Origin of the sequence: Microbacterium sp. (assembly GCF_040394595.1) — a bacterium.
In the GTDB taxonomy this organism is placed as follows: domain Bacteria; phylum Actinomycetota; class Actinomycetes; order Actinomycetales; family Microbacteriaceae; genus Microbacterium.
Window position 1 is genome coordinate 1 of sequence record NZ_JBEBSA010000007.1, and the last position, 113,644, is coordinate 113,644.

A 113,644-nucleotide genomic window follows, 5' to 3' on the forward strand; every position below is an offset into this window, starting at 1 on the left:
CCTTGATCTCGGCGCGCTCGTAGAACTTCGTGCCGCCCATGATCTTGTACGGCACCGCGGCGCGGATGAAGATCTCCTCCAGCGCCCGGGACTGCGAGTTGGTGCGGTAGAACACCGCCATCTCCGAATAGGGCATGCCGGCGCGGCGGAGCGCCTCGACCTCGTCCGCGACGAACTGCGCCTCGTCGTGCTGCGAGTATCCGGTGAACCCGACGATCTTCTCCCCGTCGCCCCGGTCGCTCCAGAGCTTCTTGTCCTTGCGGTCGAAGTTGTTGCCGATCACGGCGTTCGCCGCGGAGAGGATGTTCTGCGTCGACCGGTAGTTCTGCTCGAGGAGCACGACCCTGGCGCCCGGGAAGTCGCGCTCGAACTCGCTGATGTTGCGGATGTCCGCGCCGCGGAAGGCGTAGATCGACTGGTCGGAGTCGCCGACGACGGTGAGGGAAGCCGCCTCCCCCTCGGTCTCGGGCTCCGGCTCGAAGATCATCATGCCGTTCGAGGCATACGGGTCGGCGGCCTCTCCCTGCACGGGACGGGTCAGCTCGTGGATCAGCGCGTACTGCGCGTGGTTGGTGTCCTGGTACTCGTCGACCAGGATGTGCCGGAAACGCCGGCGGTAGGTGTCCGCCACCTTCGGGAAGGCGCGGAACAGGAACACCGTCTGGCCGATGAGATCGTCGAAGTCGAAGGCGTTCGCCTTCTGCAGCTGCCGCTGGTAGTCGGCGAAGATCTCGACGAAGAGACGCTCGGCCGGATCGTTCATGTTCGCCTGGCGCGCATAGGACTCGGAATCCTGCAGCTCGTTCTTCAGCTTGGAGATGCGGGACTGCACCGACGACGGGGTGAGCCCGTACGCGTCCGCCTCGTGGTCCTTGACGAGTCTCTTGATGAGCGCCCGCGAATCGCCCGAGTCGTAGATCGTGAAGCTCTTCGTGAACCCGAACTGCTCGGCCTCGCGGCGGAGGATCCGCACACAGGCGGAGTGGAAGGTGGAGATCCACATGCCCCGAGCGGCATCGCCGATGAGCCCCTCGACCCGCTCGCGCATCTCGCCGGCGGCCTTGTTGGTGAACGTGATCGCGAGGATCTGACTCGGCCAGGCCTCGCGGTTGCGCAGCAGGAGGGCGATGCGCCGGGTCAGCACGCTGGTCTTCCCCGACCCCGCACCCGCGACGATGAGCAGCGCAGGGCCGCGATGGGTCACGGCTTCGAGCTGCTGCGGGTTGAGGCCGGTCAGCAGGTCGTCCGTGGGCTGCGGTCCGGAGGAGGAGGGCACGATGAGAGGGGCGTCGGTCATGGCCCTACGAGTCTAGGCGGCCGTCCCGACATCGGCCCCTGCGAAGACGCCCCGCCGGCGCCGGGACGACGGGATGAGCCAGAGCGACAGCCCCACGACCACGAGCGCCGTCCCGGCGCCGGCGAGGTAGCCGGCGGTCGCGGCGGGGATGTCGAGGTAGACCGTGATCCCCAGGATGCGGGAGAGGCCCCACGGCAGCACGCCGAGCTGGTCGTTCCAGGCCGTGACGGCCCGCTCCAGGCCGACGAGGGCGATCAGCGCGGCCGGGAGCGCGAGGGCCGCTCCCGCCGATGCGAGCACGGCCCCGGCCGCCCTCCGCGCGCCGATCCGCACGGCGAGCGCCCAGCCGCTCGCGACGAAGGCCCAGAGGAACAGCGCGACCGCCGCCGTGATGTACGCGGTGCGGCGCACCGGATCGGTCCAGAAGGCGAACCAGTACCCGCCGGGACCGCTGAACGAGAGCGCCGCGAGGGTCAGCACGCACCGCAGCGCCACCACGCCGCCGAGGACCGCGAGCAGCGCCCAGGGACGACGCCGTCGCCGGATCAGCAGCAGCACCCCCACGAAGACCGCCCAGGACCCCAGGGTGACAGCGAGATGGACCCATGAGAGGAACGACGTCTGCACCACCCTGGTCGTGAGGAGGAGCACGCTCGGCACGAGGACCACCAGCATCCTGCCGGCACGCCCCAGCCCCAGGACGGCCTCATCGGCGCGCCACGGCCGCGTCGCCGCCGTCCAGAGCGCACCGACCGCGGTGCGGGTGCCGGAGTCCGCCCTCCTCCGCCGCCGGAGCAGACCGGCGAGCAGCCCGGCGCCGAGGAGCGCCAGCAGCACGCGGGCCGCCCAGGCCATCGCGAGATCGCGGTCCCCGCGCTGCACGCCGAGCTCCGCGGCGGTGAGGTTGTAGGCCGGGTGCGCGACGTCGCCCGCGTACTTCTGCAGGTGCGCCGCCGCGCTCCTCTCGAAGGCGTCTCGCGCCGCACGCCATGCTCCGTACTCCTCCCCTGAGAGCGAGTCGTGCCAGGCGGCCTGATGCAGCACCATCGACCGGTAGTCGGCGAGCAGCCCGAGGCTGTCGCGCTCGTAGTCCAGCGCGCCGAGGAATGCCTCGCGCAGCGCGGGGTCCCGCCAGGTCGACGGATCCGTCCCCGCGACGAGTCCCTGCATGCGCCCCACCGCGTCCTCCGCGGCCGCACCACCGCCGATCGCCTCGTCGAGACGATCCTTCGAGATCGCGTAGACGACGTCGAGCACGGCGGAGTCGCCGGTGAGGATGTCCCACTCGAAGATCCACATCATCGGCGGCGGTTCGAGCCCGATCGCCGAGACACGGCGCTCCGCGAAGGGCTGGATGTAGAGCCCCTGCTCGATGGCGGTGCGGGAGAGGGCCATGGCCTCGGCGATCGCGCGCACGGTCGCCGGATCGTCGGAGAACCAGTCCCGCGCCCAGCCCGCGGTGATCGCGGCCGGGTCGGCGGCGGGGTCGCGGGCGAGCCGCACAGCCAGCCGCGAGTCGAGATCGGCGAGCTGCCAGAAGCCGGTCCGGCCGTACAGGATCATCGGTCCTGCGCGCCATGGGCCGCCGTCCTGTGCCCAGGCCCAGATCCCCTCGATGTGAGGGTTCCCCGCCAGGAGCCGCTGCAGCGCCCAGGAGTACTCGGCTCCGAGGTCGTTCGGGAACGCCCCGCTGCTCTCGAACTCCCGTCGGCTCTGGAACTCGACGATGCGCCGCTGATCGCCCTGCAGGAGGGTGTCGTTCAGCGGCAGCCAGCTGTAGAAATCACCGAGGGTGTACTTCGTCGACACGATGAGCGCCGGCGAGTCGACTCCGCCGAGCACCGCCTCATAGGACGCCGGGTTCGTGTGCATGTCGCCCACCGCGCCGACCCCCACGCTCCAGGTGCGGAAGACCACCTCGCGACCGGTGCGCTCGGCCTGTGCCGTGAAGGCCTGCAGCATGGTGCGCACGGCCTTCGGCGTGGTCACGGCGAGCGCGGAGTAGTAGTCCCACCCCTCGACGTCGTAGACCCTGCCCGCCTCGCCGATCCGGATGAGCACGCCGCTGAGCGCGGGCTCGGCCCGGTAGAGCTCGTCGAGTCCCGCGGCGTAGACCTTCCACAGCTCCGGGTCCTCGGTGTCGAGTCCGCCGAACCTCTGCGTGAGGTAGGCCTCCAGGGGCGTCGTCAGGGTGAGCATGTCGGTGCGCAGGAACACCTTCACGCCCAGTCGGCGCGCGCGCTCCCAGAACGGCGCGAACGCCGCGCGCAGAGCACGGGCCCGGGAGATGTGGTCGTCTCCCGGGGCGTACACCCCGTCGACGTCCGCGAACGCCGTGAACTCTACGAACCCGGGGAACGCGATCGCGTTGTAGCCCTCGGCGAGCATGCGGCGGAGGTAGGCGTCGTACTCGTCGTAGGCCGTCGCGAGCGCCTGCTCGTCGATGTACGGCGCCTCGGGCAGCAGCACGTCGGCGAAGGCCTTGGACGCATGCGAGTAGTCGGTGCCGGGGAGCCACTGCGCGGGGTCGGCGACCACTCCGACCGCCCCGAGGTCTGTCATCCGCAGCGGCAGGCGGGAGACGACGCTGCGCCCGAGGCCGGCGAAGACGTCCCTCCCCTCGCGCACGGCCGCCGCGATGTCGTAGAGCCCCCGTGCGGCCCCTGCCTCGCCCGCCGCTTCGATCCGCGGCGCCGCGCGGTCGCCGGCCAGCGTGTACGAGTCGTCCGCGGCATCCGCCCCGGTGCCGACGACGACGCGGAGCTCAGCCTCGCCGGCGGTGTGCCGCTCGTCGAGCACGGCGTCGAGCTCGTCGAGCGCGACGCGGATGCGCTCGCCGCCGGGAGCCGTCACCACGATGCGGGGCGGTGTGACCGCCGGGCCGATGTCCGCCACCGCCCGCGGCGTCCCGCCCATCCGCTCGGCGGGCTCCGAGCGGATGCCGAGCGCGTCGCCCACCCCGACGGCGACGGCGGCGCCCGCCCCGAGCAGCACGACGACGACGGCCGCGGCGATCAGCCCGCGGAGACGTGCGCGCCCGCGGGTGCGCTCCGACGCCGTGCCCATGGCGGAACTCTAGCGGCGTTCCGCGGAGCGGTCCGGGAGTTGTCCACAGGCGAAGGGGCGCCGGATCACCCGCGGAAGAAGGCCGCCCCGAGATCGGGATGGTCCACGAAGACGCCGTCGACGCCGGCGTCCGCGATCACGGCCCACTCCCCTTCGTAGTCGCCGAACGACGCCCTGCCCCCGGAGCCGCGGAACGGCGGCGAGAGGAACGCGTTCTCCGGACGGCACGTCCAGGTGAACACGGTGAGGCCCCGCTCGTGCGCGTCCCCGGCGATCCGGCTGCCCCGCGCGAGGAGCAGGGACTTGTCCACGCTGATCCCGTCGACCGCGCCCACGAGCCGGTCCAGTCCGGCGGGCCCGACCGTCTCCCGGTAGGTCGGCGCCGCGCGGCCGAGAGCGGCGACGAGGTCGAACGGACCGCCCTCGGCCTCGATGAGGTAGACGAAGGAGGCGGCGATCCCGCGCTCGCGCAGCCGCCCGAGCACGGTGCTCTCGAAGGACTCCACGATCAGGGGATGCTCTCCCTGCGCCCAGCCGCCCGCGCGGAGGTCCTCTTCGATGAGCGGGGCGAGGTCGATCCCGACGCTCTGGAAGTAGGTCGCGTGCTTCACCTCCAGCACGATGCCGATCCGGCGTCCGAGACGCCGTGCCCCGTCCCTGACGAGGTCGAGCAGGTCGGAGAGGCGGAGGATCGGCTCGGCGCCGTCGAAGGCCGCGTTCTCCGGCCGCAGGCGCGGCAGGCGCTCTCGGCAGCGGAGGGTGCTCAGCTCCGCCCAGGTGAAGTCCTCGGTGAACCACCCCGTGAGGGACACGCCGTCGACGCGCTTCGTGGTGCGGCGGTCCGCGAACTCGGGGTGATCGGCGACGTCGGTCGTGCCGGAGATCTCGTTCTCGTGCCGGATCACGAGCACACCGTCGCGGGTCGCGACCACATCGGGCTCGACGGCGTCGACCCCCATCTCGAGGGCGAGCTCATAGGCGGCGCGGCTGTGCTCCGGACGGTATCCGGATGCGCCGCGATGCCCGATGACGAGCGGGATTCTCCTGGGCACGCTCACAGCGTAAAGCACCCTCCTCCGAGCTTCCGCCCGCTAGGCTGTACGGAAGTGTAGACCGATCCTTCGGGAGTGAGGCCACCATGAGCAACTTCGCATTCAACAACCCCGCGTTCCAGCAGCAGGATCCGCGGAACGTCGCCACGTACCCCGGTGGCCCTCAGGCGGGTCAGGCCGGCCAGGCGGGCCAGGCCGCACAGTTCGGCTCGGCCGCGCACGCCGGAATGGACGCCGCCATCGGCGCCCAGCTCGAGGGCATGTACACCGCGCCCTCGGCGGGCGCGCTCGAGACCGACCGGATGACCGTCGAGGACACCGTCTGGAAGACGGCCGGCCTCTTCGGCATCATGCTGGTCTTCGCGGCGATCGGCTGGTTCTTCACGCTCGGCGGCGTGGCCGCCGACCCGTACCGCGGTGCGAGCCTTCTCCCCTGGATCGTGGGGGCGCTCGGCGGCTTCGTCCTCGCGATGGTGATCACCTTCACCTCGCGCAAGAAGGTGCGCCCGGCGCTGATCTTCGCCTACGCGGCCTTCGAGGGCCTGTTCGTGGGCGGCATCTCGGCGTTCTTCGAGACCCTGTGGCCCGGCGTCGTCATGCAGGCGACGCTCGCGACCGTCGCCGTCGTGGGCGTCACCCTCGCGCTCTTCGCGAGCGGCAAGATCCGCGCCACGGCGAAGATGACCAAGATCGTGATGATCGCGATGCTCGGCTACCTGGTCTTCTCGCTGCTGAACCTCGTCCTGATGTGGACCCACGTCCTCCCCCAGGGCCAGGCATTCGGCCTCTACAGCATGAAGATCGCGGGCATTCCGCTCGGCCTCATCATCGGCGTGCTGGTGGTCTTCATGGCCGCGTACTCGCTGGTGATGGACTTCGACCAGATCCAGCAGGGCGTGCGCAACGGCGCCCCGCGCAAGTACGGCTGGGTCGGCGGCTTCGGCATCATGGTCACCGTCGTGTGGCTCTACGTCGAGATCCTGCGCATCATCGCGATCGCCCGAAGCAACTAGCGCTTCCCGAAAGGGGCCGTCCTCTCCGGAGGGCGGCCCCTTTCGCATGCCTGGGCTCCGGGACGCGCCCCGCCCGGTGCCTAGACTCGGTGCATGCTCGCCTCAGATATCCGCGCCGCGCTGCAGGACGCCGCCGATCCCGCCCTCGCGCCCGGACAGCAGGCCTACATGAAGTCGGAGATGCCGTTCCTCGGCGTCCGCGTACCGGAGGCGCGGAGGCTCACACGAGCGCTCGCGCGCGGCGAGAAGGATGCCGATGTGCTGCGCACGGCGGCGTTGGAGCTCTGGCGCGGGGCCGTGCACCGCGAGGAGCGCTATGCGGCACAGGAGCTCATGTCGCTCCGCCCCCTGCGGGGACTGCTCGACGATCTGCCCCTGCATGAGGAGATGGTGCGCACCGGCACCTGGTGGGACCACGTCGACGAGGTCGCCCACCGGCTCGCCGATCTCCTCGACGCCCATCCGACGGAGATGGGCGTCGAGTTGCGCGTCTGGGCGGACGACGAGGACATGTGGATGCGGCGGGTGTCGATCATCGCCCAGCTGGGCCGGAAGGACGCCACCGACCGCACCCTGCTGACGGACGCGATCGAGCCGAACATCGCCGACCGCGAGTTCTTCATCCGCAAGGCGATCGGCTGGGCGCTGCGCGACTTCGCCCGCGCGGATCCGGACTGGGTGCGGGAGTTCGTCGCCGCACATCCCACCCTGTCTCCGCTGTCGCGCAAGGAGGCGCTCAAGCACCTCGGCTGAGCACACGCGCCCCGCACAGGCTCGTCAGCCCAGTGCTCCGAGCGCCGTGCGGATGGCCTCCGCCGAGGCGGAGAACCGCTCCTGCTCCTCCGACGACATCGGCGTCTCCGCCAGGGGCGCGGCACCGCGCGCGGAGACGACGGAGGGCAGTGAGAGCGCCACGCCGTCGACACCGCGCACCCCGTCGAGCACCGTCGAGACGGGCATCACGGCGTGCTCGTCCCGCAGCACCGCCTCGGCGATGCGCGCGGCGCTCAGCCCGATCGCGAGGTTGGTCGCGCCCTTGCCCCGGATCACCGTGTACGCGGCGTCACGCACCTCCACGGCGATCCGATCGAGCTCCTCACGCGTGAACGGCTCCCCTCCGCGCCAGTCGAGGATCGGGACGGGGCCGATCCGCGCATTCGACCACAGCGGGAACTCGGTGTCCCCGTGCTCGCCCACGATGTCGGCGTGCACGCTCGCGACGTTCACCCCGGCGCGCTGAGCGAGCCGCCAGCGCAGCCGCGAGGTGTCGAGCACGGTGCCCGAACCGAACACCCGGGACGCGGGCAGGCCGGTCATCTCCCGTGCCAGGACGGTCATGACATCGGCCGGGTTGGTGACGATCACGAACACCGCGTCCGGTGCCCGCTCCGCGAGCATGGGCATGAGCTCTTCCAGTATCCGGGCGTTCGTGCCGGCGAGCTCCATGCGCGTCTGGCCCGGCTGCTGCTTCGCCCCCGCGGTCACCACGATCACGTCGCTGCCCTCGACGACGGCGGGGTCGGATCCCCCGGAGACCTGCGATCGGGTGAACTGCGCGCCGTGCGCGAGGTCGAGGACCTCCGCCTCGACCTTCGCCGTCGCGATGTCGTACAGGGCGATCTCGGCGGCGCTGGCGCGGGACAGCGCCGCATACGCGACGCTCACCCCCACGCTCCCCGCGCCGACGACGGTCAGTCTCGTGCGTCCGTTGGCCATGCCCTCATCCTGCCGGAACCGCGGTGTGCGCGGCACCCGGGAGCGCCTCGGAAAAGCCCGGGTCCGTCCAGGCACTCCGATCAGCGCCGAAGGGGCGGGGAGCCCCCTTCGTTCACTCCCACTCGATGGTTGCCGGCGGCTTCGACGTGACGTCGAGCACGACCCGGTTGACCTCGCTCACCTCGTTGGTGATGCGGTTCGAGATGCGGGCCAGCACGTCGTAGGGCAGCCGGGTCCAGTCGGCGGTCATCGCGTCCTCCGACGACACCGGACGGAGCACGATCGGATGCCCGTAGGTGCGGCCGTCGCCCTGCACGCCCACCGAGCGCACGTCGGCGAGCAACACGACGGGGCACTGCCAGATGGTGCCGTCGAGCCCCGCCCTGGTCAGCTCCTCACGCGCGATCGCGTCGGCCTCGCGGAGCACGTCGAGTCGCTCTCGGCTGACCTCGCCGATGATGCGAATGCCGAGCCCCGGCCCGGGGAAGGGCTGGCGTCCGACGATCGCCTCGGGGATGCCGAGCTCGCGGCCGATCGCGCGCACCTCGTCCTTGAAGAGGGCGCGCAGCGGCTCGATGAGCTCGAAGTCGAGGTCGTCGGGCAGACCGCCCACGTTGTGGTGCGACTTGATGTTCGCGGTCCCCGCGCCCCCGCCCGACTCGACGACGTCGGGGTACAGCGTGCCCTGCACCAGGAAGCGGACCTTCTCTCCGGACGCCTTCGCCTCTTCGACGAGGTCGCGCTGCACCTTCTCGAAGGCGCGGATGAACTCGCGGCCGATGATCTTGCGCTTGGTCTCGGGGTCGGTGACGCCCTCGAGGTGGCCGAGGAACGTGTCCGCCGCGTCGACCGTGATGAGCCGCACGCCGGTGGAGGCCACGTAGTCGCGCTCGACCTGCTCGCGCTCGCCCTTGCGGAGCAGACCGTGGTCGACGAAGACCGCGGTGAGCTGGTCGCCGATCGCCTTGTGCACGAGCGCGGTGGAGACGGCGGAGTCGACCCCGCCGGAGAGCGCCGAGATGACGCGGGCGTCGCCCACCTGCTCGCGGATCCGCTCGATCTGCTCGGCGATCACGCTGTCGCTGTTCCAGTCGGCGGCGAGACCGGCGCCCTTGTGCAGGAAGTTCTCGATGACGGCCTGTCCGTGGTCGGAGTGCTTCACCTCGGGATGCCACTGCACCCCGTAGAAGCGCCGCGCCTCGTTCGCGAACGCCGCGACCTTGGTCGCAGGCGTGGTCGCGAGCACGTCGAAGCCTTCGGGGGCGCGCGACACCTGGTCGCCGTGGCTCATCCACACGTTCTGCTCGGTCGGCTCCCCGCCGAGCAGGGCGCTGTCGTTCACCGGGATCATCGCGTCGGTCGCACCGTACTCGCGCAGTCCGGTGTTCGCGACCTCGCCGCCGAGCACCTGGGCCATGTACTGGAAGCCGTAGCAGATCCCCAGCGTGGGGACGTCGAGATCGAACACGGCCGGATCGAGCTTCGGGGCGCCCTCCTCGTACACCGAGGACGGACCACCGGAGAGGATGATCGCCACCGGGTTGCGGGCCGCGATCTCCGCGGCGGTCGCGGTGTGCGGCACGATCTCGCTGTAGACGCCGGCCTCGCGCACGCGACGGGCGATGAGCTGCGCGTACTGTGCGCCGAAGTCGACGACGAGCGCCGGGCGCTGAGCGGTGTCGGGGGTCTGGTCGGTCACCGGATGCCTTCCGTGGTGTTCTCAGGGGCGGGGGCGGAGGCCTCGGACGCTTCACGCGAGGCGAGATAGGCCTTCACGTCGCGGGCGACGCGGACCTCCATGAAGAAGGAGAGGAGCGGGACGACGCCGCCGAGCGCGAGCAGGATGAAGCGCAGGAACGGCCAGCGCATCAGGCTCCACATGCGGAAGCAGGCGAAGAGGTACACGACGTAGAACCAGCCGTGCGCGATGAGGATGCCCAGCGACAGGTTCAGGCCGTCGCCGGTCGACTCGAGCCCGTTGGCCGTCTCGACCACCGGGGCGAGCCAGAGCGGGCCACCACGTCCTCCCGCGAAGAGCTCGAGGTGGATCGGCGTGTACTTCAGCACCATCTCGGCGACCAGCAGGAGCAGCATGACCCCGGTGATGATCGACGCGATCTGGTAGAACTTCAGCGCACCGCGGATCGCCGGAAAGCTGGCGACTTTCGGTTCGGGCATGGGGACAAGTCTACCCGGCGCGCGGGTGCCGCCCGGCGGGGGGACGACGATGCCCGCCGCCGCCTCGGAGGGCGACGACGGGCATCGATCGGCTGAGTGCTTACTCGGCGCGACGGCGGCGTGCGGCCACCAGGCCGAGGCCCAGCGTCAGCAGCAGCGCGGCGAGCACGATGTACGGCACGGAGTCGGCGCCGGTGGTCGCGAGACCGCCTCCGCCGTCGCCGCCACCCGGTGCGGTGACCGTCAGCTTCGCGGTGGCCTCGGCCCCGTCGGACTGGATCGCCGCGATCGTGTGCGCACCGGCCGCCGTGCCCTTCGGCACGGTGACCGTCACGCGGAACGCGCCGTCGGCGTCCGCGGTGGCGAAGCCGAGCTTCACCGGGGTGGATCGCAGCTCGAGCGCGAGCTCCTCGCCGGGGGCGAAGCCCTTGCCCGAAACGACGACCTTGCCGCCCGCCTCGACCTTCTGCTTGTCCAGCGAGATCTCGCCCTTGGCCGCCGGCGCGTCCGCGAACGCGACCGGGACGTCCGCCGAGGTGCCGGTGTCGGCCACCCGGATCGCGAGCGTCTGGAGGCCGTACACGCCCTCGGGGACCGTGAAGGCGAGCGTCGCGCGGCCGCCCTCGTCGGAGGCGTCCACGACCGTCAGGTCGATCGCCGAGGAGACGAGCTCCTTGCCGCCGATCGAGAGCGACACCGAGGTCGGCGCCTTCTCGCCCGCGCTGAAGGCGAGGGAGCTGACGTGGACCGTCATCTCATCGCCCGGTGCGTAGCCGTCCTTGCCGGTGGCGGGCTCGATCGAGACGCCGACCGCGCGCTGGGCGAGGTCGGGCGACGCCTTCTTGTTCGCCGAGAACCAGTCCACCATCGACTGCAGGTCGACCTTGCCGGTGTCCTTCTTGTTCGCCCCCTTGCCGAGGGTGAAGAAGTTGTCACCTCCCGCAGCGAGGAACGAGTTCGCCGCGACGACGTAGGTCGCCTTCGGGTCGACCGGCTTGCCGTTCAGCGTCATCGTGGTGATGCGCTCGCCGGCGGCCGCCTTCGGGTCGTACGTGTACGAGAGCTCCTTCGAGACGCCGAGCTTGAGGAACGGACGGCTGGCGCCCGCCGGCTGCCACTGCTCCTCCAGCACCTGCTTCAGCTGGGCACCGGTCAGCTCGAGCGTCATCATCGTGTTGGCGAACGGCTGCACCGTCGCCGCCTCGCGATACGTGACGTTCCCGTCGGGGTCGCCCGCGCCGCTCGACGCATAGGTGAGGTTGGTGCGGATGCCGCCCGGGTTCATCAGGGCGATGTCGGCACCCGTGGACCACTTCTGCACGTCGGCGACGAAGTTCCCGATCGTCGACTCGCCTCCGCGGTTCTCGGTCTTGCCGTCGCTCTGTCGAGCCCGGTTGAAGTCGGCCGTGATCTCCCCGACCTTCTTCGCGCCGATGACGTCGGCCTCCTTCTTCGCGTCGTCGACGATCGTCTGCACCTCGGGCACGGCCGGGTACAGCGGCTTCCCGCCGGCGGTCAGCGGCTTGATCTCATTCGAGATCGAGAGCAGCTTCTTCGTCTTCGGGTCGACCTTCAGGTTCATCAGACCGAAGTTCTCGCCGTACTGGCCCGCCGAGACGACCGGACGGCCGTCGATGACGTGGTTGTACGCGAGGTGGGTGTGCGCGGAGACGATCGCCGAGACGTTGGAGTCGACGCCGTTCACGATCTTCCCGAGCGGCGAGTCCGGCGTGATGCTCGAGATGTCGGTGGTCGCCGCCCCCTCGTGCACCAGGAGGATCACCACGTCGGCCTCACCGTTGGACGGGTCGCCGTCACGGAGCGCGTCCGCCGCGGCGTTGACCGACTTGGCGATGTCGCGCACCTCGAGGTCCTTGATGCCGTCGGGCGAGACGAGGGAGTCGAGCTCCTCGGTCACCGCGCCGACGAAGCCGACGCGCACGCCGTCGACCTCCTTGACCCAGCTCGGCGCGAGCGCCGTCTTGTCGGTCGACTTCAGGAAGACGTTCGAGCTGATGTACTCCCAGTCCGCCCGCTGCTGGACGCGATCACGGAGATCCGCCCATCCCTGGTCGAACTCGTGGTTGCCCGCGGCGCTGACCTCGAGGCCGGCGGCGTTGAGCGCGTCGATCGTCGGGTTGTCGTCGAGGATGAACGAGGTGAACGTCGAGGCGCCGATCAGATCGCCCGCTGCCGCGAAGATCGTGTTCGGGTTCTCGGCGCGCACCTGCTTGACCGCGCCGGCCAGCACCGCGGCACCGGCGGCGACACCGTCGGCCTCGATGCGACCGTGGAAGTCGTTGATCGTGACGATGTCGATGTCGACCGGCGGCTCGGTGCTCGAGACGCCGACGACGATCGGGTCGTGGTCGCTGGAACGGTACGGGGTGCCCGACTCGGTGGCCCCGAACGCGTAGCCGCGGTCGCTCCACTCCGGCGAGTTGATCGTCCACACACCGGCGCCGGTGATCGACGTGGTCAGCGACGGGGACGCGATCACATGGTCGAGCGAGCCGAGCTCGCCGTCGAACGAGTAGGTGTACTGTCCATCGGTCTTGTCCGCGACCAGGTCGGACCAGCCGGCCGAGGTGAAGACGTTCACCGGGTCTTCCTCGCTGTAGGCGTTGAAATCGCCCACGAGGAAGACGTCGTCGCTGCCCGAGCTCTTCTGCACCTTGCCTGCGAGGTCGAGCACGGAGTTGGCCTGCTTCACGCGGTCGGCGTTGAAAAAGCCCTGACCGTCGGCCGGCTCCTTGGTGCCGTCCTTCGGGTCGGACTTCGACTTGAAGTGGTTCGCGATCACGCTGACGGTGCGCCCGTCGACCTCGAAGGTCTGCGCGATCGGCTCACGGGCGTTGCCCCAGATCGACTCGTCGCTGACGGTCTGCGCCTCGCCGACCGTCTTCACCGCGTTCTTCTTGTAGATGATCGCGCTGGTGATGTAGTCGGTGGTGGCGGCGTCCTGCAGCGCGGCCGGGGTGGGGACGTAGCCCCAGACGTCGGATCCTGCGGCGGCGTTCAGCCCGGACACGAGGTCCTTGAGGGCCGAGTCCACCGGGTGGCCGAGCTTCACGGAGTTCTCGATCTCCATCAGGGTGACGACATCGGCGTCCAGGCCGTTGATCGCGGAGACGATCTTCGACTTCTGGATCGCGAACTGCGCGGCGTCCTTGGCTCCGCGGGCGTTCGAGTTGTCGTCCTTCAGCGTCGTGAAGTAGTTGTACACGTTGAACGACGCGACCCGGAAGTCGCCTCCCACCGCCGGCGGTGCCGTCGGGCGGGTGTTCACCGGCGTGAAGGTCGCCTTGTACGAGGCGTCGCTCGCGTCGTTGATCGGCACGACGGGCTGCAGACGCCAGTCGTCGAAGCCGTACTGCAGCACGTAGCCGTGCTTCGAGAAGTTCACCGTGTCGCCGTTGCGGACCACGGTGTCCTTCGTGAAGTACGGCTGGTCGCCGACGTGCTGCGCGTTGGTGACCTGGTAGGACCAGCCGTCGTCGAGGAGGATGCGGTTCGCGCGGTTCGCCGCGGCGATCGCATCGGCGTCGGCGCCGGGGCGCTTCTGCTCGGTGCTCTTCACGTTCAGCTCGCCCGGGTTCAGCCAGAGCGTGCCGAAGTTGTAGAGCTGGTGGCTGGAGGCGACAGCGTAGGTCCCCGTCGGGGCGACGAGCATGTTCTCGTAGGCCTCGCGCTGGGCGCCGACCACCGTGTCGGGCAGCGGGGTGACCTCCGGCAGGCCCACGTTCGCGGTGACCACCGTGACGGCGCTCTCCGCGGCCGGGTTGATCTGCGTCTGGCCGAAGTACTCGCTGACCGTTCCGGTGACGGAGACGAGGTCGCCGATCTTCGCGGCGGAGGCCGTCAGCTTGTTGAGGTACACGAAGATGCCGTCGGACGCGCCCGGAGTGGCGTCGTTCGCGCCGCCGGAGCCCTGGGTCTGGATCGTGATGCCCGCGTAGCCGCCCGTGCGGTAGTCGCCGGTGATGACGCCCTCGACCGTGACGGTCTTCCCGTTCATGGGCGAGACGTCGGTGGTGCCCTGCACCTCGGCGATGGTGGCCGGCGTACCGGGATCCGTGCCGGGGTCGGTGCCCGGGTCGGTCTCGTTGGAGGTGTTCTGCGGGGTGATCGTGGCGGAGAGGGTGAAGTCCGCCTTGTTGTCGTCGGTGTCCGCGCCCTTGGTGCGGTTGAGCGACTTCACGTCGGAGTTGCCGGCGGGGGCGGTCGCCGCGGAGCCCTCGAACGTGTTCGAGGTGCCGTAGCCGAGCAGGTCGACGACGGCGGCGTCGCCCGTGACCGATCCGGTCGGGAGGGTGACCGCGGAGGTGCCCTTCACCAGCGCGAGCGTGCCCGCGGACCCGCTCGGGTTCAGGTTGCCGGTGGCGTCGGGGGTCGGGAGCGCGGCGCCGCTCGCGCCGTTGCTGCCGCCCTGCACAAGGAAGTAGCCGCCGGCGGGGATCGAGCCGCTGAGGGGGACGACTCCCTGCGACCCCGCCGTGCCGGTCGCCGAGCGGTACTGGATCGACATCCCGCTCAGGTCGACGGCGGCCTTCGTGGGGTTGTAGAGCTCGACGAACTTGTTCTTGTAGGCGGCGCCCGAGCTGCCGCCGGACAGGTACGCCTCGTTGATCACCACCCCTGTTCCGTCTGTCGACGCGAAGGCCGGCACGGCGCCCAGGGCGCCGAAGGCCAGTGCGCACGCGGTGGTCGCGGCGAGGGCGCCGATGCGCCCTCTCTTCCTGAAGGACGACGCGGTTCCCGCGTCGTCTCGGTCGGGCTTCATCAGCTGTGTCTCCTCGGTGTCGGAACGCGGCTCCCGGGCCGCGACCGCGCGCCGTCATGACAGGGTGCGCGCGGGTATGCATGTGACCCTAGGCCCGTTCACAGCCTTTTCTCAAGGTTGTTCTCCGATCCGTCACCGGATGGTCATCGAGAGGCGGAGATCGGCGTCAGGACGCGGCGGAACCGGAATCCTGGAATTCCTCGACCTCGCGCTCCCACGCGTCGCGGGCGAGGCGGTACCAGAGGTAGAACGCGAAGCCGGCGAAGACGGCCCACTCCGCGGCGTAGAAGATGTTGAGCCAGTTCACCGGCGAGCGCTCCGCCGGTGCGTGCGACGAGATGTCGACGAGCCCGGCCGGCGCCTTCGCCGAGGCGAGGTAGGGGCGGTAGACGTCGAGCTGCTCGGTGTCGTGCCAGAGCCCCAGCAGGGCGGCCGGCGACATCCGGTTGAGCTCGTCCGGATCGGCGCCCGGCACGACGACCCCCTCGTCGGAGATCACCCGGCCCGTGATGTCCGCCTCGACGGCGCCCTTCTCCGCGAGGGCGCGTGCGGCGTCGTCCGCCTGCTCGCGCGTGGCGGCCCAGCCGACCGCCACGGCGATCGAGGTGCGCTCCGCGACCCGCAACTGCCCGGTGACCCAGTAGCCCTGCTCGCCGTCGTTGAAGCGCGAGGTGACGACGATGAAGTCCTCGGGCACCCACGTGCCCCGCGTCTCGACGCGCTGGCCCACGAGCGGCTCCGGCAGGTACTCCCCCGGCTCCACCACCTCCGCCAACGGCTTGACCTGCTCGGTCAGGCCGGGCGGCGGCGGGGCGGTGTCGATCGCGCGCGAGAGCTGCCACTGTCCGAGCCAGGCGAACACGCCGGCGACCACCAGGCAGAGCCCGAGCACGCCGAGCCAGCGGCCGCGCAGCATCACCTCGCGCAGCGTCGGCGGGAACTCCTGGACGTCCGTCATCCCAGCTCGTACGGGGCGAGGACGACCTCGACCCGCTGGAACTCCTTCAGGTCGGAGTAGCCGGTGGTCGCCATCGACTTGCGCAGCGCGCCGATGAGGTTGGCGGTGCCGTCGGCGACCGGGGCGGGGCCGTAGAGGATCTGCTCGAGGGTCGCGACGCCGTCGACCGGCACGCGGCGCCCGCGCGGGAGCTTGGGGTGGTGCGCCTCGGCGCCCCAGTGGTAGCCCTGGCCCGGGGCGTCCGTCGCCCGCGCCAGCGCGACGCCGAGCATCACCGCGTCCGCTCCCATCGCGAGTGCCTTGACGATGTCGCCCGAGGTCCCCACGCCGCCGTCGGCGATGACGTGCACGTAGCGGCCGCCCGACTCGTCGAGGTAGTCGCGGCGGGCGGCGGCGACGTCGGAGACGGCGGTCGCCATCGGCGCGTGGATGCCGAGCGTGGCGCGCGTGGTCGACGCCGCTCCGCCGCCGAAGCCCACCAGCACGCCGGCGGCGCCCGTGCGCATGAGGTGCAGCGCGGCGGTGTAGGTCGCCGCGCCGCCCACGATGACCGGCACGTCGAGGTCGTAGATGAACTTCTTCAGGTTCAGCGGCTCCACGTCGCTGGAGACGTGCTCGGCGGACACCGTGGTGCCGCGGATGACAAACAGGTCCACGCCCGCGGCGACGACCGTCTCGTACAGCTCCTGCGTGCGCTGCGGGGTGAGGGAGCCGGCGACCGTCACGCCGCCCTCCCGGATCTCCGCGAGGCGCTGCTTGATGAGCTCGGGCTTGATCGGCTCAGAGTAGAGCTCCTGCATCCGCACGGTGGCGCGGTCGTCGGGGAGTCCGGCGATCTCGGCGAGCAGCGGCTCGGGGTTCTCGTAGCGCGTCCACAGGCCCTCGAGGTCGAGCACGCCGAGGCCGCCGAGCCTGCCCAGCATGATCGCCGTCTGCGGGCTCACCACCGAGTCCATCGGAGCGCCCATGACGGGGATGTCGAACGGGAACGCGTCGATCGTCCACGCCGTGGAGACGTCCTCGGGATTGCGTGTGCGCCGCGAGGGCACCACCGCGATGTCGTCGAACGTGTACGCGCGACGGGCGCGCTTGCCTCGGCCGATCTCGAAGTCTGTGCTCACCCGACCAGCCTACCCGGCATGTCCGCCGCCACCCGCGTCCCCTCAGCGCGCACGGGCGACCCTCTTCTCGTCCCACACCGGGGCGTCCGCCTCGTAGACCTCGCCGTCCCCGCCGAACACCAGGAACCGGTCGAACGACCGCGCGAACCAACGATCATGGGTGACCCCCACGACGGTGCCCTCGAAGCGCGCGATGGCGTCCTCGAGCGCCTCCGCCGACTCGAGGTCGAGGTTGTCGGTGGGCTCGTCGAGCAGCAGCAGGGTGGCGCCGGAGAGCTCGAGGAGCAGCACCTGGAATCGCGCCTGCTGGCCGCCGGAGAGCTGATCGAACTCCTGCTGCGCCTGGCGGACGAGACCGTACCGGTCGAGCGCCGAGCTCGCGGCGTCGCGCGGCATGCCCGCACGTCGCTCGTCCCCGCGGTGCAGGATCTCCAGCAGGGTGCGGCCGGAGAACTCCGGATGCGCGTGGGTCTGCGCGAACAGGCCGGGGACCACACGGGCGCCCAGCGTCGCCGATCCCGTGTGCGCGACCTCGTCGAGCCGTTCGGCGGCGCTCGTGAGATGCCCGAGCGTCGGGTCGGGGTCGGTGCCCCCGCGCGCGAGGAGACGCAGGAAGTGCGACTTGCCCGACCCGTTCGAGCCGAGCACCGCGACCCGGTCGCCGAACCAGATCTCGGCGTCGAAGGGCTTCATCAGCCCGGTCAGCTCGAGCCGGGTGCACACCACGGCGCGCTTGCCCGTGCGGGCGCCGCGCAGCCGCATGTCGAACTCCTGCGCCGGCGGGCGCTCCTCCGGCGGGCCGGCCTCCTCGAACTTGCGGAGCCGGGTCTGCGCCGCCTGGTAGCGCGAGGCGAACCCGTCGTTCGCCGACGCCTTCACCTTCAGCGTCGCCACCAGCGTCTTGAGCTTCTCGTGCTGCTCGTCCCATCGCCGCCGCAGCTCGTCGAGCCGGTCCATCCGGTCGATCCGCGCCTGATGGTAGGTCGCGAAGCCCCCGCCGTGCACCCACGCCGACGCGCCCGCGCCGCCGGGTTCCAACGTGATGATCCGGTCGGCCGCACGCGCGAGCAGCTCGCGGTCGTGCGACACCAGCAGCACGGTCTTCGGGGTCTCGCGCAGGCGCTCCTCGAGCCATCGCTTGCCCGGCACGTCGAGGTAGTTGTCCGGCTCGTCGAGCAGCAGCACGTCGTCCGGGCCGCGCAGCAGCGCCTCCAGCGCGAGGCGCTTCTGCTCGCCGCCGGACAGCGTCGCGAGGTCGCGGTAGCGCGCACGCTCGTAGGGGATGCCGAGGGCCGCGACGGTGCACTGGTCCCAGACCGTCTCGTGCTCGTAGCCGCCCGCGTCCGCGTACTCCGCGAGCGCCGTCGCGTACCTCATCTGGGTGCGCTCGGTGTCGTCCTCGATGAGGGCGTTCTCGGTCGCCTCCAGCGTCTCGGCGGTCGTGCGGATGCGCGAGGGCGCGACGCGCACCAGGAGGTCGTGCACGGTCTCGCCCTCCCGCCCGTGACCGATGAACTGGTCCATGACGCCGAGCGATCCGTCGATGGTGACCACTCCGGCGTCCGGCGCGAGATCCCCGCGGATGATCCGCAGGAGCGTGGACTTCCCGGCGCCGTTGGGACCGACGAGAGCGCTCGTCGATCCGGCGCCGACGCGGAACGTCGTCTCATCGAGGAGAGGGCGTCCGTCGGGCAGGGTGAGTGAGACGCCGGCGGCGTCGATGTATCCCACGATGGTCCTTCCGCCCGCCGCGCATCCGGCGCGAAGGCGAGCCTTCCAGCTTATCGGATCACCGGGGCTCCGACATCCGCGCCAGCAGCTCGGAGAGCAGGGCCTCGGCCACCGGAGCGGGAAGCGCCTCGATCAGCGCCATGAGTGTCGCCATCGGCTGATCCTGCCGCACGCTGCCCGCCCCGGCGAGGCGCAGCAGCCGCCACGCCGTGGCGGGCGACGGCACGCGGCCGCCCGGTCCGTATCCGAGGGCGCGCATCGCCCCCGCGAGCAGGGCCGGGTCCGCCGGCGGACGCCCCCGCACCTTCTCGGCGGCGAGCGCGAGGGCTGCGCGGAACTCGGGCAGCCCGCGCTCCAGCACCGGAGTGAGGGTCAGGTGCGCGCTGCGCGGAAGCTTCGTGCCGTCCGATTGGACGAAGCCGGGCTGGTGCTGGATGCGCCACCCGTGCCGCATGAGCTCGTCGGCGAGACGATGCGGATCGACCTGCGCCCGCGGCGGGGCGTCCGGGTCGGCGACGAGGGCGATGGCGGGTCCGACGGGGTCCCCCATCACCGCGAGCCCCACGATCCCGTCGACCTCCGCGCGGATGCCGGTGGCCGTGCGCGCGATCGACGCCGTGAGGTCGGCGAAGCCCTCCCTCCCGAGATGCTGCACGATCGCCCATGCGGCGGCGAGCGGCGAGGCGGACTTCGATCCCAGCAGCGTCGGGTTCACCACCGGATAGCCCGGCCAGCGGGTGGTGGCGAAGAACTGGGCGCGATGTTGACGGCGCCCGCGGTGCAGCAGCACCGAGACGCCTTTGGGCGCGTATCCGAACTTGTGCAGGTCCGCGGAGACGCTCGTGACGCCCGGCACCCGGAAGTCCCAGTCGGGCAGCCGGGGCCACCAGGGCAGGACGAGCCCGCCGAAGCAGGCGTCGACATGGCAGCGGATGCCCCAGGAGCGGGCGGCGGCGGCCACCGGGCCGATCGGATCGAGAGCGCCGCTGGGGTACGCGGGCGCGGAGACCACGACCAGGGCGACGTCGTCCGCCAGCCTCTCGATGACGTCCTGCGGGTCGACGGTGCCGTCCGCGTCGCAGGGCACCGGGTCCCAGTCGAGGTCGAGCATCCGCGCCGCCTTCTGGAACGCCGCGTGCGCGGTGGCCGGCGCGACGAGCCGCGGTCGCCCCTCCGTTCGGCCGCCCCGCTCGGCGCGCCACAGATCGCGCGCGGTCTTCACCGCGAGGAGGCAGCTCTCCGTGCCGCCGCTCGTCACGGACCCGACGACGTCGCGTCCCCCGTGCAGCGCGCGGCGGACGAACCCCAGGACGTCTCGCTCCATCGTCGCGACCGAGGGGAACACGGTGGGGTCGAGCCCGTTGAGCGGACGGGCGAGCTGAGCCGCCGCGTCGGCGAGCTCGTCGAGCTCGGGCATCCCCGAGTCGTACACGTAGGCGAGCACATGGCCGCCGTGCGTCGGCGCGTCGCCCGCGCGCAGCCGGCGGAGCCTCTCGAGGATGTCGCTCATGCCGACGTCCCGGCGATGTCGCGCTCCCGCAGCCGGTAGTGCGCGAGGGAGAAGAGGCTCAGCGCCATGAGCACCGCGGGGATGATGCTGAACGAGATCGCGATGCCCGCGACCGCGGCATCGGGCTGCTGCACGGTCGCGGCTCCCGCCGTCGACTCGAGGTATCCGGTCGCGGCGAGCACGACCGCCAGCACCGTCGACCCCAACGCCATCCCGGTGGTCTCGCCGGCGGTCCACACCCCGCTGAACACCCCGGAGCGGTTCTCCCCGCCGCCCGCGCTGCGGTCGTGGGCGATGACGTCGGGCAGCATCGCCATCGGCAGGGTCTGCATCCCCGCATAGGCGGCGCCGGCGAGGGCGACCGGTGCGACGATCCACCATCCGGGCGCCCAGGCCGCGGCCGAGAGCACGAGGGCGGCGACGAGGAACACCAGGCTCGCCAGACGGAACGCCCGCTCCTTGCCGATGCGGTCGGCGACGAGCTTCCACGCGGGCGCCATCAGGAGCGCCGGGGCGATCAGCGATGCGAACAGCGGGGTGACCGCCTTCTCGTCGTGCAGGATCCAGCGCGCCACGTACTGCGCGGCGGCGAGCATCAGGCCGGTGGCGAGCCCCTGCAGCATGAAGGTCACCAGCAGCGCGCGGAACGGCTGGCTCTGCCGCAGCACGCTGAGCCCCGCGCGGTAGTGGGCGCCGATCGAGGCGCCCGGCTCCACGGGCAGCGCAGGACGACGCGGTGCCACCGTCGCGGCCACCAGCATGCCGATCGCGAGCACCGCTCCCGCCGCGATCGCCATCACCAGGTAGCCGCGCAGCGGATCGTCGGGGAACAGCGCGCGCAGCTCCGGACCGCCCGCGCCGAAGAGCAGGATCGCGACCGTGAGCAGCACGACGCGCCAGCTCAGCAGCCGCGTGCGCTCGCGATAGTCGTCGGTCAGCTCGGCGGGCAGCGCGATGTACGGCACCTGGAACAGGCTGAAGCAGGTGGCGGCGAGCATGAACGCCACGAGGACCCAGAGCGCGGAGGGCACGGCGCCCAGCCCTCCTGGCACCGCGAACGTGAGGACGAAGGCGAGCGGGAGGCCGATCCCGCCGATCACCATGAAGCGCCGACGGGTTCCGGTGTGGGCGTAGGAGCGATCGCTGAGCCCGCCGATCACCGGGTCGATCAGCACGTCCCAGACCTTCGCCGCGGTCACGATGACGCCTGCCCAGAGGGCGGCGACGCCGAGGGAGTCGGTCAGGTAGTAGACCAGCACGAGCCCCGGCAGGGTGGCGAAGCCGCCGGTGCCGAGCGAGCCGATGGCGTAGCGCGCGACCTGTCCGCGCGTGAGGACGGAATTCGCCGATGAACCCATCCGCTCACTCTAGTGAGAGCGCGCGGATGCCGGGGCCCTCCGGCGTCGGATCAGGCGAGCGCGCCGGAGGTCGGGACCGGATTGGCGAAGAGGTCGAGCACCGGGCAGTGCTCCTCGACGACCGCGCGCAGCTTCTCGTACTCCTCGGCGGTGTGCGGGCCCGTGACGTCGACGCGCACCCGCACGTCGTGGAAGCCGGCGCGACCCGATTCGTCGATGCCGAAGAGCTTGCGCACGTCGAGGTCGCCCTCGGCGGTGATGCTGATGTCGTCGATCGTGAGCCCGAGGGCCTGGGCGTAGAGGCGGAACACCACGACCTGACAGGAGACGAGCGCGCCGAGCGCGTACTCGACCGGGCTCGCCGCGGCGTCGTCGCCGGCCAGCGCAGCGGGCTCGTCGACGAGGAAGCGGTGCTTGCCCGCGCGGATCTCGGTGCCGACCGAGCCCACGCCGTGTCCGGTCACGCGGTAGGTGAGCCGGGCGTTCCCGGCATCCGCGGCGATCCGCTCGTTCCATGCGGCGCCGGCGGCGGAGAGGCGCTCCGCGCGCTGCGCGGGGGTGATGTCGGAGATGGCGGGGGTGTCCTGGAGAAGAGTCATGACCGCGACGTTAGCGACCGGCGGTCGGAGGCCCGGCGGTCGCCGTCACATGCCGACACCGGCCGTCATACGGCGTCACTCAGGCCGCGTACCGCCCGGACGCGACGGCGCGGGCGCGGGCCTTCGCCGCCTCCTCCTCGCGGTTCTTCGGCGGCCGCGTCGCCACGAGATCGCCCAGCAGATGCTGGGTGATGTGCGCGATCTCGGCGACGGCCCGGTCGAAGGCCTCCTGGTTCGCCTTCGAGGGCTTGGTCGTGCCCGCGATCTTGCGCACGTACTGCAGCGCGGCCGCGTGCACCTCTTCCGAGGTCGCAGCGGGCTCGAAATTGTGAAGGGTGTGGATGCTCCGGCACATGCCGCCCACGCTACGCCCGCCCTCCGACCCGCGCCAGGGCCTCAGCCCGCCCTGCCGCCCAGGGCGCGGCGGGCGACGAGCACGATCACGAGCATCGGCACGGCCAGCCCGGCCTGCACGAGGGCGCACACCATCAGCCCCTCCCCTCCGCCCGCGTCGGCCGCCGCGTAGACGAGGCTGAACACCGCGACCCCGAGCGCCAGGGCGACCTGCTGCACGGTGGAGAAGAGCCCGCTCGCCAGCCCGGCGACCGCCGGAGGGACCGCGTTCATCACGGTGCCCACCAGAGGCGCGTACATCAGCGCCTGAGCGCCGCCGAGCACGCACAGCAGCGCCTGCAGCACCAGCGGCTGCGGCGCCGGCCAGCCCGCTGCGGCCCACAGCGCGATCCCGGCGAGCGTCAGGCCCTGGACCGCGGTCCCGGCGACCATGAGCCCCCGGGCGGGGAGTCGCGCGTGCAGGCGGGGCGCGATCACGCTGACCGCGACGAACGCGGCCGCGAAGACCACCAGGGTGCCCGCGGTCTGCATCGCGGTCAGCCCCATCCCGTTCTCCGCGGCGAACACGAAGTAGTAGACGAAGGCGCCGTACCCGGTGAAGAAGATCGCGTTGAGCACGAGTCCGATCACGAGCGCGGGCTCCCGCATCGCGACGGCGGGGAGGAGGGCCCGGTCGCCGGGCATCCTGCGCTCCCAGAGCACCAGCACGCCGCCAGTGACCACGGCGCCGGCGGCGAGGCCGACCGTGAGGAGCGCGCTCCCGTGCACGGCGAGGGCGGCGAGCAGACAGCCCACCGTGAGCGCCAGCAGCACCGCGCCGACCACGTCGATCCCGCCGCCCGCCGCGCGCGTCTCGGGCACTGCGGAGGCGGCCGCGGCGGCGACCCCCGCGATGAGGGCGACGACGACGAAGGCGGCCCGCCAGCCGAGCGCTCCCCACGGCAGCGCCACCACGGCGCCCGTGATGAGCTGGCCGAGCATCGTCCCCGCCCCGATCACCGCGACGTAGAGGCCGATCCACGCGGCCCGGCGCCGCCCTTCCGCGGTGTTCTGGATCGTCGCGAGCACCTGGGGCAGCATGAGGCCGATCGCCACGCCCTGGGCGAAGCGCGAGGAGAGCACGGTGAGGCTCTCCGGGGAGACCGCGACCAGCACGGAGGTCGCCGCGAGGGCGAGGGCGCCCATCCGGAACAGGCGCCGCCTGCCGTAGCGGTCGCCGAGCCGTCCGCCGAGGACCAGCGAGGAGGCGAAGCCGAGCAGGAAGACCGTCACCAGCAGGCTTCCGGCGCCGATGCCCATCCCGAGGTCCGCGGTCATCACCGGCAGCGCGATCGTGGAGACCCCGAAGACGAAGTTGCCGAGCAGCCCGCCCAGCAGCAGGGTGAGGAGACCGGCCGCGCGCAGCGTCGCCGGGGCGGCCGCGAGAGCGGCGGGCGGCACCCGGACGGGCGCGGTGAAGGAGGTCATGACACCATCCAACCCTCGCCTTACCCTGTTATCCAGATCCGGTTTATCCTGTTATCCATGGTGATCGACAGCACGAGCCTCGAACAGCGGGACGCTCTCGCGCGCCGGGAGCTCGGCTCGTTCCTGCGCAGCCGTCGCGAGCGGCTGCGCCCCTCCGACGTCGGTCTTCCCGCCACCGGCCGCCGCCGCACGCCGGGGCTGCGCCGCGAAGAGGTCGCCGTCCTCGCCGGGATCGGGGTCACCTGGTACGCCTGGCTCGAGCAGGGTCGCGCCGTAGGCGCCTCCCATCAGGTGCTCGCAGCGATCGCGGACGCGCTCCGGCTCGACCCCGACGAGCGGGAGCACCTGTGGCGGCTGAGCGAGATCCCCACGTCGGATGCCCCGGACGACCAGACCGAGCAGGTGGTCACCGAGGCCCACCTGCGACTGCTCGCGGCGCTCGGCCCGATCCCCGCCTGCATCCAGACCGCGAAGTTCGACATCCTCGCCTGCAACGCGCCCTACCGGTTCCTCTGCGGAGACCTCGACGCCGCCCCGCTCGAAGATCGCAACTGCATGGTGAAGCTGTTCCTCGACCCCGCCTGGAAGCACTTCCACGAGGACCACGAGGCGGTGCGGACCCGGATGGTCGCCCGGTTCCGCAGCGCGATGCCCGAGCATCTCGACGATCCGGCGTGGATCGGGCTCGCCGATCGGCTCCGGGCCTCGTCCGCGGCGTTCGCGCGCATGTGGGAGCGGCACGACCTGTCGTCGACGGGGCACACGGAGCAGACCGTCCGGCTGCGCGACGACGGCCCCGTCCGGGTGATGCTGACCCGCCTGCGGCTGGAGACCGCGCCCACGGTGCGGCTGACCGCCTTCCAGCCGGTCGGCGAGGACGACGCCCGGCGGCTCGCGACGCACGCCGCGCGGCACGCCGACGCGCCGGCGGTCACGGCCCGCTGATCGGCGCCGCGGTCGTCAGCGCTTGTAGTTCGGGGCCTCCACGACGATCTGCACGTCGTGCGGGTGCGACTCCTTGAGGCCCGCGGCCGTGATGCGCACGAAACGCCCGCGCTCCTTGAGCTCCTCGACCGTGCGCGCGCCGACGTAGAACATCGACTGGCGCAGTCCGCCGATGAGCTGGTACGCGACGGCCGACACGGGTCCGCGGTAGGGCACCTGCCCCTCGATCCCCTCGGGGATGAGCTTGTCGTCGCTGGGCACGTCGGCCTGGAAGTAGCGGTCCTTCGAATAGGAGGTCTGCTTGCCGCGCGTCTGCATCGCGCCGAGGGAGCCCATGCCGCGGTACAGCTTGAACTGCTTCCCGCCCTGGAAGACGATCTCGCCCGGCGACTCATCGGTGCCGGCGAGCAGCGAGCCCAGCATCACGGCGTCGGCGCCGGCGACGAGCGCCTTGGCGATATCGCCAGAGTACTGCAGCCCGCCGTCGGCGATCACCGGCACGCCCGCGGGCTTCGCGGCGAGCGAGGCCTCGTACACGGCGGTGACCTGGGGGACGCCCACGCCCGCGACCACGCGGGTGGTGCAGATCGACCCGGGACCGACCCCGACCTTGACCGCGTCCACGCCGGCGTCGACGAGCGCCTGCGCGCCCTCGCGGGTCGCGACGTTGCCCCCGATGACGTCGATGTGCGCGAACGTCGGATCGGCCTTCAGCCGCCGGACCAGGTCGATCACGCCCTGCGACTGACCGTTCGCGGTGTCCACGACGAGCACGTCCACGCCGGCGTCGCGCAGCGCCTCCGCCCGCTCCCAGGCGTCGCCGAAGAAGCCGATCGCCGCGCCCACCCGCAGCCGGCCCTGCTCGTCCTTGGTGGCGAGCGGGTACTTCTCGCTCTTGTCGAAGTCCTTGATCGTGATGAGGCCGGCGAGCTTCCCGTCGCCGTCGATGAGCGGCAGCTTCTCCACGCGGTGCTTCGCGAACAGCGCGATGACCTCGCCCGCGGCGACGCCCACCGGCGCGGTGACCAGGCCCTCACGGGTCATGACGTCCTTCACCAGCGTGGTCTGACGCTCGAAGCCCGAGACGAAGCGCATGTCGCGGTTGGTGACGATGCCCACCAGGCGTCCGTCCTCGTCGACCACCGGAAGACCCGAGATGCGGTACTTCGCGCAGAGGCCGTCGACCTCCTCGATCGTCGCCTCGGGGGTGGTCGTGATCGGATCGGTGATCATGCCCGACTCGCTGCGCTTCACGCGATCGACGTCGGCCGCCTGATCCGCGATCGAGAGATTGCGGTGCAGGATGCCGATGCCGCCCTCGCGCGCCATCGCGATCGCCATGCGCGCCTCCGTGACGGTGTCCATGGCGCTCGACAGCAGCGGGGTCGCGACCGAGATCCGGCGCGTGACCCGCGACGAGGTGTCCGCCTCGCTGGGGATCACATCGGTATGCCCGGGCAGCAGCAGAACATCGTCGTAGGTGAGTCCGACGAATCCGAACGGGTCGTGCTGCTCCATGGGGGCTCCTCTGCGCCGATGGCGCGGTAGATGGGCGAGTGCGCTGCGGACGACGGCGGCCTGCGTGTTACCGATTCTAAACGCCGGAACACGCCCGGTATTCCCCGGAACGACTCCGCCGGCGTGCGAGGGGCAGGCCCTCGGGGTACGCTCAGTGCGACGTCCGTCACCCGAGAACGCATTGGCGCGTGCTCGGCAGCACTCGATGTGGAGGCCACGTGGGACGCAGAACTATGGCGCTTCGGAGACCGCGACCCGGTCTCCTGGCGCTGATCGCGACGATCGCCGCACTCCTGTTCGTCATGGCGCCCCTGAGCGCCTCCGCCGACACGACCGACGACGGGCAGGAGATCACCGACTTCTACTTCGCCGGCGTCATCACCAACAAGGACAAGCCCGTCGAGGGCGTCGTGATGAAGATCGACGGCGGCGGGTTCGACGCCGAGACCAAGACCGATGCCGAGGGCAAGTGGCGGCTGTACGTCCCGAAGAAGGAGACCTACACGCTCACCGTCGACGAGGACACCCTCCCGAAAGGGGTGATCGTCGATGCGTCGCAGCTGCCTCCCGCCATCCAGCCGATCTCCGGGACGACCGCGTCGTTCGAGGTGAAGTTCGGCCTCACCGGCACGAAGATCGTCAACCTGTTCCTCGGCGAGGGACAGCGGCAGACGACCTCCTTCATCGATCAGCTGCTGTCGCGCACGGTCGGCGGCATCAACTTCGGCCTCCTGCTCGGCCTCGCGTCGATGGGCGCCGCGCTCATCTACGGCACCACGCGACTCTCCAACTTCGCGCACGGCGAGATGGTCTCCTGGGGCGGCGTCGTCGCGGTGATCTTCACCTCCCTCTGGCAACTGCCGCTCTGGCTCGGCCTCATCGCAGCGGTCGTCGGCGGCGCGCTGCTCGGGTGGGCGCTCGACGCGGGACTGTGGCGTCCGCTGCGCAAGCGCGGCCTCGGCATCGTGCAGCTCATGATCGTCAGCATCGGTCTCTCCCTCGCCCTGCGCTACGCGCTGCAGTTCATCATCGGCGGCGGCACGATCCAGCTGCCCGGCGCGAGCCCCGACCCCCTGCACTTCGGGCCGATCTCGCTCTCGTACATCGACCTCATCGGCATGGGCGTCAGCCTGGCCGCGATCCTCGGCGTCGCCTACTTCCTCACCCGCACCCGGGTCGGCAAGGCGACCAGGGCGATCTCCGACAACCCCCAGCTCGCCGCGGCCTCCGGCATCGACGTCGACCGCGTGATCCGGATCGTCTGGATCCTGGCCGGCGTCCTGGCCGCGATCTCCGGCATCCTCTGGGCCTACTTCCGCCCCGGTGTGCGCTGGGACATGGGCATGCAGATGCTGCTGCTGATGTTCTGCGCGATCACCCTCGGCGGCCTGGGCTCAGCGCTCGGCGCCCTGATCGGCTCGCTGATCGTCGGCATCGCCGTCGAGGTCTCGACGCTGTGGATCCCGACCGACCTCAAGTACGCGAGCGCGCTGATCGCCCTGATCGTGATCCTGCTCGTCAGACCGCAGGGCCTGTTCGGACGCAAGGAAAGGCTGGGCTGACGCATGGACTTCGGAGCCATCTTCGGCAACACCCTGGCATACCTGTTCCATCCGGTGACCATCGCCTACGCACTGGCCGCCACCGGCCTCGCGGTGCACTTCGGCTACGCGGGACTGCTCAACTTCGGCATGGCCGGCTTCATGGCCATCGGCGGCTACGGCTACGCGATCTCCGTGCTCAGCTTCGGACTCCCCTGGTGGGTGGGCATGCTGATCGGGCTGCTCGGCGGCGTGGTGTTCGCCCTCGTCCTCGGCATCCCGACGCTGCGCCTGAGAGCCGACTACCTCGCGATCGCGACGATCGCCGCCGCGGAGATCGTGCGGCTGCTGTTCCAGACGGAGCTGTTCAAGCAGTGGACCAACTCGGCGGGCGGTCTCAGCGGATACAGCGGCGGATTCCGGGCGATCAACCCGATCCCGCCGGGCACCTACGGGTTCGGCCCGTTCACCTACAACGAGGTCGACCTCTGGAACCGCCTGTTCGGGCTCATCATGCTGGCGATCGCGATCCTCGTGGTCTGGGCCCTCATGCGCAGCCCCTGGGGCCGCGTGCTCAAGGGCATCCGCGAGGACGAGGACGCGGTGCGCTCCCTCGGCAAGAACGTCTTCGCCTACAAGATGCAGGCGCTCGTGATCGGCGGGGTGATCGGCGCGATGGGCGGCATCGTCTTCGTCCTCCCCTCGGCGGTCGTCCCCGGGAGCTACTCGACGTCGCTCACGTTCTTCCTCTGGACGATCCTGCTGCTCGGCGGCGCGGCCACCGTGTTCGGCCCGACGCTCGGCGCGGTGCTGTTCTGGGTGGTGTTCTCGTTCCTGGGCAACCTGCTCCCGCAGATGGCCTCCGCAGGGCTGCTGCCCTTCTCGAGCACTCAGGCCGAGTTCATCCGCTGGATCCTCGCGGGCGTCGTGCTGATGCTCATCGTGATCTTCCGCCCGCAGGGCATCCTCGGCGACAAGAGGGAGATGACCTTTGTCAAGTGACAACGAGACCACCGGCGTCCCCGACGAGGGGGACGCCACAGTGGCGACGACGACCGGGAGCATCCGGCGCCCGAAGACCACCGGGCTCGCCCAGGGCGATCCGGCACCGGGAGTCCCCAAGGTCGACCCGATCCTCGTGATCGACGGCGTGACGCGACGCTTCGGCGGGCTCGCCGCCGTCGACGTGGACCACCTCGAGATCCCCCGCGGGGCGATCACCGCCCTCATCGGGCCGAACGGCGCCGGCAAGACGACGCTGTTCAACCTGCTCTGCGGCTTCGACAAGCCGAACGCGGGACGGTGGGTCTACGACGGCAAGAACCTCGCGGGCGTCCCCTCGTTCAAGGTGGCGCGGATGGGGCAGGTGCGCACCTTCCAGCTCACCAAGTCGCTGTCGCTGCTCACCGTGCTCGAGAACATGAAGCTCGGCTCACCGAACCAGCGCGGGGAGCGCTTCTGGCCGAGCCTGTTCCCGTTCCTGTGGCGCAAGGAGGACGCAGAGATCGAGGAGAAGGCGCGCGCGCTGCTCACCCGGTTCAAGCTCGACGCGAAGGAGAAGGACTTCGCCGCCGCGCTCTCCGGCGGGCAGCGGAAGCTGCTCGAGATGGCCAGGGCGCTGATGAGCGACCCGAACCTCGTGATGCTCGACGAGCCGATGGCGGGCGTGAACCCTGCGCTGACCCAGTCGCTGCTCGACCACATCCTCGACCTCAAGGACCGCGGGATGACCGTGCTCTTCGTCGAGCACGACATGCACATGGTGCGCCACATCGCCGACTGGGTCGTCGTGATGGCCGAGGGGCGCGTGGTGGCAGAAGGCCCGCCCGACACCGTGATGGAGGATCCCGCGGTGGTGGACGCCTACCTCGGTGCGCACCAGGACGTCGACCTCGGTGCGGTCACCGGCCGCATCCCGGTGATCACGGACGCCTCGGCGGCGCGGCTGCGCGAGGAGATCGAGGCGGAGGCCGATGCAGAGCTCGCCGCCGAGCACGCGGACGAGAAGGACACCGGAGGGGCCTCATGAGCGACCAGAGCGCGACGCAGAGCGGAGACCGCGGCGATGTCGTCGTCGAGCTGAGCGGCGTCCACGCCGGCTACCTGCCCGGTGTGAACATCCTCAATGGCGCGAACCTCGTGGCCCGCCGGGGCGAGCTGATCGGCATCATCGGCCCGAACGGCGCGGGCAAGTCCACTCTGCTGAAGTCGATCTTCGGAATGGTGCAGGTCCGCGAGGGCGACATCACCGTCGAGGGCGAGAGCATCGTCGGGCTGAAGGCCGACAAGCTCGTCGCGCGCGGCGTCGCCTTCGTGCCGCAGACCAACAACGTGTTCCCCTCCCTCACGATCGCCGAAAACCTGCAGATGGGGCTCTACCAGAAGCCGAAGGCCTATGCCGAGCGTCTGGAGTTCGTCACCGGGATCTTCGCCGAGCTGGGCAAGCGGCTGGGTCAGCGCGCGGGCTCCCTGTCCGGCGGCGAGCGCCAGATGGTGGCGATGTCGCGGGCGCTGATGATGGACCCCTCCGTGCTGCTGCTCGACGAGCCGTCGGCGGGCCTCTCCCCCGTGCGGCAGGACGACGCCTTCATCCGCGTCTCGGACATCAACAAGGCCGGGGTGACCACGATCATGGTCGAGCAGAACGCCCGTCGCTGCCTGCAGATCTGCGATCGCGGCTACGTGCTCGACCAGGGGCGCGACGCTTACGAGGGCACCGGCCGCGATCTGCTGAACGACCCCAAGGTGATCGGGCTGTACCTGGGAACGCTCGGCCAGGACGACGCGGCCTGAGCGCGCACGACGCCTCCCCTGAGGGATGAGCAAGGGCCCCGGACCGACTGGTCCGGGGCCCTTCTCCGCGGGTCTTACTTGATCCGCTTGTTGTTGTTGTCCGCGCCGTACTCGTAGACGCCGATCGCGGCGCCCTTCGGGTCGTTGTTCTCGTCGAACGTGATGTCGCCCGACAGACCGTTGTAGTCGGCGTTCTCACCGGCGTTGATGATCTTGGCGCACTCCTCGAACGTGGTGCACACCTTGCCCTTGTCCTTGCCGCCCGAGACGGAGCGCATCTCCGCGGCGATGTCCTTGCCCTTGACCGATGCGGCCTTGAGCGAGGCGAGGGCGAGCAGGATCACGGCGTCGTAGGCCTCGGCCGAGTAGGTCACGTCGTTGATCTTGTCGTGGCCTGCCGCGGTCCACACCGCGTTGAGCTGCTCCAGGAAGTCGTCCGGCAGCACGGCGCCGGCACGGGTGCCCTTCGAGCCCTCGAGCTTCACGGGCAGGTTGTCCTTGGCGTAGTTCGACAGGTTGCCGTCCACCATGTACAGCTTGCCGGTGTCGATGCCGGCCGCGCCGAGCAGCGGGGCGATCGTCTTGAACTGCTCGTACGAGACGATGGCGACCGCATCGGGCTTGGCCGCGGCGATCTGCGACACCTGGGCGTTGTACTGGCCGTCGCCCTGGTTGTAGGAGGCCTCCGCGACGACCTTGCCGCCGGCCTCCTCGAACGTGGTCTTGATCGCCTTCGCGAGACCCGAGCCGTAGGGATCGTTCTGGTAGATGATGCCGAGGGTCTTGTAGCCGTCCTCGGAGATCTGGTTCGCCAGGACCTCGCCCTGCAGATTGTCGCTGGGGGCGGTGCGGAAGTACATCGGGTTGATGCCGGTGAAGTCCGCCGAGGTGTTCGACGGGGACACCGTCACGATGCCCGCGCCGACGTTGCCGTCGAGGATGAGCTTGGTGACGCTGGACGACGCCGCGCCGACCATCGCCGTGATGCCCGCGCTCTGCAGCTTGGTGATCGAGGTCTCGTACGCCTTGTTGTCGAGGTCGCCCTCATCGGCGCTGGTGAGCTGGATGGTGACGCCGGCCTTGGCCTTGTTGACCTGGTCGACGGCCAGCTGCACGCCGGCCTCCATCGGGGCGCCGAGGAACGCGAGCGCTCCGGTCGCCGGCAGCAGCGATCCGAGCTTCAGCGTCAGGTCGAGGTTCGCCGGGCGCTCCTTCTTCGTGTCCTCGGGCTTCGACTGGGGCGCGCTGCTGCAGCCCGCGATCACGAGCGCAGTGGCGCTCACCAGCGCGATGCCTGCGAAGACCCGCGAGGTGCGCGAGTTCTTCCATCCGTTCATGTTGCTCCCTTGCGTAGATGAACGTGTGTCCCACTGTGGGGTGCCTCCCACCCTATGGCCTCGGGGCAGCCGGGTCATGGGGTTTCCATCTCGGTGCGCTAACGATCCTTCACACCAGTTCAGCGGGCTCTTCCCGCCGCCCGCGACGGGCCTGCAGCACGACGTCGGCCACGAACACCGCCACCGCGACCCACACGATCGCGAACCCCGCCCATCGCGCCGGCGGCATCTCCTCGTGCAGCAGGAGCCAGCCGACGAGGAACTGCAGGATCGGCGTGACGAACTGGATCATCCCGACCACGCTGAGGTCCACTCGCCGGGTCCCCGCGGCGAACAGCAGCAGCGGCACGGCGGTGACCACCCCGGCGACCGCGAGCAGCCCGGTGTGCAGCGGTGTCCCGGTGCCGAAGGTGATCCCGGGCGGGGTGAGGCCGACGACGACGAGCGTGACCACGGCGATCGGGATGAGCCAGAACGACTCCAGGGTGAGACCGCTGACCGCGTCGACCGCCGGCCCGATCTGCTTCTTGACCAGGCCGTAGAGCCCGAAGGAGAAAGTGAGCGACAGGGCGATCCAGGGGACGGAGCCGTACACGACGATGATGACGGCCACGGCGACCGCGGCGATGCCGACCGCGACCCACTGCAGCCGCCGGAGCCGCTCGTGGAGCACGAAGACGCCGAGCAGCACCATGAAGATCGGGTTGATGAAGTAGCCGAGGCTCGTCTCGATGACCTTGCCGGAGAGCGTGCCGAGCAGGAAGGCCTGCCAGTTCACGTAGATCAGCAGGCCCGCGAGCGCGGTCAGCCACAGCAGCCGCGGCTGGCGGATGATGACGCCGAAGGCCTTCCAGCCCCGCGTGACCGCGAGCAGCAGCACGCAGAAGACGAGGGACAGCAGCACCCGCCAGGCGACCACCTCCCAGGGGCCCGTCGGCGGGTTGAGCGCGACGAAGTACAGCGGCAGGAACCCCCAGATCAGATAGGCGCCGATCGTGTAGAGGGTGCCTGCCGACTTGGTGCTCACCGCACCACAGTACTGCGGGTCCCGGACACCGGGGCATGCGGCCGTGGAGACGCAGAGGGACCCGGATGCCGAAGCATCCGGGCCCCTCTGGACGTCAGCGCGTCAGCGGACGACGACCGCCAGGACGTCGCGGGCCGAGAGCACGAGGAACTCGTCCGCACCGAACTTCACCTCGGTGCCGCCGTACTTGCTGTAGAGCACGCGGTCGCCGACGGCGACGTCGAGCGGGACGCGGTTGCCGTTGTCGTCGATGCGGCCGGGGCCGACGGCCACGACCTCGCCCTCCTGGGGCTTCTCCTTGGCGGTGTCGGGGATGACCAGGCCACTCGCGGTGGTCTGCTCGGCCTCGACCTGCTTGATGACGATGCGGTCCTCGAGCGGCTTGATGGAAACCGACACGGTCTACCTCTTTCTTGACTGAGACATCAGAAGACTCGTTCGCACTCTCATGCCGAGAGTGCTAACGCCAGTGTATGCGCAGAGCTGGCACTCATGCAATGCGAGTGCCAATCCCGAGGGCTCGTAGTGTTGTCCTGTGGAGATGTCCGAGCTCACCGCCCTGCTCACCCGCGAGGGGCTGACGCTGCTCGACGCCCTCGGGCCCGTCGAGTCGTCCGCGGACGTCGCCCGGGCCGTGTCCCGGCTGCGCGCCGCCGGCCACTCCCCCGACCTCGTGTCGGCCGTCGTCGGCCAGGCGCACCTCCGTGTGAAGGCGGTGCCGAAGTTCGGCGAGTTCGCCGCGAGGATGCTGTTCACCCGCGCGGGACTCGAACAGGCGACGCGGCTCCGGGTCGCCGGTCTGCACGCCGCCCGGATGCGGCGCGCGGGGATCACCCGGGTGGACGACCTCGGCTGCGGGATCGGCGGCGACTCGCTCGCGTTCGCCGCCGCGGGCCTCACGGTGCGCGCGGTCGACGCCGACGAGGTGACCGCAGCCATCGCCGCCTACAACCTCGCGCCGTTCGGCGAGGAGGCGACCGTCGTGCACGGCGCTGCTGAGGAGCACGCGCCCGCCGGGGGCCGCGCCGCGACCTCCGCGGTCTGGCTCGACCCCGCCCGGCGCACCGCCGGGCACTCCGAGACGCAGCGCGTCGCCGCAGCCGACTACTCCCCCGCCCTGGACTGGTGCTTCTCGCTCGCGACGCAGGGGCCGACCGGCATCAAGCTCGGCCCGGGGCTGGACCGCGACCTGATCCCCCGGGACGTCGAGGCGCAGTGGGTGAGCGCCGACGGCAGCGTCGTCGAGCTCGTGCTGTGGAGCGGCGCCCTCATGCGGGACGGGGTCCGGCGTGCGGCCCTGGTGGTCCGCGGCGACGAGACCCACGAGCTCACCGCGGCAGCGGACGCCGAGGATGAGCCGGCCCGTGGGCTCGGCGCCTTCGTCCACGAACCAGACGGCGCCGTCATCCGGGCGCGGCTGATCGGGGAGGCGGCCCGGATGCTGGACGCGGGCATGATCGATCCGCAGATCGCCTATCTCACCGGCGACAGCGCGGTGACGAGCCCCTTCGTGCAGTCCTTCCGCGTGCGCGAGACCGTGCCCGCGCACGTGAAGACGGTCAACGCGATGCTGAAGGCCCACGACATCGGCCGCCTGGAGATCAAGAAGCGCGGGATGGACGTCGACCCCGCGGCCTTCCGCCGCAAGCTGAGCCTGCGCGGCGACGCGGAGGGCACCCTCCTCCTCACCCGCACACCCGCGGGCCGCGTGGCGATCCTCGCCGACCGCGTGCGCTGACCCTCAGTCCTGAGCGCCCTTGCTGATCATCAGCAGCCAACCGCGCTGCGTCATCTCGACGCTGTACGTGCTGCCGGCGACGGTGAGCGATCCGCCGGTGTCGACGTCGCAGGCCTCCGCATAGGAGAACGGCTCCGCGGAGTCGGGGAAGGGCGTGGCGGCCGGATCGTCGAAGCGACCCGCCTTGAGCGGCGCGCCCTGCGCGTCGAGGGCCATGACGAGGCAGTTCCGGTTGCCGTGATCCCCCATCCAGATCGGGGCGTCCTCCACGTAGCCGACGACGTTGAGGCTCTCGCCCTTGTACCCCGCGTCGACGAGCTTCTCGGCGTAGGCCAGCTCGTCGCCGGAGAAGTTCGAGCGCCAGTCGAACTCCATCGCCGCAGAGTCGATGCGCTGCATGAGGAGGACCGTCTTCCCCGCCGCGTCCGTCGCCAGCACGGCCATGATCTGCACGGGGTTCTGATCGCCGTCGGACTCCGGCGTGTTGATCTGCGCGTTCAGCGAGCCGAAGTACCCGTTCTTCACGCTCTCGGCGGGCTGGCAGTCCTGCGAGTTGTTCCCGCCTTCCCCCGTGGTGAGGATGATGCACCGCATCTCGCCGTTGTTCTTGGTGCCCTGCCACGCGGCGACCTCGTACTTCTCGCCCGCGAACTGCACCGATCCGGCGTCGTAGTCCCCGGACGCCTCAAGGTTCTTCCACACCTCGTGCTGCGCGGCGGTCATCGGCGTCCCGCCGTCCCTCCCGAACGCCGCCCAGCCGATGCCGAGCCCCACGAGGAGCGCCGCGACCGCGGTGACGGCGCCGAGGAGCAGCGCGCGGCGACGACCAGGCGGTCGCCGAGGATCCCCGGGCTCCTCCGTCGCGCCCTCCGAAGCGGGCGGGTGCTCGGGGGACGCCGTCTCTGCGAACGTCTCACCGCCGTCCGGGTCCTCCTCCGACGCCGCGACGGGCTGCTCGGGGAACAGGCCGGCGACGGGCGGGAGCGGGGGCGGGACGGACCGTTCCTCCGCACCGTCCGGAGCGTCCGGCGGGCGCACCGTCTCCTCCGCCGGCGCCCTCCGCGACCGTGTCTGCAGCGCGCGGAGCGTCTCCGCCTCGGCCTCGCTCAGCGCGTCGCCCCGCCCGTATGCGCGGCGCTGCAGCTCCCTGAGCAGCGTGAAGTCTTCCCCGTCCAGCATCCGTCACCCCATGTTCTGGAACTGCATCGCCGCCCACAGCAGCCAGGCGAGGCTGAACACCGTCGCCGCGATCCCCAGCACCAGCGCCCAGCCGGCGATCATCCTGCTCTCCACCGGCCGGCGCAGGGACATGATCGCGGCCACCACCGCGATGATCGCGACCGGGATCCCCCAGCCGACGAACATCGAGGTCGCGAGCGCGACGATCGCGGCGACGAGCGCCCAGGGCGCGAGCCGGGTCTTGTCCTCCGGCTCGGGCATGACCGAGGGCTCCCACCCGCCGCCCGCCCCGGCCGTGTCCGCGTCGGGACCCGTCGCGATCGGAGCGACGTCGACCGGCGCCGTCGGCAGCCGTAGGTACGACCTGTTGGCCCCGGGCATCGCCGCGTCGCCCTCGGGACGCTCGACCTCCGGGGTGGGGCCTTCGATCTGCGGGTCGCTCATGCCGGACTCACCTGGATCTCCGTCACGGGGAGCGTCGAATCGGCGCCGAACGCGAGCGTCGACGGCCCGCGCCCCGACGAGATCAGCTCCGCGGCGAGCGCGGCGATCATCGCGCCGTTGTCGGTGCACAGACTCAGCGGCGGGATCCGGACCGTCACGCCCGCCGCCTCCGCCCGCTCGAGCGTCGCCTCGCGCAGCCGCCGGTTGGCGATGACCCCGCCGCCGAGCAGCAGCCGGGGGACGCCGAGGTCCTTGCAGGCGGCGAGCGCCTTGGTGACGAGCACGTCGACGACGGCCTCGCGGAAGCTCGCGGCGACGTCGGCCACGGGGATCTCCTCGCCCGCCGCCTCGGCACGCTCGATCCAGCGGGCCACGGCCGTCTTCAGCCCGGAGAACGAGAAGTCGTAGCGATGCCTCGCCATGTCGGAGGCGCGGGACAGCCCCCGTGGGAAGCGGATCGCGTCGGGGTCGCCGTCGGCGGCCGCCCGGTCGATCTGCGGGCCCCCGGGATAGGGGAGCCCCAGCAGGCGTGCGACCTTGTCGAACGCCTCCCCCGCGGCGTCGTCGACGGTCTCGCCCAGCAGCTCGACATCGGTCGTGAGATCGCGCACGTGCAGCAGCGAGGTGTGCCCGCCGCTGACGAGGAGGGCGATCGTCGGATACTCCAGCGGCGGCGCGTCCTCGTCGACGATGTCGGCGGCGATGTGGCCGACGAGGTGGTTGACGGCGTACAGGGGCTTGTCGAGGGACACCGCGAGGCCCTTCGCCGCGCCCACCCCCACCATGAGGGCACCGGCGAGCCCGGGCCCGCTGGTCACCGCGATCGCGTCGAGGTCGTCCAGGCCCACCTCCGCCTCGGCGAGCGCGCGCTCGATCGACGGCTGCAGGGCCTCGAGGTGCGCGCGGGCGGCGATCTCGGGGATCACCCCGCCGTAGCGGGCGTGCTCGTCCATGCTCGACGCGATCGTGTTCGACAGCAGCGTCCGGCCGCGGACGATGCCGATGCCGGTCTCGTCGCAGCTCGTCTCGATGCCGAGCACCAGGGGTTCACGCATGCGCGTCATCCGCCTTCCGGAGGTCGTCGCGCGATGACGGCACCGCCGCGCGCATCACGATCGCGTCCACGTCGTCGGGCTGGTAGTACCGGGGGCGACGCGCGATCTCGACGAACCCCTCGGAGACGTACAGTCCCTGAGCGATCGGATTGTCGGCGCGCACCTCGAGGAAGACCTCCTCGGCCCCGCGTTCACGCGCGGCGTCGAACAGCACGTGCAGCATCCGTCGTCCCCGCCCGCGGCCGCGCACGGCCGGATCGAGCGCGATGGTCTGCACGTCCGCGTCCTTCGCCCCGGCGGGCGCCCGCACACCGGCGTAGCCGACGACCCGGCCGTCCTCCTCGTCGACGATGTAGTGGTTGTGCACGCTGGTGAGCTCGGTGGCCATCGTCTGGGCGCTCCACGCATCGGTCGGGAAGGAGGCCGTCTCGAGGGCCATGATCCCGTCGAGGTCGGCGCTGGTCGCGCGCCGGATCGTCATCGGCGCACCTGCGCGGGGACGCGCACATCGGGATGACGCAGATAGAGGGGCTCGGCGCCGGCGAGCACACGACCGGCGGCGAGGGCGCGGGCGCCGACCCGGGCGAGCGCGACCGCGTCGATCACGGCCGTGGGGATCGCGTCGGCGATCTCGGCGTCCTGCGGCATCAGGACGGTCTCCGCGGCCGGCGCGGGGATGCCGTCAACGTCGAGCCCGCCGAACCGGCTGACCGCGAACTCCCGGCGGCGCGCGTCCGTGACGATCGCGAAGTCGCGGCGGCCTCCGTCGATCGCCGCGAGTGCGGCGCCGAAGTGGCTGGGCACCGGGACGACGGGGATGCCCCGGCCCAGGGCGAAGGCGCGGGCGGCGGCGATGCCGATCCTGAGCCCGGTGAACGGGCCGGGGCCCATGCCCGCGACGACGTGGGAGACACCGGGACGCGCGACCCGCTGCAGCAGGTCGCCGATGATCTCGGCGTGCCCGAGCGGATCGGGGCTGGAGGCCTCGGCGACGACCGACCCGTCTGCGGCGATGACGGCGACGGCCGTGCCCAGCGAGGTGTCGACGGCGAGAATCACCTCTCCAGGGTAGTCGGCGACCGCGCCGGGGCGTCTCATCCCCGCGGCTCAGCGCTGTTCCGGGCGCTCCGCCCTGGTCAGCGTCAGCACCCGCGGAGCATCGGCGTCGAGCTCCTCGTCGGCGAGGTCCCCTCCGCCGACGGGGCGCTCCAGTTCGATGTCCCACCAGGCGTCCGCGATGGCGGAGGCCATCGGCCGCCCCCATTCGATGACCACGACCGAGCGTACGAGGTCGATGTCGAGATCGTCGAGCTCGGCGGACGATCCGAGGCGATAGGCGTCGACGTGCACGAGCGGCGCGCGACCGGTGAGCGAGGGGTGCGTACGCGCGATCACGAAGGTCGGGCTCTGCACCGGGCCGCGCACACCCAATCCCTCGGCGAGACCGCGCGTGAAGGTCGTCTTCCCCGCACCCAGCGGACCGGTCAGCACGATCACGTCGCCCGCCTCGAGGAGCGCCCCGATCCGCGTTCCGAGGTCCTCCATCTCGTCGGCGGTAGCGATCTCGTGCCGTCCGAGGAAGGCGGAGAGGTCGCTCACGACACGCTCCGCCGCGGGACCCGCGGGCCGATGCGGGTCACGATCTCGTAGTTGATCGTGTCCGCGGCCTCCGCCCAGTCGGTCGCGGAGGGCTGCCCCAGCGTCGGGTCGCCGAACACGACGACCTCGTCACCGGGCGCGACCTCCGTGTCGCCCACGTCGACGACGAACTGGTCCATCGCGATCCGCCCCGACACGCGGTGCCGCCGGCCGCCGATCAGCACCTCCCCGCGTCCGGATGCCTGGCGCGGGATGCCGTCGGCGTATCCGAGCGGCACGAGGGCGAGCGTCGTCTCCCTCTCGGTGCGATAGGCGTAGTCGTAGGACACGCCGGTTCCGGCCGGGACGCGTCGCACCGCGGCGACCGCGGCCCGCAGCGTCATCGCCGGACGCAGCCCGAGGTCGGAGGAACTGCGGTCGTCGAACGGCGAGAGCCCGTAGAGGCCGATGCCGATGCGCACCGCGTCGAACCGCGCCTCCGGGCGGTCGATCGCCGCGGCCGTGGCGGCGAGGTGACGCACCTCGGGACGGATCCCGAACGACTCCGCCTGAGCGAGGGCGTCCTCGAACGCGGCGATCGCGAGGCGGTCGTCCTCGGGGGTCGCGTTGGAGAGGTGGCTGAAGATCCCGACCACGCGGAGATGCCCGATGCGCTCCAGCCGGGCCGCCTCGGCGAACACGTGCTCCCAGTCGCCGGGGGCGAGTCCGTTGCGCGAAAGGCCGGTGTCGAGCTTGAGGTGCACGCCGATCGGCCCTTGCGCGGCCGCCGCCGACTGCAGCTGTCCCAGGGAGGAGACGCCGATCTCGATCCCCGCCTCCGCGGCGTCGTGGAAGCGGCGGTCCGGCGCGTGCAGCCAGCACATCAGAGGCGCGTTGACGCCGGCGCGGCGGAGCGCCAGCGACTCCTCGAGCGTCGCGGTGCCGATCCTGGACGCGCCACCGGACATCGCCGCGGTCGCCACCTCGACCGCGCCGTGGCCGTAGCCGTTCGCCTTGACGACGCCGATCACGTCGGCACCCGTGAGGCGCCGCAGATGGCGGACGTTGTCGGCGACCGCATCGAGGTCGATCGTGGCCTCGCGGAACGGGATGCTCATGGCGCTCCTTCGGTCGGGGTCTCGACATGCTCGGCGACCACGTAGGCGATCGCGAGCCCGGCGTCGTGCGAGAGGGAGAGGTGCATCGTCGTGATGCCGCGCTCCGCGATCACGGCGGCGGTCGATCCGGTGAGCACGAAATACGGCCGCCCGGAGTCCTCCGAGGCCACCTCGATCTCCGTCCAGTGCACACCGTCGCTGCCGCCGAGCGCCTTGATGAGAGCTTCCTTGGCCGCATAGCGCGCCGCCAGGGACGGCAGGCGCAGCCTCTGCTCCGCGGGGGCGAACAGGCGCTGCATCAGTCGCGGGGTGCGGGCGACCGTGCGCTCGAACCGCGGGATGTCGACGAGGTCGATGCCGGTCCCGATGATCACCGGATCAGCCTATCCCGGGGTCGCGGTCCGGGCTGGGCGCGGATGCCGGGGCGAGGTCACTCCACGGTGACGGACTTCGCCAGGTTGCGCGGCTGGTCCACGTCGAGTCCCTTCGCGGTGGCGAGCGCCATCGCGAAGATCTGCAGCGGGACGACCGCGAGCACCGGCTCGAAGAGCGCACCGGCGAGCGGGATGCGGATGACCTCGTCGGCGAAGGGCAGCACGGCGGCGTCGCCCTCCTCCGCGATGACGATCACGCGGGCACCACGGGCGCGGATCTCCTGGATGTTCGAGACGACCTTGGAGTGCACGAGCGCAGAGTGCCGCGGCGACGGCACGATCACGAACACCGGCTGCCCGGGCTCGATCAGCGCGATCGGGCCGTGCTTCAGCTCTCCGGCCGCGAAGCCCTCGGCGTGGATGTAGGAGATCTCCTTGAGCTTGAGCGCCCCCTCGAGGGCGATCGGATACCCGACGTGACGCCCGAGGAACAGCACCGAGCGGGTGTCGGCCATCCAGCCGGCGAGCTGTGCGACGTGCTCCTGCTCGCCCGCCAGCACGTGCGCGACCTTCTCGGGCAGCGCCTGGAGCTCGGCGACCTCCGCAGCCGACTCGACGGTGCCCCGCACGCGACCCATGTGCAGACCCAGCAGCAGCAATGCGGTGATCTGCGCCGAGAACGCCTTCGTCGACGCCACCGCGACCTCGGGCCCGGCGTGGGTGTAGACCACGGCATCGGACTCACGCGGGATGGTCGCCCCCTGGGTGTTGCAGATGGACAGCGTCCTGGCACCGCGCTCCCGGGCGTATTTGACGGCCATGAGCGTGTCCATCGTCTCGCCCGACTGGCTGATCGAGACCACCAGGGTCTCGGCGCCGATCACCGGGTCGCGGTAGCGGAACTCGTGCGCGAGCTCGACGTCGACGGGCACGCGGGCCCACTGCTCGATCGCGTACTTGCCCACGAGCGCCGCATAGGACGCGGTGCCACAGGCCGTGATGATGACGCGATTGACGCCGAGGAAGAGGTCGTCGAGACCGTCGAGCTCGGGGATCACGACCTGGCCGTCCTGGATGCGTCCGCGGATCGTGTTCGCCACGGCCTCCGGCTGCTCAGAGACCTCCTTGGCCATGAAGCTCGGCCAGCCGCCCTTCTCCGCCGCGGCGGCGTCCCACGACACCTCGAAGGGCGTGGCCTCGACGGCGTTGCCCTCGAAGTCGGTCACGATCACCTCGGAGGGGGTGATCGCCACGATCTGGTCCTGACCGATCGCGAGCGCCCTGCGGGTGTGCTCGACGAAGGCGGCGACGTCGGATCCGAGGAAGTTCTCCCCCTCGCCGAGGCCGATCACCAGCGGAGAGTTGCGCCGCGCGCCCACGACGACTCCCGGCTGATCCTGGTGCATCGCGAGCAGAGTGAAGGCACCCTCGAGGCGGTTGACGACGGCCTGGAACGCGGTCTGCAGGTCTCCGGTGCGGCGGTACTCGCGTCCGAGCAGCGCCGCGGCGACCTCGGTGTCGGTCTCGCTGCGGAACGAGACGCCCTCTGCCTCGAGCTCGGCGCGGAGCGCGGCGAAGTTCTCGATGATGCCGTTGTGGATCACCGCGAGGCGGTCGTCGTCGGCGAGGTGCGGATGCGCGTTGACGTCGGTCGGGCCGCCGTGGGTCGCCCAGCGCGTGTGTCCGATGCCGGTGGTGCCGTCTGCCAGGGCGGAGTCCGCGAGGGAATCGCGCAGCACGGCGAGCTTTCCGGCCTTCTTGCGCATCCCGAGCGCGCCGTCCTCATCGATGACGGCGATGCCCGCGGAGTCGTAGCCGCGGTATTCGAGGCGGGCGAGTCCGGCGAGCAGGATGTCCTGGCTGGACCGCGGGCCCACGTATCCGACGATTCCACACATGCTGTCAAGGGTAAATGCGTACTTTTGCGAGGGTTCCGAACCAAAGGAGGAACACTCCGAGTCAGCGTTCGCGGGAGTCCTGTCCCCGAGTCGTGTCCCCGCTGACGGCGGGTACCCTCCCCCGGCCTCCGGCATCGGCGACGCCGGTGCCGTCCCGGTCGTCACCCTCGTCGCCGTGCGCGATCACGGCGTCGTCGTCTCCGGCTCCGTGATCGTGCGGATCGGACTGATCGCCGTCCGCCTCGTCGGGGCCGCATCCCGATCCGAGGAACGCGATGAGGCCCGGAATCGAAAGGGAGGCCGTCTTCGTGCCCGTGCCCCGGTCGGAGACGTAGCGGAACACCAGCTCCCTGGCCAGGACGATCTGCTTCCCCGAGAGCCGCACGACCGAAACGCCCCGCCCGTCGGGCCCCAGAGGCGTGACGCTGTCCGCCTGGCCGTCTACCTGCGTCAGGACGCGCGCCCCCGCCACGCCGCTCAGCGGAATGCGGAGGGTGAGTCCCAGCCGATGCTCCGCCTCCCCCTCCCAGGTGCACTGCACATCGGCGCCGAGGATCGGCGCGGCGGCGAGCGGATCGGGATCGGACGGGTCCGGGTCCACCGGCACAGGGTCCACCGGCACAGGGTCCACCGGCGCAGGATCCACCGGCGCAGGATCCACCGGCGCAGGATCCACCGGCTTCGGGTCCACCGGCGCAGGATCCACCGGCACAGGATCCACCGGCTTCGGGTCCACCGGAGGGGCCGGGGCCGGGTCCACAGGCTTCGGGTCCACCGGCGGAACCGGGGCCGGGTCTACGGGCTTCGGGTCCACCGGCGGAACCGGGGCCGGCTCCACAGGCTTCGGGTCCACCGGCGGAACCGGGGCCGGCTCCACCGGTGCAGGCTCGACGGGCTCCGGGCTCGCCGACTTCGGATCGGCAGATTGCGGATCTATGGGCTTCTCCTCACCTGCGGCCGGATCATCGACCTCCGGCACGGGCGCGGGAGTCGGAATCGGGGCGAGCGTCGGCGCAGGAGAGGGTCCCGGATCGGCGTCCACGGCCGCCGTGTTCACCGTCGTCGGCCTCTCGGCTGTCTGCCCCGTCGCCGTGTCGGGTGTCATCGCGGCCGCGGAGTCGAGCAGAGCGATCGGCGCCGGCGACAGCGTGCCGGCGATGACCGTACCCGCCACGATGATCGCGGCGGCCGCCGCGCTTCCGCCGACCAGGGCACCGGCGCCCGCCAGCGCACCTCCCGCCGAGACGGCCGCCCCCGTGGAGACGCCGGCTCCTGCCGCAGCCGCAGCCGCCGCGTTCGCACCCGCGGATGAGGCGGCCGCCGAGGCGATCAGCGCCGCCGCGCCGCGTCGACGTGTGCGACGTCGACCGGAGGACGTCCTCTCCACGGCTGCTCGGCTTGCGGCAGACGCCACCGGACGCGAGCGGACCGGACCTTCGGCGGAGATCCCTCCTGCGGCGGCGAGGTACCCCTGCGCCCCGACAACCCCCAGCACCGTCGCGAGCATCTCCTCGGGAAGCCTGCTCGCGAGCTCACGAGACTCCTCCACGACCTCACGGCACCGCGGGCAGGCGCTGAGGTGCCGCGTCTGCTTCGCCTGCGCCCGTTCGCCGAGGTGTGCGCCCGGTCCGTATCCGAGTCTTTCCAGCGTCCATCGGCAGGCCGCCGGCGACAGGCCGTCCAGATGCGAGCGCACCCACGCCGCGTGCAGCGAGGAACGCGCATCGATGGACAGCTCCGAGACGTCGCCCACCGACATCCCGAGCATCACGCCGGCGACGGAGGGGCGCTGCTGCTCGACGTCTGTGTACCACAGCACCTCGCGCTTGCGCACGGGAAGTGATCCGAACGCCGTCGGGATGTCGCCCGCCGTGCGGACGACCCGTGCGGGAGCCCGGACGGTGAGCCCGCGGGCGTCGGAGGCCCACCTCACCTGAGCCAGGAGGAAGGCGCGGAAAGCGCCGTCGGGCACGTCGCCGTGGACCACCGCGTCGCCGGCCCGGACGATGGCGTCGTCGAGCACGTCCTGCGCCTCGGGCAGACCGACCAGCGTCTCCGCCGCCGATCCCGCCGCAGCGATGTGCCTGTCGATCAACTGGGCGAACGCTCCGTCCACCCCGGTGCGCGCCCCCTCGAGCAGCGCCGCGTCGCTGATTCCCGTGATCGTCCGACCGTGTGCATCCATGTGTTTCCCCCGGACATGCGCCGCGACCTCCGACAGGTCGCCGCCCGCGCATTTCTCCGAAGATGGCACAAGAGCCCGGCCACCGGTGCCGATTCCCCGCTCCTGCAGCGGGATTCACCCCCGAAACCACCCCTTGGGGCACCCGAAGCGCCCCGGGGCGTCAGAGCTTGCGCAGCAGCACGCTCTCCACGGCGTGATCCTGCCCCTTGCGCAGCACCAGACGCGCCCGGTGCCGGGTGGGGAGCACGTTCTCGAGGAGGTTCGGCATGTTGATCTCGTTCCAGTATCCGAGCGCCGTCGTCACCGCCTCGTCGTCGGTGAGCTGCGCGAACACGTTGAAGTAGGAGGAGGGGTTCGCGAACGCGCCCTTGCGCAGCGCGAGGAAGCGGTCGATGTACCAGCGCTCGATGTGCGCGGAGTCGGCGTCGACGTAGATGGAGAAGTCGAAGAGATCGCTCACCGCGACGTCATTGGGCGCCGGCGGCGGCTGCAGCACGTTGAGGCCCTCGACGATGACGACATCGGGCCTGCGGACCACGACGGTCGCATCCGGGACGATGTCGTACCGCATGTGGGAGTAGAACGGCGCACGCACCTCCGGGGCGCCGCTCTTCACCTCGGTGAGGAAGGAGAGCAGGGCGCGCCGGTCGTACGACTCGGGGAACCCCTTCCGGTCCATCAGGCCGCGGCGCTCGAGCTCGGCGTTCGGATAGAGGAAGCCGTCCGTCGTTACCAGCTCAACCCTCGGGGTCCCCGGCCAGCGGCTCATCAGCTCGCGCAGCAGGCGGGCGATCGTCGACTTCCCCACCGCCACCGATCCGGCGACGCCGACGACGAACGGCGTGGTCGAGTCGTCCTCCTGAAGGAAGGCGCTCGTCGCGGCGCCGAGGTCCTTGGTGGACGTCGCGTACAGGCTCAGCAGCCGGCTGAGGGGCAGGTAGACCTCGCGCACCTCCGCCAGGTCGAGGCGGTCCCCGATCCCGCGGATCTCGACGACCTCCGTCTCGCTGAGCGGCTGGTCGAGCCCCGCGGCGAGGCGGGCCCAGTCCGCGCGGTCGATCTCCCGATACGGGGAGAGCGGGAGGGTCGGGTCAGCGGCGGTCACGGACCCCATCGTATCCATGCGCGTTCCCCGGGACGCGCATGGCCGGCCCCTCCCGTTTCCCGCGGATTCATCGAATATTCCGGTCCCGCACCCATTGTGCGCCGTCCCCCCGGCGCGCATCATTGTCCCGAGCGTCCGCGCGAAGAGTCCCTTCCTCCCCACGGCGGCGGCTCTCCGCATCCGCAGGACCGAACACAAGAGGAACCATGACCACCTATCTGCTCATCTACCGCGCCGATCCCGCCGCCCGCGCCGAGATGCCGGAGCCCACGCCGGAACAGGGGGCCGAGATGATGCAGGCCTGGATGGGCTGGGCCGGCCGCGTCGGGGACGCGATGGTCGACTTCGGCAATCCCACCGCAGCGGCCTCACCGGGCGCGGATGCCTCGGTCGGCGGCTACTCGTTGGTGAGCGCCGACTCGTACGACGGCGTCGCCGCGCTGCTCGACGGGCACCCCCATACCGCGATGGGCGGCACGATCGACGTCTACGAGGTGCAGCCCTACGGCGCCTGATTCCTCGTGGAGCGGGATCGCGGCGCCGTCGCGGCCCCGCTCCGCCGCGTCCGAGTAGTCTCTTCCCGTGCGCCTGGGAGTCCTCGACATCGGATCGAACACCGTCCATCTGCTGGCGGCGGACGTCCGGGCCGGCGGCAGGCCGCTCGCGACCACGAGCGATCGCACCGTCGTACGGCTGATGCGGTTCCTCGGCGACGACGGCGCGATCAGCGACGAGGGCGTCCGGCAGCTGCTCGACGCGGTCACCCGCGCACGGGCGATCGCGAAGGCCGAGCGCGTGGACGCCCTGCTGGCGACCGCGACGAGCGCCGTCCGCGAGGCGTCGAACGGCGAGGCCGTGATCGCCCTCATCGAGCGCGCCCTGGGCAAACCCCTGCAGGTGCTCGACGGCGAGACCGAGGCGTCGCTCACGTTCCTCGCCGTACGCCGCTGGTTCGGCTGGTCGGCGGGCAGGCTGCTGCTGCTGGACATCGGCGGGGGCTCCTTCGAGTTCGCGACCGGCGCCGAAGAGCTGCCCGATGTCGCGGCGTCCGTGCCGCTCGGCGCCGGCAGGATGACCCTCCGGTTCCTGCCCGACGACCCCCCGGGCGAAGAAGCCGTCGAAGCGCTGCGCGGCCATGCCCTCGAGACGCTCGCCCCGGTGGTCGCCCGGCTGCACGACGAGCCCGCACCCGATCACGTGGTCGGGTCGTCGAAGGCGATCCGCTCACTGGCGCGCCTCGTCGGCTATCCGGTGTCCGGCTGGTCCGGCTCGGAGCGGATGCTGCTCCCGCGCGCGGCGCTCGGCTCGTGGATCCCCCGCCTCGCACGGATCCCGGCCTCCGCCAGACAGGAGCTGCCCGGTATCACCCCCGACCGCGCATACCAGATCGTCGCCGCCGCCGTCTGCCTGCACACGGCCATGACGGCGCTCGAGATCGACGAGCTCGAGGTGTCCCCCTGGGCGCTGCGCGAAGGGGTGCTCCTACGCTACATCGAGCAGTCGCTGGGCTGACCCCGCACGCTCTAGCATGATCACATGCAGGAACCCGGGGATCCGTCCGCCCGACCGGACGACCAAGAACGCCCCCTGACCCGCCGCGAGCTGCGTCTGCGCCGGGAGCAGGTTGCGCCGACGACCGCGACCGCTCCCGAGGCCGCACCCGGCTCCGTGGCCGCCGCCCCCACGGCATCCTCCTCCTTCGGCTCGGTGGCCTCGATGTTCACGCCCACCGTTCGGCAGCAGACCTCGACGCGCCCCACGGTTCTCACCGTCTGCACCGGGAACATCTGCCGTTCCCCCCTCGCCGAGAACCTGCTGCACACACACCTCTCATCGCTCGGCGTGCGCGTGCACAGCGCGGGCACCCACGGCCTGGTCGGCCATGCGATGACCGACCAGGCGCAGCGGATCGCGCACGCGCAGGGCGGCGACGAGGACCACGCCGCCGCGCACGCCGCGCGCCGCCTCGACGAGGGCATGCTCGACGACGCCGACCTCATCCTCACCATGACCGCGGAGCAGAGCGACTTCGCCGTGCAGATGATGCCCCGCCGGCTGCACCGCACCTTCCCTGTGCGGGAGTTCGCCCGGCTCGCCGCGACGCTCTCCGATCAGCAGGTGCGTACGGCCGCCGACGCCGCCGGGGCCGATCCCCGGGCCCGGCTGGTCGCCGCGGTGACCGCCGTCGCCGCCCAGCGGAGCTACGCGCCCCCCGCCCGGAGCGACGAGGACGTCATCGACCCGTACCGTCAGCCGTTCTCCGTCTACGAGCAGTCGGCGGCCCAGCTCACCCCTGCCCTCGCCGAGGTCGAACGCGTCGTCAAGGCCGCCGTCGGCTGAGTGTTCCCGGCTCCTCAGCCGCGACGAACGCTCCCCCACACGTAGTGGAGCAGGGCTCGTGTCCCGCGTCTCCATCTCACAAGACGATGCTGCCAGGCCTCCCGGGCAGTGGGCACGATATCCGGATCATTACGCGGGATATCCGCTCGCGAAATCCAGAGGGCCCGGAAGAGCACGCCAGGCTTTTCAGCCCATGGGGACTGCCTCATCGCCGCCAGCCAAGAGACCGCGGCCCCATCTTCCACCGTCTCGCGGTTGAGCGTCCACAGCTGCCGCTGGCGAGCTGTGGCATCGGTCTCCGCCTCGACGCCGATGGCCGCCAGCACGTCCCGCATCACCCATTGAGCCCCTCCCACCTGCACGATCTGGACGAAGTCCTCGCGTTGCTCGTCGTCGAACTCGTCAGAGACGATCCGTGTGATGCGTTCCAACTCATCGTTGTGGCGAAGAGACCTGGTGTAACGAAGGGAATGCAACGCACCGATGACCGCCGCGCCCGCCCGCGACGGAACGGGCACATCGACATGCGCCAGGGGCAGAGTCCGGCGAGTGGACCATAGCCGGTCGAAGGTCCTCCCGCGGTCGCCGAAGAATCCCGGGAAGTACTCGTGCACGTCGATGTCGTTCGGCCAGCGATCGCAGATCAGCGTCACCGAATGCTGATCCATGAGCGTAGGGACGCTTCTCTCGTGGCGCGGATGCCAGCTGTTCTCCATGAGGAGCTGACAGAGTTCGCTGAAACGTGCGGGCTCCACGAGAACGTCCGCGTCTGCAGACACCCTCGGCTCACGGAGCCCGTAGTGGTCCGCGACGGGCCCCTTGATCGCCAACGTCCTGATTCCCGCCTGTTCCGCGACATGAGCGACCAGCGCGTGCGCGAGATGTCCCCCTTCACGCAGTCCAAGGCGAACCGGTGCCCCTCCATGAACGCTCGACATCCATACCCTCCCTACGATGGCGCGCCGTCAACGGACGGCGAGATGCGCTTCACGCAAATCGATCAGAAGTGCTTCGATGTCCTGCCGCACTTGGGATTCTTCCGCATCGAACACCTCGACGGCGACTCCCGCGATCTCGTCGAGTGTCGCACGTCCTCGCGTCGCGAGTTCCTCCCACACGAACGCCGCCGAGCTCTCGAGGAGAACGGGTCCCGCGCCGGCATGCTCAAGGTCCAGGACCAGATAGCCTGACTCCGTCTCCAACCACGCCACGCCGCTGGCGATGCGCCATCCCATATCTCTCCCCACCTTCACAGACTACCCAGCCCGTGGGAAAGCGGAAGCTCAAGAGGCGCAACAGGCTCCGCTGGTAGTATGTCGGAATACCATGCTCAGGAAAGAGCCCGAGACGTGCGCGACATCCCCCCCTCCCACATGCTCACCTCGCATCTGGGCATCGACTCCCATCGTGCGGGCCTGATCATGGCGAAGTCCTTCCGCTCCGTCGTCACGACCGTGCATCGAGTACGGGACTTCCGCTGGAGATGGGCCCCGCAGGATGGGCAGGACCGCTACGCCGCCGTGTTCTTCCCGCGGTTCGACGTCGAGCAGCTGGAGGACGAGCCGATCGGCCTCTTCCTCCCCGCCGACGCCGCGGAGACCATCGACTGGGAGCGCCCCACCGACGTGGTGGGGGTCTGGATGCGCGCGGAGTCGCTCGACGACTTCATGAACGGCGCACAGCTGGAGCGGATGTCGCTACAGCCCTCCCCCTTGACGACCGCATTCCGCGCATTCGCCCGTTCGGTCGCCCACGAGCCCGACACCGGCTCGTCGATCTCCCGCTACGCAATCGAGCGCCTGCTCGCGGAGATGGTCTTCAGCGCGGTGCTGGAGACACAGGCGGGTGAGCTCCCCGAGCGCGGGCCCGCGAGCCTTCTCGACCGCGCGAGGTCGACCATGCTCCTGCACCGCGAGGATCCCGCATTCACCGTCACCGAGCTCGCCTCCGAGCTGCACGTGTCGCCCCGTCACCTCCAGCGCGCCTTCGCACGGGCGCAGACGACCCCCGGGGACGCGCTCCGCCTCATGCGCGTGGAGCTCGCCGAGTCACTGCTGCGCAACCCCGACTACGCGCCGCTCTCGGTCGACGAGATCGCCCGGCACTCCGGGTTCAGCAACGGCCTGCAATTGCGTCGGGCCCTCCGCGCTGAGGGTCTGCCGGCACCGAGCGAACTGCGCCCGGCACTGGTCGCGGGCTGAGAGCCGGATCAGGCGCGGCGCGCGATGATCGCGGCGTCGACCAGGGTCTGCAGCGCCGCTTCGACGAGCTCCCCAGCGTCACCGTCGGCGGGGACGCCGAACTCCGCGACCACATCCTCGACGATCTCCGCGGTCGTGCGTCCGCGGCGGAGCGACTCCCAGATCGTCGGCGCGATGCCCACGAGCACGTGGACGCGACGCAGCGCCAGCACGACCGTCCGGTCATCGAACGCGATCGCGTCGAGCACGTCGGAGAGGTCGAACTCGGGGTTCTCCGCTTCCACCGGCACCGGCTCCCACGCCGCTTCGACGGGACGGCGCTCGAGCAGCTCCGGGACGATCGCGTACACGGTCGAAGCATCCGGATAGCTCAGGCGCACGATGCCGCCGACGCGGTCGCACACGGTCGCGATCGTCTGCAGCGGCTGCGGCAGCTCCGCGAGATAGCTCATCTGCGGCGCGAGATCGGCGATCGCGTCGGGGAACTCCAGCTCCTCGACGAACGGCTCGACGTGCACCTCGTCCCGCTCGAGGATCGCGAGGGCGGAGAGCCGCAACGGTGCGTCCGGTAGGTCGCCGAGCCCGAGGGAGCGCGGCGCGACCTGCTCCTTCGGCGAGTCCGCACGCACCAGGGACAGCGGCTTCCGGTAGGGGAGCACGGCGAGCCCGGCGCCGACGGCGATCGTCTCATCCGACACGTAACCGAAGTGCTTGCCCAGCTCGCGGCTGAGCGTGGTCTTCCCCCGGCCGGAGGGACCGACGAACGCCGCAACCCGGCCATCGTCGTCGGCGACACCCGCCGCGTGGAACATCACGAGCTCGCCACGGCGCTGCTCGAGGGCAGCGAGCGTCACGCGCACGGTGAGCGCCTCGGCGAGCTCGTCGAGCTCGTGGTCGGAGGGAACGCCGACCACCGCGTCGGGCTCGACGCCCTCCTCGAAGGGCACCTCGGCGTCAGCCCAGGACGACCGGATCCCCGCCTCGGCATCCGTGTCGAACCCCTCTTCGAAGTCGATCCGGACCCGGGTGCCGAGTGCGCTCACATCGAGCGGGACACTCACGCCGACCCCGAGTCGCGACGGTTGCGCGTGAGCGCCTTCGCGTCGCCCGACGGCAGGGTCTCGTCGTCGCGACGGTAGTACTCGCCGTGGTACTGGTAGCCGTAGTAGGCGGCACCGCTGCCGCGCCGCGGGACACGGTTGAGCACGATGCCCAGGGCACGGGCCCCCGCGCGCTCGAGGTTGCCGAGGGCCTTGCCCAGCACCTCGTAGGTCGTCTTGCCCACGGTGCCCACGATGATCGCGCCGTCGGCGCTGTGAGCGAGCACGGCGGCATCGGTCACCGGGATCAGCGGCGGTGCGTCGACGATCACGATCGCCTCACGCGCGATCATCTGCAGCAGCTCACGCATGCGGGCCGAGCCGAGCACCTCGCTGGGGTTCGGCGGCACCTTGCCGGCTCCGACGACGAGCAGCTTGCCGTTGCCGAAGCGCTGGGCCACGTCGGTGATCGAGGCGCGGCCGGCGAGCACGTCGGAGATTCCCGCACCCTTGGGCATGTCGAAGATCGTGTCGATCATCGGACGGCGGAGGTCGCCGTCGATGAGCACCACGGGCTGGCCGCTGGAAGCGAGGGTGATCGCGAGGTTGGACGAGATCGTCGACTTGCCGTCGCCGGGAAGCGGGCTCGTGACGACCATGATGCGAGGAGGATTGTCCACATCCATGTATTGGATGTTCGTCCGCAGCTCGCGCATGGCCTCGGCGATGCCGAAGAGATGTGCATTCGCGCTGAGGCTGCTGTTGCCGCCGTCGAAGGGCACGAGCCGGTCGTCGGCCGTGAAGGTCTTCTCCTCCGGGATGGTGCCGACCACGGCGACCCCGGTCTCGCGCTCGACGGCCTCGACCGACCGGATGCGGCGATCGAGCGTATACCGAAGAAGACCGTAGGCGACGGCGAGGGCGAGACCGAGCAGACCTCCGAGCGCGAGCGCGAGCCGGGTGTTCGGCGACGAGGGGCTGGAGGGAAGGCGAGCCGAATCGACCGGGCTGAGAAACGCCGCCCCCTGCTTGTTGGGGTCTTTGGTCTCGAAGTCGTTCACCTCGAGCACCATCGACTTGACCCAGGCTTCGGCGAGGTCGCGCGCGCCCTCGGGCGAGGGCGCGTTCGCGGAGACCTTCAGAGACACGGTGTCGACCGCGTTGCTGATGGTGATCTGCCCCACCAGCTGTTCGGGAGAGGTGTTGAGCCCAAGCTCCTTGATGACTCGCTCCGCGACGCTGCGCATTTCGCCGAGGTCCTTGTAGGTCTTCACCTTGGCCGTCGCGATCGAGTTGCCGATCATCGCGTCGCTGAGGCTGGGCTCGGATCCCGCCGTCGACTTCGTCTGCACGATCGCGGTCGCGTCCGCCGTGAACACCTTGGGCTGCAGCAATGTCCAGCCGAAGGCGACGACGACCCCAGCGATCGTGATGGCGACCATGCCGAGCCAATGGGCTCGGAACACGCGCAGGTATTCACGCAGGTCCATGTGTAGGCGACTCCCCCTCGCTCAATCACCGCTCAGGGGCGATGTCCACAATTCTTCTGAGAGTACTACAAAGGCGCATCGGCGCCGTGGACACAGGAATGCGGGCCGCGCTGCCGCGCGGCCCGCATTCCTGTCGATGGATCAGAGCAGGCCGGCGCCGACGGGGACGCTGACCGCGCTGGTCGCGGTGTACTTGTTGCCGTTGCCGAAGTCGACCGTCAGGGTGACGGGGAACGAGGCGAGCGCGCTGATGGAGAGCAGACCGGACTTGCCCGCCAGGGCGAGCTCGACCGGAACCTTCACGGAGCCGTTGGACGGGATGCTGAAGGCACGCGGCGCCGCCCAGCTGGTGAGCGGGAACCCGTAGTCGCCGAGCAGACCGCTCTGGTAGGTGACCGAGCGCTCACTCGCCTGGGTGACGACGTTGTTCACCGAGTACACACCGAATCCACGGGCCGGGCCGGCGGTGAGGTTGATGCCGCCGGGGCGCCCGACGTTGATCGAGACGATCGGGGTCCCGGTGATGGCTCCCGCGCCGTTGGTGATCGTGAACTCGGTCGGGACCGTCGTCAGCACCTTCGCGGTGAGTACGTCCTGGGTGTCCAGCAGGCGCAGCTGGATCAGCGAGGTGCTGCTGGCGGTCCAGGCGACCGAGGCGTTGGTGACGGACGCGGCTGCGAACGGCGCGGCCGCAGCGGCGGCGATGACGGGAACCGACCAGGCGGCTCCCTTCAGGACGGTACGGCGCTCGACGGCGTTCTTGGTCTCGCTCATAGGTGGGGGGTCCTTTTCGTATCCGATGGGCCAACTCTGGGGATGACGTCTGGCCCTGACGACAGGCACCATGCTGGACGAGATGTCGGAAGACTGGTATATCGATCGTCGCTTTCTGAACGTCACCGGTCGCTTTCTGAACGTCGAGGGGACCGACCGGGCATCCGCTTTCCGGCCTTTCCCGGACTCAGAGGGCATGATGGGGGGATGGCATCCGACGCCCCACCCGCCCGCCGTCCGCTCTGGCGCCGGATCACCGGCAGCGTGTGGTTCCACCTCTTCGCCGCCTTCGTCGTGGTCGGCGCCGTGCTGTCCTTCGTCGCCAAGCCCTACTACGTGCCCTCCGGGTCGATGGAGAACACCGTGCAGGTCGGCGACCGCGTGCTGGTGAACCGCCTCGCCTTCCTCGGCGACGCCCATCCGAGCACCGGGGACGTCGTGGTCTTCGACGCCGACGCCGCATGGGACGGCCAGGCCCCGGCCTCCGAGAACCCCGTCAAGTCGGTGCTGCGCTGGGTCGGAGAGGTCACCGGGTTCGGTCCGTCGGGACCGCACACCCTCATCAAGAGGGTGGTCGCCGGCCCCGGGCAGACCGTGAAGTGCTGCACCGCCGACGGGAAGCTCATCGTCGACGGTGAGCCCCTCGATGAGCCTTATGTCTTCGAGGACTTCCCCTTCGAACCGGGAACGCTGGACTGCGCATCGACCCCGGTGTCGTCGCGCTGCCTGCCCGAGGTCACCGTGCCGGAGGGCTCGTACCTGGTGCTCGGCGACCACCGGTCACGGTCGTCCGACGGCGCCTACCCGTGCCGCGGGCGCACCGATCCCGACCCCTCGTGCTGGCGCTGGGCGAAGGACGAGCAGATCGTCGGCAAGGCCGTCGCAATCCTCTGGCCGATGGGACGCTGGTCGGGCCTGTAGCCCGCGCATCGCGGCCGCTGATCAGGCCTGCAGGCCGAAGCGCCGTCGACAGCAGCGGTCAGGCCGGCGGACGCTCTCCGTGCAGGCTCTCGTAGACGTCGGCGACGAACTCGGCGATCGCCGCATAGCCGGTCACCGGTCCTCCGGCGAGCTGGCCGTCCATCCCCAGCAGCACGGCGCTGGGGGTGAACCAGTCCCCGATCGAGTCGCGGACGTACTGGTGGGGGTCGTGGACCGACTGCGGCTCGGTGCGCTCGGTCGCCTCGCTCGCGCCCGGTCGGTCGGTGAGCAAGAACCGGATGGACACCTCGGGCAGCAACTCGCGCCACTGCGGCGTGCTCTCCATGACCTTGGTGCAGGCCCCGCACCCGGGGTTGACCGCGAGGAGCAGGAGGGGCTGCTGGAGGCTCAGCTGGCGCAGGGTGATCTCGGTGCCGTCGGCGAGCATGACCGGCACCGCGGGGGTGCGGGTGCGGATGTAGTCGAGCAGCTCCTCGTCGTCTCCGACGGAGCCCTGCTCGACGACCGGCCCGGGATGCGCCGGGGCCGATGCGGCGGGCTCCGGCCACATCGTGACGACCACGGTCAACGCCGCAGCGGCGAGCCCGAGCAGCCACAGCCACCCGTCGCCGTGCACGGCCGCCAGCGGTCCACCCCAGAGCGGGTCCGCCCACACGGTCGCGGCCGCGGCGGCGCTCAGCAGCACATACCAGGAGTTGCGGGTCACTGTCGCGCCGGTGACCCTCCGCCGTTCGCCGAAGCAGGCGCAGGACGTGTCAGCGCCCGAACGCACCGTACGCACGACGAACACGAGATAGGCGAGCATCAGCAGCAGGGCGACCGTCGCGGCGAGGGTGCCGAGCAGTCCGCCCAGCACGGCGAGCGCGAGCCCCAGCACGATCTCGCCCCAGGGATGGAACCGCAACAGCCAGGTGCGACGCAAGGGCGCGGGGACGCCCATGGCCGTCCAGCCGTCGAGGTCATCGGGGTGGCGGAGCTTGGCGATCCCGCTCGCGATCAGCACGACGGAGATGATCAGCGGCGGGAAGATGCTCAACGGGCCTGGCACGGTGATCATGCTACCGGCGCGCCTCGCACAGGAGGCCGGCGTCGAGGAACGCGGCGATATATCTCTCCGCCGGCCACCGCCTCGCCCGTTCTGAGGCATTCGGATGTCCAGCTCGATCCCGCCCCGGCGGGTACCCCCGATATTTTGCCCCCTATATAAGTAATCTTTTAGAGGACGTTCCTGCATACATACCCCTACCCTCCCTAGCGTCATCCTCAGGAGTCGCAGGCACCTTCGCCTGCACTGGGGAACCACTGGGGAAGGACGTTTTCGCATGCCCGAAATCGAAACCAAGAAGCCGCTCGACCGTCGTACAGTCCTGAAGGGCGCGGCCTGGGCCACTCCCGTCGTCGCCGCGGCCGCCGCGCTGCCGATGGCATCGGCGTCCACGCCTGCCTGTCCGACCTGCATCAAGGCGGGCCTGCCGCTCGTCGGCGGGCTGATCGCCGGGGCCTGGACCTCGCAGGCGATCGTCGCGGGCAACCGCGGCACCATCGCGATGCCCGCCGTGTTCGGCATCGACGCCACCGCGTGCGGCATCAGCTGGCAGAACATCTTCCAGCCCGCCTTCACCTTCATCATCACGCAGGCGACGCTGACGATGTCCGACAACCGGACGTACAACTCGTCGGTCGGCCTCGGCGCCGGCGCCGGCAACATCTCGACCATCGGCCCCTTCGCCGGCGGCTTCGTCTTCAACAACGTCGTGCTGCCCAACGGCATCGACGCCGGCGGCCTCATCGGCTACGGCACCAAGCCGACGAAGCTCACCGTCACCGTGAAGACCACGCTGCAGTACGGCATCGGTCTCTCGATCGAGTGCCCGATGGTCCTGAACTGGGATCTGCACGGCTTCGCCACCGGCGCGGTCGCGTTCGGCCTCGGCACCGTGAACTTCTCCGGAACCGCCACCGCCTGATCCGCGAATCGGGAAAGGCCCCGTCTCCCCTCACAGGGACGGGGCCTTTCCTCTTGCCGTCAGGCCTGTCCGGCGTCGACCCAGCCGTCGCGGAGCAGCACCTGCCGCAGCGCCGCCCGGGTCGACGTGTCCCCCACCGCACGCAGCGCGGTCCGCGCGCGCTGCAGGTACTTGCAGACCGAGGCGTGCGGGATGCCGAGCAGGGTCGCGAGCACCGGTGTCGATGGCGCCGTCCGCCCGACGTAGAGACAGGCGACCTGCAGCTCGCGGTCCGACAGCCGCACATCGCTCAGCGCGACGCTGACGGGCGTGCTCATGGGACGCACCTCGGAGATCGCCGTCAGCAGCTCTTCGATGTCGTCCTCACGGGTGAGGACGTCAGCGGCGCCCGCCTCGATCAGCCGCGTCTCCAGCGCCGCGTTCGGTTCGTCGAGCAGGATCACAGGCAGTACGCCGATCCGGGCCAGCGCCCGGACCTTCAGCACCGTGGGCACGTGGTCGTCGAGGCGGCTGCGCACCACCACCACGCCGGAGGCGTCGTCGAACTCCGAGATGTACTGGATCCATCCCGACTCCACCCGGCGGACGACCGTGGAGAGACCCCGGTCCCGGGTGATCGCGGCGAGCGCGACCCCGGTGAACAGCGCGTCGTCGACGACGTCGACGGTGATCTGCCGTACCGGCGGGGCGGCCCTGCGCATGCGGCCACACTAGCGCGCGCCGGAGTCCCTGCCGCGCATGTCGCTACACTGACGCCATGGCGCGCACCCGGCCCGCGGGCCCCTCGATCAGCGTGATCACCAGCCATCGTATGGCGGGGACCGCGCTGACCTCCTTCCTCGCCAGCCGCCTCCCCGGCCCGGTGGACTGGCTCGCGCCCGGCTCCGGCGCTCCCGGAGATGCCTCGATCGTGCTGTCCATGCATGAGCCCGCCGATGCGACGCCGCGCATCATCCGGGAGAGCACCAGCCGCCGCTCCCGTGTCGTGCTCGTCTACGACTCCGCCCATCCGCATCGTGAGCTGCTCGATGCCGCGGCCCTGCTACGGGTCTGGTCGGTGTTCGACATGCGGCAGGACGCGCGGGGCCTCGTGGAGCGCGCCCGCGACGCGGCCGCGGGCACCGGCTGGTCGCTGGACAACGTCACGCAGAGCTGGAACCGCGCTCTCGAGACCAAGGAGGACGGGCTCTCGCCCCGCGAGCAGCAGGTGATCGAGCAATACTTCTCACACCCGAACGCCACCCCGGCATCCGTGGCCGACGACCTGGGCATCAGCGTCAACACGGTGCGGGTGCACCTCGCCAACGTGCGGCGCAAGCTGATCGGGCGGCACACCCGCAACCGCGAGGCGCTGCGCGCCGCCCTCATCGACCGGGGCTGGCTCGACTGATCGGATTTCGCCGCGGCCGAAACCACGATCCTGTCGGCGAGCTGTCGGCCAAGGGCAGGGCACCCGCAAAGGCCTTCGTCGGCTATCCTGAATGGCAGTCCGCATGCGCGGGCTGCGGGAGGGGCACCGCGCAACCTTTGGGGAAAGGTGATTGGCGTGACTATGTCTGTTGGCGCTTCCAGAGCGCTCTCCGCACAGCCAAAGAGCGACGGAGCTCCGGTGAGAAGCTGGCGTAAGAGCATCTCGTTGATCCTGCTGCTCAGTGATCTGGCCATCATCACCGTGGTGGTCTTCGTCACCCAGGTGATGTGGCTCGGCTTCGGTGCGGAGTTTCGTGACGACTTGCCATATTGGCTCATCTCCACATTGATCGCTCTTGCCTGGGTCTGGTCTCTCGGCCTGAACGATTCTCGCAGCCACCGAATACTGGGCTCCGGTTGGACCGAACAGCTCCGGGTGATCTCAGCCAGCCTACGTCTGTTCGGCGTCATCGCGATCATCGCCTACTTGGCCAAGGCGGATCTCGCCCGCGGATTCCTGCTGTTGTCCCTGCCGATCGGGCTGATGGCCCTCCTTCTCTCACGCGCCGCATGGCGCGGCTGGCTCCGCCATCGTCGCGCCGCAGGGGCGTATGCAGCGAAGGCGCTGCTGGTGGGGACCACGAGTTCCGTCACGCATCTCGCGAACGAACTTCGCGCCTCCCCGAATGCTGGATTCACAGCGATCGGCGTATGTCTCCCGACTGCCTCGCTCGGAGACGCCGGCGGATACATCTCTGCGCGGCGGGAACGAATCCCGGTGGTGGGCGACTTCGACAACATCATCGCGGCAATGCGCGATACCGGCGCCGACACCCTGGTCATCGCGTCCGCCAATGAGATCCCCGCCGCACAGTTGAAGAGGATCTCGTGGTCCCTCGAAGCCGGACACCAGCATCTCGTGCTGTCGCCCGGCATCATGGACGTCGCCGGACCGCGGATGCACATCAGACCCGTCGCAGGCCTCCCTCTGATCCATGTGGAGACACCGTCCTTCAGCCATGGTCAGCGCTTCGTGAAGCGATCGTTCGATCTCCTCATCAGCGGATTGAGCATCGTCATCCTCAGCCCGCTGTTCCTGATCCTGAGTCTCATCGTGCGAGCGACCTCTCACGGCCCCGCGTTCTTCCTCCAGGAACGTGTCGGCCGGGGCGGCCGGCATTTCCGCATGGTGAAGTTCCGTTCGATGGTGGTCGACGCCGAGGAACAGCTCGAGGAAGTGCGCAATCAGCAAGTCGGCCTCGGGAACGAAGTCATGTTCAAGCTTCGCGACGACCCTCGCATAACCAAGGTGGGACGAGTGATGCGCAAGTTCAGTCTCGACGAGCTGCCTCAGCTCTTCAACGTCTTCGCCGGATCGATGTCGCTCGTGGGCCCCCGGCCCCCGCTGCCACGAGAAGTCGAGATGTATGCGGCACACGTTCATCGTCGCTTCCTCATGAAGCCCGGTATCACCGGGCCGTGGCAGGTCGGCGGCCGCTCGACCCTATCCTGGGAAGAGACGGTACGTCTCGATCTGTCCTACGTCGAGAACTGGTCGCTGGCGAATGACCTGCTGATCCTCATCAAGACGGTCCGTGTCGTACTCGCCCCCGGCGACACTGCGCATTGATGGTCGCCAACAGACTCCGTCGTCGCCCGCGTTACAAGCACACAATGGTCATAAGCTGCGAAGGCTCACGAGCTTCTCGTTGATTGGGGGATTCCATGCGCATGTCAGTCATCGGCTGCGGCTACCTGGGCGCGGTGCACGCAGCCGCGATGGCGTCGATCGGTCACGAAGTGATCGGCATCGACGTCGATGGGCGCAAGATCGACGCGCTCTCGAAGGGCGAGGCTCCGTTCTTCGAGCCGGGGCTCAAGGATCTCCTCCGAGACGGCATCGCCTCGGGGCGTCTGCGCTTCAGCACGGAGAGCGCCGACGCTGAGGGATCGACGGTCCACTTCATCGGAGTAGGCACCCCGCAGCAGGCAGGAGGCTATGCCGCCGACCTCACCTACGTCGACAAGGCGGTCACCGATCTCCTGCCGCATCTCCGTCCCGGGGATGTCGTTGCGGGCAAGTCGACGGTTCCCGTGGGCACCGCCGCGCAGCTGGCCGCGCGCATCGCTCCGACCGGCGCCACACTGATCTGGAACCCCGAGTTCCTGCGTGAAGGCTGGGCCGTGCAGGACACGATCGATCCGGATCGTCTCGTGGTCGGAGTGCCCGACGGTGAAGACGGCCAACGTGCCGCACAGCTCATGCGGGACGTCTTCTACCCGGCTGTCGCGAAAGGCACGCCTTTCCTCGTCACCGACTACGCGACCGCTGAGCTGGTGAAGGTCGCGGCGAACGCCTTTCTCGCCACGAAGATCTCATTCATCAACGCAATGGCTGAGATCGCTGAGGTGACCGGTGCCGATGTGACGCAGCTCGCAGACGCGATCGGTCACGACGTCCGCATCGGGCGCCGCTTCCTCGGCGCGGGAATCGGCTTCGGCGGGGGGTGCCTGCCGAAGGACATCCGTGCTTTCTCCGCACGCGCCGAAGAACTCGGCAAGGGTGAGTCCGTCGCCTTTCTCCGCGAGGTCGATGCGATCAACCTCCGCCGTCGTGAGCGCGCCGTGCAGCTCGTCGTCGACGGCTTGGGAGGCTCCGTGCACGGCAAGCGCGTCGCCGTTCTGGGAGCAGCCTTCAAGCCCCACAGCGACGACATCCGCGACTCCCCCGCGCTCGACGCCGCGGTGAGGCTGCACGGACTCGGCGCGGCCGTCATCGTCACCGATCCTCAGGCGATCGAGAATGCGCGTCGGGCGCACCCCCAGCTCACATATGTCACGGACAGGGACTCGGCACTTCGCGGCGCCGACGCCGTTCTCGTGGTCACCGAGTGGGATGAGTACCGACGTGAGCTGGATCCGGCGCACGTCTCGGCCCTCACCGACGGGCGCGTCGTGATCGACGGAAGGAACTGTCTCGACTCGGCCGCGTGGCGCGCCGCCGGCTGGCACTACTACGGGATGGGGCGACCGTAGTGGCAGGCATCCTGGTCCATGAGTGGATCGAGTCCTCCGGAGGTGCTGAACACGTGCTCGGGGCCATGGCAGAGTCATTCCCCGATGCCGACATCCAGTGTCTCTGGGACGATGCGCCGCAACGATTCGCCGGCCGGAATGTCCGCGAGACCTGGCTCGCCCGTACGCCGCTTCGGCATAAGAAGGCTCTGGCCCTGCCCCTCATGGTGCCCACATGGCGACGGCTGAAGGAGTCCGCCCAGTACGACTGGATGCTGATCAGTTCCCATCTTTTCGCCCATCACGCACGGTTCCGTGGCGAAGACGTTCCGAAGTTCGTCTATGCGCACACGCCGGCGCGCTACATCTGGAATCCGGAGCTGGACGAACGCGGGAACAGCGTGGCGATACGATCCGTCGCTCCGGTGTTCCGCCGTATCGACCGCCGACGAGCGCAGGAGGCGACGTCCATCGCCGCGAACAGCGCCTTTGTCCGTGACAGGATCGCCACGGCATGGGAGCGCGACGCCATCGTCATCCATCCGCCGGTCGCCGTCGACCGCATCCTGTCCGTCGACGACTGGCGCACGATGGTCACCGATGACGCCGAAAGACGCCTGCTCTCACAGCTACCCGACACGTTCGTGCTCGGAGCATCTCGCTTCATCCCGTACAAACGTCTCGATCTCGTGATCCACGCGGCCGAAGCCGCGGGGCTTCCGGTGATCATCGCGGGTCGCGGGCCGGAGGAAGAGCATCTGCGGGCAGTCGCGGCGCAGGCCAAGGTCCCGGCCCTCGTCGTCCTCTCCCCATCCGATGAGCTGCTCTACGCTCTCATGCAACGTGCATCGGTATTCGTGTTCCCGCCCGTCGAGGATTTCGGGATCGTGCCCGTCGAGGCTCAGGCAGCGGGAACCCCCGTCGTCACGGGCCCCGCAGGCGGACAGGTCGAAACCTACGATGCGGGCGTCAGCGGTGTGACCGCGAGTTCGACGGCAGTCTCCGACATCGCGTCCGCGATCGAAGCTGCTCTGGCTCTTCCCCGATTCGATTCGGCGTCGGTGACCGCGCGGTTCAGCGAAGCGAGATTCGCGGACGACATCCGCCGGTTCGTCTCATGACGACACGGGGTCGTCAGCGCGTCCTCGACTCACCTTCACGGCCGGAACGCAGGCGCTCTGCCATGTCGTCCGTCATGGTCTGAGCGATGTGCGTCCAATCGAACCTGCCCGACTTCGCATATGCGGCCGAGGCTAGCTCCGCATAAGACGTCCGGTCCGACAGGATCTCCCGGATCGACGATGCGATGTGCGTGGCATCGACCTCCGCGAGCACTGCGCCGTCCACGCCGTCCTCGACGAGATAGGGAAGCTCACCGGTGCTGCTCACGACGCACGGCAGACCGAAGGACATCGCTTCGGGAACCACGAGCCCGTATGACTCACGGTGAGCCGGCAGGACGAAGACGCTGGCCGCGGCATAGAACTCGCTGACACGTTCCTTGTCCGCGACGAGCCCGTGCCAGTGCACTCCCGGTTCGGAGTACTCAGGGCGTTCCACTTCGGGACCGACGATCGTCAGAGTCGCTTTCGGGAACTCGCCCCGGATCTCCGAGAAGGCCTCCAGAAGCTCCGGCAACCCCTTGCGCACGGGGTCCTTTCCGACGAACAGGATGTTCGGAACGCGGATCCTCTCGGCGATTCGTTCTCCGCTCAGTTCCGTCAGCCCACGGAGAGTCCGCCCCGCACCCACCTGGACGATCCGTTCGGGGGCGACGCCATAGTCATCGATCAGACTCTGCGACGCCGCGCGCGACGCGGTGTAGACCACCAGGGCACGGCGATAGAAGTCTCCTTCGATCCGGGTCTCAGCGGCGAACTGCTTGTCGGAGAGGTCCCATGTGTCGTCATACCCCCGAACCATCGTCACCGTCGCGTCGATGAACGACGCATAGGGAACGGAGATCGCGGAATACCAGGTCCGCACATGGAGCACGACATCCGCATCCGGCGCCAGCCGTCGCAGGCGCCTGGTGCGGAGCCGCGACCGCATCCGGGGAAGCACGGACCCGTGCAGGTAATTCCGCTCCCAGTCGGCGCGGCGAGGCCGGAAGCTCAGCAGCTTCGCAGCGAGTCTGGCGACGATGCCCGGACGAGCGCTGACAGGCGAGATGCGTGCAGCTGCGACTCCGGTGAACCCCTGCCTCAGGTAATGCGGAACGCCGGACGCTGCCATCGCATCCGCCGAGTCGCCATAAGAGACGTACGCGATCTCCAATGGCTTCTGCTCAGACATGCGAGGTCCTCTCCAGGGCGTCGTTGGTGGCCCGGAGGACATCGGCCACGCTGACCTGCGAAATGAGAGCGTCACGCCGAGCGGCGGACATCTGCGCGAAAGGGATCGGCTGAGGAGGCGGCCGCAGGATCGTCGTTCCCCCGGACGACCGGGGGGCGAAACGATCCGGGCTGTTCGGGTGCGACGGGTCGTCGCCCACCGGGAAGCAGGAGACGACGACCACCGGAACGCCCACGCCCGCCGCGAAATGCGCGGGTCCGCTGTCGTTGCCGACGAACACGGCCGCATCGTCGAGCACCGCGGGAAGTGCGTTCAGGCCCGTCTCTCCGGCGACCGATCGCACGCGCTCAGGGTCGAGTGCGACGAACTGCGCGTGAGCGTCGCGGTCCGCCGGCGAACCCACGAGGACCACACGGTTGTTCTGTCCTTCCAGCAACGCCGAGATCAGTGCGCTCCAGTGGGCGATCGGCCAGCATCGGAATGCATCATGAGCGCTGGTGTGCAGGATCACCGCCTGCTGCGGAAGAGAGCGGTGCGAACGGAGCCCCAAGAACTCGCGGACGGATCCCGGCCCCCCGCCCTCGACACCCAGGGCATCGGAGAGCGCCTCGATGCGCATGCTCTCATGCGCATGCTCTCTGCTGTCGCGGCAGGCGATCGTCAGCACGTCTCCCTCCGCCCGTTCCTTCGGCGAGGCCTGCGGCTGCAGGCCCGGGTCGTGGCCAGCGATCTCCGCGCCGGTTCCGACCGCGAAGAAGCGAAGATTCTGCCCGCGGTCGGTATCCCAGCGCGGCAGGATGACGAGGTCGTATCGACCGCGGAACGCCCGCCCCACCCGCTGAGCACGGCGTTGGCCCAGGCGGCTGATCGCCAGGACCTTGCCGGCCGCTCCGTGAGGCCAAGGGGTGTGATGCGATGCCCAGAGATCGATGCCCTCGAAGCGGAAGCCGTCGCGTTCCAGCAGTCCGCGATGCGCGGCGTCGGATATGAGGGTCACCTCGTCGACCGCCGGATGGTCCCTGACGGCGATCGCGAGCGGCAAGGTGATCAGCCAGTCGCCGATACCGTCCACGCGGGCGATCGCCACCCTCAGGAGCCTGCCCTTCTGCCTGCCGAGCGCGGCGATGCTCTCGGCCGCGGTGTCAGACGGGGTGCTCCTGCGTGCGCGCCGACGGATCAGGTCTACGACTCGAAGCTTCTTCGTGCTCAGCATTCAAGACAACCCGTTCCACAGCCGTTCCGGCGACGGAGCGATGTTCCACCCGGCCAGGCTCTTTCCCTGCACTCTATCGAGGAAGAGCACTCCCCGAGCAGGACCGAGGGCGAAACGTGATGACGCCTCTGCAGGCAGAGACAGGACGACACCCACCAGCACCTTCGCGAACTGCCCGTGCGTGAAGAGGACCGCGTCGGCGCCCCTCTCGGTCACGCGCGCCAGCACTCGCTCGGCTCGTTCGCGAACCTCGTGCACTCGTTCGCCGCTGTTCTTCGGCGGACCATCGACGAACAGATTCCACTCCGGGTGCGCCCGTCGATGGTCGTCAGCTGACAGTCCGTCGAGCACGCCGAGGTCCCACTCGACCAGATCGGGCCATACGTCCGCCGTCATCCCGGCCGCGGTGCTCGTCTCGATGCATCGGCTGAGCGGCGACGACGCGACGGACACCTCCTCGCCACGGCAGAAGTCCGTCAGCGCCTCGCGCCACTGCCCCGCCTGCTCACGCCCCCGCTCCGAGAGGGCGACGTCGGCGCGTCCGGTGAAATGGCCCAGCCGGCTGGAGACCGTCTCGCCGTGCCGGATCACGAGGAGCCTCATGTGGAGGGCGTCCGCACGGGAATCGCGATCTCCGCACGATGCACCGCATAGGTCCCATGGTGCCCGACGGCTACCGCTGCCGCGGCGGTCGCCCAGCGCGCGGCCTCGAGCACCGAGGCCCCTTCCGCGAGTGCGACCGCGACCGCCGCGGTCACCGTGTCCCCCGCTCCGGTGACGTCGGAGACCTCCCGCACCTGCGACGGAACGCGAGTCGTGCCCTCTTCGCTGCGCACCAGCATCCCCTCGGGGCCGAGCGTGACGATCACGTCTCCCCCGGTCGCCTCCGCGAGCAGAGCAGCCGCCTTGTCGGAGTCCTCTTCGCCCGTGGCAGCCGTGGCCTCCAGGTGGTTCGGCGTGATGACACGCGCGCCCCGGTAGACGGAGAAGTCCTTGCACTTGCTGTCGACCACCACCGGCACCCCCGCAGCAGTGGCCGCCTCGATGATCGCCGTGACCACCTCGGCGGAGATCGCGCCCTTCTGGTAGTCGGAGATGACCACGCAGGACGCACTGTCCAGCGCGCTGCGCACCGCCTCGATGAGGCGTCCATGGGCCGTCGGGGGAACGGCCTTCGACTCGACATCCAGTCGCATGATCTGCTGCCCGGAGGCGACGTAGCGCGTCTTCACCGTGGTCGGATGCTCGGCGCTGACGATCAGCCCGTCGACGAGACCCGACTCCGAGGCCAGGCTCGCGCACCGACGCCCCGCCGCGTCCTCCCCGATCACGCCGACGAGGCGAGCCTCTACGCCGAGTGTCCGCACGTTGACCGCGGTGTTCGCCGCCCCTCCGAGCACCTCGCGGTGCCGCGGATTGGACAGCACGGGGACAGGTGCCTCCGGGCTGATCCGGGTCGCGCTTCCCTCGCTGAAGACATCGAGCATCACATCGCCGACCACGACGATCGGCCCCACGATACGGCTCAACGCGTCGCCCTCTCCACCAGACCCGTGGTGGAGACCCCGGGGACGAGATCCAGGTAGACGATCTCCCCGCCTCCCTGCTCGACGGTCTCGGCCTCGATCAGACCGCGACCTTCGTAGTCACGCCCCTTCGCATGCACGGCAGGCTTCAGCACCTCGAGAAGGGAACGCGGATCGTCCGCCGTCATGAGGACGACGTGATCGGCCATCGGCAACCTCGCGATGTCTCCCACGCGCTCGGCCTCCCCGCGGATCGGCCGGCTCTCGCCCTTGAGCCTGCGTACGGACGCATCGTCGTTGACCAGGACCACCAGACGGTCTCCCTGCGCACGAGCCGCAGCCAAGGACGCCGCATGGCCCGAGTGGAAGAGGTCGTAGACGCCGTTGGTCGTCACCAGCCGCTGCCCCGTCTGCGCGACCCACTCGCGGAACTCCGCGAGCTCTCGTTCCTCGAGCACGAAACCGAAAGGACAGGAGCTCGCGTCGAAGGCGAGATCGGGGACGAGGATCCGTTCCGCGACCTGTGCAAGCTCGTGAAGGATCAGATCGTGCGCTTCCTGGATCCGCGCCGTCTCGCGGAGAGGCACGCTCAGCGAATGGTCGGCGCCGAGCGCATCGTCTGCTCCCGTCAGCCCGACGGTGAGCGCGCCCACCGCTCGCGCGGCCTCAAAGGCCTTGACGACGTTCCGGCTGGATCCGCTCGTAGAAAGGCCGACCACCACATCCCCAGGGCGGGCAAGGGCCTGAACCTGACGGGAGAAGACCTCGTCGTAACCATAATCGTTCGCGATCGCGGTCAGAGCCGAGGTGTCAGTGGTCAGCGAGATCGCCGGATACGGCGCTCGATCGATCTTCAGCTTGCCAGTGAACTCGGCCGCGAAATGCTGCGCACACGCAGCGCTTCCTCCATTGCCGCAGACGAGGATCTTACCGCCGGCCTCAAGCGACCCGCCGATGAGAGAGGCCACTGCGGCGACTTCTTCCGCGATCCCTTCGACCGCCGCGGCAGCGAATTGCAATCGCCTCGCTGCGTTCCTTACGAGCGCGCCCGCCCACACTCCCCCGATGTCACCCATTCCGACTGCCTCCCCAAAATACCTAAGGCGCCGATGCAGCACGATGTCCACTGGCTACAGAGGCGCACAAGCACGACACCTCATCATATAGATCGTTCATCTTCGCTTCTTCCCTTATTCCCGGGCCTCCCCGTGAATGAGGGAGGACCGACACGCGTGAGAAATCCGGGCCCGAAGGTCCTCCGCGGAGACCGCGCCCTCCGGACCAACTGGCGCAGGCTGCGCTCATGCCGTAAAGTAGAGCTTTGGTGCCTGCCCCAGGCTTGTCCGGGCGGCCGGCACGACGAACGTGAGCCCTCCACTGGCGTGTTCCGAGCCCTCGGCGAAGAACCACCCCGGAGCGGGATTCACGAACTCCTCCGTTCGAATCAAGAAAGCAGCACTATCGTGACGCGCACTTACACCCCGAAGACCGGTGAGGTCCAGCGCGACTGGATCGTCATCGACGCAACCGATGTCGTTCTGGGCCGCCTGGCCTCGCACGCCGCCGCCATCCTGCGCGGCAAGCACAAGCCGACCTTCGCGAACCACGTCGACACCGGCGACTTCGTGATCATCGTGAACGCCGAGAAGGTGGCGCTCACCGGCCAGAAGCTCCAGAAGAAGATCGCCTACCGCCACTCGGGCTACCCGGGCGGCCTCAAGGCGACCACCTACTCCGAGCTCCTCGAGAAGAACCCCGTCCGCGCGGTGGAGAAGGCCGTGCGCGGCATGCTCCCGAAGAACCGCCTGGGTGCCCAGCAGCTGAGCAAGCTCAAGGTGTACGCCGGTGCCGAGCACCCGCACGCCGCTCAGCAGCCCACGCCCTACACCCTCGACCAGGTCGCCCAGTAAGCGCCGCTTCACACTAAGGACATACTCGTGGCTGACAACCAGGACACCACCACCGACTTCCCGCAGAACTACACCACCTCGACCCCGGAGTCCGAGGTCGTCGAGACGGCTGCCCCGCGCGTGCTGAACGTGCCGGGCGCCGCTGTGGGCCGCCGCAAGCAGGCCATCGCCCGCGTGCGCCTCGTCCCCGGCACCGGCACCTTCACGGTGAACGGCCGTACCCTCGAGGACTACTTCCCGAACAAGCTGCACCAGCAGCTGATCAACGACCCGTTCACGGCGCTCAACCTCGCCGGCGCCTACGACGTCATCGCCCGCATCTCGGGTGGCGGCGACTCGGGCCAGGCCGGCGCGCTGCGCCTCGGCATCGCCCGTGCGCTCAACGCGATCGACGCCGAGAACAACCGCCCGACCCTGAAGAAGGCCGGCTTCCTCTCGCGCGACGCCCGTGTGAAGGAGCGCAAGAAGGCCGGACTCAAGAAGGCCCGCAAGGCGCCTCAGTACTCGAAGCGCTGATCCGCACACAGTTCCTTCCATGGCACTGTTCGGTACCGATGGCGTGAGGGGTCTGGCCAACGGCCCCCTCACCGCCGAACTCGCGCTCACCCTGGCCCAGGCGACTGCCGTCGTCCTGGGCCAGGGCCGTATTGCCGAGGCTCGCAAGGCCGCCGGCAAGCGACTCACCGCCGTAGTCGCCCGCGACCCCCGGATCTCGGGTCACTTCCTCAGCGCCGCCGTCGAGGCGGGCCTCGCCTCGTCGGGGGTCGATGTGCTCGACGCCGGCACGCTGCCGACACCGGCCGCTGCGTTCCTGATCTCCGACATCGACGCCGACTTCGGGGTGATGATCTCCGCGTCGCACAACCCGGCGCCGGACAACGGCATCAAGATCTTCGCGCGCGGCGGCGTCAAGCTGCCCGATGAGGTCGAGCAGCGGATCGAGCAGGCGATGACCGGCCCCAAGCTGCAGCCGACCGGCGCCGACGTCGGGCGCGTCCGCCGTTTCGCGGATGCCGAGGACCGCTACGTGATGCATCTGCTCGCGTCGCTCCCGAACCGCCTCAACGGGCTGCACGTCGTGCTCGACTGCGCCCACGGCGCGGCCTCCGGGGCCTCCCCCGAGGCGTTCCGCAACGCCGGAGCGAAGGTGACCGTGATCGGCGCCGATCCCGACGGCATCAACATCAACGACGGCGTGGGCTCGACGCACCTCGAGAAGCTGTCGGCCGAGGTCGTCCGGGTCGGCGCCGACGTGGGCATCGCACACGACGGGGATGCAGACCGCTGCCTCGCCGTCGACGCCGAGGGGAACGTCATCGACGGCGACCAGATCATGGCGATCCTCGCGGTCTCGATGAAGGAGCGCGGCCGTCTCGCCGACGACACCCTCGTCGCGACGGTGATGAGCAACCTCGGTCTGCACGTCGCGATGCGTGAGCACGGGATCGCCGTGCGGCAGACCGCCGTGGGCGACCGCTACGTGCTCGAGGACATGAACTCCGGTGGATACTCGCTCGGCGGAGAGCAGTCCGGACACGTCATCATGAGCGACTTCGCCACGACCGGCGACGGCGTCCTCACCGGCCTGCACCTGGTCGCGGAGATGGCGCGGACACGGAAGACGCTCGCCGAGCTCGCCTCGGTGATGACCGTGTACCCGCAGGTGCTCATCAACGTGACGGACGTCGACAAGACGCGAGTCGCCGATGCGGCCGTCGCCGCGGCGGTCCTCGCGTGCGAGGAGATGCTCGGAGACACCGGCCGCGTGCTGCTGCGCGCCTCGGGCACCGAGTCCCTCGTCCGTGTCATGGTCGAAGCCGCCGACCGCGAGACCGCGCAGTCCTGCGCGGAACGCCTCGCCGCGGTCGTGAAGGAGAACCTGTCGCTCTGATCGGTCGTCCTGTCGGCTTGCATTCAGGCGCCGTCGGACAGACTTGTGGACGGATCGCGGAAGGGGGGAGCCTGTCATGGATACACCGCCGTCCTCCGCTTCGCTCGCGGCACGCGGTGCTCTGCGACAGCCTTCCCTCTTCCCCGCGGCACCCCCTCCTCGCGTGGCTCCTCTTCCGCCCGCAGAGAGCGTCCCCGTTCCCCCGGCAGCCCCATCAGAACCGGCATCTCCACGGATCCGCCGTCGGGCCGTCGTCTGTCTCGCCACGTATGTCGTGCTTCTCGGCCTTGTGGCCTTCTGGCCGGAGCATGTGGACAAAGGCATCTCCCCTCTCCTCGCCAGGGTCACCAAGGCCATACCCTTCATCACGTACGACCGGATGGAGTTCGGGGCCAACATCGCCTTGTTCCTCCCCTTCGGCGTCCTTCTCGCGCTGCTGCTCTCCCGCAGGAGATACCTTGTTCTGCCGATCTCCTTTCTCGCCTCCCTTGCGATCGAGTCGGTCCAGGCGCTTCTGCTCCCCGGCCGTACGCCGAGCGTGATGGACATCGTCGCCAACACCGCCGGCGCGTGTGTCGGCCTTCTCGCGGTAGAGTTGATCCAGTTGCGAAGACGACGGCCCCGATGACGGCAAGCCCAGACCGAGCAGCGATCAGTTCCGCCGATCCATCTTCCGAAGAGCGTCACATGTCTGCCTGTGTTGCCCCTGGTCTGGTCATGCTGACCTTGCGGGGGCAGGGACGATGAAGGCGACACCGCCCGCGCAGCACGTCGACGTGGCCGCGCTGCTTCCCGCTCAGGAACGTTTCGACGGCGAAGGAGGCGCGATCGCGACGTGGGTACGCGAGACCTACGCGCTTTCTCGCTACACGACGGTCGTCGCGTGCCCGTACTCCAGCGTCAGCTTCGCCGGCGCGCAGCAGGTGACCTCCCACCCCGTGTACCGGGCGTTCGACGTGGCGATGAGGGGACTCTCTCGGGCGCTTGCGTTTGCCGCGCGAAAGTCGTTCGCTGCGGCGTACTACCGGATTCTGCCGGAGAAGATCTGGGTCTACTCGGCCTTCCGCAAGATCAAGGACGCCCGTCTGGTGCACGTTCACAACCGACCGCACTACGCACGGATGCTGCGAGGTTTCGGGTACCGGGGCGTCATCATGCTGCACATGCACAACGACCTCACCGGGTACGTCTCGAAGAGCGCGGCGGGCGAGGTCTTCGAGAGCAACGACGGTGTCGCGTTCTGCAGCGAGTTCATGATGGACAGAGCCCAAGGGGAGTACCCCGAGGCCTCCGGCCTCGTCGTCATACCGAACGGGGTGTCGCGACGCCAGATCACGCGGCAGGAGCGGGGCGACCGCGATGGATCGGTGAAGCTGATCTACGCCGGTCGCATCATTCCCGAGAAGGGCCCGCTCGAGGCCGTCGCCGTCTGCGCAGAGCTTCGGCGCCGAGGGGTGGACGCACGCATCGACCTGGTCGGCGGCACCGGCGCCGGCTCGGACAATGCGCCCAGCCCGTATCTCTCCCAGGTGCTGAAGGCCGCCCACAAGCTGAACGCCGATGCCGGAACCGAGGTCGCACGTGTGCTGGGCCCGAAACCCCATTCCGAGGTGTTCCAGCTGTTCGCCGAGAACGACTTCTTCGTCTACCCCTGTGAGTGGGAAGAGCCGTTCGGCATGGTGGCGCTGGAGGCCATGGCCAAGGGCTGCGTGCCGTTCGTGCCGCGGAAAGGCGGCCTGCCGGGCGTGGTCCAGGGCGGCGGTGTGGTCGTCGACGCCGGGCCGGGAGAGACCGTCGCCGCTTTCGCGGATGCGATCGAGGACCGGCTGGGTTCGAGTACGATCGATGAACTGCGTCAGCGCGGATGGACGCGCGCGGAGCAGCTCACCTGGGAGAGCATCGCCGAGGTCGCAGACGGGGTGTTCGAACGAACCCTCTCCGCGAGATCTTGGGAGTAGAAGATGGTGCTAGAGAAGCATCGCCCCGGGCGTATGGAGAAATCGTCCGCAGCTGTGGCCGGCAGCGAGTCCGAATTGCAGATCAAGCAGCGAAAACGACGTCGCCTGCAGTTCGCGGTGCTCGCACTGGCGCTGTTGTGCACCACGACGCTCGGCTGGGCGGTCTCGCTGTTCCAGACGGGGCGTGCCACCGGGCTGATCGACACGACAGCTTCCGTGGCGCTGACGCCGCTGGGTTCCACGATTCGCGAGAACTTTCCGATAGTCCTCTACGCTGTCGCCATCCTGATCCTCCTGACCAACCTCCGGTCCCTCAAGGGCCGGGCGATGAGAGGATTCGTGCCCGCGCTCCTCGGGGTGCTGCTGCTGTACGTCGCCTCTGCCACCGCAACGCAGAACATCACCTCGACCCTCACCTTTCTGACGCTCATCGCGCTCATCGCGCTCACGGTATGGTCAATCGGGCTCGAGGTTGGAGACCTCGTGGTGCTCGGGCGAATCGGCTTCGCCATCGCCGTGGTGTCGCTGATCATGGCCGCCACGACAGACAAGGCGTGGAGCGATGAAGGGGAGATGACCAAGGGCCTTCTCACCGACGCGACGCTCGCCGGGTTCTTCCCGCAGATGAATCCGCTCGGCATGTCGATGGCCATCACGCTTCCGTTCGTCTTCATGTTCAAGCGAAGGTGGGTACGGGTCGCCGGGTTCGCGGCGGTCGCGCTCACACTGCTGATGGCGTCGAGCCGAACCGCGATCATCGCCGCGGCGATCGGGCTCGCCGTCGGTATCGTGCTTCGAATCACCCGGCGGAGATCCCGGGTCTTCCTGGGGTATGTCGCCGTGATCTTGATCCTCACGGTTTCGGTCGTGGTGCCGGTCACCGCGGGCAGCGGCGCATTCACCGGGCGAGGCGACATCTGGCACGCATCGCTCTCGCTGATTCCCGACAAGCCCATCTGGGGCTACGGCCCGAGCGCGTATATGCACGGCGGCGCCGTCTCGAACATTCTGGGCGTTGCGCACTGGCACGGTCACAACATGTGGATCACCTTCATGGTGATCGGCGGAGTCGTCGGGCTCGTGGCATTGGCCCTCTTCTGGTTCCCGGCACTGCACACGTCGTTGCTCATCGCCCGGGAGGGGAATCTGGTGCCGGCCACGGCGCTCATGACAACGCTCGCGCTCGGTATCGCCGAGGTTCAGATCCGACCGAGTGAGTTCGACGGTGTCGCCTGGGTCTCCTGGGTCTCGCTATTCGCGATCGCCATGCTGGTGCGGAAGCCGCGAGAAGCGACACAGGAGGGATGACATTGCCGGTCTTGACACTGATTATCGGCCTTGAACGCAACTACCGAGGCGCACCTCTGGGAGAGCAGCTCGCGGCGATCGGGGTGACCCACGAGCGGTCCCCCGGCGTGGAGGGCTCCTTCAACGGCAAGAAGGTCACGGAGTACACGCATGAGCCGGCGGCGGCCGCTCTGTTCGGTCGCCCGCTGACCACCGGGGAGATCGGTTGCGCACTCGCCCACCGAGTCGCCTATCAGCGCCTGCTCAGCTCGGATGCCGAATGGGCACTGGTGTTCGAAGACGACGCCCGGATCGTGCGCCCGGATGAGCTTGCCATGCTCTTCGCACGCTTCGAGGTACTCGAGCCCTATGGTTCACCCGCGATCTTCGCGCTGTACGGTCGTCAGGTGACCGCGTACCCTGACAGCGGCGTCACAACGGGGAGCTCTCGGATTCACGAACTCCTGCGTCCGCCGATGACCGCGACCGCGTACTTCATCAACAGAGCGGCGGCGCAGCACATCCTCGACACCGGGTTGCCCCTGCGGAACCCCGCCGATTGGCCGATCAGCGTCGCGGGAAGAGTGCAGTTCGCTACCGCCTGGCCCTGGCCCGTGATCCCTGACGAGGTGGAGGTCGAGTCTTCGATCGGGCAGCGCGACACCGGGGATCGGCAGGGAGCCGCGAAGTCGCTGAACCGTCTGCAGTCCTTGATGTATCTGAAGTGGTTCAGCAAACGTCCGTATTACCGCTCCTTCGGCGAATATCACGAGTGGGAGATTCGCCGTCGCGTGGTCGCCGCCGTCATCGGCTCCGGTGATCCGTACCGGGTTCCCGACGATGCAGCCGACCTTCCCGTCGCGAGGAAGCCGGCTGTCGCGATCGACCGAATTCTGGGTGGGCACCGGCCGGGCGCGCTGCTACGGCACGTGTTGGGCAAGCAGACTGACGGCCTCAGGTCTCCGCGCGAGAGCGCCGGCACCGTGAGTCGGGAGCTGCCCGACTCGTGACAAGCCTCAAACGCACCACATTCTCCGGGTCGGTGTGGGTGGGGGCATCCGTTCTCGTAGCGGCGGTGGTCCAGCTGCTGCAGATGTCCTCCGTCGCCCGAACACTGCATCCGGCGCAGGTCGGTGTCGTCGCCGCCAGCCTGGTCGTGCTGGCCCTCGCCGACACGATCGCGAGCATGGGCATCGCCAACTCCATCATCCAGCGGCAGGATGCGTCGCGGCGCGAGCTCTCCTCGTTGTACTGGATGAACGTCTTCGCGGGCGCTCTGATCGCCGTCGTGCTGTTCCTCTCGGCTCCGCTCTTCGAGTGGTTCTTCCGCATGCCGGAGCTCGGTTCGCTCGTGCAGGTGATCGGGCTCAGCTTTCTGATCTCTCCACACGGGCAGGTCGCGCGGGGCATGCTCGAGCGGCACATGAGGTTCAAGGTCGTGTCGGTGATCGAGATGATCAGCTCTCTGATCATCCTCGTCGTCACGGTCGCGCTGATCGCCGTCGGCGTCGGGCCGATCGCGGTGGCGATCGCCTACGCGAGCTCGGTGAGCGTGAAGGCGTTGCTGTTCCTGATCGCCGCGCGGAAGATGTTCTTTCCGAGTCTTCACTTCAGGTTCGATGAGACGAGGCGCTTCCTGTCGTTCGGCATCCTGAGCAGCGTCGACACGATCATCGGCTTCTTCGCAGCGAATGTCGGCAGCTTCGCGGTCGGGCGACTGGTGTCTCCCACCGCCCTCGGCGGCTACAACCTGGCGTTCACCTACGCGGTCACGACGCCGGCCAGACTGAATGGCGTGGTCACGAGGGTCATGTTCCCCGCGATCTCGCAGATGAGGGGCGACCAGCAGCGCCAGGCTCGCGCCATTCGCAATGTCATCGGCACCGTGACGATGGTCAACGCACCGGTTCTGCTCACGCTCGCCATCGTCGCGGGACCGTTCGTCCAGGTCTTCTTCGGCGAATCCTGGTTGTGGATCGCCGGTCTGGTGCAAGTGCTGGCCGGCGTGGGGATCACTCGCGCGATGGGCAACCCCATGGGGGCGATTCTGATGGCGCTCAACCGTATGGGCGTCGGAGTGATCGTCAATGTGATCAAGTCGACTTTTCACGTCTTGATCGTGATCGCCGCGACGGTGATCTGGGGAGTGTACGGAACCTCCTACGCGGCGCTGTTGATGGGGGTCGTCACGATCATCGTGAACCTCGTGCTGCTGCGTGCGCTGGCCGGCATCCCGATCCGTGACGGCCTGGTGGATCACCTCAAGCCGCTCGTCCTGGCGGTGCCCATGGTGATCGTCGGGTTGGCGACGATGTGGGGCTTCACAGCACTGGGGGCGCCGGCCGTTGCGACGCTCTTCGGGGTCAGCGCCATCTGCGCAGCCAGCTATGTGGCGACTCTCTGGATCGTGAAGGACCCGCTTGCCACCGAGCTGCTTTCCGTCGTGAAACGCTGATCGCCACCGCGGCGTCTGCAGGGTTTTCTCGAGAAATCCGCGATGCCGGCGTAATGATCTCCCTCTCCCCTCGTCTCTCTTTTGTGCCCCTCCTAACGATCTCCCCCGACGACACGGCTTCCGCCCGCTCCGATCTCGATGCGGACGTCGAGCACGAGCTCCGACGCGGCGAGGTCTTCGCCGTGACCCTCCCCCGCAGCGCTGCCCGTATGCTGCACGTTCTCGCTTCGTCGGTGTCGGAGGAGGCGCGAACCGAAGCCCCGGTCCGCCATCGGCACCTCGGCGGGCTGCGCGATCGAAGGGTGTGGACGAGGCTCTCCGCGATGCGTTTCATCCGCCGGGAGAACGACAGGATCCTCCCGACCGTCGCCGGCATCGGTGCCGCCTATCCTTACCTCGCCGGACTCGACTCCGGTCCGGTCTCTGCGGCGACACTCCGCGAGCTCCGCCGAGCCGAGCTCGTCGCGTGATGCCGTCGTGACAGCGCTCGAACAGCACCGGACCATAGAATCGCTGGTGTGACCAGTCGTCGAGAGGCCCGCGAGGCGCGCGCTGCGGCCGAGGAGGCCGCAGCTGCAGCACAGGTTCCCGCGTCCGAGAACGCCCCTCGTTCATCGGATGCGGTGGCGCTCGGCTGGCTCGACGATGTGCGCGCGTCGAGCGCCGGATCATCGTCGTCCGGCCCCGATGATGGTCTCTCCGACCTCGACTCGCTCCTCTCTCATGCTCGAGATGAGGAAGGCCCCAGGAAGCCGCGCCGACCGCTCATGAAGAGCGCACGGTTCTGGGTGCCGACCTCCATCTTGCTGGTGCTCGTCGTGCTCGCGATCGGCGTCGCCATCATCGGCAAGGCACTCGCCGATGATGCGTTCGCCGCGAAAGACGATCTCGAGAAGGCGATGCCCCTCGTGTCACAGGTGCAGAAGAGCATGCTCGAAGGGGACACCGAATCGGCGAAGGAGACGACGGCGAAGATCGCCGCTCTCACCTCCTCGGCCCGCGCCCGCACCGACGGAGCGCTGTGGCACAACCTCGGCTGGGTACCCGTCGTCGGCCCCAACCTGGCCGGCGTACGAGTCGCCGCCGATTCGGCCGACCGGCTGGTGCGTGAGGTCGTGACTCCGCTCACCGACGTCAGCCTCGACGCGATCGTCCCTCGGGGCGGTGCAATCGATCTCCCGCAGCTGGCGAAGCTCGCCGCTGTCGTCGAGAAGGCGAGTGCCAGCGTCGCGACGGTGCAGAAGAATCTCTCCGGGATCGATCGCGACGCGTTGCTCGGGCCGGTGAAGAGCGGCGTGGATCAGATAGACACGGCCCTCGGCAAGGTCGAGCCCATCCTGGAGCCGGTACACAATGCCCTCACGCTCCTGCCGGAGGCGCTCGGCGCGCAGGGACCGCGGAACTACCTCCTGATCTTCCAGAACAATGCGGAGTCGCGTGGAACCGGTGGCAATCCCGCCGCAATCGCCCTCCTGAACGCCACGGAAGGGAAGATCACCCTTGCGGGGCAGGTCGGCTCCAGCGACTTCAAGAACGATCTCCCGAAGCCGATCATCGACCTCGACCCGCAGACCAAGGCGCTGTACGGCGACAAGATCGGGCGCTACGTGATGGACACCACCCTCACGCCGGACTTCGCCTACACCTCGAAGCTGGTGCAGGCCTTCTGGGCCCAGCAGTCGAACGTCAAGATCGACGGGGTCGCGTCGTTCGATCCCGTCGCGCTCAGCTATCTGCTGAAGGCGACCGGACCGGTGAAGCTCCCGACCGGGCATACCCTCACCTCGGACAACGCCGTGCCCCTCCTGCTCAACGAGGTCTATTCGATCTTCCCGCATGCGAAGGATCAGGACGCTTTCTTCGCAGGCGCCGCGGCGGCGGTGTTCCAGGCGCTCCTCGACGGACACCCGCAGCCCAAGGCCCTGCTGGACGAGCTCGCACGCGCGGCGAATGAGGGACGGCTGATGTACTCGCCGAACGACCCCGAAGAGCTCAAGGTGATCGCCGGAACCCCTGTGAGCGGCAGCCTCCCCACGACCAACGCCGACGCGACCGTGATGGGGGCCTATGTCAACGACATCACCGAGGGCAAGCTCGACTACTACATGCAGCTCGCCGTCGCCGCGTCGTCCACCCAGTGCAGCGCGAAGGACGCGGCGGAGTTCACGATCAGCACGACGCTGGCCAACACCCTCAAACCCGAGCAGGTCGATGGGCTCGCCCGGTACATCTCGCCCGGACGCTTCTTCGCAAAGGGGACCGTCTCGACCGATCTCGTGCTCTACGGCCCCGTGGATGCCACGGTGAAGAGCGTGACGGTGAACGGCAAGCCGGCATCGGTCACCTCCCTGCCGCATCTCGGGCGCAATGCAGTGAAGGTGAACGTCGTGACGCCGCCGTCCGCGCAAGCCGTCGTCGTGGTCACGTATTCGGGCAAGAGCGGCCCCTACGGCCCGCTGGAGATCCGCCACACGCCGATGGTCCGCCAGACGCCGGTGAAGGTGGACACACCCGGCTGCTGAGCCGCGCGGATCCGCCCCGGCTCGAAAGCGAGATCATCGATGAGGCTGCTCGTCACCGGAGGAGCCGGCTTCACCGGCTCGAACTTCGTCCGCCACGTCGTGGAGCACACCGACCACGATGTCACCGTGCTCGACAAACTCACCTACGCAGGCAACACCGCGTCGCTCGCGGGCCTGCCCACCGGCCGGGTGCGGTTCGTCCAGGGCGACATCGCCGACGCCGAGGTCGTCGGCCGCCTCACCGGCGACGCGGACGCGATCGTGCACTACGCCGCCGAGTCGCACGCCGACAACTCGCTGCACGACCCGCGCCCGTTCCTCGACACCAACATCATCGGCACCTACACGCTGCTCGAGGCGGCGCGCCGGCATGGGACCCGGTTCCACCACATCTCCACCGACGAGGTCTACGGCGACCTGGAGCTCGACGACCCCGAGCGGTTCACCGAGACCGCACCGTACAACCCCTCCTCGCCCTACTCCGCGACGAAGGCGGGGAGCGACCTGCTGGTGCGCGCCTGGGTGCGCTCCTTCGGCGTGCGGGCGACGATCTCCCACTGCTCGAACAACTACGGGCCCTACCAGCACGTCGAGAAGTTCATCCCCCGTCAGATCACCAACGTGATCCGGGGCATCCGGCCGAGGCTCTACGGCGCAGGCCGGAACGTGCGCGACTGGATCCATGCCGACGACCACTCCTCCGCAGTGCTCACGATCCTGGAGAACGGCGAGATCGGGCGGACCTATCTCATCGGCGCGGACGGCGAGCGCAGCAACAAGGACGTCGTCGAGCTGATCCTCTCGCTCATGGGCGAGCCTGTCGACGCCTACGACCAGGTCGTCGACCGCGCCGGCCACGACCTCCGCTACGCCATCGACTCCACGCGCCTGCGCACCGAGCTCGGCTGGATGCCGCTGTACGGCGACTTCGAGAAGGGCCTCGCCGCGACCATCGACTGGTACCGCGGCCACGAGGAGTGGTGGGCGCCGTCGAAGGACGCCACCGAGGCCTTCTACTCCGGAAAGGGCCAGTGACGGCGTTCGACAAGAACCCCTGCCGACCCTGTGCCTTCCTGCCCATCCGGCGTCTTTCCGGCGCACGCAACGCCCAGGGTCGACGGCATCGCACCGGGCCGACGACACTGCACGAAGGGTCCGAGGGATCCGGAGATCCCTCGGACCCTCAGTCCAGGCCGATCAGCTCTGGGCGCGTCGGCGGCGGAGGAGCAGTCCGGCTCCGACCCCGACCAGGAGCAGGGCTCCGGCGGCAGCGCCGATCATCGGCTCCGACCCGGTGCTGGCGAGCCCGCCCTTCCTCGGAACGACCGTGTCGACCTTCACGGTGGAGGCGTGCTCCGGGACCACCTCGGCCCCGGCCGGGTCGATGCCCGCAGCCGTCGCCGTGTTCGTCAGCGGCGTCCCCGTGAGGTCCGCCTTCACGACCGTGTATGGCGCCGTGCACTCCCGGGCCGCACCAGGCGCCAGTCCGTCGCCGGCGTCGGCGCAGCGGACCGACCCGAGGCTGCCCTCGCCGTCGAAGAGCACCTCGACGGGCTCGACCTCGTGCAGCGTGACGTTGCCGGTGTTCGTGATCGAGAAGGTGTACCGGATCTCCTGCCCCTCCTCGCTCACCTCCTGGACGTCGGCCGTCTTCACGATCGTCATCGCGGGCGCGGCGGCGATCACGACCTCCGCCGTCGACTCGTCCGACTCAGGACGGGAGCCGTCGGCGGCATCGGCGGTCGCCGTCGCCGTGTTCTCGATGCGGCCGGTGTCGACGTCGGCCTGGGTCACGACGTAGTCCGCGGTGCAGACGGCCGAAGCGCCGGGCCGCAGCGTGCCCGCCGGGCAGTCGACCTCACCGAGCGCACCGACGCCGGAGAAGGCACCCTCGACGATCGACGGATCGGACAGCGTGAGATTGCCACTGTTGGTGACCTCGAACTCGTACCGGATCACGTCGCCGGCCCGCTGCGGAGCCTTGCTCGCGACCCTCTTGACGAGGTCGATCGCCGGAGCGGCGTCGATCACGACCTCCGCCGACGACGGATTCGAGTCGACGGCGTCGCCGTCGGGGTCCGTCGACGTGGCGGTCGCGGTGTTCGACACCTCACCGCGGTCGACGTCCTCCTGTGTCAGACGGTACTCGGCGGAGCAGATCACCGTCGCGGCCGGCGCGAGCGCCGTGGACGGGCAGTCGACGGCCGAGAGCTCGCCGGTGCCGGAGAACATCCCCTCGACGATGCGCACCTCGGACACCGGGACGTTGCCCGTGTTCTCGACGACGAAGCGGTACTCGACCACGTCACCGGCGTGCCGGTCCGGCGACCCGGAGGCCGACGCCGACTTCTTCAGCGTCAGGCCGGGAGCCGGCGCGGTCAGCGGAGTCTCCACGGTGTTGGAGGTGGCGGTGACGCGGGCGTCGTCGTCGCTGCTCCCGGGAGGGAGCGCCGAACCGGTCGCCGTGTTCCGCACCAGACCGGCCGCGAGGTCGTCGGCCGTCACGGTGTACTCCCCGGACGTGCACGTCGTCGACTCCCCGGGCTCCAGGACGGACTTCTCGCAGGTCACCGCGCCGACCTTGGGGTCGGACAGGCGGAGATCGTGCAGCGTCAGCTCACCGGTGTTCTCGACGGCGAAGGCGTAGGTCAGGCGATCGCCCGTGCTGATCAGGCCGTCGTGGTTCGCATCGATCCGCGCGCTGAGCGACTTCACGATCGCGAGGGACCGCGCCTTCGCCGTGTTCGTCACGGTGCACACGATGTCGTCCCCGGCCTTCGGGGTGATCGAGCGGGTGGCACCGCTGCCCCGGAGCATCACGGCACTGCCGTCGGTGCGGTTGACGCACGTCCAGGACGTGGCGTAGTTCGATGCGGTCGTCGGCGTGCCGGCCGTCGGCGTCTCCCGCAGCGTGAACGCCCCGACCGGAAGAACCGGCTGCGATCCCGTCGTCGCGGTCGCCGCGTCACCCGTCGACGCAGCGCCGATGACCGTCCCGGCCGGCGACGCGATGGAGAGATCGACGGAGTCGGCCGGATCGACGCGGCCGTCGAAGGACTTCCGGAGCTCGATCTTCGCGAACTCGATGCCGAAGGCCACGTTCTGCGACCCGCCACCCGTCAGATCTGCCGAGATCCAGGTGGCGTCGGACGCCTGGAGGATCGGCGCACCGGGCTTCTCACCGTTGCAAACGACCTCCGTCGTGCCGATGCCGACCGGGATGCCGCAGCCCCTCGCGCCCTCCGCGAGGTCGCCGAGCATGCCGAAGGCGGCGTCAGAGCGCCAGGTGATGCCCTCGTTCGGGGCCATCGCCTCCGCATCCATCGTGAGCAGCGCGTATCCCGAGTCGATCCGCGCCCCCGCGGGATCGGCGAGAGCGACGTTCTTGAGCGTGTAGCGGGTGGTGCTCGCGTTGCCGGAGGCGAGCGCGGGCTCGCCACGGACGCCGGCGTAGACGGTGCGCCCGAACACGGAACCCGACCAGGTCGGCACAGACGCCGCGAAGGCGCCGGCCGCAGGCCCGGAGCCGCTGATCACCTCGTAGGACAGGTCGAAGTCCACCCGGTATCCGCCCGGCAGCGGGATACGGACATGCTGTCCGGCGGGCGATCCCGCCTGCGTCTGATCGAACGACGCGAAGTCGAGCCAGCAGATCGAACCCGCGTGCGGCCCTCCGACTCCGAAGGAGCAGCCCGCCGGGTCGGCCGCCTGCGCAGCCGGTGCCGCGACACCGAGTCCGCCCGCCACTGCGCCGATCAGCGCGACAGCAGCGAGCGCGACTCGCGACGGCCACCGCTTCCGTTCTCTCATCCAAGACATGTCAGTACCTACCCCCAGGGAGACTGCGATCACGGGCACTGCGATGGCAGGCCCCGAAGCGCGATCCTGACAGGCGGCGGATCCGTGGCGCGGGAAATGCCGGATCATTCACCCGCGATCTCACCTCCCGTCGGCTGGACGCCTCCTGGGAGCCTCCGCGCGGCACGCCCCTAGGATCAAGGCATGCATGTTCTCGTCACCGGCGGCGCCGGGTTCATCGGTTCGCACACGGTCGTCTCCCTCCTCGAGCGCGGACACCGCGTCACGATCGCGGACGACTTCGACAACAGCTCCCCGAAGGTGCTCGACCGCATCGAGGCGATCACCGGCATCCGTCCCGAGCTCGCCGAAGTGGACCTGCTCGACGAGGCCGCGTTCGATGCGGCGTTCGCCGCGGCGAAGCCCGACGCCGTCATCCACTTCGCGGGCCTCAAGGCGGTCGGCGAGAGCGCGGCCGATCCGCTCCGCTACTACGCGCACAACCTCGGCAGCACCTTCTCGCTGCTCAGGGCGATGAAGCGCCACGACGTGAGCACGCTCGTCTTCTCATCCTCGGCGACGGTCTACGGCGACGTGCAGCAGCCGCCCTACACCGAGGATGGAGGACGACTCGACGCCACCAACCCCTACGGCATGACCAAGGTGATGCTCGAGCGGATCCTCCGCGACATCGCCGGCGCGGAGTCCGGCTGGCACATCGCGCTGCTGCGCTACTTCAACCCGATCGGTGCGCACGAGAGCGGCCTCATCGGCGAGGATCCCAGCGGGATCCCGAACAACCTCGCACCGTACATCCTCCAGGTGGCCGTGGGCCGCCTCCCCCGCCTGAGCGTGTTCGGGGACGACTATCCCACCGCCGACGGAACCGGCGAGCGCGACTACATCCACGTCGTCGACCTCGCCGAGGGACACGTCGCCGCGCTCGAGAAGCTCGCGACGACAGAGGGCGCCCGGGCCTGGAACCTGGGCACCGGGACCCCGACCTCGGTGCTGCAGATGATCGCCGCGTTCGAGGAGGCCAGCGGCCGGCCGATCCCCTACTCCGTCGGCCCCCGTCGCGCGGGAGACCTGCCTCAGAGCTGGGCCGACACGGGCCGCGCCGAGGCGGAGCTGGGCTGGAAGGCCACGCGCGACATCGCGGACATGGCACGGGACGGTTGGCGCTGGCAGGAGCAGAACCCGCGCGGCTTCTCGGACTGAAGCTCCGGGGCGGGCGTCTCGTCTCGGATGCTTTGCATCCTCGCTCAGCGGGCGGAGCGTGAAGGGCGGAAGACGATCTTGTGGTAGAGCACGAACCGGAAGAGCACGACGATCGCGATGCTGATCAGGTTCACCAGGTTCACCGCGAAGCCGCCGGGCGCACGCCCCAGCATCCACTCCGCGACGCCCACACCGGCCCACACGATCACGGCTCCGAGAGCCGTGCACACCGCGTTCGTGATGAGGAACAGCACGATCTCGGACGTCCGCCCGCGACGGTCCCGATGCTTGAACGCCCACTCGCGGTTGCCGACATAGGCGTTGACGAGGGCCACCAGTGACGCGGCCACCTTGGCCGACACCAGGCCCCATCCCCACCCGAAGTGCAACAGATTGAAGACGCCGACCTCGATGACCGTGCTGATCGCGCCGACGACGAGGAAACGGCTGCCCACGCCGGCAAGCCTCCGCAGTCGCTGACGCATCTCCATAGCCTGACTAGACTACTCGGGTGCGGCTCCGCACACCGTCCGTCCGACCCGGCTGGGGGATCGAGTGACACTCAGTCGCATCGTCGTCGTGATGCCCGCCTACAACGAGGCCGAGGGCATCCGCGGCTTCATCGACGAGCTCCGCGACTCCCTGTCCCCGCACGCCGCAGAGGTCGTCTTCGTCGTGGCCGACGATCGGTCGACCGACGGCACGGCCGATGCACTCTCCGGCCTCGACGACGTGCGCGTCGAGACGCAGCCGCAGAACCGCGGCCACGGCCCCACCGCCCTCGCCGCCTACCGCGCCGGCCTGGCACTCGAGCCCGCGCTGATCGTGCACGTCGACGGCGACGGACAGTTCCTCGGCCCCGACGTCGCCGCGGTCGTGCGCGCGCAGCTCTCGACCGACGCGGACGTCGTCCATGGAGTCCGGCGGGAGCGGACAGACCCATGGTACCGCCGCGCGCTGACGGGCTCGGTGCGTCTGCTGGTCGCCGTGGCCGTCGGACGGGGAGTGCCCGATGTGAACACGCCCCTGCGCGTCTACCGGCCCGCCGCCGCGCAGGCACTGGTCGGCGCGGTCCCCACGGACGCCATGGTGCCTCACGTCCACTTCTCCCTCGCCGAGGTGCGTGCGGGGATGCGGGTGCGTTACGTCCGCGTCCGCAGCATTCCGCGACGCGGGGAGTCGGCGACCGGAACCATGTGGGGCCAGGGCGCCCGCATCGCGCTGCCGCCCCAGCGCCTCCGGAGGTTCGCGCTCGCGGCCCTCGCCGAGGCATGGAGCCAGTCCCTGCGCCCTGGCGCCCCTCTGCGGGCGGTCCGGATGCCGTCGAGTCGAGTGCCCTGATGCTGCGCCGCCTCGGCACACCTCTCTTCTGGCTGCTGCTCGCCGCCCTCGCCGTGGCGAACGCCGTCGTGGTGTGGCAGAGCCTCACCGTGCTGCGGCTCTGGGAGGACGAGGCGTTCAACCTGACCGTGCCGCGCAACCTCCTCGCCGGTCTCGGCTACGCGAGCGACGGCGCCCTCTCCGGCTCGACGATCACGCCGTTCGATCCGCGGATCTCGACCGGACCCGTGGTGCTGCTGCCGATCGCCCTGCTCACGGCACTCGGCCTCGATCCGGTGCTCGCCGGCCGGCTCGTGCCCGCCGTGTTCTGGGTGCTGCTGCTCGCCGGTCTCTGGCTGCTCGGGCGTCAGATCGGAGGGCGCTGGGCCGGGCTCGCGGCCGCCGCGCTGCCGCTGGCCTTCAACACCGCCGCAGGGGTCTCACCGATCCTCGGCCCGGCGGACGTCCTGGGTGAGATCCCGGCCGCCTCCCTGCTGGTCTGGGCCCTGCTGGTGCTGCCGCGCCGGGCCTGGCTCGCCGGCCTCCTCCTCGGTCTCGCACTGCAGGCGAAGCTCATCGCCCTGCTCGCGCTTCCCGCGTTCGCGGTCGCCCTGCTCGTGCTCGGGCCGGGCCGGGGCAGAGCCCGCTGGCTCGGAGCGCTCCGGCGATGCCTCCTCCCGCTCGCCCTCGCCGCCGCGCCGACGGTGCTCTTCGAGTTCGCCGCGCTGCTCTCCCTCGGCTTCCCGGGATACCTCGACCATCTGCGCAACCTCAAGGCGTTCCTGCTCAGCGGCGGCCAGCATTTCGTCCCGACGACGCCGACGGAGAAGCTCACCGCCCTCTCTCAGGCGTGGTTCTCCCCCGGGTGGACGATCGTCCTCGCGGTCGCCGTCGTGCTGATCGGCGGCGTCGTCGTCGCGGTGTCCTCGCGGAGTCCGGAGGGCGCCGCTCCCGCCCGCGAACGGGCCGAGCTGCACGCCATCGCATGGGGTGCCGCAGTCGGCCTCCTGGCGTTCGTCGGATGGTGGGCGCAGGCCTCCCACCTGCCGGTGTGGGTGCGGCATCCCGCCGTCGGCGTCTTCGCTTTCGCACCGGTGCTCGCCGCCGTCGGGGTGCGCGCCGCGCAGTCGCTCTGGCGGCGGGGCGGCGCGCGCCGTCCCCTCGCGGCCCTCACCGCGGCCGCCGTCGCCGCCCCGCTCCTCTACGGCGGAGCGATCCATGCACAGCACGGGATCGAGCCCATCCGCGGCGAGGGCCTCGCCTCGCAGCGCGCCGCGGCCGCCCCTCTCGCCTCTTGGGTCGCCGAGCACGACGCCGACTGGCTCGCCGCACGGCCCTGGGGCTCCGCCGTGGTCTTCGTCTTCCTCTCCGGCGCGCACGTCGGCCTGTTCGACGCGCCGACGATGAAGAGGACGCCGGTGCTCACCGGGCTCGACTGCCCCGGCGAGGTGCTCGTCCGGAGCGGCGGGCTGAAGATCTGCGCGCCCTGACCCGGGGCGGGGGATCAGCGCGAGCGCGACGCCGTCGCGCGGGTGGCGGTGACGAGGATCGGGCGGTGGTCGCTGACCCCCTGCGGCAGCGCGTGCACGCCCTCGACCCGGAAGCCGACCGAGGTGGCGAAGTCGTAGTGCCCGCGGAAGACGCGATAACGGGTGTAGGTGCGGTCGTCGCTGAGCGTGAGCGCATATCCCTGCTCGCGAACGGTCTGCCCCAGGTTCTCCTTGAACACCGGATAGTTGTAGTCGCCGACCATCAGCACCGGCAGCCCCCGCCCCATCAGCTCGAGCTCGCCGAGCGCGGCGCGGATCTGCTTCCGCCGCAACGAGTTCAGCGCGGTCAGCGGAGCCGCGTGGAAGGAGGCGGCGATCATCTCGTAGCCGTCGTCGATGTCGTGCAGCCGCACGGCCACCACCCGCTCGTGCGCCGGCCGCAGCATCCGGTCGTGCAACGACTTCTTCAGGCTGATGGTGCGCACCTCGCCGGCGCGGTACATGTCGGTGCGGTAGTAGAGCGCGAGCCCGAGCCGGTTGCCCGAGGTGACGTGCGCGAGCTGGAGACCGCCGATGCGCTCGGGCAGATCCTCGGCGTCGGCCTCCTGCAGGCAGAGGATGTCCGGGGAATGCTCCGCGGCGAGCTCCCGCAGCTCCCCCGCGGCACGATGCTTGCGCAGGTTGTAGGAGATGACGCGGATCATCCGTCCTCCTCCGCGGTGCCGACCCGCCGCGCCCTGGTCTGCTCGGCGCGGGCCGCCAGCAGATCGTCCGCGGGATAGCCGACCTCGGTCAGCGTCAGACCGCGCGCCGCGAGCACCTTGAAGGCGCTGGTGCGGGTGAGCTCGTCGCGCAGCCGCGCCACGTCCTCGACACCGAGGCGCCCCTCTCCCACCGCCGCGCAGGCACCGACGAGGGCACGCACCATGCTGTGGCAGAAGGCGTCGGCCTTCACCTCGGCGATCAGCACCCCGTCGGCGTCGCGGTGCCAGCGGTAGTCGAGCAGTGTCCGGATCGTCGTCGCCTCGGGGCGGGGCTTGCAGTAGGCGGCGAAGTCGTGCAACCCGATCAGCGTCCGCGCCGCAGCGTCCATCGCGGCCTCGTCGAGCGATGCCTTGAGCATGGTCGTGTCGTGACGGCGCATCGGATCGTATCCCCCGGCCGCGTCGGCGAGCCGGTAGCGGTACCGGCGCCACACGGCGGAGAAGCGCGCATCGAACCCCTCCGGCGCGACCGTCGTGCGCTGCACCGTGGCGTCCGGGTAGGCGCCCAGGACTCCGCGCAGCCGCCTGGCGAGCGAACCGGCCGGATCGGACGCCGCCTTCCCGTGCCGGGACTGCACCCGCGCCCACTGCGACTCGTCGAGGTCGACGTGGGCCACCTGCCCGGCGGCGTGCACACCCGCGTCGGTGCGGCCCGCGACGACCAGCTGCGCCTCGCCGCCGACGATCCGCGCGATCGCGTCCTCGAGCACGCCCTGCACGGTGCGCAGACCGGGCTGCCTGGCCCAGCCGCGGAAGTGGGTGCCGTCGTAGGCGATGTCGAGGCGGATGCGCACACCGTCAGCCTAGCCGCGGAGGCTATGCGCCCAGCTGGGCGCGGAGCACGTGCTTGGTGACCTTCCCCGATGGGTTGCGCGGCAGGCTCTCGACCACCGACAGCTCCCGCGGGATCTTGTACTTGGCCAGACGGTCGGCGAGGAACGAGCGCACGTCGTCGAGGGAGAGGTCCCCCGTGGTCTCCACGACGGCGACCACGGTCTCACCCCATTCATCGTGGGGACGTCCGACGACCGCGGCGTCCGTCACCGCCGGATGCTGCCGCAGCGCCTCCTCCACCTCCGGTGAGTACACGTTCTCCCCGCCGGTGATGACGACGTCCTTCAGACGGTCGACGATGAAGAGGTAGCCGTCGGCGTCGACGCGGGCGAGGTCGCCGGTGCGATACCAGTCGCCCTCGAACGCCGCCGCGGTCGCCCCCTCGTCGTCGAGGTATCCGGCCATCCTCGTCGCCGACCGCATCCACAGCTCCCCGACGGCGTCGGCCGAGACGTCCGCCCCGTCGGCGCCGACCACGCGGATGTCGACGCCGGGCATCCCGCCCGCTCCGATCGAACCCGCCTTGGCGATCTGCTCGGCGGGGTAGAGGGCCGAGCCGACCGGACCCATCTCGCTCATGCCGTAGACCTGATAGAACGCGTCGCTCCCGTAGGCGCTCTGCAGGGCGCGCACCGTGTCGGCCCCCATCGGCGCGCCGCCGTACGCCCACAGGCGCATGGAGGAGAGGTCGAAGTCCGCGAGGGACGCCCCCGCGGTCGGGAGCACCTTCAGCGGAGCGAGATACGCGATCGGCGCGCCGAAGAACGCGGTGACGCGGTGCTCCTGCACGGTCTGCAGGAAGCGCACCGGGTGGTACTCCTTGAGCAGCACGACGGTGCCCCCGAGGTACATCATCGACAGGAACCAGTTGTTCAGCGGCGACGCATGCCAGATCGGCATCGCGATGAGGAAGCGGTCCTCACGGCGCAGCCCGACGGCGGCGGTCGTGTAGGCGGGCACGTTCGCCAGTCCGGCGTGCGTGTGGAGGCACCCCTTCGGGCTGCTCGTCGTCCCCGAGGTGTAGAGCACCTCCGCGACGGCATCGCCGTCCACGTCGACGCCATCCCATTCCTCCGCCGCGGCGACCAGGGTGTCGAACCCGCCCGATCCGTCGTCGGCGGTCGTGAGCACGCGGGCCTCCGGCGCCCCCTCGCGCACCCGGTCGGCGAGATCGACGTCGGCGACGACGACGCGCAGCCCGGAGTGCCGGGCGACGTAGGCGGTCTCATGGGCGGTGAGCTTGTGGTTGATCGGCACGAGCGCCGCCCCCGCCCGCCAGATGCCGAACGCCGCGACCACGAACGCCGGGGTGTTGTACGCCATCACCCCGACGCGGTCTCCCGGCCCGACGCCGGCGTCCCGGAGCACGGCGGCGGCGCGGCGCGATGCGGCCAGCAGTCCGCGGTAGTCCAGCGTGCCCAGCTCGGACACGATCGCGGGCTTCTCGGGGAACGAACGGGCGGCGCGCTCCAGCATCCAGGTCAGGTTCATGTCGTCCTCACGTCGTCGTGCGGCGATCGGAGCGGTCGTTGCCCCGATCGTTGAATCGTGATTCAATGCCGATATTGAATCACGATTCAACGGGTTTCGCACCCGTCGCCGATGACAGGAGGCCCGATGGGCGGGACGGATGCCGCCGGTGCCACCGGACGACGGCAGGAGCTGATCGATGCGGCGACCGGGATCGTGCGCGACGCGGGGTTCGGCGCGGCCAGCGTGAAGGCGGTCACCGCGCGCGCGGGGATGAGCGCGGGTCTGCTCTACACCTATGCGGGCAGCATCGACGACGTGCTCGCGGAGGTGTTCCGACGCTGCGCGGGCGCCGAGCTCGCGGCCGTCGACCAGGCGGTCCTCGCCGTGCCCGCCGCGGACGCCACGGCCCGCCTGGTCGCGCTGATCGAGACCTTCGCCGACCGGGCGCTGCGCGGCGGACGCCTCGCGTGGGCGCTGCTCGTCGAGCCGGTCGGGCGGGCGATCGACGAGGAGCGGCTCACCTACCGGCGCGGCTACGCCGACATCCTCGCGGAGATCGTCGAGCGGGGCATGCAGGACGGCCGTTTCCCCCGGCAGGACGCCCGGCTCACCGCCGCCGGTCTCGTCGGCGCGATCGGCGAGGCTCTGACCGGCCCCCTCTCGCCGCTGGCCTCGGAGTACGACGAGGCCGATGCCGACGCCATCATCCGCGCCATCACGCAGCTGTGCCTCCGCGCCGTCGGCGCGGAGCGGATCGAGGAGGAGCCATGAGCACGCACGAGGTCTTCAACCAGTCGCCCGCCCGCGTCGGGCTCGACGAGTACGCCGCGAACGCCGCCCTCGTCGAAGGGGTCGAGCTCCACGACGCCGGCTGGGCCCACGACGCACTCCATGCGACGGGCCGGCATGTCGGCTCCGCGGAGTTCCAGGACGACGCCCGCCGCGCGAACCGCCGGGGACCGGAGCTGCGCACCCACGACCGCTGGGGCAACCGGATCGACGAGGTGGAGTACGACCCGTCCTACCACCGGGTGATCTCCGCGGCGGTGGCCGACGGCGCGCACACCTCCGCGATCGCCGACCCGCGGCCCGGGGCGAACGTCGCGCGCGCCGCGACCTTCATGCTCTACGCGCAGATCGAGCCCGGACACGCCTGCCCCGTGTCGATGACCCACTCCGCCGCCCCCGTGATCGCACAGCACGACGCCGTGGCCGCGGAGTGGATGCCGCGCCTGCTCTCCCGCGGATACGAGGGCCGCCTCGTCCCGGGCAAGACGAGCGCGCTGTTCGGCATGGCCATGACCGAGAAGCAGGGCGGATCGGACGTGCGGGCGAACACCACGGTCGCCGCGCCGCTCGGCGACGGGAGGTACGCGCTCACCGGGCACAAGTGGTTCTGCTCCGCGCCGATGTCGGACGGGTTCCTCGTGCTCGCCCAGGCGCCCGGCGGCCTGTCCTGCTTCCTCGTGCCGCGGCTGCGCGAAGACGGCGCCCGCAACGAGATGCGCATCATGCGGCTGAAGGACAAGCTCGGCAACTCGGCGAACGCGTCGAGCGAGGTGGAGTACGACGGCGCGCTCGGCGTTCTCCTCGGCGAGGAGGGCCGCGGCGTGCGGACGATCATCGAGATGGTGACGAACACCCGCCTCGACTGCATCCTCGGCTCCCTCGCGGGAATGCGGCAGGCGGTGTCCGAGGCGTCCTGGCACGCGCGGCACCGGGCGGCCTTCGGCCGCACCCTCATCGACCAGCCCGCGATGACCGGGGTGATCGCCGACCTGCAGCTCGAGGCCGAGGGGGTCACCGCCGCCGCGCTCCGGCTGGCACGCGCCTATGACGACGACGCCACCAGGGAGGAGACCGCGTTCCGGCGGCTGGGGACCGCGGTGATGAAGTACTGGGCCTGCAAACGCGGTCCCGGCCATGCGGCCGAGGCGCTGGAGTGCCTCGGCGGCAACGGGTACACCGAGGACTTCCCGCTCGCGATGCGCTACCGCGAGCAGCCCGTGATGGCGGTGTGGGAGGGCTCCGGCAACGTGATCGCCCTCGACGTGCTGCGCGCGCTGGGACGCGATCCGGAGTCGTTCGAGGCCTTCGACGCGGAGGTCTCGCGCGCCCGCGGCGCCGACCCGCGGCTCGACGCCCACCTCGACCTCACCCGCTCCCTCGCCCGCGAGGTCGCGGCCGACCCGGAGCCCGGCCTCCGCGCCCGGCAGCTCGTCGGAGCGCTCGCCCTCGCCCTGCAGGGCGCACTGCTCGTGCAGCACGGCCCCGCTGCGGTCGCCGACGGCTTCACCGCGTCGCGTCTCGGTGCCGGCGCCGCATCGGGGCACCTCTTCGGCGCGCTGCCCGCGGGCATCGACGCCGCCGCGATCGCCGCCAGGGCCTGAGTCAGACCGGGGCGCGCTCCGTCAGCAGGGCGATCGCGGTCTCGCGCATCTCGACCTTCCGGATCTTCCCGGTGACGGTCATCGGGAACGCCTCGACGAGGTGCACATAGCGCGGGATCTTGAAGTGCGTCAGCCTCCCGGTCGCGAACTCCTTGACCGCCTCGGCCGTGAGGGGCTCCGCCCCGGGCCGCATGACGATCCAGGCCATGACCTCCTCGCCGTACTTCTCGTCCGGCACCCCGATCACCTGCACGTCGGTGATGTCGGGGTGCCGGTAGAGGAACTCCTCGATCTCCCGCGGGTAGATGTTCTCGCCGCCGCGGATGATCATGTCCTTGATCCGCCCGACGATGTTCAGCCGGCCGCCCTCGTCCATGATCGCGATGTCGCCGGTGTGCATCCATCGCGCCGCATCGATCGCCTCGGCGGTCTTCTCCGGCTCGTCCCAGTAGCCCAGCATCACGGAGTACCCGCGGGTGCAGAACTCCCCGGGGACGCCGCGCGGCACCACGCGCCCCTCCTCGTCGATGATCTTCACCTCGACGTGCGGCATCACCCTGCCGATGGTCTGGGTGCGCGCGGCGAGGTCGTCGTCCACCGAGGTCATCGTCGACACCGGCGAGGTCTCCGTCATGCCATAGCAGATCGCCACCTCGGGCATGTGCATCTCGGCGACGACGCGCTCCATGACCTCCACCGGGCACGGAGATCCGGCCATGATCCCGGTCCGCAGCGAGGAGAAGTCGAACTCCCCGAAACGGGGGTGCGCCAGCTCGGCGATGAACATCGTCGGCACTCCGTAGAGCGAGGTGCACTTCTCGTCCTGAACCGCCTGCAGCGTGCTCTCGGGGTCGAAGCCGGGCGCCGGCAGCACGATGCAGGCGCCGTGGCTGTGGGCGCCGAGGATCCCCATCACCATTCCGAAGCAGTGGTAGAGCGGCACGGGGAGGCAGACCCGGTCCTCCTCGGTGTAGCGGATGCCCTCCCCCACGAAGAAGCCGTTGTTGAGGATGTTGTGGTGCGAGAGCGTCGCGCCCTTCGGGAACCCCGTGGTGCCGGACGTGTACTGGATGTTGATCGGCTCGTCGAAGGCCAGGGTCTCCGCGATCGCGTCGAGCCGGGACCGGTCGGCGGCGGCGCCGCGGCGCAGGGTCTCGTCCCACTCGTCGGAGCCGATGTACAGCACCTCGTCGAAGCCGACCTCCTGCAGCATCCCCCGATAGTCGGAGCTGCGGTACGAGACCGCGCTGACCACGAGCCGCATGCCCGACTGACGGAGCACGAAGTCGACCTCGTGCGTGCGGTAGGAGGGGTTGACGTTCACGAGGATCGCGCCGATCTTCGCCGTCGCGTACTGGGTGAGCACCCACTCGGCGCAGTTCGGCGCCCAGATGCCCACGCGGTCGCCCTTCTCCACACCGCGCTCGAGCAGTCCCAGGGCGAGGTGCTCGGCCTCGGCATCCAGACGGGCGAAGGTCCATCGCCGCCCGGTGGCGGCCTCCACCAGCGCCTCACGGTCGGGGAAGTCGGATGCGGCGGCCTCGAGCATCTGGCCGATGGTCTGCCCGAGCAGCGTCGTCGTCGACGGAGCGGACGAGTAGGAGATATGGGCTTCATTGCGCATGGAGATCACCTTCGGGCATCCGGGGCGCCGTCGCCAGCCCCGTTCGGGGGTGGACTTCACCCCCGGCGGGTGGCACAGTGGCAGCACCGGGAGAGGGAGTCGACGTGGAATCCCCGATGATGAAGGCCCTGACGAAGCTGCGGCGCGAGCCCGCGCTGCACGTCGCCTTCGGCGGCGCGGTCACCCCGGGATCCCGGCAGTTCGCGATCACCCGCGTCTCCGGCGCCGACACCACGGTGCTCAACGGCCTGGTGATCCGCGCCGGCAACGGGCTGGGCGGGCGGGTGCTCGCCGACGCGCGGATCGCGACCGTCACCGACTACCTCTCCAACGCCCACATCACGCACCAGTACGACACCGCCGTCTCGGCGGAGCGGCTGCGCAGCATCGTCGGCGCCCCGGTCATCGTCGAGGGCGCCGTGCGGGCCGTGCTCTACGGCGCATTGCGCACCTCGACGCAGTTCGGATCGGCGGTGCTCGACTCGATCAGGGATGCGGCGCGCGGCGTGGCCTTCGACATCGCGGTCAACGAGGCCACGGATCGGCGGATGCGCACGCTCGAGACGTCCGCGCTGATGCGCTCGGCCCGCGAGACCCCGACCACCCCGGAATGGGAGGAGGTGCGGCTGGCCCATGCCGAGCTGCGCGAGCTCGCCCATCAGATCGATGACGAGGATCTCCGCACGCGCATCGACACGATCGTGGAGCGCCTGTCCGGCAGGCCGGCCGCGGATCCCGCGGTGCAGCTCTCCGCACGGGAGACCGATGTGCTGGCGCTCGTCGCGGTGGGCTGCACGAACCTGGAGATCGCCGAACGGCTCGGCCTCGAACGCGAGACCGTCAAGGGCTACCTCCGCAACACGATGCGCAAGCTCGACGCTCACCGTCGCACCGAGGCCGTCACCCGGGCGCGCACCCTCGGCCTGCTCCCCTGAACCGCGTGCGGAGCCGGTTGCGAGATCGAAAGCGCACCTTCCCGGCACTTCCGGGATGCGTTCTCGCGCTTTTCACCGAGCCCACAGCATGGTCGGGTATGCTGAATACCAGCGGCCGGTGGTATCCGGCGCATCCACGCTTCATGGTGCGGGACAGGGCTCCCCCATGACTCCTTCCGACTCTCGCCCCAAGGCCATGGCGGCCGACAACGGCGACACGCACGAATCGAATTTCACTCATCTTCACTTCATCGGGATTCTTCCCGTCTGCTTCACCTCTCCACTGGCGTCAGGCCGCGGACGACGTCTACGCGGCGACCCTGGACGGCGAGCACGCCGGCCACGTCGTCGACATGGGCGGTGCCTTCGCCGTGCACGGCCCGATCGGTCAAGGCATCGGCGTGGCCGAGACCCTCGAAGGGGCCCGCGCGCTCCTGGAGGACTTCGCGTCCGGCTCCGCCGCCGACATCTCGATGACCGCCCCCTCGGCGAGTCATCTCCCTACCCCGCGGCGACGTCGTCGTCGCGGTCTCACGGATCACTCCCGTGGTCCCAGACAACGAAGGAATGACGTCATGGCCACTGGCACCGTCAAATGGTTCAACTCCGACAAGGGCTACGGTTTCATCGCCCCCGACGACGGGTCCGCCGACCTGTTCGCGCACTTCAGCGCGATCGTCGGATCGGGCCACCGCAACCTCGAGGAGGCGCAGAAGGTCGAGTTCGACGCCGAGCGCGGCGACAAGGGGATGCAGGCGACCAACATCCGGGTGCTCTGACACTCACCTCCGCGCAGAACGCGCGACCACGCGAAGGCGGCCTCTTGCATGCGAGAGGCCGCCTTCGTGCCGCCTCGCCGGGGCTCGACCGGACTCCCAGGGATCACGGAAGATCGTCAAGACCGGGCTGCTAGTGTCACGACCGTTACCAAGCCGTGATTCTTTGCGGCCGCCTCCCTCCCGAGCCTCCGCCCCGAGCGGACCCGTCCCCCGAAACGGATGAGGATGAAACGCCCCCAGCCGCTCCGCAGCCCCTCCGACCCCGCCGACGGCCCGATCGGCGATCCGATGTCCGACTCCCCCCGCCGCACACTGCGTCGCCGTCGCCGGATCGGCCTGATCATCGGTGCCGTGCTCCTCGTCGTGGTCCTCGCCGTGGTCGCCGTCGTCGTCGCGATCGCGCTCCGCGTCACCGGCAACGTCGCCTCCAATGCGGTGACGCGCCCCGGCGCCTCCGCGGACGCTCCGAAGATCCCCGACTGGAACGGCCCGGTGAATCTGCTGATCATGGGGTCGGACGGCCGCGCAGACCTGACCAGCGGCAAGTACGGCGACGACGACATCTCCGGCGACCGGTCCGACACTCTGATGCTGCTCCACATCAATGCGCAGCACACGGACGCCACCCTCGTCAGCATCCCGCGGGACACCATGGTCTCCCGCCCGGAGTGCACCTCGAAGGACGGCACGGTCCACCCCGCGGCGGACCGCGTGCAGATCAACAGCACGTTCGACATCGGCCCCTATTGCACCCTCGACACGGTCACGCAGCTCACCAAGCTCCCCATCGACAACTTCGTCGTGGTGAACTTCGACGGATTCATCGACATCACCAACGCGATCGGCGGAGTCGAGGTCTGCCTCGCCGAGGACGTCGACGACCGCTTCTCCGGGCTGCACCTCTCGGCGGGCACGCACACGATCAAGGGCGCGGAGGCGCTCGCCTTCGTGCGCACTCGTCACGGCATCGGCGACGGCAGCGACCTCGGACGCATCCGCACCCAGCAGATCTACCTGTCGGCGCTCGCCCGCAAGGTGAAGAGCGCGGAGACGCTCACCAACCCGGTCGCGCTGTTCCAGCTCGCCGATGCCGCGAGCCGCACCCTCCAGGTGGACGAGGGCCTTTCCTCGCCGAGCGCCCTCGTCGGGCTGGCGGGCACCCTGGCGAACGTATCCCTCGACCGGATGGTGCTGCTGCAGCTGCCGGTGCGCGACTACCCCGCGAACCGCAACCGCGTCGAACCGATCCCCTCGCAGTCGGCCGCGCTGTTCGAGGCGATGAGGAACGACCGGCCGGTCGTCCTGCAGACCCCGCCGGCGGAGGGCCCGAAGGCCCCCGCGACGACCGCGCCCTCCACCGGCGGTCCGTCCGGCGGGGAGACGCTCCCTCCCGACACGAAGGGCCAAACCGCCGACCGCCCGACCTGCGCGGGCTGACGGCCACGCGCTTCGGAGATCGAAAAGGCCTCCCGGAAGGGCTTGGGAGCAGCATTTTCGATCTCCGGAGCGCGGATGCCGTGCGTCAGTGCTTCCACAGATAGAGCACGACGACGGCGGCGATGAGCGCCAGCACGCCGAGCATCATCCATACCGGCGCGCCGGCGATCTCGCGGCGGAACCACCGCGTCCGATACGGGTCATGAGACCGCGATTTCATCGGCCTTCCTCCATTCCCGCGCGCAGCCCCCCAAGGCCACCGCGCGTGAGCCCCCAGCTTCACCCTCGGATGTCGTGTCCAGCGTCTCAGCCCCGGTTGCGGACCAGCCCGGAGGTCGATCGGGATCAGCTGGGAAACACGGATCCGCAGAAGACGAGCCTCCTTCCGCCGGTCGCACTGGCTATCATGTCCCGGTGCCGGCCGACGAAGATCTGAGAACCGTTCCATCCCCGCCGCTGGAGGGAGTGCGGGTGCTCGACGTGTCGACGCTCTTCGCCGGCCCTCTCGCAGCGACCTTCCTCGGCGACTTCGGCGCCGAAGTGATCAAGATCGAGCACCCGGCGCGGCCCGACGCCTCCCGCGGGCACGGTCCGCAGAAGGAAGGTGTCAATCTGTGGTGGAAGACCCTCGGACGCAACAAGCGCACCGTGACCGTCGACCTGAGCGCACCGGACGGCGCCGAGGTGCTGCGCCGCCTCGTCGCCGACGCGGACGTCGTGATCGAGAACTTCCGCCCCGGCACGCTCGAACGCTGGGGGCTCTCCCCCGACCGGCTCCTCGCGATCAACCCGCGACTGGTGCTCGCCCGCGTCACGGCGTTCGGGCAGTTCGGACCGTACTCCGGCCGGCCCGGCTTCGGCAGCCTGGCCGAGGCCATGAGCGGCTTCGCAGCGCTCACCGGCGACCCGGACGGCCCGCCGACGCTCCCGCCCTTCGGCCTGGCCGACGGGGTCGCCGCCCTCGCCACGGCCTATGCGGTGATGGCCGCCCTGCGGGGAGCCGAGCGCGACGGGCGGGGCCAGGTGGTGGACATGGCGATCATCGAGCCCATCCTCATGCTCCTCGGCGGGCAGATCACCGCCTGGGACCAGCTCGGGACGGTGCAGCCGCGCACCGGGAACCGCTCGGTCAACAACGCCCCGCGCAACGTCTACCGCTCCCGCGACGGCGTCTGGCTCGCGGTGTCGACCAGCTCCCAGTCGATCGCGGAGCGCGTGATGACGCTGGTGGGCCGCCCCGAGCTGATCGCGCAGCCGTGGTTCGGCTCCGGACACGAACGTGCGCTGCACGCCGACGAGCTCGACGACGCCGTGCAGTCCTGGATCGGCGCGCACGACGCCGATGAGGTGATCGCCGCGTTCGAGGCGGCCTCCGCCGCGATCGCGCCGGTGTACGACGTGCGCGGGGTCGTGGAGGATCCGCAGTACCAGGCGCTCGGCACGGTGGTGCGGATGCCCGACGACGAGCTCGGCGAGGTCGCGATGCAGAACGTGCTGTTCCGCCTCTCCCGCACCCCCGGGTCGATCCGCTGGACCGGGCGTCCCCATGGCGCCGACACCGATGAGGTGCTGCGGGGCGCCGGATACTCCGCCGCCGAGATCGCCGCACTGCGACGGAACGGAGCCGTGTGATGCATCGCACCGGACTCTACGTGCCCGGGAACCGGCCAGACCGGTTCGGCTCCGCGCGGGCGAGCGGCGCCGACCTCGTCGTCTTCGATCTCGAGGACGCCGTGCCCGTGGCGGACAAGGGAAGGGCGAGGGAGGCCGTGCGCGACCACCTGCGCGAGACGGCTCCGGCGGCCCCCGCTCTCGAGGTGAGGGTCAACGACGGGGACGACGACGACCTCCGGGCGGTGGCGGAGCTGCCGCTCGCCGTCGGCCTCCGGCTGCCGAAGGTCGAGGACGTCGCCGTGCTCGACCGTGTCGCCGCGCTCGCACCGGGAAGGCCCGTGACGGCGCTCCTCGAGACGGCCCGCGGGGTGCTCGCCGCGCTCCGAATCGCCGAGCACCCGGCGGTCACGGCGATCGCGCTCGGCGAGAGCGACCTGCGCAGCGAGCTCGGCGGCGGGCAGGCCGTGCTCGATCACGCCCGGCTCACGGCGGTGTTCGCCGCGCGCGCCGCGGGGCTCCCGGCGCCGATGGCGTCGGTGTACCCCGGGATCCGCGATCTCGACGGACTGACGACCGACACCCGGGGCGCCGCGCAGCTCGGACTGTTCGGGCGCATGGCGGTGCATCCCGCGCAGCTGCCGGTGATCGCCGCGGTGTTCGCCCCCTCCGACGACGAGGTCGCCTGGGCCGAGGAGGTGATCGCCGCGCTGCGGAGCGGAGGCGTCACGACCCTGCGCTCGGGCGAGATGGTCGACCCGGCGATGCGCGGACGCGCGGAGCGGATCCTGCGCCTCGCGCACCCGTAGGGCTTCTCGACGAGACGGCCTTGACATCCCGCCGTCGCTCTCCTAGATTCCCTGCAGCCCGAACAGCGCCGATTTGGAAACGTTTCCAATGACGGTCGCTGTAAACGTTTCCACTCGACGAGGAGAACCATGGGGACGAAGCCGACACTCCACGAGGTCGCCGCCGCAGCCGGCGTCTCCCTCGCCTCGGCCTCGCGAGCGCTCACCGGGCAGTCCGCGAGCCCCGAGATGGTCCGCAAGGTACGTGCCGCGGCGAAGCGCGTCGGCTACCTCCCGGACGCCACCGCACGCGCCCTGCGCCTCGGCGGTCGCCGCCAGGTGGTCTTCGCCGTCGACGACATCGGCAACCCGAACTACGTGCAGATGCTGCGCGCGATCGAGGAGGAGCTCGGCGAGACCGCGCGCCTCAGCGTCTCGTCCACCGGTCGCCGCCCCGACCAGACCGTCGAGCTCGTCCGGATGCTCAGCATGGGAGCCGGCGACGGTCTCATCATCTCCCCGCTGCGGGTCACTCCCTCGCTGCGGCAGGCCCTCGCCGACACCGTGGTCCCGGTCGTCGTGATCGGCACCCTGCATTCGGATCTCGGCATCGACAGCGTCTTCGTCGACTCGGCCGTCGCCGTCGGGATGGTCGTCGACCACCTCGTCGGCATCGGCCGCACACGGATCGGCGTGATCAACGGCCCCGGCAACACCAATCCCGGCTCCGCCCGTCGAGCGGGTTTCGCGGCGGCAGCGCAGAGGCACGCGCTGCCGCGCACCGACGCGATGCAGATCACGGCGACCGACTTCACCGTGGGCGCCGGTGTCGAGGCGGCCGAGCGGCTGCTGACGGCCACCAGCGAGGAGGCCTCCCCGATCGATGCGATCGTGTGCGCGAACGACCTCATCGCGATCGGTGCGATCGACGCGCTCCGCCGGCGCGGACTCCGCGTACCGGAGGACGTCGCCGTCACCGGGATCGACGACACCGAGCTCGCCGCTCTGTTCAGCCCCCCGCTCACCTCGGTCTCGCTCCAGTCCGAACGACGCGGACGGATCGCGGCACGCATGCTGAGCGCGCGCTTCGCCGACCCCGCCCGCCCCACGCAGCGCGAGACGGTCGACGCCACGCTCGTGATCCGGGCGTCGACGATCGGAGAGGCCGCATGAGCACGGACGTCCGCACGACCGCCCGCCCCGCCGCGACCGCGCCGCGCAACGGCGGGCTCGCCCGCAGCAAGCGCAACGAGGCGATCGGGCTCGTCATCCCGACGCTGCTCCCGATCCTCCTGCTCAGCGTGGTCCCGCTGGTCATCGGCGTCGCGACCGCCTTCACCGACTCCCGGCTCGCACGCAACCACGACGTGCAGTTCATCGGCTTCGAGAACTTCATCAAGCTCGGATCCGACGTGCAGTTCTGGCAGTCCTTCGGCATCGGGATGATCTGGGCGGTCACCGTCACCGCGCTGCAGGTCGTGGGAGGCCTCTGCCTCGCCCTGCTGCTGAACACCAATCTGCGCTTCCGCGGGATCACCCGGGTGCTCGCGCTCATCCCCTGGGCCATGCCCCCGGTGGTCGTCGCCGTGATGTGGCAGATGATCTACTCCCCCACCAACGGACCGCTCAACTGGCTCATCGAAGCGCTCGGCGGCCCCCAGAACATCAACTGGCTCGGCGACTTCGGGCTGGCGCTCCCCGCCGTGATCCTCGTCGGAGTCTGGGTCGGGATGCCGCAGAACACCGTGGTGCTGCTCGCCGGTCTGCAGCAGGTTCCCGGCGAGCTCCTCGAAGCGGCCGCCGTCGACGGCGCCGGCACCTGGCGGCGCTTCGTGAACGTCACCCTCCCCGCACTGCGTCCGGTGATCTTTTCGATCGCCAGCCTCAGCTTCATCTGGAACTTCAACTCGTTCGGCATCGTCTACGTGATGACCGAGGGCGGTCCGGGCGGCCGCACCATGCTGCCGATGCTGTTCACCTACCTCGAGGCGTTCAAGACGCGCAACACCGGCGGCGCGGCGGCGATGGGCGACGTGATCGTCGTCTTCCTCATCGTCATCCTGGTGATCGCGCTCTGGCGACAGCTCCGACCCGAGAGGAGCGCCCGATGAAGAAGCCGGTCGTCCGCATCCTGCAGTACGTCGCACTCGCCGGGTTCCTGGTCTTCCTCGGCTTCCCGCTCGTGTGGCTGATCTCGACGGCGTTCAAGTCCTCGGCCGAGATCAACTCCCTCGCCGTCAACCTCTTCCCGCTCCAGCCCACGATCGACAACTTCATCGCGGCGTTCGAGAGGCAGGGGCTCGTGCGTGCCGCGGGCAACAGCCTCCTCGTCGCCATCGCCACGACGATCGTCGTCACGCTGCTGTCGATCCCCGGCGCCTACGTGATGGCCAGGTACCAGGGCAAGCTCCGCTCGATCGGCGTGGGCTACATCCTGGTCAGCCAGATCTTCCCGGTGATCCTGATCGTCATCCCGCTGTTCTTCATCCTCCGCGCGGTCGGACTCGTCGACTCGCTGCTGGGACTCGTCGTCGTGTACTCCGTGTACACGCTGCCGTTCTCACTGTGGATGCTGCAGGGCTACGTCGCCGCGATCCCCTACGACGTCGAAGAGGCGGCGGCGATCGACGGCGCCAACAAGGCGCGCACCCTGCAGCGGGTGGTCTTCCCGCTCCTGATGCCCGGGCTCGCCGCGACCGCGATGTTCAGCTTCGTCTCGGCGTACAACGAGTTCTTCTTCGCCCTCGTGCTCCTGCAGTCACCCGAGAACTACACCCTGCCCATCGCGCTCAGCACCTTCGTCGGCGGTGAGGGCAAGGTCGCCGTCGGACCGCTCGCGGCCGGAGCGCTGCTCTCGAGCATCCCCAGCATCGTGTTCTTCACGCTGCTGCAGAAGCGCCTGGCGACCGGCCTGCTCTCCGGCGCCGTCAAGGGCTAGATCCGCAAGTCCCTCCGCAACACCCGATCACCGAAGAGAAAGAGGTATGAAGTGAAGAAGCTTCATCGCGCGTCCATCGCGCTCGCGGCGGCGGCCGTGACGGCCCTGACCCTCACGTCCTGCACGCAGGGCGGCGACAAGCCCGACGGCGGCGACGGCAAGCCGGTCTCGATCACGTTCCAGTCCTTCTCCGACCAGCCCGCCGCCATCCAGGCGACGAAGGAGATCGTCGACGCCTGGAACGCCGACAACCCCGAGATCCAGGTCAAGATCGTCCAGGCCCCCACCGACAGCCTCGACGACAAGCTGACGACCCAGTTCGCCGGCGGCGTCGCCCCGGACATCATCCACTACGAGGTGCTCGGCATCGTGCCGTTCGCCCGCGACGGCTATGTCGCCGATCTCGGCGACCTCCTCAGCAAGGAGACCCTCGACGACATCGATCCGGGCGTGCTCGAATCGGTCACCGTCGACGACCAGATCATCGGCGCTCCGACGGAACTGCAGACCTACGTCGTGTTCGCGAACAAGAAGCTGCTCGAGGCCGCCGGCGTCGAGATCCCGACCGGCGACTCGATGAGCTGGGACCAGCTCGCCGAGATCGCCGCCGCGACCACCTCCGGCGACGTGCACGGCATCACCTGGGGGCTGAAGAGCCCCACCGCCGCGTTCATGAGCCTGGGGATGGGCTTCGGCTCGGAGTACTTCACCGGCAAGGGCGAGGGCATGAAGGTCGCGGTCGCGGACGCCGACCTCGAGGTGCCCAACCGGGTGCGCGACATGATCAAGGCCGGGTCCGTCGACCCGATCGGCGTCACCCAGTCGGGCTCCGACGTGCTGGCGACGTTCTACGCGGGTAAGGCCGCGATGACCGTGCAGGGCTCGTACCAGGTGGCGAACATCGCGACGGACGCACCGGCGGACATGGACTGGATCGTCCTCCCGCCGCTCGCGGGCACCAAGGGCGCGGTGCAGGCCGCCAACCCGCAGACGCTATCGATCAACGTCGACTCGGCGCATCCGAAGGAGGCGGCGAAGTTCCTCGACTACTTCATGAAGACCGACAACCTTGTGAAGATGAACATCGCCGACGGGCTGCTCCCGACGACGAAGTCCGCGCGCGAAGCGCTCGCGAAGCAGACGGCGGACAAGAACGGCTGGCCCGAGATCGTGAAGTCGTCCGAGGGGCTCCAGGGACCGGCGTTCCTGCAGGCCAACGGCTTCGTCCGCTGGAAGGACACCGTCGCGACCCCGGCGTTCCAGAAGTTCCTGGGCGGCGAGATCGACGACAAGGGACTCGCATCCGAGCTCGACAAGGGCTGGGCGCAGGTCAACGATTGACGACGGTGGGGCGGGTGCCCGGCATCCGCCCCACCGCAGACGAGAGGAATGGCATGAGCTGGATTCGGGAACGCACGGCGGCCGTGCTGGCGGGGTCGGCCATCGGCGACGCCCTGGGCGGGGCCGCAGAGGGGTTCAGCCCCGAGAAGATCAAGGAGCGATACGGGGGCAGGATCACCGGGATCGTGCCGCCGTACCACCTGGACTGGCAGACGGCCAGGCCGGTGAGCCCGTACCACAAGGGCGACGGCCACATCACCGACGACACCCTCATGACCCAGGCGCTCATCCGCGTCTACGCCGAGCGACGCGACCACATCGACGCCTTCGCGGTGGCGGAGTCGCTGGTGCCGCTGCTGCAGACCGAGCTGCGCTGGATCCCTGAGCTCGAACGCGAGTCGATCCTGCTGCAGCGCATCTTCCTCGCGGAGAAGTGGCTGGTGACGCGTCTGCAGTACGGACACGTCGATCCTCGGGAGGCAGGCGTCGGGAACGTCGTCAACTGCGGCGCCGCGATGTACATGGCGCCGGTGGGCATCGTCAACGCGGGCAACCCCCGCGCCGCCTACGTCGAGGCGATCGACGTGGCGGGCGCGCACCAGTCGAGCTACGGCCGCGAAGCCGCCGGGGTGTTCGCCGCCGCGGTCGCCGCATCGGTCGCGCCGGGGGCGGGCGTCGACGCGGTCATCGAGGCTGCGCTGGAGGTCGCGAAGGACGGGACGGCCGCCGCGATCCGCGCCGTCGTCGATGCCGCCCGCGCCCTCCCCGCGGATGCCGACGACGACGCGATCGGGACCGCCCTGCGCGATGCGATCCGCCCGTTCGACACGGTCGGCGAGGCGTACCGCGAACCCCTCATGGATGCGCGCACTCCCTCCCGCACCAAGTCGATCGAGGAGCTCCCGGTCGCGCTGGGCTTCCTCGTCGCATACGACGGGGCGTTCCTCCCCACCGTGCTGGGGGCGGTGAACTACGGCAGGGACTCCGACTCGATCGCATCGATGGCCGGAAGCCTCGCAGCCGGCATCGGCGGGAGCGCGTCGATCCCCTCCGACATCCTCGACCGGATCGCGGAGGCGAGCCGCGTGGACTTCGACGAGTACGCGGCGCTCCTATCGGATGTGGCCGAAGAGGTCATGACCCGCGACATCGCCCGCGCCGAGGCCGAGCTGCGTCGGGTCGCCGCGCTGCGGGAGGCGTGATGCGGCTCACCTGGGCCCAGCCGGAGGACCTCCTCCCCCATGAGCTGGTGCAGGCCCGCGCCGAGGGCAAGGAGGTCGACGCGATCATCGCGCGCTGGGACGACGCCGGCGGGGCGCTCGAGCCGGTGCGCGGCGGGGCGACGCCCGAGGCGCCCTCCGACGAGCTGCGCGCGCTCGCCCGCGAGCTGCTCGAGGCGCTCGATGCGGTCCCCGCGGCGGAGGACGAGCCCCGTGACTGGGGCGGCGTGCAGGCGATGCTCGACCTGCCGGCGCCGCTCGCGGCCCCGGCTCCGGACGCCCTGCAGGAGCGCATCCACGGCGCCTGGGCCGGACGGTCGGCGGGCTGCCTGTGGGGCAAACCCGTCGAGAAGATCCCGCGGGAGGGCATCGAGGAGATCCTCCGCGCCACCGGGCGCTGGCCGCTGGCCGACTACTTCACGGCGGTGGGGCTGCCGGAGGACGTGTCACGCCGATGGCCCTGGAACCGCCGGTCCGCGGTGAACTCCCTCGTCGAGAACATCGACGGGATGCCGGAGGACGACGACCTCAACTACCCCCTGCTCAACCTGCGTGTGCTGGAGACCGCCGGGCGCGGCTTCACGACGGACGACGTCGCACAGGCGTGGCTGCAGGACCTCCCGGCCGGACGGACCTTCACGGCGGAGCGGATCGCGTACCGCAACCTGCTCGACGGGTGGCGCCCCGACGAGGCCGCACGGGTGCGCAACCCCTTCCGCGAGTGGATCGGGGCGCTGATCCGCACGGACGTCTACGGCTGGATCAACCCCGGCGACATCGCCGAGGCCGCCCGCATGGCGTGGACGGATGCCCGGCTCAGCCACACCGGGAACGGACTGTGGGGGGCGATGTGGGCGGCCGCACTGACCTCGGCGTCCCTCGTCGCCGCGTCGGTCGACGAGGTGCTCGCGCTCGCGGCGACCGCCGTGCCCGCGGACAGCCGCCTCGCGGAGGCGATCGCGCACGGCGCCGACCTGGGACGCTCGGGCCTCGACGACGCCGCCGCATTGGACGATCTGCACGCGACCTACGGGCACCTGCACTGGGTGCACACCGTCAACAACGCCGCGCTCATCGCGTTCGCCCTCGCCCGCAGCGGCGGAGAGCTCGCGCGAGGGGTGCCCCTCGCCGTGCTCGCGGGATGGGACACCGACTCCGCGGGGGCGACGGTCGGATCCGTCCTCGGCGGACTCAGGGGTTTCACCGCCCTTCCCGCCCACCTCACCGCTCCCCTCAAGAACCGCATCGCCACGAGCCTCCCCGGGCTCGACGGCGTCGAGATCGACGATCTCGCCCGTCGCACCGCAGCGCTCACACCCCATCGTTGACACCCCAGAGACGAGGAACCCCATGACTTCTCCCCTGCTGAGCCTCCAGGACCGCGCGCGGGGCTCGCTCGCCGGTCTGGCGATCGGCGACGCGATCGGCCGTCCGGTCGAGGGCTTCTCCGCCGCCGAGATCCAGGCGGCCCACGGCCGCGTCACCGGCTATCTCGACCCGGAGCCCGCGGGCAGCGACGACACCGAGTACGCGCTGCTGACCGCGAAGACGGTGCAGCGGGTGGGCGTGGGCGCGACCGCGGACGACTTCGCGCAGACCTGGATCGAGGACGTGCTCCCGCAGGCCGACGACTTCAAGGGCGGCGGATTCAGCGAGATGGCGGCGATCGACAACCTGCGCCACGGCATCCGTCCGCCGCTGAGCGGCGACAACATGCACGGCTGGAGCGACGGCCTGGCGATGCGCGTGAGCCCGCTGGGGATCGTCGCCGACGGTGACGTCGCCCTCGCCGCACGTCTCGCCGAGGCGGACGGCGCGGTGAGCCACACCACGGAGGGCATCTGGGCCGGCGTCGTGGTCGCCGTCGCGGTGACCACAGCCCTCACCGGCGCCGACGCGGCGGCATGCTACGAGGCCGGCGTCGCGGCGATCCCGTCGGACAGCTGGACGGCCAGGAACCTCCGCGACGCGAGGGACCTCGTGCACTCGGGGCTGGACGACGACGCCCTGGCACTCGCCCTCCACGACCGCCTCGCCGTGGTGGACTACTTCTGGGCGGACCTCGCCCCCGAGGCCGTCGGCCTGGCCATGGCCTCCGTGCTCCATGCCAGGGGCCGGGCCGCCGACAGCATCCTGTTCGCCGTCAACATGGGGCGCGACGCCGACACGACCGCGGCGATCGCGGGATGCATCGGCGGAGCGATCTCGGGCATCGGCGACCTGCCCGCCGAGTGGGTCGCCGGCCTGCGCCCCGTCGCCGGCTCCTGCATCCGCTCCATGCGCGGCATCCATCCCCTCGATGCCGCCGACGCCCTGACCCGCATCGCCGAGGAGGCACGCGCATGACCACCCCCGTCCTCGAACTGCTGACCAGGGGCGTCGCCGCCGGCGAGAGCTCCTCGTCGATGAACGCCGACTTCCGGGTCTACGCCCTGCCGCCCAAGCGCGTGAACCGCGTCCGCATCCTCGCCAAGCTCGGCGACGATGGCCGCACCACCACGGTTCCGCGGCCCTTCACCCATGCGGCGCCGCCCTCGACCTTGCATCCCGGCGCCGGGGAGAACCTCGAATGGTTCGCCTTCTCGGCCCGCCAGCACTCCCGCGGGCTCGGGCTGGCCTCCTGGCGCGAGCTCGCTGAGCTCGCCGCCGACCCGGCGTCGGGGTTCCGCGCACGGATCGGCACCACGCTCGCGCTGCAGAACCTGCGCCGCGGGGCCGTGCCCCCGCAGTCAGGTCATGACAACGCGCACTACTTCGACGACATCGCCACTGTGCGTGCTCTCGGAGCGGTCGCGACGCTCGGCGCGGGTGACGCGGTCTCCGCCGCGGGCGACGACGCCGCCGTCACCCACTCCCTCGACGGCCTCTGGTGCGCGCGTGCCACTGCGGCGCTCTTCGTCGCGCTTCTCGACGGGGCGTCCGCCGCGGACGCCGTGCCGCTCGCCCTCGCGCAGCTGCCGGAGAACACCTGGAGCCGCCGGATGGCGGACAGCGCGCTGGAGGTCGCCGCCGAGGCGCAGGGCCCCCTGGACAGGGCGCGGCGGCTGAGCACCCGGGTGGGCGACTGGATCTACAGCTATCCGATCGCGGCGCCCGAGACCTTCGGCTTCCTGCTCGCCCACGTCGCGAACGCCGGGAGCGCCGAGGACCTCTTGCTCGGCGCCCTCGCCCAGCCGCGGAACGCCGCCGCCCTGCCCGCGCTCGCGGGCGCCGCCGCGGCGGCGCTGTTCGGCACGGACTGGATCCCGGAGGAGCTCACAGCCGACCGCGTCCGCCTGACCGGACTCGGCATCCCGCCGTTCGCAGGGCTGACGGTCGCGGAGGCGCTCCGGAGCTGAGGCCGAGGACCGGCGTTCAGCGCACCACGGTCTCGGCAAGCACGTGGTCGAGGGCCCGGCCCAGCCCCTCCGGATGCTCGGGCAGCACATCCGCCATCGCAGCGAGGAGGCATGCGCCGACGGCCCCGACCAGGGCTCGAAGCCGGAGGGGCGGAATCTCGGGGCGGGTCTCCGCGGCCTCCGCGGCGAGCCGCTGCTCGATCGTCGACACCTCGTAGAGGAAGCGCGCGGAGAGCTGCGGGGTCTCGGCGATGATGCGGTCGAACGCCGACGACGCGCTCTGACGGGCCGTGTCGGCGTAGTGCTCGACGACCACGTCCAGTGCGGCGCGCAACGCGTCGATGAGCGGCTCGTCCGCGGCGCGTCCGCGGAAGCGGGTCACGATGTCGTCCCCCATGGTCTGCCACTTGCCGATGACGACATCGTCCTTGGACGCGTAGTAGCGGAAGAACGTGCGCTTCGACATGCCTGCCGCCTCGGCGATCGCGTCGACGGTGGTCTGCTCGTAGCCGTCGCGCGCGAACAGATCGACGGCGATCACCGTGAGCTCACGGCGAACCGCTTCCCGCTTGCGCTGCGACAGGGATTGGATCTGCATCCCTCAATGTTAGTCGGTTGACAAGATTGTCACTTGGTGTCATTCTTGTCATCAAGAAGCGAGAGGGGTCATCATGACCACGAAGAATTACTACAAGGATCAGCAAGCGTGGCGCGATCTTCAGGAGTTCCTGCCGGAGCGCCTCCGCCTCACCGATGCAACGGCCCCGGAGGAGGACTTCTGGGACTGGAACGGACACACCATCCACCTGGACCGCTACCGCAACCCGGACGCGAAGGCGAAGGTGGTCCTGCACCACGGCGTGGGAACGAACGGGCGCCAGATGACGCTGATCCTCGGCGCACCGCTGGCCGCGCTCGGCTACGAGGTCGTCGCGGTCGACAATCTCGGATACGGGATGACCGCCGTCAAGCCCGGCACCAACCCGGACTACAACGACTGGGTGAACATGGTCGTCGACTTCCTGGCCTTCGAGAAGACCCGCGACACCCGTCCCATCGTCCTCTACGGCCTGAGCGCCGGCGGCATGCTCACCTATCACACCGCCGCGGCCGCCCCGAAGGGGATGCTCGCCGGCATCGTCGGGATGACCTTCCTCGACGAGCGCGTCCCGCAGGTTCGCGATGACACCGCGCACGACCTGCTCACCGCTCGGATCGGTGCGCCGCTCATGGCGCTGGCCGCCCGCACGCATCTGGGGGCGAAGAAGTACCCGATGTCCCTGGCGTCCAAGATGTCGGCACTGGCGAACGACCCGTCCGCCATGAAGGTCTTCATGAAGGACAAGACGTCCGCGGCGAACGCGATGTCGATCAGGTTCCTCGACTCCTACATGAACTACGCACCCGCCGTCGAGCCAGCCGACTTCGACGCCTGCCCGGTGCTGCTGACTCAGCCCGCCGAAGACCGCTGGTCCCCCCGCCCGCTGAGCACTCCCGTGTTGTCGAAGATCACGAAGGTCCCCGTCGAAGAGGTCTCACTCGAGAACGCCGGACACTACCCCCTCGAAGATCCGGGCCTGCAGCAGATGGTCGCCGCGATCGCAGACTTCACAGATCGCGTCACCGCGGCCTGAGGCCCACCGATACGGGACCGGTGGGCCAACCGCGGGCTGAGCGGCCCGATCGCCGTCAGAACGTCGGCCGCCCCACCCCGGCGACAAGGAATGGCATCGCGAGTGCGGTCACAGCCAGCACACTGCCCGCGATCCACATCCACCGCCTCGGAGGCCTGACGATGGCACGGATGGCGAGCGCGAGGAGCGCCAAGACGAAGACGGAGCACACGAGTACGAGCCCGACGACCGGCGCGAACAGCGTCGTTCGTCGCGTGCCCGTGGCATCGGGGGTGGCAGGGGGCAGCGAACCGACCACGGACATCTGCATCAACAATCCGATCAGCCCGATGAGCGAGATCGCCACGAGAACTCCGGCGGCGACAGCGTGCCGCCGTCTCCGCCTAGTCATGTGTTTCGCCCCGGCCTGAGCTCTCGACCGCTCTTGATCCCCCTGAGATGGATCGGCTCTTGCTGCTTCGCCAGATGGCGAGGACGATCGCGAGCAAGAACGCCACGCCGAAGATTCGACTGCCTGTCAGCGCCCAACCGACAGGCGTCGCCCCCGTGAGCGCGACGGCCAGGACCTGAAGGACGATCGCGAATCCTCCGCTGCCTGCGGGAGGCGGGCTCGGTGAGGCGTAGACGGCAACCGCCGAGCACGCGATCCAGCCGGCCCAAGTGAGGAGGAAGAACCGTATGATCACCTTCGACAGGAGGGTCATCTTCGTCTTCGGACGTTCCGACATCACGTCATCGCCCTCCGAACACGATGGCCGCCACCGCGGCGAAACCACCTGCGAGGAGGGCGACCGTTCCCCCGGCCACCGCCCCCGCCAGTCCCCAGCGCGTGTGAGGATCCATACGGCGCCTCCACCCGGACTCGACCATCACGCCGTCCACGAAGCGCGTGATCTCCCGCGAATCGAATGAGTACCCTTTGAAGAGGTCCCCGTCGTCGTGAATCCCGCCGACGACACCGCGTTGCATCTCGTGGACGGTCCCCCGAGTCCGCGACTTCTCCAGCTCCGCCCCCAGCACCTCGCCCCCCGTTCCGATCGCGTAGCGGATTTCCTGAGAAGACTGTTCGCGGTAGTAGGTCAGGCGCGACTCATCGAAGACCAGTGCGACCGTGTATGCGAGTGCCAGCCTCCGTCGATACCACAACGTCACATACCGCAGATCCGCGATGTCGAGCCCGACGGTCGCGCCCTGCGCCGTCCGCTCGACGCGGTACGGCATGCTCTCCGCCCGTCGCCTCAGTTCGCCGAAGAGGGCCTCGACGTTCGGCGCCGCAACACTCGTCCCCATGACGTCTCACTTCTCTTCGTGCGCGGGAGGGCATGCGCCGCTTCGCGTGTCCGCCGCCCAGGCGCATATGCAAGGATCACAGATCATGGGTCGGTCGACTATGCCAGTTTCGGCAATTCTCATTGAGCCAGAAGCAGATCACGGAACTCCTGGCCCCACGCCCGGGCGGCGACAACGCGCCGCCCGGGCCGTAGCACTGATCGAAGACGCCATCCGTTCGGGACGCCTCGCGGTCGGCGATCAGCTCCCTTCGACCCGGCAGCTGTCAGCCGCGCTGGGGATCGCGCGCGGTACCGTACAGGCCGCGATCTCTCAGCTCGTCGCCATCGGGATACTGGTCTCTTCGCCCCGCGCAGGAACATTTGTCGCGGCGACGGTCCCCGCTCACACACCGACCACCGAGACACTTCAGGCAGTGTCCTCGGGTTCCCCCGATCTGGAGGCCTTCCCCCGCCGGGCATGGGTGAAGGCCCTCGATGCCGCCATCGCCGATGGGACGCATCTGGCCTACGGCGACGCTCAGGGCGAACTGCCGCTTCGACGCGCCATACGCAGTCGGCTCGCCGACTATCGCGGCATCCGTGCTTCCACGGAGGAGATCGTCATCACCGCGGGCGTCTCCGGAGCCCTGCATCTGCTTTCCCTCCTGCTTCGCGAACCAGGCTTCACCGACGTCTTCGTCGAAGAGTTGAACTCCCGTTCCGTCCGACGCACGCTCGACTTCGGCTTCACACATGTCCATACCGTCGATGTCGACGACGAAGGCGCGATCGTGGACAGTCTCCCGAGACGACGGACTGTCGCCCTCCTCACGCCCGCTCAGCACTACCGGACAGGGGTCCCGTTGAGTGGCAGACGCCGACGGGAGCTGATCGCCTGGGCTCGCTCCACGGGCAGCCTCATCATCGAGGACGACTACTCCGGTGAGCTGTCCGCGACAGGGCCCGTCCCGCCGCCCCTGCAGCCGCTCGGCCCCGATGTCGTCCTGTACACCTCGAGCGTGTCGAAGTCGCTGTCCCCCGCCCTGCGCCTCGGATGGATCGTCGCGCCCGCGGTGCTGTCGACCCGACTCGCGCAGCTTCGCGACGTCACGGGTCTGAGCTCACCCGCATTTCTGCAGATCGCCCTGTCGCACATCATGGAGAACGGCACCTACGACCGGCATCTGCGGCAGCAGCGCAGAATCCTCGCCACCAAATATGCCCTCGTCAGGGACTCTCTCGCGTCGACGGTGCCCGAGGCGTATCTCTTCCCCCATGCCGCCGGCTCAACCGTCGCGATCCTGCTCGCTGTCGACGAGCGAGCCCTGAGTGCCTCTGCGAAACGCGCCGGCCTGGCAATCAGATCACTCAGCACCGTGCGCACGACACCGGGACCTCAAGGCGTCTTCCTTACCCTGAGCAGCATTCCGCTGGGTCAGATCGATCGCGTCGTCGACGTCATCGCGTCAGCTCATCTTCTCCGGCGAGGGTCGGGCCATTCCGCCTCCCCCTGGCGCCACGGACCGATCGGCCATGACCCGACGGGGTCGAGCGACACCGACGTTCTGTGAGAGTGTGACACCGTGATCTCGCCCTGGCCTTCTTCTGTTTGCGATCTCGAGTTCCGGGTGCCAACCCGCGCGGACGCCGAACAGGTGGTCGCCTTTCGCAACGTCCCCGAGGTCAATCGATTCATGGTCCGCACCCGTGTTGATCCAGACGTTCTCCGGACTGAGCTCGCCGGACTATCGACGTCGACGACCGACTTCTCGTGTGTCGTCGTGAGGGAGGGAGCAGTCGTCGCCATGGCGTTCCTCGACGCGGTCGACGGAACCGGCCAGCCCGGGAGGCCTCGCGGTACGGAAGGTGTGATCGGCTACATCGTCCGTCCCGACCGCTGGAGACAAGGGATCGCGACCACCATCGTCCCGGAGCTGCTCCGCGCTGGTTTCGAGAGCCTCGGGCTACGTCGGATCACCGCGGCATGCACCGCCGCGAACATCGCCTCGGTGCGGGCCCTCGAACATGCGGGCATGCGGCGCGAGCGCCATGGGATCGCCGATGAATGGCATACCGAACTCGGCTGGGTCGACAGCTTCGGCTACGCGCTCCTCGCCGAGGAGTGGCGCATTCGAGATCGGTAGCACCAGCCTCTCTCGGCTTCGGGTGTGGGAACTGTCGTCTGAGGCCTCCTCGCGCTCAAGAAGCAACCGACGTCTCGTGCACCGGATCTACCGGGGTGACCGCGCGACGGCACAGGCGGAGAGCCCGAGCACGGCGACGAACGCCAGCGCGGACCCTCCTCCCCGGAATGCTGCGTCGTTCATGGTCTACTCGTTTCCGCGGCGTGATCGCAGCGCCACCGTCAGCACGATCACGACGAGGAGTCCTCCCATCGCGCACAGCGCGATGCCGAAGATGTCGAAGAACCCCCATCCGGAAGCGGCTTGCGCCGACAACTCGGACTCGAGTTCGACCGTGACTGGGGCTCCCGGCAGATACAAGACCTCCGCGCCGACGATGTCGGCTTTCCCCGGGAACTCGTCTTCCCAGCCGTCCGGGCCGGAGATCGCCACCGGGATAGTCGGAGTCGTGCGCAACGTCGCGGTCGTCGCGGCCCCGTCCACGTCCGAGAACGTCACTTCCACCTCGACGCCCCGACGTTCTCCGTCGCTCCCCCGGAACACCTTGACCCGTGCGTCCAAGACCGTAGCCCTGTGCCCCTGTTCCGCCAATCGCTGCGTTTGAAGCCGCTGCTCGTTCGCACTCGCGAGCGATGACGCTCCCGCCCCGATCATCGCCAGTGCGATCACCCCGACAACCACCAATGCGATAATCGATCCCCGTCTACGCACTTGTCCCCCTCGGTCAGACCTGCTCGCAGTCTGCGAAGTTACCATGCGCGCTCGGAGACAGGCCTGCATGAATGAATCAGTACCTCGACCCGGTAGCCACGCCGCCTCCGAGCCGCGATCACACTCGCGCCATGCCTATCTGGACCAGGACTGACGTGACAGGCTGGGTATCCTGGGCGACCGGAGAGTGGGCGGCGCGGCGAACTCTCTCGGCTTGTGTTCCCGACCGTGCTCCGCGATCTGCGGGAGGCGGGCTCGGGCCCCGCTCAGCGGCGCTGCGAGGCCGGGGTGAAGGCGTGCAGCACTCCC

104 protein-coding genes (1 of these 104 cut by a window edge) are annotated in these 113,644 nt (G+C 69.9%); 50 read left to right on the forward strand and 54 right to left on the reverse strand.

Translation table 11 applies throughout. From position 1 onward, the window contains the following. The 3 genes from ABWO84_RS09355 to ABWO84_RS09365 all read right to left on the reverse strand — a co-directional run. Window positions 1–1,297, reverse strand: a 1,297-nt coding sequence (locus tag ABWO84_RS09355) for an ATP-dependent helicase (RefSeq protein WP_353114262.1), incomplete at its 3' end; no start/stop codon positions are given. A 12-nt stretch (window positions 1,298–1,309) separates the two neighbouring features. Further along, window positions 1,310–4,363 (reverse strand): NACHT domain-containing protein, encoded by a 3,054-nt coding sequence (locus ABWO84_RS09360; protein ID WP_353114263.1) that lies wholly within the window; start codon window positions 4,361–4,363, stop codon window positions 1,310–1,312. Between the two features lie 65 nt (window positions 4,364–4,428). Continuing rightward, entirely contained in the window at window positions 4,429–5,415 is a 987-nt protein-coding gene (locus tag ABWO84_RS09365) for a glycerophosphodiester phosphodiesterase family protein (protein WP_353114264.1), read from the reverse strand. A gap of 86 nt (window positions 5,416–5,501) precedes the next feature. Between ABWO84_RS09365 and ABWO84_RS09370 the strand changes: the two genes are divergently transcribed. Both ABWO84_RS09370 and ABWO84_RS09375 read left to right on the forward strand, forming a co-directional pair. Then, complete coding sequence (locus tag ABWO84_RS09370) at window positions 5,502–6,428, forward strand: Bax inhibitor-1/YccA family protein (RefSeq protein ID WP_353114265.1); 927 nt, start codon at window positions 5,502–5,504, stop codon at window positions 6,426–6,428. 93 nt (window positions 6,429–6,521) lie between these two features. Continuing rightward, the gene (locus ABWO84_RS09375) at window positions 6,522–7,181 is read left to right on the forward strand and encodes a DNA alkylation repair protein (RefSeq protein ID WP_353114266.1); all 660 of its coding nucleotides are present in this window, start codon (window positions 6,522–6,524) and stop codon (window positions 7,179–7,181) included. 24 nt (window positions 7,182–7,205) lie between these two features. Here ABWO84_RS09375 and ABWO84_RS09380 read toward each other — a convergent pair whose 3' ends face one another. The 12 genes from ABWO84_RS09380 to ABWO84_RS09435 all read right to left on the reverse strand — a co-directional run bounded on the left by ABWO84_RS09380 (window position 7,206) and on the right by ABWO84_RS09435 (window position 24,203). After that, window positions 7,206–8,144 carry an L-lactate dehydrogenase gene (locus ABWO84_RS09380; protein WP_353114267.1) on the reverse strand — a complete coding sequence of 313 codons (939 nt, stop codon included), beginning with the start codon at window positions 8,142–8,144 and terminating at the stop codon, window positions 7,206–7,208. Between the two features lie 112 nt (window positions 8,145–8,256). Then, window positions 8,257–9,843 carry a glutamine-hydrolyzing GMP synthase gene (gene guaA, locus ABWO84_RS09385; RefSeq protein WP_353114268.1) on the reverse strand — a complete coding sequence of 529 codons (1,587 nt, stop codon included), beginning with the start codon at window positions 9,841–9,843 and terminating at the stop codon, window positions 8,257–8,259. Next, window positions 9,840–10,322, reverse strand: coding sequence for a DUF3817 domain-containing protein (locus ABWO84_RS09390; protein ID WP_353114269.1), 483 nt, complete (start codon window positions 10,320–10,322; stop codon window positions 9,840–9,842). Before ABWO84_RS09390 ends, guaA begins: the two co-directional genes overlap by 4 nt. Before the next feature lie 100 nt (window positions 10,323–10,422). After that, complete coding sequence (locus ABWO84_RS09395; RefSeq protein ID WP_353114270.1) at window positions 10,423–15,105, reverse strand: ExeM/NucH family extracellular endonuclease; 4,683 nt, start codon at window positions 15,103–15,105, stop codon at window positions 10,423–10,425. A gap of 166 nt (window positions 15,106–15,271) precedes the next feature. Further along, window positions 15,272–16,063, reverse strand: coding sequence for an SURF1 family protein (locus ABWO84_RS09400; RefSeq protein WP_353114271.1), 792 nt, complete (start codon window positions 16,061–16,063; stop codon window positions 15,272–15,274). After that, window positions 16,060–17,184 (reverse strand): GuaB3 family IMP dehydrogenase-related protein, encoded by a 1,125-nt coding sequence (locus ABWO84_RS09405; RefSeq protein WP_353114272.1) that lies wholly within the window; start codon window positions 17,182–17,184, stop codon window positions 16,060–16,062. The genes ABWO84_RS09400 and ABWO84_RS09405 overlap by 4 nt, the downstream gene beginning before the upstream one ends. A gap of 42 nt (window positions 17,185–17,226) precedes the next feature. Then, complete coding sequence (locus ABWO84_RS09410; protein ID WP_353114273.1) at window positions 17,227–18,915, reverse strand: ABC-F family ATP-binding cassette domain-containing protein; 1,689 nt, start codon at window positions 18,913–18,915, stop codon at window positions 17,227–17,229. A 58-nt stretch (window positions 18,916–18,973) separates the two neighbouring features. Then, the gene (locus ABWO84_RS09415; RefSeq protein WP_353114274.1) at window positions 18,974–20,425 is read right to left on the reverse strand and encodes a pyridoxal phosphate-dependent decarboxylase family protein; all 1,452 of its coding nucleotides are present in this window, start codon (window positions 20,423–20,425) and stop codon (window positions 18,974–18,976) included. After that, a complete protein-coding gene (locus tag ABWO84_RS09420) occupies window positions 20,422–21,783 on the reverse strand; it encodes an MFS transporter (RefSeq protein ID WP_353114275.1) in 1,362 nt (453 codons plus the stop codon). Before ABWO84_RS09420 ends, ABWO84_RS09415 begins: the two co-directional genes overlap by 4 nt. Window positions 21,784–21,833: 50 nt before the next feature. Further along, window positions 21,834–22,382: an OsmC family protein gene (locus ABWO84_RS09425; RefSeq protein WP_353114276.1), complete on the reverse strand. Its 549-nt coding sequence runs from the start codon at window positions 22,380–22,382 to the stop codon at window positions 21,834–21,836. Window positions 22,383–22,461: 79 nt separating this feature from the next. Continuing rightward, window positions 22,462–22,737 carry a DUF2277 domain-containing protein gene (locus ABWO84_RS09430; protein ID WP_353114277.1) on the reverse strand — a complete coding sequence of 92 codons (276 nt, stop codon included), beginning with the start codon at window positions 22,735–22,737 and terminating at the stop codon, window positions 22,462–22,464. Between the two features lie 41 nt (window positions 22,738–22,778). Beyond that, window positions 22,779–24,203 (reverse strand): MFS transporter, encoded by a 1,425-nt coding sequence (locus ABWO84_RS09435; RefSeq protein WP_353114278.1) that lies wholly within the window; start codon window positions 24,201–24,203, stop codon window positions 22,779–22,781. 57 nt (window positions 24,204–24,260) lie between these two features. On the opposite strand from ABWO84_RS09435, the gene ABWO84_RS09440 reads away from it, so the two are divergent. After that, window positions 24,261–25,148, forward strand: coding sequence for a helix-turn-helix transcriptional regulator (locus ABWO84_RS09440; protein ID WP_353114279.1), 888 nt, complete (start codon window positions 24,261–24,263; stop codon window positions 25,146–25,148). A 15-nt stretch (window positions 25,149–25,163) separates the two neighbouring features. Here the strand turns inward: ABWO84_RS09440 and guaB are convergent, their stop codons facing one another. Then, window positions 25,164–26,666 (reverse strand): IMP dehydrogenase, encoded by a 1,503-nt coding sequence (gene guaB / locus ABWO84_RS09445; RefSeq protein ID WP_353114280.1) that lies wholly within the window; start codon window positions 26,664–26,666, stop codon window positions 25,164–25,166. 233 nt (window positions 26,667–26,899) lie between these two features. Here guaB and ABWO84_RS09450 point away from each other — a divergent pair, with 233 nt between their 5' ends. The 4 genes from ABWO84_RS09450 (at window position 26,900) to ABWO84_RS09465 (ending at window position 31,000) form a co-directional block, all read left to right on the forward strand. Further along, entirely contained in the window at window positions 26,900–28,228 is a 1,329-nt protein-coding gene (locus ABWO84_RS09450) for a branched-chain amino acid ABC transporter permease (protein ID WP_353114281.1), read from the forward strand. A 3-nt stretch (window positions 28,229–28,231) separates the two neighbouring features. Beyond that, window positions 28,232–29,209, forward strand: a complete 978-nt coding sequence (locus tag ABWO84_RS09455; protein WP_353114282.1) for a branched-chain amino acid ABC transporter permease — start codon at window positions 28,232–28,234, stop codon at window positions 29,207–29,209. A gap of 61 nt (window positions 29,210–29,270) precedes the next feature. Beyond that, complete coding sequence (locus ABWO84_RS09460) at window positions 29,271–30,236, forward strand: ABC transporter ATP-binding protein (protein ID WP_353114368.1); 966 nt, start codon at window positions 29,271–29,273, stop codon at window positions 30,234–30,236. Next, a complete protein-coding gene (locus ABWO84_RS09465) occupies window positions 30,233–31,000 on the forward strand; it encodes an ABC transporter ATP-binding protein (protein WP_353114283.1) in 768 nt (255 codons plus the stop codon). The genes ABWO84_RS09460 and ABWO84_RS09465 overlap by 4 nt, the downstream gene beginning before the upstream one ends. A 74-nt stretch (window positions 31,001–31,074) precedes the next feature. Here ABWO84_RS09465 and ABWO84_RS09470 read toward each other — a convergent pair whose 3' ends face one another. The 3 genes from ABWO84_RS09470 to groES form a co-directional block, all read right to left on the reverse strand. Further along, complete coding sequence (locus ABWO84_RS09470; protein WP_353114284.1) at window positions 31,075–32,337, reverse strand: ABC transporter substrate-binding protein; 1,263 nt, start codon at window positions 32,335–32,337, stop codon at window positions 31,075–31,077. Window positions 32,338–32,446: 109 nt separating this feature from the next. Further along, complete coding sequence (rarD, locus tag ABWO84_RS09475; protein WP_353114285.1) at window positions 32,447–33,364, reverse strand: EamA family transporter RarD; 918 nt, start codon at window positions 33,362–33,364, stop codon at window positions 32,447–32,449. Between the two features lie 102 nt (window positions 33,365–33,466). Continuing rightward, window positions 33,467–33,763, reverse strand: a complete 297-nt coding sequence (gene groES / locus ABWO84_RS09480; protein ID WP_017203655.1) for a co-chaperone GroES — start codon at window positions 33,761–33,763, stop codon at window positions 33,467–33,469. 136 nt (window positions 33,764–33,899) lie between these two features. On the opposite strand from groES, the gene ABWO84_RS09485 reads away from it, so the two are divergent. Beyond that, window positions 33,900–35,102: a class I SAM-dependent methyltransferase gene (locus ABWO84_RS09485; RefSeq protein ID WP_353114286.1), complete on the forward strand. Its 1,203-nt coding sequence runs from the start codon at window positions 33,900–33,902 to the stop codon at window positions 35,100–35,102. Window positions 35,103–35,105: 3 nt separating this feature from the next. Here ABWO84_RS09485 and ABWO84_RS09490 read toward each other — a convergent pair whose 3' ends face one another. From ABWO84_RS09490 to coaA, 11 genes are all read right to left on the reverse strand, one after another. Beyond that, window positions 35,106–36,281: a hypothetical protein gene (locus ABWO84_RS09490; RefSeq protein ID WP_353114287.1), complete on the reverse strand. Its 1,176-nt coding sequence runs from the start codon at window positions 36,279–36,281 to the stop codon at window positions 35,106–35,108. A gap of 3 nt (window positions 36,282–36,284) precedes the next feature. Then, window positions 36,285–36,725, reverse strand: coding sequence for a hypothetical protein (locus ABWO84_RS09495; RefSeq protein ID WP_353114288.1), 441 nt, complete (start codon window positions 36,723–36,725; stop codon window positions 36,285–36,287). After that, window positions 36,722–37,780 carry a tRNA (adenosine(37)-N6)-threonylcarbamoyltransferase complex transferase subunit TsaD gene (gene tsaD / locus ABWO84_RS09500; protein ID WP_353114289.1) on the reverse strand — a complete coding sequence of 353 codons (1,059 nt, stop codon included), beginning with the start codon at window positions 37,778–37,780 and terminating at the stop codon, window positions 36,722–36,724. Before tsaD ends, ABWO84_RS09495 begins: the two co-directional genes overlap by 4 nt. Continuing rightward, on the reverse strand, window positions 37,773–38,261 hold the full coding sequence (gene rimI, locus ABWO84_RS09505) for a ribosomal protein S18-alanine N-acetyltransferase (RefSeq protein ID WP_353114290.1): 489 nt from the start codon (window positions 38,259–38,261) through the stop codon (window positions 37,773–37,775). The genes tsaD and rimI overlap by 8 nt, the downstream gene beginning before the upstream one ends. Continuing rightward, window positions 38,258–38,878, reverse strand: coding sequence for a tRNA (adenosine(37)-N6)-threonylcarbamoyltransferase complex dimerization subunit type 1 TsaB (tsaB, locus tag ABWO84_RS09510; RefSeq protein ID WP_353114291.1), 621 nt, complete (start codon window positions 38,876–38,878; stop codon window positions 38,258–38,260). The genes rimI and tsaB overlap by 4 nt, the downstream gene beginning before the upstream one ends. 9 nt (window positions 38,879–38,887) lie before the next feature. Then, window positions 38,888–39,379 carry a tRNA (adenosine(37)-N6)-threonylcarbamoyltransferase complex ATPase subunit type 1 TsaE gene (gene tsaE / locus ABWO84_RS09515; protein WP_353114292.1) on the reverse strand — a complete coding sequence of 164 codons (492 nt, stop codon included), beginning with the start codon at window positions 39,377–39,379 and terminating at the stop codon, window positions 38,888–38,890. After that, window positions 39,376–40,476, reverse strand: a complete 1,101-nt coding sequence (gene alr / locus ABWO84_RS09520) for an alanine racemase (RefSeq protein WP_353114293.1) — start codon at window positions 40,474–40,476, stop codon at window positions 39,376–39,378. The genes tsaE and alr overlap by 4 nt, the downstream gene beginning before the upstream one ends. Beyond that, on the reverse strand, window positions 40,473–40,850 hold the full coding sequence (locus ABWO84_RS09525; protein ID WP_353114294.1) for a holo-ACP synthase: 378 nt from the start codon (window positions 40,848–40,850) through the stop codon (window positions 40,473–40,475). Before ABWO84_RS09525 ends, alr begins: the two co-directional genes overlap by 4 nt. 56 nt (window positions 40,851–40,906) lie before the next feature. Next, the gene (glmS, locus tag ABWO84_RS09530) at window positions 40,907–42,748 is read right to left on the reverse strand and encodes a glutamine--fructose-6-phosphate transaminase (isomerizing) (RefSeq protein ID WP_353114295.1); all 1,842 of its coding nucleotides are present in this window, start codon (window positions 42,746–42,748) and stop codon (window positions 40,907–40,909) included. Window positions 42,749–42,809: 61 nt separating this feature from the next. Further along, window positions 42,810–44,933, reverse strand: a complete 2,124-nt coding sequence (locus tag ABWO84_RS09535) for an RNA polymerase sigma factor (RefSeq protein WP_353114296.1) — start codon at window positions 44,931–44,933, stop codon at window positions 42,810–42,812. A gap of 160 nt (window positions 44,934–45,093) precedes the next feature. Further along, entirely contained in the window at window positions 45,094–46,047 is a 954-nt protein-coding gene (coaA, locus tag ABWO84_RS09540) for a type I pantothenate kinase (protein WP_353114297.1), read from the reverse strand. Window positions 46,048–46,244: 197 nt separating this feature from the next. Here coaA and ABWO84_RS09545 point away from each other — a divergent pair, with 197 nt between their 5' ends. The 3 genes from ABWO84_RS09545 (at window position 46,245) to ABWO84_RS09555 (ending at window position 48,378) form a co-directional block, all read left to right on the forward strand. Continuing rightward, window positions 46,245–46,553, forward strand: coding sequence for a YciI family protein (locus tag ABWO84_RS09545; protein ID WP_353114298.1), 309 nt, complete (start codon window positions 46,245–46,247; stop codon window positions 46,551–46,553). A 67-nt stretch (window positions 46,554–46,620) separates the two neighbouring features. After that, a complete protein-coding gene (locus ABWO84_RS09550; RefSeq protein WP_353114299.1) occupies window positions 46,621–47,550 on the forward strand; it encodes a Ppx/GppA phosphatase family protein in 930 nt (309 codons plus the stop codon). 24 nt (window positions 47,551–47,574) lie between these two features. After that, complete coding sequence (locus ABWO84_RS09555) at window positions 47,575–48,378, forward strand: arsenate reductase/protein-tyrosine-phosphatase family protein (RefSeq protein WP_353114300.1); 804 nt, start codon at window positions 47,575–47,577, stop codon at window positions 48,376–48,378. Window positions 48,379–48,392: 14 nt separating this feature from the next. Here the strand turns inward: ABWO84_RS09555 and ABWO84_RS09560 are convergent, their stop codons facing one another. Both ABWO84_RS09560 and ABWO84_RS09565 read right to left on the reverse strand, forming a co-directional pair. After that, the gene (locus ABWO84_RS09560; protein WP_502915408.1) at window positions 48,393–49,046 is read right to left on the reverse strand and encodes a hypothetical protein; all 654 of its coding nucleotides are present in this window, start codon (window positions 49,044–49,046) and stop codon (window positions 48,393–48,395) included. A gap of 297 nt (window positions 49,047–49,343) precedes the next feature. Next, window positions 49,344–49,613, reverse strand: coding sequence for a PqqD family protein (locus tag ABWO84_RS09565; protein ID WP_353114302.1), 270 nt, complete (start codon window positions 49,611–49,613; stop codon window positions 49,344–49,346). A 114-nt stretch (window positions 49,614–49,727) separates the two neighbouring features. Between ABWO84_RS09565 and ABWO84_RS09570 the strand changes: the two genes are divergently transcribed. Continuing rightward, entirely contained in the window at window positions 49,728–50,579 is an 852-nt protein-coding gene (locus ABWO84_RS09570) for a helix-turn-helix domain-containing protein (protein WP_353114303.1), read from the forward strand. Between the two features lie 8 nt (window positions 50,580–50,587). Here the strand turns inward: ABWO84_RS09570 and ABWO84_RS09575 are convergent, their stop codons facing one another. The 3 genes from ABWO84_RS09575 to ABWO84_RS09585 all read right to left on the reverse strand — a co-directional run bounded on the left by ABWO84_RS09575 (window position 50,588) and on the right by ABWO84_RS09585 (window position 53,883). Continuing rightward, complete coding sequence (locus ABWO84_RS09575) at window positions 50,588–51,640, reverse strand: PqqD family peptide modification chaperone (protein WP_353114304.1); 1,053 nt, start codon at window positions 51,638–51,640, stop codon at window positions 50,588–50,590. Beyond that, a complete protein-coding gene (locus ABWO84_RS09580; protein ID WP_353114305.1) occupies window positions 51,637–53,109 on the reverse strand; it encodes a tyrosine-protein kinase domain-containing protein in 1,473 nt (490 codons plus the stop codon). Before ABWO84_RS09580 ends, ABWO84_RS09575 begins: the two co-directional genes overlap by 4 nt. 141 nt (window positions 53,110–53,250) lie before the next feature. Continuing rightward, window positions 53,251–53,883, reverse strand: a complete 633-nt coding sequence (locus tag ABWO84_RS09585) for a hypothetical protein (RefSeq protein ID WP_353114306.1) — start codon at window positions 53,881–53,883, stop codon at window positions 53,251–53,253. Between the two features lie 207 nt (window positions 53,884–54,090). Between ABWO84_RS09585 and lepB the strand changes: the two genes are divergently transcribed. Continuing rightward, complete coding sequence (gene lepB, locus ABWO84_RS09590; RefSeq protein ID WP_353114307.1) at window positions 54,091–54,804, forward strand: signal peptidase I; 714 nt, start codon at window positions 54,091–54,093, stop codon at window positions 54,802–54,804. A 58-nt stretch (window positions 54,805–54,862) separates the two neighbouring features. Here the strand turns inward: lepB and ABWO84_RS09595 are convergent, their stop codons facing one another. Continuing rightward, on the reverse strand, window positions 54,863–55,882 hold the full coding sequence (locus ABWO84_RS09595; RefSeq protein WP_353114308.1) for a MauE/DoxX family redox-associated membrane protein: 1,020 nt from the start codon (window positions 55,880–55,882) through the stop codon (window positions 54,863–54,865). A gap of 265 nt (window positions 55,883–56,147) precedes the next feature. Between ABWO84_RS09595 and ABWO84_RS09600 the strand changes: the two genes are divergently transcribed. Further along, on the forward strand, window positions 56,148–56,792 hold the full coding sequence (locus tag ABWO84_RS09600; RefSeq protein ID WP_353114309.1) for a hypothetical protein: 645 nt from the start codon (window positions 56,148–56,150) through the stop codon (window positions 56,790–56,792). A 59-nt stretch (window positions 56,793–56,851) separates the two neighbouring features. Here the strand turns inward: ABWO84_RS09600 and ABWO84_RS09605 are convergent, their stop codons facing one another. Next, the gene (locus tag ABWO84_RS09605) at window positions 56,852–57,493 is read right to left on the reverse strand and encodes a hypothetical protein (RefSeq protein ID WP_353114310.1); all 642 of its coding nucleotides are present in this window, start codon (window positions 57,491–57,493) and stop codon (window positions 56,852–56,854) included. 56 nt (window positions 57,494–57,549) lie between these two features. Between ABWO84_RS09605 and ABWO84_RS09610 the strand changes: the two genes are divergently transcribed. From ABWO84_RS09610 to ABWO84_RS09625, 4 genes are all read left to right on the forward strand, one after another. After that, complete coding sequence (locus ABWO84_RS09610) at window positions 57,550–58,182, forward strand: response regulator transcription factor (RefSeq protein WP_353114311.1); 633 nt, start codon at window positions 57,550–57,552, stop codon at window positions 58,180–58,182. A 246-nt stretch (window positions 58,183–58,428) separates the two neighbouring features. After that, window positions 58,429–59,832 carry a sugar transferase gene (locus ABWO84_RS09615; protein ID WP_353114312.1) on the forward strand — a complete coding sequence of 468 codons (1,404 nt, stop codon included), beginning with the start codon at window positions 58,429–58,431 and terminating at the stop codon, window positions 59,830–59,832. A 95-nt stretch (window positions 59,833–59,927) separates the two neighbouring features. Next, window positions 59,928–61,238 carry a UDP-glucose dehydrogenase family protein gene (locus ABWO84_RS09620; protein WP_353114313.1) on the forward strand — a complete coding sequence of 437 codons (1,311 nt, stop codon included), beginning with the start codon at window positions 59,928–59,930 and terminating at the stop codon, window positions 61,236–61,238. Then, complete coding sequence (locus tag ABWO84_RS09625; protein WP_353114314.1) at window positions 61,238–62,338, forward strand: glycosyltransferase; 1,101 nt, start codon at window positions 61,238–61,240, stop codon at window positions 62,336–62,338. Before ABWO84_RS09620 ends, ABWO84_RS09625 begins: the two co-directional genes overlap by 1 nt. Before the next feature lie 13 nt (window positions 62,339–62,351). On the opposite strand, the gene ABWO84_RS09630 is transcribed toward ABWO84_RS09625, so the two are convergent. The 5 genes from ABWO84_RS09630 to ABWO84_RS09650 are packed head-to-tail and all read right to left on the reverse strand — an operon-like array spanning window position 62,352 to window position 67,327. Then, on the reverse strand, window positions 62,352–63,512 hold the full coding sequence (locus tag ABWO84_RS09630) for a glycosyltransferase family 4 protein (protein ID WP_353114315.1): 1,161 nt from the start codon (window positions 63,510–63,512) through the stop codon (window positions 62,352–62,354). Continuing rightward, window positions 63,505–64,725, reverse strand: a complete 1,221-nt coding sequence (locus ABWO84_RS09635; RefSeq protein ID WP_353114316.1) for a glycosyltransferase family 9 protein — start codon at window positions 64,723–64,725, stop codon at window positions 63,505–63,507. Before ABWO84_RS09635 ends, ABWO84_RS09630 begins: the two co-directional genes overlap by 8 nt. Beyond that, a complete protein-coding gene (locus ABWO84_RS09640) occupies window positions 64,726–65,328 on the reverse strand; it encodes a histidine phosphatase family protein (protein ID WP_353114317.1) in 603 nt (200 codons plus the stop codon). Beyond that, window positions 65,325–66,254: a bifunctional heptose 7-phosphate kinase/heptose 1-phosphate adenyltransferase gene (locus ABWO84_RS09645; RefSeq protein WP_353114318.1), complete on the reverse strand. Its 930-nt coding sequence runs from the start codon at window positions 66,252–66,254 to the stop codon at window positions 65,325–65,327. The genes ABWO84_RS09640 and ABWO84_RS09645 overlap by 4 nt, the downstream gene beginning before the upstream one ends. Beyond that, window positions 66,251–67,327: an SIS domain-containing protein gene (locus ABWO84_RS09650; RefSeq protein WP_353114319.1), complete on the reverse strand. Its 1,077-nt coding sequence runs from the start codon at window positions 67,325–67,327 to the stop codon at window positions 66,251–66,253. The genes ABWO84_RS09645 and ABWO84_RS09650 overlap by 4 nt, the downstream gene beginning before the upstream one ends. A 387-nt stretch (window positions 67,328–67,714) precedes the next feature. Here ABWO84_RS09650 and rplM point away from each other — a divergent pair, with 387 nt between their 5' ends. From rplM to rfbB, 11 genes are all read left to right on the forward strand, one after another. After that, window positions 67,715–68,161 carry a 50S ribosomal protein L13 gene (gene rplM / locus ABWO84_RS09655; RefSeq protein WP_353114320.1) on the forward strand — a complete coding sequence of 149 codons (447 nt, stop codon included), beginning with the start codon at window positions 67,715–67,717 and terminating at the stop codon, window positions 68,159–68,161. Window positions 68,162–68,188: 27 nt separating this feature from the next. Next, window positions 68,189–68,677, forward strand: a complete 489-nt coding sequence (rpsI, locus tag ABWO84_RS09660; protein ID WP_353114321.1) for a 30S ribosomal protein S9 — start codon at window positions 68,189–68,191, stop codon at window positions 68,675–68,677. A 19-nt stretch (window positions 68,678–68,696) separates the two neighbouring features. After that, the gene (glmM, locus tag ABWO84_RS09665) at window positions 68,697–70,052 is read left to right on the forward strand and encodes a phosphoglucosamine mutase (protein WP_353114322.1); all 1,356 of its coding nucleotides are present in this window, start codon (window positions 68,697–68,699) and stop codon (window positions 70,050–70,052) included. 274 nt (window positions 70,053–70,326) lie between these two features. After that, window positions 70,327–70,680 (forward strand): VanZ family protein, encoded by a 354-nt coding sequence (locus ABWO84_RS09670; protein ID WP_353114323.1) that lies wholly within the window; start codon window positions 70,327–70,329, stop codon window positions 70,678–70,680. A gap of 115 nt (window positions 70,681–70,795) precedes the next feature. After that, complete coding sequence (locus tag ABWO84_RS09675; RefSeq protein ID WP_353114324.1) at window positions 70,796–72,010, forward strand: glycosyltransferase family 4 protein; 1,215 nt, start codon at window positions 70,796–70,798, stop codon at window positions 72,008–72,010. Window positions 72,011–72,013: 3 nt separating this feature from the next. Then, the gene (locus ABWO84_RS09680; RefSeq protein ID WP_353114325.1) at window positions 72,014–73,318 is read left to right on the forward strand and encodes an O-antigen ligase family protein; all 1,305 of its coding nucleotides are present in this window, start codon (window positions 72,014–72,016) and stop codon (window positions 73,316–73,318) included. Next, window positions 73,315–74,307: a glycosyltransferase family 25 protein gene (locus ABWO84_RS09685; RefSeq protein ID WP_353114326.1), complete on the forward strand. Its 993-nt coding sequence runs from the start codon at window positions 73,315–73,317 to the stop codon at window positions 74,305–74,307. Before ABWO84_RS09680 ends, ABWO84_RS09685 begins: the two co-directional genes overlap by 4 nt. Further along, window positions 74,304–75,752 (forward strand): MOP flippase family protein, encoded by a 1,449-nt coding sequence (locus tag ABWO84_RS09690; protein ID WP_353114327.1) that lies wholly within the window; start codon window positions 74,304–74,306, stop codon window positions 75,750–75,752. The genes ABWO84_RS09685 and ABWO84_RS09690 overlap by 4 nt, the downstream gene beginning before the upstream one ends. Before the next feature lie 83 nt (window positions 75,753–75,835). Next, window positions 75,836–76,222: a hypothetical protein gene (locus tag ABWO84_RS09695; RefSeq protein WP_353114328.1), complete on the forward strand. Its 387-nt coding sequence runs from the start codon at window positions 75,836–75,838 to the stop codon at window positions 76,220–76,222. Window positions 76,223–76,270: 48 nt separating this feature from the next. Next, entirely contained in the window at window positions 76,271–78,274 is a 2,004-nt protein-coding gene (locus ABWO84_RS09700) for a DUF4012 domain-containing protein (RefSeq protein ID WP_353114329.1), read from the forward strand. Window positions 78,275–78,313: 39 nt separating this feature from the next. Next, window positions 78,314–79,309, forward strand: coding sequence for a dTDP-glucose 4,6-dehydratase (rfbB, locus tag ABWO84_RS09705; protein ID WP_353114330.1), 996 nt, complete (start codon window positions 78,314–78,316; stop codon window positions 79,307–79,309). Window positions 79,310–79,471: 162 nt separating this feature from the next. On the opposite strand, the gene ABWO84_RS09710 is transcribed toward rfbB, so the two are convergent. Then, complete coding sequence (locus ABWO84_RS09710) at window positions 79,472–82,084, reverse strand: CLIPPER-2 domain-containing protein (RefSeq protein WP_353114331.1); 2,613 nt, start codon at window positions 82,082–82,084, stop codon at window positions 79,472–79,474. A gap of 192 nt (window positions 82,085–82,276) precedes the next feature. Here ABWO84_RS09710 and galE point away from each other — a divergent pair, with 192 nt between their 5' ends. Next, a complete protein-coding gene (galE, locus tag ABWO84_RS09715) occupies window positions 82,277–83,293 on the forward strand; it encodes a UDP-glucose 4-epimerase GalE (RefSeq protein WP_353114332.1) in 1,017 nt (338 codons plus the stop codon). Between the two features lie 44 nt (window positions 83,294–83,337). Here the strand turns inward: galE and ABWO84_RS09720 are convergent, their stop codons facing one another. Next, on the reverse strand, window positions 83,338–83,778 hold the full coding sequence (locus ABWO84_RS09720; RefSeq protein WP_353114333.1) for a GtrA family protein: 441 nt from the start codon (window positions 83,776–83,778) through the stop codon (window positions 83,338–83,340). 70 nt (window positions 83,779–83,848) lie between these two features. Here ABWO84_RS09720 and ABWO84_RS09725 point away from each other — a divergent pair, with 70 nt between their 5' ends. Together ABWO84_RS09725 and ABWO84_RS09730 are read left to right on the forward strand one after the other, a co-directional pair. After that, entirely contained in the window at window positions 83,849–84,634 is a 786-nt protein-coding gene (locus tag ABWO84_RS09725) for a glycosyltransferase family 2 protein (RefSeq protein ID WP_353114334.1), read from the forward strand. Next, window positions 84,634–86,103 (forward strand): hypothetical protein, encoded by a 1,470-nt coding sequence (locus ABWO84_RS09730; protein WP_353114335.1) that lies wholly within the window; start codon window positions 84,634–84,636, stop codon window positions 86,101–86,103. Before ABWO84_RS09725 ends, ABWO84_RS09730 begins: the two co-directional genes overlap by 1 nt. Window positions 86,104–86,117: 14 nt before the next feature. Here the strand turns inward: ABWO84_RS09730 and ABWO84_RS09735 are convergent, their stop codons facing one another. From ABWO84_RS09735 to ABWO84_RS09745, 3 genes are read right to left on the reverse strand one after another with little or no spacing between them, the layout of a single operon-like run. Further along, window positions 86,118–86,804, reverse strand: a complete 687-nt coding sequence (locus ABWO84_RS09735) for an endonuclease/exonuclease/phosphatase family protein (protein ID WP_353114369.1) — start codon at window positions 86,802–86,804, stop codon at window positions 86,118–86,120. Next, complete coding sequence (gene truA, locus ABWO84_RS09740) at window positions 86,804–87,661, reverse strand: tRNA pseudouridine(38-40) synthase TruA (RefSeq protein WP_353114336.1); 858 nt, start codon at window positions 87,659–87,661, stop codon at window positions 86,804–86,806. The genes ABWO84_RS09735 and truA overlap by 1 nt, the downstream gene beginning before the upstream one ends. Window positions 87,662–87,683: 22 nt before the next feature. Then, a complete protein-coding gene (locus tag ABWO84_RS09745; protein WP_353114337.1) occupies window positions 87,684–89,192 on the reverse strand; it encodes a class I adenylate-forming enzyme family protein in 1,509 nt (502 codons plus the stop codon). 126 nt (window positions 89,193–89,318) lie between these two features. Here ABWO84_RS09745 and ABWO84_RS09750 point away from each other — a divergent pair, with 126 nt between their 5' ends. Next, a complete protein-coding gene (locus ABWO84_RS09750) occupies window positions 89,319–89,945 on the forward strand; it encodes a TetR/AcrR family transcriptional regulator (RefSeq protein WP_353114338.1) in 627 nt (208 codons plus the stop codon). Beyond that, entirely contained in the window at window positions 89,942–91,564 is a 1,623-nt protein-coding gene (locus ABWO84_RS09755) for an acyl-CoA dehydrogenase family protein (protein WP_353114339.1), read from the forward strand. Before ABWO84_RS09750 ends, ABWO84_RS09755 begins: the two co-directional genes overlap by 4 nt. A gap of 1 nt (window position 91,565) precedes the next feature. Here the strand turns inward: ABWO84_RS09755 and ABWO84_RS09760 are convergent, their stop codons facing one another. Then, complete coding sequence (locus ABWO84_RS09760; RefSeq protein ID WP_353114340.1) at window positions 91,566–93,188, reverse strand: AMP-binding protein; 1,623 nt, start codon at window positions 93,186–93,188, stop codon at window positions 91,566–91,568. A gap of 104 nt (window positions 93,189–93,292) precedes the next feature. Here ABWO84_RS09760 and ABWO84_RS09765 point away from each other — a divergent pair, with 104 nt between their 5' ends. The 3 genes from ABWO84_RS09765 (at window position 93,293) to ABWO84_RS09775 (ending at window position 96,339) form a co-directional block, all read left to right on the forward strand. Further along, the gene (locus ABWO84_RS09765; protein WP_353114341.1) at window positions 93,293–94,123 is read left to right on the forward strand and encodes a helix-turn-helix transcriptional regulator; all 831 of its coding nucleotides are present in this window, start codon (window positions 93,293–93,295) and stop codon (window positions 94,121–94,123) included. Between the two features lie 575 nt (window positions 94,124–94,698). Beyond that, on the forward strand, window positions 94,699–94,902 hold the full coding sequence (locus ABWO84_RS09770; protein ID WP_353114342.1) for a cold-shock protein: 204 nt from the start codon (window positions 94,699–94,701) through the stop codon (window positions 94,900–94,902). A 225-nt stretch (window positions 94,903–95,127) separates the two neighbouring features. Continuing rightward, the gene (locus ABWO84_RS09775; protein WP_353114343.1) at window positions 95,128–96,339 is read left to right on the forward strand and encodes an LCP family protein; all 1,212 of its coding nucleotides are present in this window, start codon (window positions 95,128–95,130) and stop codon (window positions 96,337–96,339) included. Window positions 96,340–96,424: 85 nt separating this feature from the next. Here the strand turns inward: ABWO84_RS09775 and ABWO84_RS09780 are convergent, their stop codons facing one another. Continuing rightward, window positions 96,425–96,559, reverse strand: a complete 135-nt coding sequence (locus ABWO84_RS09780; RefSeq protein ID WP_353114344.1) for a hypothetical protein — start codon at window positions 96,557–96,559, stop codon at window positions 96,425–96,427. Between the two features lie 194 nt (window positions 96,560–96,753). Between ABWO84_RS09780 and ABWO84_RS09785 the strand changes: the two genes are divergently transcribed. From ABWO84_RS09785 to ABWO84_RS09830, 10 genes are all read left to right on the forward strand, one after another. Beyond that, window positions 96,754–97,971, forward strand: a complete 1,218-nt coding sequence (locus tag ABWO84_RS09785; RefSeq protein ID WP_353114345.1) for a CaiB/BaiF CoA transferase family protein — start codon at window positions 96,754–96,756, stop codon at window positions 97,969–97,971. Then, window positions 97,971–98,759 (forward strand): HpcH/HpaI aldolase/citrate lyase family protein, encoded by a 789-nt coding sequence (locus ABWO84_RS09790; RefSeq protein WP_353114346.1) that lies wholly within the window; start codon window positions 97,971–97,973, stop codon window positions 98,757–98,759. The genes ABWO84_RS09785 and ABWO84_RS09790 overlap by 1 nt, the downstream gene beginning before the upstream one ends. 129 nt (window positions 98,760–98,888) lie before the next feature. Beyond that, window positions 98,889–99,911 (forward strand): LacI family DNA-binding transcriptional regulator, encoded by a 1,023-nt coding sequence (locus ABWO84_RS09795; RefSeq protein ID WP_353114347.1) that lies wholly within the window; start codon window positions 98,889–98,891, stop codon window positions 99,909–99,911. Beyond that, on the forward strand, window positions 99,908–100,849 hold the full coding sequence (locus ABWO84_RS09800; protein ID WP_353114348.1) for a carbohydrate ABC transporter permease: 942 nt from the start codon (window positions 99,908–99,910) through the stop codon (window positions 100,847–100,849). Before ABWO84_RS09795 ends, ABWO84_RS09800 begins: the two co-directional genes overlap by 4 nt. Next, window positions 100,846–101,676 carry a carbohydrate ABC transporter permease gene (locus ABWO84_RS09805; protein ID WP_353114349.1) on the forward strand — a complete coding sequence of 277 codons (831 nt, stop codon included), beginning with the start codon at window positions 100,846–100,848 and terminating at the stop codon, window positions 101,674–101,676. The genes ABWO84_RS09800 and ABWO84_RS09805 overlap by 4 nt, the downstream gene beginning before the upstream one ends. Window positions 101,677–101,727: 51 nt before the next feature. Continuing rightward, a complete protein-coding gene (locus ABWO84_RS09810) occupies window positions 101,728–103,017 on the forward strand; it encodes an ABC transporter substrate-binding protein (RefSeq protein WP_353114350.1) in 1,290 nt (429 codons plus the stop codon). 53 nt (window positions 103,018–103,070) lie between these two features. After that, window positions 103,071–104,219: an ADP-ribosylglycohydrolase family protein gene (locus ABWO84_RS09815; protein ID WP_353114351.1), complete on the forward strand. Its 1,149-nt coding sequence runs from the start codon at window positions 103,071–103,073 to the stop codon at window positions 104,217–104,219. Further along, window positions 104,219–105,565 (forward strand): ADP-ribosylglycohydrolase family protein, encoded by a 1,347-nt coding sequence (locus tag ABWO84_RS09820; RefSeq protein WP_353114352.1) that lies wholly within the window; start codon window positions 104,219–104,221, stop codon window positions 105,563–105,565. The genes ABWO84_RS09815 and ABWO84_RS09820 overlap by 1 nt, the downstream gene beginning before the upstream one ends. 22 nt (window positions 105,566–105,587) lie before the next feature. After that, a complete protein-coding gene (locus ABWO84_RS09825; protein ID WP_353114353.1) occupies window positions 105,588–106,583 on the forward strand; it encodes an ADP-ribosylglycohydrolase family protein in 996 nt (331 codons plus the stop codon). Next, the gene (locus ABWO84_RS09830; protein ID WP_353114354.1) at window positions 106,580–107,575 is read left to right on the forward strand and encodes an ADP-ribosylglycohydrolase family protein; all 996 of its coding nucleotides are present in this window, start codon (window positions 106,580–106,582) and stop codon (window positions 107,573–107,575) included. Before ABWO84_RS09825 ends, ABWO84_RS09830 begins: the two co-directional genes overlap by 4 nt. Window positions 107,576–107,591: 16 nt before the next feature. On the opposite strand, the gene ABWO84_RS09835 is transcribed toward ABWO84_RS09830, so the two are convergent. Continuing rightward, complete coding sequence (locus ABWO84_RS09835; RefSeq protein WP_353114355.1) at window positions 107,592–108,173, reverse strand: TetR family transcriptional regulator; 582 nt, start codon at window positions 108,171–108,173, stop codon at window positions 107,592–107,594. Window positions 108,174–108,246: 73 nt separating this feature from the next. Here ABWO84_RS09835 and ABWO84_RS09840 point away from each other — a divergent pair, with 73 nt between their 5' ends. Continuing rightward, window positions 108,247–109,209: an alpha/beta hydrolase gene (locus ABWO84_RS09840; protein WP_353114356.1), complete on the forward strand. Its 963-nt coding sequence runs from the start codon at window positions 108,247–108,249 to the stop codon at window positions 109,207–109,209. 55 nt (window positions 109,210–109,264) lie between these two features. Here ABWO84_RS09840 and ABWO84_RS09845 read toward each other — a convergent pair whose 3' ends face one another. Then, on the reverse strand, window positions 109,265–109,555 hold the full coding sequence (locus tag ABWO84_RS09845; protein WP_353114357.1) for a hypothetical protein: 291 nt from the start codon (window positions 109,553–109,555) through the stop codon (window positions 109,265–109,267). A 386-nt stretch (window positions 109,556–109,941) separates the two neighbouring features. After that, window positions 109,942–110,499 carry a hypothetical protein gene (locus tag ABWO84_RS09850; RefSeq protein ID WP_353114358.1) on the reverse strand — a complete coding sequence of 186 codons (558 nt, stop codon included), beginning with the start codon at window positions 110,497–110,499 and terminating at the stop codon, window positions 109,942–109,944. Here ABWO84_RS09850 and ABWO84_RS09855 point away from each other — a divergent pair. Both ABWO84_RS09855 and ABWO84_RS09860 read left to right on the forward strand, forming a co-directional pair. After that, on the forward strand, window positions 110,498–112,051 hold the full coding sequence (locus ABWO84_RS09855) for an aminotransferase-like domain-containing protein (RefSeq protein ID WP_353114359.1): 1,554 nt from the start codon (window positions 110,498–110,500) through the stop codon (window positions 112,049–112,051). The genes ABWO84_RS09850 and ABWO84_RS09855 overlap by 2 nt on opposite strands. 57 nt (window positions 112,052–112,108) lie before the next feature. Continuing rightward, on the forward strand, window positions 112,109–112,624 hold the full coding sequence (locus ABWO84_RS09860) for a GNAT family N-acetyltransferase (protein WP_353114360.1): 516 nt from the start codon (window positions 112,109–112,111) through the stop codon (window positions 112,622–112,624). A 186-nt stretch (window positions 112,625–112,810) separates the two neighbouring features. Here ABWO84_RS09860 and ABWO84_RS09865 read toward each other — a convergent pair whose 3' ends face one another. Together ABWO84_RS09865 and ABWO84_RS09870 are read right to left on the reverse strand one after the other, a co-directional pair. Next, complete coding sequence (locus ABWO84_RS09865; RefSeq protein ID WP_353114361.1) at window positions 112,811–113,335, reverse strand: hypothetical protein; 525 nt, start codon at window positions 113,333–113,335, stop codon at window positions 112,811–112,813. 266 nt (window positions 113,336–113,601) lie between these two features. Next, window positions 113,602–113,644, reverse strand: partial view of a TetR/AcrR family transcriptional regulator gene (locus ABWO84_RS09870; protein ID WP_353114362.1) — the end only. 608 nt of this gene lie beyond the right edge of the window; 43 of the gene's 651 nt are visible here — the last part of the coding sequence; the start codon falls outside the window, past its right edge; the stop codon is at window positions 113,602–113,604.

Excerpts from the sequence above, each read along its gene's own strand:
- ABWO84_RS09440 (WP_353114279.1), top strand. The coding sequence starts at position 24,261 with ATGGTGATCGACAGCACGAGCCTCGAACAGCGGGACGCTCTCGCGCGC.
- ABWO84_RS09610 (WP_353114311.1), top strand. The coding sequence starts at position 57,550 with ATGGCGCGCACCCGGCCCGCGGGCCCCTCGATCAGCGTGATCACCAGC.
- ABWO84_RS09490 (WP_353114287.1), bottom strand. The coding sequence starts at position 36,281 with ATGCTGGACGGGGAAGACTTCACGCTGCTCAGGGAGCTGCAGCGCCGC.
- ABWO84_RS09375 (WP_353114266.1), top strand. The coding sequence starts at position 6,522 with ATGCTCGCCTCAGATATCCGCGCCGCGCTGCAGGACGCCGCCGATCCC.
- ABWO84_RS09795 (WP_353114347.1), top strand. The coding sequence starts at position 98,889 with ATGGGGACGAAGCCGACACTCCACGAGGTCGCCGCCGCAGCCGGCGTC.
- glmS (WP_353114295.1), bottom strand. The coding sequence starts at position 42,748 with ATGTGTGGAATCGTCGGATACGTGGGCCCGCGGTCCAGCCAGGACATC.
- ABWO84_RS09675 (WP_353114324.1), top strand. The coding sequence starts at position 70,796 with ATGAAGGCGACACCGCCCGCGCAGCACGTCGACGTGGCCGCGCTGCTT.
- ABWO84_RS09450 (WP_353114281.1), top strand. The coding sequence starts at position 26,900 with ATGGCGCTTCGGAGACCGCGACCCGGTCTCCTGGCGCTGATCGCGACG.
- ABWO84_RS09685 (WP_353114326.1), top strand. The coding sequence starts at position 73,315 with ATGACATTGCCGGTCTTGACACTGATTATCGGCCTTGAACGCAACTAC.
- tsaD (WP_353114289.1), bottom strand. The coding sequence starts at position 37,780 with ATGCGTGAACCCCTGGTGCTCGGCATCGAGACGAGCTGCGACGAGACC.
- ABWO84_RS09585 (WP_353114306.1), bottom strand. The coding sequence starts at position 53,883 with ATGAGCGAGACCAAGAACGCCGTCGAGCGCCGTACCGTCCTGAAGGGA.
- ABWO84_RS09495 (WP_353114288.1), bottom strand. The coding sequence starts at position 36,725 with ATGAGCGACCCGCAGATCGAAGGCCCCACCCCGGAGGTCGAGCGTCCC.
- ABWO84_RS09815 (WP_353114351.1), top strand. The coding sequence starts at position 103,071 with ATGAGCTGGATTCGGGAACGCACGGCGGCCGTGCTGGCGGGGTCGGCC.
- tsaB (WP_353114291.1), bottom strand. The coding sequence starts at position 38,878 with ATGAGACGCCCCGGCGCGGTCGCCGACTACCCTGGAGAGGTGATTCTC.
- ABWO84_RS09755 (WP_353114339.1), top strand. The coding sequence starts at position 89,942 with ATGAGCACGCACGAGGTCTTCAACCAGTCGCCCGCCCGCGTCGGGCTC.
- ABWO84_RS09630 (WP_353114315.1), bottom strand. The coding sequence starts at position 63,512 with ATGTCTGAGCAGAAGCCATTGGAGATCGCGTACGTCTCTTATGGCGAC.
- ABWO84_RS09600 (WP_353114309.1), top strand. The coding sequence starts at position 56,148 with ATGCCCGAAATCGAAACCAAGAAGCCGCTCGACCGTCGTACAGTCCTG.
- ABWO84_RS09800 (WP_353114348.1), top strand. The coding sequence starts at position 99,908 with ATGAGCACGGACGTCCGCACGACCGCCCGCCCCGCCGCGACCGCGCCG.
- coaA (WP_353114297.1), bottom strand. The coding sequence starts at position 46,047 with ATGGGGTCCGTGACCGCCGCTGACCCGACCCTCCCGCTCTCCCCGTAT.
- ABWO84_RS09650 (WP_353114319.1), bottom strand. The coding sequence starts at position 67,327 with ATGGGTGACATCGGGGGAGTGTGGGCGGGCGCGCTCGTAAGGAACGCA.
- ABWO84_RS09780 (WP_353114344.1), bottom strand. The coding sequence starts at position 96,559 with ATGAAATCGCGGTCTCATGACCCGTATCGGACGCGGTGGTTCCGCCGC.
- ABWO84_RS09420 (WP_353114275.1), bottom strand. The coding sequence starts at position 21,783 with ATGGGTTCATCGGCGAATTCCGTCCTCACGCGCGGACAGGTCGCGCGC.
- ABWO84_RS09565 (WP_353114302.1), bottom strand. The coding sequence starts at position 49,613 with ATGGGATGGCGCATCGCCAGCGGCGTGGCGTGGTTGGAGACGGAGTCA.
- ABWO84_RS09360 (WP_353114263.1), bottom strand. The coding sequence starts at position 4,363 with ATGGGCACGGCGTCGGAGCGCACCCGCGGGCGCGCACGTCTCCGCGGG.
- ABWO84_RS09380 (WP_353114267.1), bottom strand. The coding sequence starts at position 8,144 with ATGGCCAACGGACGCACGAGACTGACCGTCGTCGGCGCGGGGAGCGTG.
- ABWO84_RS09595 (WP_353114308.1), bottom strand. The coding sequence starts at position 55,882 with ATGATCACCGTGCCAGGCCCGTTGAGCATCTTCCCGCCGCTGATCATC.
- ABWO84_RS09790 (WP_353114346.1), top strand. The coding sequence starts at position 97,971 with ATGCATCGCACCGGACTCTACGTGCCCGGGAACCGGCCAGACCGGTTC.
- ABWO84_RS09430 (WP_353114277.1), bottom strand. The coding sequence starts at position 22,737 with ATGTGCCGGAGCATCCACACCCTTCACAATTTCGAGCCCGCTGCGACC.
- ABWO84_RS09555 (WP_353114300.1), top strand. The coding sequence starts at position 47,575 with ATGCAGGAACCCGGGGATCCGTCCGCCCGACCGGACGACCAAGAACGC.
- ABWO84_RS09415 (WP_353114274.1), bottom strand. The coding sequence starts at position 20,425 with ATGAGCGACATCCTCGAGAGGCTCCGCCGGCTGCGCGCGGGCGACGCG.
- ABWO84_RS09390 (WP_353114269.1), bottom strand. The coding sequence starts at position 10,322 with ATGCCCGAACCGAAAGTCGCCAGCTTTCCGGCGATCCGCGGTGCGCTG.
- ABWO84_RS09820 (WP_353114352.1), top strand. The coding sequence starts at position 104,219 with ATGCGGCTCACCTGGGCCCAGCCGGAGGACCTCCTCCCCCATGAGCTG.
- ABWO84_RS09620 (WP_353114313.1), top strand. The coding sequence starts at position 59,928 with ATGCGCATGTCAGTCATCGGCTGCGGCTACCTGGGCGCGGTGCACGCA.
- ABWO84_RS09720 (WP_353114333.1), bottom strand. The coding sequence starts at position 83,778 with ATGCGTCAGCGACTGCGGAGGCTTGCCGGCGTGGGCAGCCGTTTCCTC.
- ABWO84_RS09580 (WP_353114305.1), bottom strand. The coding sequence starts at position 53,109 with ATGGACCTGCGTGAATACCTGCGCGTGTTCCGAGCCCATTGGCTCGGC.
- ABWO84_RS09745 (WP_353114337.1), bottom strand. The coding sequence starts at position 89,192 with ATGAACCTGACCTGGATGCTGGAGCGCGCCGCCCGTTCGTTCCCCGAG.
- ABWO84_RS09640 (WP_353114317.1), bottom strand. The coding sequence starts at position 65,328 with ATGAGGCTCCTCGTGATCCGGCACGGCGAGACGGTCTCCAGCCGGCTG.
- ABWO84_RS09465 (WP_353114283.1), top strand. The coding sequence starts at position 30,233 with ATGAGCGACCAGAGCGCGACGCAGAGCGGAGACCGCGGCGATGTCGTC.
- ABWO84_RS09825 (WP_353114353.1), top strand. The coding sequence starts at position 105,588 with ATGACTTCTCCCCTGCTGAGCCTCCAGGACCGCGCGCGGGGCTCGCTC.
- ABWO84_RS09805 (WP_353114349.1), top strand. The coding sequence starts at position 100,846 with ATGAAGAAGCCGGTCGTCCGCATCCTGCAGTACGTCGCACTCGCCGGG.
- ABWO84_RS09395 (WP_353114270.1), bottom strand. The coding sequence starts at position 15,105 with ATGAAGCCCGACCGAGACGACGCGGGAACCGCGTCGTCCTTCAGGAAG.
- ABWO84_RS09425 (WP_353114276.1), bottom strand. The coding sequence starts at position 22,382 with ATGACTCTTCTCCAGGACACCCCCGCCATCTCCGACATCACCCCCGCG.
- ABWO84_RS09850 (WP_353114358.1), bottom strand. The coding sequence starts at position 110,499 with ATGGGGACGAGTGTTGCGGCGCCGAACGTCGAGGCCCTCTTCGGCGAA.
- ABWO84_RS09545 (WP_353114298.1), top strand. The coding sequence starts at position 46,245 with ATGACCACCTATCTGCTCATCTACCGCGCCGATCCCGCCGCCCGCGCC.
- lepB (WP_353114307.1), top strand. The coding sequence starts at position 54,091 with ATGGCATCCGACGCCCCACCCGCCCGCCGTCCGCTCTGGCGCCGGATC.
- ABWO84_RS09840 (WP_353114356.1), top strand. The coding sequence starts at position 108,247 with ATGACCACGAAGAATTACTACAAGGATCAGCAAGCGTGGCGCGATCTT.
- glmM (WP_353114322.1), top strand. The coding sequence starts at position 68,697 with ATGGCACTGTTCGGTACCGATGGCGTGAGGGGTCTGGCCAACGGCCCC.
- ABWO84_RS09560 (WP_502915408.1), bottom strand. The coding sequence starts at position 49,046 with ATGGATCAGCATTCGGTGACGCTGATCTGCGATCGCTGGCCGAACGAC.
- ABWO84_RS09760 (WP_353114340.1), bottom strand. The coding sequence starts at position 93,188 with ATGCGCAATGAAGCCCATATCTCCTACTCGTCCGCTCCGTCGACGACG.
- rfbB (WP_353114330.1), top strand. The coding sequence starts at position 78,314 with ATGAGGCTGCTCGTCACCGGAGGAGCCGGCTTCACCGGCTCGAACTTC.
- alr (WP_353114293.1), bottom strand. The coding sequence starts at position 40,476 with ATGAGCATCCCGTTCCGCGAGGCCACGATCGACCTCGATGCGGTCGCC.
- rimI (WP_353114290.1), bottom strand. The coding sequence starts at position 38,261 with ATGACGATCCGGCGCGCGACCAGCGCCGACCTCGACGGGATCATGGCC.
- ABWO84_RS09750 (WP_353114338.1), top strand. The coding sequence starts at position 89,319 with ATGGGCGGGACGGATGCCGCCGGTGCCACCGGACGACGGCAGGAGCTG.
- galE (WP_353114332.1), top strand. The coding sequence starts at position 82,277 with ATGCATGTTCTCGTCACCGGCGGCGCCGGGTTCATCGGTTCGCACACG.
- ABWO84_RS09435 (WP_353114278.1), bottom strand. The coding sequence starts at position 24,203 with ATGACCTCCTTCACCGCGCCCGTCCGGGTGCCGCCCGCCGCTCTCGCG.
- ABWO84_RS09775 (WP_353114343.1), top strand. The coding sequence starts at position 95,128 with ATGAAACGCCCCCAGCCGCTCCGCAGCCCCTCCGACCCCGCCGACGGC.
- ABWO84_RS09455 (WP_353114282.1), top strand. The coding sequence starts at position 28,232 with ATGGACTTCGGAGCCATCTTCGGCAACACCCTGGCATACCTGTTCCAT.
- ABWO84_RS09535 (WP_353114296.1), bottom strand. The coding sequence starts at position 44,933 with ATGGATGCACACGGTCGGACGATCACGGGAATCAGCGACGCGGCGCTG.
- ABWO84_RS09730 (WP_353114335.1), top strand. The coding sequence starts at position 84,634 with ATGCTGCGCCGCCTCGGCACACCTCTCTTCTGGCTGCTGCTCGCCGCC.
- ABWO84_RS09370 (WP_353114265.1), top strand. The coding sequence starts at position 5,502 with ATGAGCAACTTCGCATTCAACAACCCCGCGTTCCAGCAGCAGGATCCG.
- ABWO84_RS09770 (WP_353114342.1), top strand. The coding sequence starts at position 94,699 with ATGGCCACTGGCACCGTCAAATGGTTCAACTCCGACAAGGGCTACGGT.
- ABWO84_RS09605 (WP_353114310.1), bottom strand. The coding sequence starts at position 57,493 with ATGCGCAGGGCCGCCCCGCCGGTACGGCAGATCACCGTCGACGTCGTC.
- ABWO84_RS09855 (WP_353114359.1), top strand. The coding sequence starts at position 110,498 with ATGACGTCTCACTTCTCTTCGTGCGCGGGAGGGCATGCGCCGCTTCGC.
- ABWO84_RS09710 (WP_353114331.1), bottom strand. The coding sequence starts at position 82,084 with ATGAGAGAACGGAAGCGGTGGCCGTCGCGAGTCGCGCTCGCTGCTGTC.
- ABWO84_RS09635 (WP_353114316.1), bottom strand. The coding sequence starts at position 64,725 with ATGCTGAGCACGAAGAAGCTTCGAGTCGTAGACCTGATCCGTCGGCGC.
- ABWO84_RS09470 (WP_353114284.1), bottom strand. The coding sequence starts at position 32,337 with ATGAACGGATGGAAGAACTCGCGCACCTCGCGGGTCTTCGCAGGCATC.
- guaB (WP_353114280.1), bottom strand. The coding sequence starts at position 26,666 with ATGGAGCAGCACGACCCGTTCGGATTCGTCGGACTCACCTACGACGAT.
- ABWO84_RS09680 (WP_353114325.1), top strand. The coding sequence starts at position 72,014 with ATGGTGCTAGAGAAGCATCGCCCCGGGCGTATGGAGAAATCGTCCGCA.
- ABWO84_RS09400 (WP_353114271.1), bottom strand. The coding sequence starts at position 16,063 with ATGACGGACGTCCAGGAGTTCCCGCCGACGCTGCGCGAGGTGATGCTG.
- ABWO84_RS09835 (WP_353114355.1), bottom strand. The coding sequence starts at position 108,173 with ATGCAGATCCAATCCCTGTCGCAGCGCAAGCGGGAAGCGGTTCGCCGT.
- ABWO84_RS09830 (WP_353114354.1), top strand. The coding sequence starts at position 106,580 with ATGACCACCCCCGTCCTCGAACTGCTGACCAGGGGCGTCGCCGCCGGC.